Genomic DNA, 114,335 nt, shown 5'->3' on the forward strand with positions numbered 1-114,335 from the left:
TGCGCCCTCCCCACCCCCCACCCCGTTCACCCCGGGGTAAAACACCCCAACTACCGCCCCCCCCCGCGGGCGGGGGGGGGGGGCCGCCGCCGGGGGCCCCGCCTCCTCGCGTGCGGGGCCGGTCGCCCGCCGCGCGGGGCCGTTCCGCACCGACGTCCCCGCCGATCGGACGGCGGGGAGCGCGGGCCGCGCGGGGCCCGCGCGGCCGGGGCGATCGGCGGCCCGCCGTGTGGGACGGGCGATCGCGGGCAGGGGGGTCCAGAGCCCGACCGACGCCGACGAACGGAGAGACCGTGCAGCCCCCCGACACCGCGCGGCCGGGACGGCCACCGGCGGCGACCTGCGCGCTCTCGCGGAGGATCTCCCGGCGGGCGTGCGCCGTGCGGGAACAAACCGCGCCGCCTGACGTTATTGATACTGGTGCGCCGAACCTCGAACGCCGCGCCATCCCAAGACCGAAATGACGACTCCGTGACGGAGGAGGTGTGCTCATGCCCCGAACTGCCGCGGCGACCTCGCCATCGCGCGAGGCGACCCCGACGACGCTCGCTCAGGTCCTCGACCGAGGGCGAGCGCAAGGTCACCTTTCCCTCGCGGAGCTCCGCGAGGCGTTCTCGTCAGCGCAGATCAGCCCGGCCAAGGGTCGCTCGATCTTGCGCGAGCTCACCGAGGCCGGCGTGAGCCTGGCCGCGGAGAACGACGCCGCCCCTGGCGGCCCGGCGCGAAGGACCCGTAAGAGCACCGCAGTGAAGACTACCGCGAAGAGCGCAATGACACGCACCAGTACGACCGCGGACCCGGCGGCCACCGCCGAGGGCTCCGAGGGCACCATCACGACCCGCCGCCGCCACGCCACCCGCCGGACCACGCGCCCGGGCGGGGAGGCCGCGCCGGTCTCCCCCGCCGCCCCGGCGGCGCCCGCGCCGTCCCGGCCCCCGGCGGCCGAGGAGACGCCCGAGCCCGAGGACGGCTGGAGCGAGCCGGACGAGAGCGAGCTGCAGAACGAGCCGCTGGACCTGGACGACCAGTCCTCGGTCATGGGCGACTCCGTGCACACCTACCTCAAGTCGATCGGCCGCCGCACCCTGCTGACCGCCGCCGAGGAGGTCGAGCTCGCCAAGCGCATCGAGGCCGGCCTGTACGCCGAGTACAAGCTGGAGAACGACCCCTCCCTCAGCGCCGCCCGGCGCGAGGACCTCGAGTGGGTGGCCGAGGACGGCAGGCGGGCCAAGGACCACATGCTGGAGGCCAACCTGCGCCTGGTGGTCTCGGTGGCCAAGAAGTACACCGACCGCGGCATGGCCCTGCTCGACGTGGTGCAGGAGGGCAACCTCGGCCTGATCCGCGCGGTGGAGAAGTTCGACTACTCCAAGGGCTACAAGTTCTCCACCTACGCCATGTGGTGGATCCGGCAGGCGATCCAGCGCGGCTTCGCCGACTCGGCCCGCACCATCAGGCTCCCGGTGCACGTGCTGGAGATGCTGTCCAAGCTGTCGCGCATCGAGCGCGACATGCACCAGCGGCTCGGCCGCGAGCCCACCCCCGAGGAGCTGGCGGTGGAGCTGGACAAGACCCCCGACCAGATCGAGGAGCTGCTGCGCACCAGCCGCCAGCCGATCAGCCTCAACGCCACCATCGGCGAGGACGGCGAGACGACCATCGGCGACCTCATCGAGGACGTCGACGCCCCAGAAGCCTCCGAGGTCGTCGACCGGCAGCTGCTGGGCGCGGAGCTGCGCGGAGTGCTGGGCAACCTCACCCCCCGCGAGGCCAAGATCATGGCGTTGCGCTTCGGCCTGATCGACGGCAAGCCGCACACCCTGGACGAGATCGGCAAGCACCTCGGGCTCACCCGCGAGCGCATCCGCCAGCTCGAGAAGGAATCGCTGTCCAAGCTGCGCCACCCGAGCAACACCCGTCCGCTGCTCGACTGGGCCAGCTGACCGCTGCTCGATCGGTCCGGCCGGCCGCGGCGCCGGACCACCGGCCCGCCCGGCACACGCGCACGGCCTCCGCCCACCCGGGCGGAGGCCGTCGGCGTCTCAGCGGGTCAGCGCGCGGCGGCGAAGGGACGCGGCACGCGGGCGATGCCGGTCAGCCGGTTCTCCTCGCGCAGCGTGCGCAGCCGGTCGACCTCGGCGGTCCACTTGGCGCCCTCGGGCGTCGCGACGCCCTTGCGCCGGCGGATGCGGTCGTCGTAGGCCTTGACGCCGAGGGTGGCGCGCTGGGCGGCCTCGGCGGCGCGCAGCGCGTCGGTCAGCGCGCGGTCATAGGCGAGCCCGGCCGCCCGGAGCTCCTCGGCCCCGGCGCCGGCGGCCTGGGCGCGCCGCAGCCCGCCCTCGGCCTCGCGCGCCTTGTCCAGCAGCTTGGGGAAGCTCTTTCCGACCTCCTGGTCGGCGTGGTGCCTGACCTCCGCCTCCCGGCTCACGCTCGGACGGAAAAACGCCATCGCCTGCCCTTTCTCAGCACATCGCCGGTGATCCGGCGTACCTCGCTCGCCATAGCGTACGCCGCCCGGAGCACCGGCCTCGCCCGGCGTCCCCGAGTGAGGGCGGACGGCACGGCGCGGCGCCCTTTACAAAGTAAGCCATCGTCGGGATCATGCCTGGTATGCCAGCGAAGCGACCTCCGGTCCCCCTGTCCCGCGAGCGCATCATCGAGGCCGCCCTGCACATCGCCGACGGCCAGGGGCTGCGCCGCCTCACCATGCGCCGCCTCGGCGACGCCCTGCAGGTCGAGGCGATGGCGATCTACCACCACCTGCCCCGCGGCAAGGAGGCGCTCATGGACGCCCTCGCCGAGCACGTCACCACCGTCACCGTCGAGCCGTCCGACGGGGGGTGGCGGGAGGTCGCCCGCGCCTGGGCCCACGCGGGCCGCGCGGCCCTGCTGGAGCACCCCGGGGTGCTGGCCCTGGCCCTGACCAAGCCGCCGCAGGGCACCGCGCTCATGGCGATCCGCGAGCAGGCCGAGCAACTGGCCGCCGCGGGGTTCGGCGACCCCGCCCGCGCCGCCCAGGCCGTGCGGACGCTGCGCGCGTACGTCATGGGCAGCGTCGCCGTGGAGATCCAGCGCTCCGGCTGGGCCGCCCCGCCGGAAGAGGCGCAGGACGAACAGAACGGACGACTCCCGGCGCCGGCGGCCACCCGGGCGGAGCCCGCCGAGGAGGCCGCGGCGGCGTTCGAGCGCGGGCTGGAAGCCCTGTTGAGAGGGCTTCCCAGCTCGTAACCGTTCGTTTATCTGTTCGGCGGCGAGTCGTGCTTGGACCGTTATCTCACCTGGGGCAGGCTTGTGTCGCAGGTCACAGCGCCGGATCAGCCTTTCGGGCCCCCGCGGACCCCCTAATCGAAGGATCCAAACCGTCCCAATGGGCTATGTCGTACGCGTGTGACCCGCAGCACACTTACTCTGTAGGTGTGCGTTAGCGCACACTGTCAACAGCAGAAGCGCTCGTCCCCGTTCGGCGGGGACATGGGGGAATCGGCGCGGGGCAGCGGTGCCTGGCGATGACGCCCCCGCGAGCCCCAGACCGAGAGAGAAAACCGGAGGCACGCCAATGTGCCCGCATGAGCCGTCCTGTCCGACCACCAACGCGCCGGACCGCGAAGCCGCCCGCACGATCGCGGCGCACCCCGAGCAGGGGTGGAGCCTGCTGTGCAACGGCATCGTGCTATTCGAGGACACCGGGGAGCTCCTGCCCGACGGCGCCATCATCGCCCCGCACCGTCCCACCGACCTGGCCATAAGCGCGGCCTGACCTTCACGCGAACCGGGGGCCGAGCCATCCGGCGACGACCTCGCCCACCCGGGCGGGGTTTCTGTTGAGGTCATGTCCCTCACCCGCGAGCACCACCAGGCGTGCAGCGTCCGCCTGATCGGGGACTCCGAAGCGATCACGGTCACCGCTGACCACCAGCACATCGACGCCCGCCTCGCGAAGCTCCTGCGCGCGCGAGCGGCCCGGGTTCCCGGGCGGGTGCAGCGGGAAGGCCAGCGCCACCACCGCCTCCGCGCCGACGGCGAGCGCCGTCCGGCAGGCCACCCGAGCTCCGTTGCTCCTGCCGCCCTGCACCAGGGCCAGGCCGGGAAACCGTTCTCCGAGCGAGGCCGCCAGCGCGGTCCACGCCTCGTCCTGCCTGGCCGGCGACCCCGGCGCCCGGGCGCCCGCGACCCTGAACGGCTGCAGCACCCGCGCCACCGTGCCGCCGATCGCCACCACCGCGTCCCGGACGGCCAGCAGGTCGGGCGAGTCGACCCCGCCCGCCGACCCGTGGGTGAGCAGGAACAGGAACCTCGGCGCGGGCGCCTGGTCGACCTCCACGATCGCCGCCCCCCGCGGCGTCATGATCCGCATGGCCGACACGGTACTCGGGGACCAGCCCTCTACTTCTCACGGGGGATGTCGCCGCCCGGTGTCTGTGCCAGATTAAGGGGGTGCCGGATAATTCATTGCCCCGTGACGAGCTTCGCGCCACCGTGGAGGCCCGCCGGGACCTCGGTTCCGACTACGAGCAGGCGCTGATCGAGTCGTTCCTGGAGAAGATCGACTCGACGATCGAGTCCCGGGTGCGGGCCGAGGTGGCCGCGCAGAACGGGTACCCCCTCCAACCCGGCCCCGGCGGGCCGTACGCGGCGCCGCATCCCGGTCCGGGCAAGCAGCCCAGGCAGGTCGACGCCACGATCCCGATCGCGCTCGGCTCGCTCGGCATCGGCATCCCGCTGACCGCGATCGCCGCCGGGCAGGGCGGGCCCGCGGGGCTGTTCCTGGCCTGGACCGGCATCATCATGGTCAACGTCGCCGCCGCCGTCGGCCGCAGACGCCGCTAGCCGTACGCGCTCACCACCCCGGTGAGCCGGTGAGTCCGGCCGACCGGCCGGTCAGCGCGCCGACAGGGCCGCGCGCACCGCCGCGACGGCCTCCTCCTGCGAAGCTCCCAGATCGCTCGCAGCCCGGACGAACTCCTCGGCCGTCAAGCTGAGGCCTGGGCCGGGGCGGCTACTGGGAGGGGGCGGTGTCGTCGCGGGTGAGGCGGAGGCGGACCTGGTCGGCGACCGTCTCGTCGGGGTGGCCGAGCCCGTACGCCCACACCTGCTCGGCGTCGGCGTCCCGCCCGCGCAGGGGCAGCGTGCGGGCGAGCAGTTCGACGGCGAGCGCGACGCCGTCGGCGTCGCCGTCGCCCTCGGCGGCCGCGGCGAACTCCCCGCAGGCCATGTCGAGGTGGGCCATGCCGAGCAGCACCCGCAGGCGCCCGGGGTCGGCCACCTCGGGCAGCTCCAGGGCGTCGAGGAGCAGGTCGGCGGCCTCGCCGGGCTGCCCGTCCTCCAGCAGGTACTCGGCCAGGCGCTGGGCAGCCTCGGAGCAGGCCCGCGGGTCGCGGGTGGCCAGGGCGGCGCGCAGCGCCGCCTCGGCGGCGCGGTCGTCGCCCTGGGCTTCGGCGATGCGGGCCAGGGCCAGGTGGGCGCCGGGCAGGTAGGCCGGGGTGCCGACGCCGATCACGGCCTGCCAGGCGGCGCGGGCCTGGTCGGCCATGCCTTCCTGCTCGAACCCGCGCGCCAGGTGGCAGGCCGCCTGGGCGGCGTACTCGGGGTGGCCGGTGGCCAGGGCCGTGCGCGCGGCCGCCCTGGCGCCGGTGAGGTCGCCGCGGCGCTCGAGGACCAGGGCGAGGCCGACGGCCGCCTGGGCGCGGTCGGCCTCGCGCTCGTCGGAGGCAAGCGCGGCGAAGATCTCGGCCGCGGCCTCCAGTTCGCCGCTCTCGGCGAGCCTCCGCGCGTCCTCGATCCGCCGGCCGGACTCGACCTCGTGCGCCGCCATCGGGACCTCTCCTCCGCCTCGGGAATCCCGGCCTCGCGACGCGGGCGCGCCGTCGCGCGCGACATATTATGCCGATCCAGGCGGAGCGCCGAGGGCGGTCGCTCAGTCTTCGTATGCCTCCAACGGGGGGCAGGCGCAGACCAGGTTGCGGTCGCCGTAGGCCTGGTCGATGCGGCGGACCGGCGACCAGTACTTGTCCTCCCGCAGCGACGGCAGCGGGTAGGCCGCCTCGGCGCGGGTGTAGGGGTGCTTCCAGTCGTCGGCCAGCAGGCACGCGGCGGTGTGCGGGGCGCCGCGCAGCGGGTTGTCGGCCCGGTCGTAGCGTCCGGAGGCGACCTTGGCGATCTCCTCGCGGATGGCGACCATGGCGTCGACGAAGCGGTCCAGCTCGGCCAGGTCCTCGCTCTCGGTCGGCTCGATCATCAGCGTGCCGGCCACCGGGAAGGACATGGTGGGGGCGTGGAAGCCGTAGTCGATGAGCCGCTTGGCGACGTCGTCGACGGTGACGCCGGTCTCCTTGGTGATCGGGCGCAGGTCGATGATGCACTCGTGGGCGACCAGGCCCTCGCGGCCGGTGTAGAGCACCGGGTAGTGCGGGGCCAGGCGCCGGGCCAGGTAGTTGGCCGACAGGATGGCCTGCTCGGTGGCCGCCTTGAGGCCCTCGGCGCCCATCATGCGGATGTAGGCCCAGGAGATGGGCAGGATGCCCGCCGAGCCGTACGCCGCGGCCGAGACCGGCCCGACGGCGCCGTCGGCGCGCTCTTCCAGGGGGTCGCCGGGCAGGTAGGCGGCCAGGTGCGAGCGGACCGCCACCGGGCCGACGCCGGGGCCGCCGCCGCCGTGCGGGATGCAGAAGGTCTTGTGCAGGTTGAGGTGGGAGACGTCGGCGCCGAAGGACCCGGGCTTGGCCAGGCCGACCAGCGCGTTGAGGTTGGCGCCGTCGACGTAGACCTGGCCGCCTGCCTGGTGCACCCGCTCGCAGATCTCGGTGATGGTCTCCTCGTACACCCCGTGGGTGGAGGGGTAGGTGACCATGATGGCCGCGAGCCGCTCGCTGTGCTTGTCGATCTTGGCGATCAGGTCGGGGACGTCCACGTTTCCGTCGTCGTCGCAGGCCACGACCACCACACGCATACCGGCCATGACGGCGCTGGCGGCGTTGGTGCCGTGCGCCGAGGACGGGATGAGGCACACGTCGCGCTCGCCGTGGCCGTTGGCCCTGTGGTAGGCGCGGATGGCGAGCAGCCCGGCGAACTCGCCCTGGGATCCGGCGTTGGGCTGCAGGGAGACCGCGTCGTAGCCGGTGACCTCGGCCAGCCAGCCCTCCAGGTCGCCGATCAGGCGCAGGTAGCCCTCGACCTGATCGGCCGGGGCGTAGGGGTGGACGCCGGCGAACTCCGGCCAGCTGATGGGCTCCATCTCGGTGGTGGCGTTCAGCTTCATGGTGCACGAGCCGAGCGGGATCATCGACCGGTCCAGGGCGATGTCCCTGTCCTGGAGCCTGCGCAGGTAGCGCAGCATGGCGGTCTCGGAACGGTGGGAGTGGAACACCGGGTGCGACAGGTAGCCGGTGGTGCGCAGCAGCCCGGCGGGCAGGGCGTCGGAGGCGGAGGTGTCCACGTCGTCCAGCACGACCCCGGTCACGCCGAACGCCTCCCAGACGGCCTGGAGGTGCGCGCCGGTGGTCTTCTCGTCGCAGCTGACGCCCACGCGGTCGGCGTCGGCCAGGCGCAGGTTGACGCCGCGGTCCAGGGCCGCCGCGACGACCTCGGCGGCGCGGCCGGGGACACGGGCCAGGACGGTGTCGAAGAAGTCGTCGTGGACGACCTCGACGCCGCCGTCGCGCAGGCCGGCGGCCAGCACGGCGGCGTGCCGGTGGGTGCGCTGCGCGATGCGCCGCAGGCCCTCGGGACCGTGGTAGACGGCGTACATGCCGGCGATCACCGCGAGCAGCACCTGCGCGGTGCAGATGTTGCTGGTGGCCTTCTCCCGGCGGATGTGCTGCTCGCGGGTCTGCAGGGCCAGCCGGTGGGCGGGGCGCCCGTCGGCGTCCTGCGACACCCCGACCAGCCGGCCGGGCATCTGCCGCTGGAGCCCTTCGCGCACGGCCATGTAGGCCGCGTGCGGCCCGCCGAAGCCGAACGGGACGCCGAAGCGCTGGGAGGAGCCGATGGCGATGTCGGCGCCCAGGGTGCCGGGGGCCTCGACCAGAGTCAGGGCCAGCAGGTCGGCGGCGGCGACCACGAGCGCGCCGCGGGCGCGGGCCTGGGCGGCCACGGCGCGGAAGTCCTTGAGCCGGCCTCCGGCGCCGGGGTACTGGACCAGCAGGCCGAACAGCTCCCCCTCCGGCAGCCCGGCGGCCAGGTCGGCCTCGACCAGCTCGATGCCGAGCGGCTCGGCGCGGGTGGCCAGCACCGCCTTGGTCTGCGGCAGGGCGTCGGCGTCGACGACGAACACCGGGGACTTGGCGCGGCCGGCGCGGCGGGCCAGGGTCATCGCCTCGGCGGCGGCGGTGGCCTCGTCCAGCAGCGAGGCGCCGGCGACGTCCAGCCCGGTCAGGTCGGACACGACGGTCTGGAAGTTGAGCAGGGCCTCCAGGCGGCCCTGGGAGATCTCCGGCTGGTAGGGGGTGTAGGCGGTGTACCAGCCGGGGTTCTCCAGCAGGTTGCGCCGCACGACCGCCGGGGTGATCGTGTCGTGGTAGCCCAGGCCGATCATCGAGGTGGGCACCTGGTTGCGGGCGGCCAGGGCGCGCAGCTCCGCGAGCGCCTCCTCCTCGCTCGCGGCGGGCGGCAGGTCGAGCGGCTCGCCGGAGCGGATGGCGCCGGGGACGGCGACGGCGATCAGGTCGGCCACCGAGGCGTAGCCCACGGCCTCCAGCATGCGGGCCTGCTCGGCGTCCGACGGGCCGATGTGCCGGGTGGCGAAGGGCGGTGCGAAGAGGTCGCGAAGCGGTGACCGATCGGTCATGGGGCCCTCCTACAAGGGGTAGAGACCGGCGCTGAGCGCGCGCGTATGCCGGATCTCCCCCTCTGTCAGCGCGACATCCTCATCGCGACCTGAGAGCTTCATCCCCTTGCGGGGGATTTGCACCGTCGGTGAGACACGCCTGGCGGGCACGCCTACTTTCCAGAGTCGCCTCGCCTGTGCGGTACGTGGGCCTGAGAGATTCCGGGGAGGTTGCTCCTTCGGCGCCCGGGGTCACTCGCCGGCGCCGCAGGTGGTGCGGTGCCGGCCCGTGCCCGGGTCTCTCCCGCACAGGGTCAACAGCTTTCCCGGTAATCGTACCGTCCCGCCCCGAGTAGGGAGTTACCCCTACATTTCGGGATTTGCCATGTTTTATCCCTGTAGGGCGGGTATGTAGAGACCCCGACCACCCCGTAGATCTTCTGGGATATGTGCGACAGCCCCCGGCCCTCCTCAGCGGAGGGAGACTCCCCGTCCCGGCCCTCCGGCCTCAGCCCGTCTTGCGGGCCTTCCTGCGCTTGGCCAGCTCGTCACCTGGGTGGTCCTCCAAGGAGTCCGGGCCGGCCGGCTCCGCGCGTTCCCCCGGCAGCTCCGCCAGGGAGCCCTCGACCTCGCGCCACACGCCGCCGAGGGCGATGCCGAACACGCCCTGGCCGCCCTCGAGCAGGTCGATCACCTCGTCGGCCGAGGTGCACTCGTAGACGCTCACCCCGTCGCTCATCAGCGTGATCTGCGCCAGGTCGTTGACCCCGCGCTCGCGCAGGTGCTGGACGGCGGTGCGGATCTGCTGGAGCGACACCCCGGTGTCCAGCAGCCGCTTGACCACCTTGAGCACGAGGATGTCGCGGAAGCTGTACAGCCGCTGGGATCCCGACCCCTGCGCCGCGCGAACCGACGGCTCGACGAGCTGGGTGCGCGCCCAATAGTCGAGCTGACGATAGGTGATGCCGGCCGCCGAGCACGCCGTCGGGCCGCGGTATCCGACGTCGGCGGGCAGAGACGCCGGCCGCTCGTCGAACAGCAGGCCCTGCTCGCCCGCGCGTTCCCGCGCCGACTGCCGCTGGACTGGATCGTGCTGGCCGGCCGTCTTGCCCTCGCCGCTGCTGACCGCCACTGCGGACCTCCGGCTTCCTCTCATCCCACGGTCTGATCTGGGGGTTCGTGAATTACAACCGTGGGTTCCCTTGCACCGTAGGACTGGCGCGATGCTCAGTCAACGATCCCGCCCGGCGCGTCGTGAAGCGTAAATGCCCGAAATGGCTAACCCGCACGGCCGAAGTCCTCGGGCGTGATCGTGTCAAGGAACTCGCGGAACTTCTCGACCTCGTCCTCCTGGTCATCGGGGATGATCACACCGGCCTCGCGCACGACGTCCTCGCTCGCGAAGATGCTCGCACCGGTGCGCAGCGCCAGCGCGATCGAGTCCGACGGCCGGGCGCTCACCTCCACCCCGTTGGAGAACACCAGGTCGGCGAAGAAGATTCCGTCACGCAGCGCGACGATGTTCACCGCCGTCAGCCGCACGCCCAGAGCCTCGATCACGTCCTTGAACAAGTCGTGGGTGAGCGGCCTGGGGGGCGGCTCCTCCGCCTGAGCCAGCGCGATGGCCGTGGCCTCGGTCATCCCAATCCAGATCGGCAGGTATCGCTCGCCCTTGGCCTCCTTGAGCAGGACTATGGGCTGGTTGGAGGGCATCTCGACGCGGACCCCCACGACCTCCATCTGCAACACAGGCTGCTCCGTCTCATCGGGTCGCCGCCCCGCTCCGGGCCCGTTCCCTCGCGGCTCTCGGCTCGCGGCGTGACCATCGCCGCAAAATTCAACGTAACATCCCCGCACCCCGAAATGTCCGGGCGGCTCCGTCAGCGGCCCAGAATGCCGCGCAGGCCGGTGCGGACCAGGGCGGTGTGCAGGTCCTGCAGCAGACCGGACAGCTCTCGCGCGGTCTCCTCGGCGCGGCCGGCGGCGCACGGCGCGCGGCGCCGCAGCAGCGGGGCCACGGCCTGCTCGACCAGCCCCGCCTCCCGCTCGGCGGCGGCCTTGAGCACCCGCAGGTGGCGCGGGTGCAGGCCGAACCTCGCCAGCGCGCCCGAGGCGCGGGCGACGGTCAGAGCCTCGGCGTCGTACCACCGGGCCACCGGGGTGAGCAGGCCGAAATCCTCCAGCTCGGCGAGGGTCTCCTCCTCAAGCCCGGCGGCGGCCAGCAGTTCGGCGCGGCTGAGCCGCACCTCGGCCACCGGCGCCTCCCCGCCCACGGCGCGCGGGCGGCCGGCGCCGTCGGGTTCGGCGGTGTCCAGGTGGTCCTTGATCACGCGCAGCGGCAGGTAGCGGTCGCGCTGGGCGGTGAGGATGTAGCGCAGGCGCTCGACGTCCGCGTGGGTGAACTTGCGGTACCCCGAGGGGGAGCGCTGGGGCTCGATGAGCCCCTCGCCCTCCAGAAAGCGGATCTTGGAGACGGTGACGTCGGGGAAGTCGGCCCGCAGGACCTCGAGGACCTCCCCGATGCTCATGAACGCCCTCGCCGCCTGCGCGCCCATCACCGCACCTCCTCACCCACGCGTGAGGAACACCAGCCGGAACTTGCCGATCTGGACCTCGTCGCCGCCCGACAGCGGCAGCTCCTCGATGCGCTCGCGGTTGACGTAGGTGCCGTTGAGGCTGCCGACGTCCCGGGCGGTGAAGTAGGCGCCCCGCCGGTAGAACTCGGCGTGCCTTCGCGAGACGGTGACGTCGTCCAGGAAGATGTCGCTCTCGGGGTGACGGCCCGCCGTGGTGAGATCGCTGTCGAGCAGGAAGCGGCTCCCGGCGTTCGGCCCGCGCATCACCACCAGCAGGGCCGTACCGGGCGGCAGTTGCTCGACCGCCGCCCGATCGGGGATGAGCGTCTGGCCCGTCGCCTCGCCGTCCATCGCCTCGATCCCGCTCAGGGAGATCGTGGAGGTGGTGTCCCCCGGCGTGTTCTCGACGCGACTCAACGGCGACCCGCACCGTGAGCAGAAACGGGCGTCCTCAGGGTTGGCATTCCCGCACTGAGTGCAGTAGACGCTCGGCATCGATCGGCTCGGCCTCCTACCGCGAAGTCGCGGCGACGGTGCTCTGGGCGGCGTGCCTCGGATCTTCGCTTCTCATGGTTGCTCAGACTGCGAATGCCGCAACTTACGCTGATGAGTCGCAAAGGTCAAGATGAGGGCAGGCTCGCGGGTTCGGACATGCTTGTGACGCAGGCTCACTCGGGTCTGGCAGGCGGGGGGCTCGCTCGGATTCACGGCGCTCGCCCCTCGTTCTGACGTCGACTCGGCTCGCCGCGCCGGTCCAAAGTTACCGTCCAGGCAGCCCTCCGGTCCATGCGCCGCGCCGTTCGAATGTGACCGGAATCGCTGGTTTCGCGGCAGAACGTCGCCCGTGGTCAGGTGCCGACGGCGTGCTCCACGACCCGCGCCCAGCGCTCCAGGAGGCTCTGGGCGACGTCCAGGTCCTCCCCCTCGGCCCACAAGTGCGTCACGGCCTCGGTGGGGTCGGGCAGGATGAGGGCCCAGCCGCCGTCCTCCTCCACCACCCGCACGCCGTCGGTGGTGTCCAGGCGGTATCCGTCGGCCGCCTCCACGACCGACCGCATGACCGCCCCCTTGGCCGCCCAGGGCGTCGGCACGGTGCGCTTGAGCATCTTGGCCTGCGGGATGCGGGCGTCGATCTGGCTGAGCGACAGGCGGGTGCGCGCCACCAGGCCGAGCAGGCGCAGGAACGCGGCCAGGCCGTCCACCGTGGGGGCGAACTCCGGGACGATGAACCCGCCCCGCCCGTCGGCCGCGAAGATCAGCTCGGGGTCGGCCGCCGCCGCGGTCAGGGCGTCCAGGGCCGTGGAGGTCCACTCCACCTGGGCGCCGTGGAAGCGGCACACCTGCTCGGCCACGCGGGTGGTGGTCACCGGCAGCGCGACCCGCCCGCCGCGCCGCTCGGCGGCGACCAGGTCGAGCACGACGAGCTGGGCGCGCTCCTCGCTGATGAGCTGGCCCATCTCGTCGACCAGCGAGACGCGCTCGCCGACCGGGTCGAAGCGCACGCCGAACGCGGCACGGGAGGAGGCGACCAGCTCGGCCAGGCGCTGCAGGTCCCTGCGCCGCTCGGCCAGCGTCTCGGTCGGCGAGGCGTCGTCCAGGCGGTTGTTCACGGTCAGCACGTCCACGCCGACGCGGCCGAGCAGGCTCGGCAGCACCAGGGAGGAGGTGCCGCCGGCGCAGTCGATGACGACCTTCATCTCGGCGTCCCGCACGCCCGACATGTCCACCCAGCGCAGCAGTTCGCGGGTGTAGTCCTCCACCGCGCGGGCCGGGAAGCTCAGCTCGGCGATCTCGCCGGGGAAGGCGCGCCGGAACTCCTGGCGGGAGAAGACGCGCTCCAGCTTGCGCTGGGCTCCCTGGGACAGGTCGGCGCCGTTCTCGTCCATGAAGATGATGTCGACGCTCTGCGGGTCGCCGGGGGTGGTGCGCAGCGCGATGCCGCCCGAGGCGGTCTCGTTGGAGGTGTGGAAGCGGGCCACCGGCAGCGGCGCGGCCTCCAGGTCCAGCACGTTGATCGCGCTCGCGGTGAGCGCGCTGATCACCGCCCGCTTGAGCGCGCGGGCGGCCCGCGAGGAGTCGCGGGAGGTGATGACCGAGGCGCCCTTCTTCAGGGTGGTGGCGTAGGCGCTGGCCAGCCGCACGCACAGCTCGGGGGTGATCTCGACGTTGACCAGCCCGGAGACGCCGCGCGGCCCGAACAGGCTGCGCTGGCCGCGCGACTCCCAGATGACGCTGGTGTTGACCACCGCGCCGGCCTCGATCGTCTTGAACGGGTAGATCTTGACGCCGGAGGAGACGTAGGCCTCGGCCTCGATGACGCACTCGTCGCCGACGACGGCGTTCTCCTCGATGCGGGCGCCGGTCATCACGTCGGTGTTCTTGCCGATGACGCAGCCGCGCAGGTGGGCGCTCGGCCCGATGTAGACGTTGTCGTGGACGACGGCGCGGTGCAGGAAGGCCCCTTCCTTGACCACGACGTTGTCGCCCAGCACGGTGTACTCGCGCAGCTCGGCGCCGGCCTCGACCTTGGCGTAGCCGCCGATGTACAGCGGGCCCTTCAGGACGGCGTCGGGATCGACCGAGGCGCCCTCGGCCACCCAGACCCCCGGCGAGAGCTCGAAGCCGTCGGCGTCCAGCCGCACCCGTCCCGACAGGGCGTCGGCCTGGGCCTTGAGGTAACTCTCGTGGGTGCCGATGTCCTCCCAGTAACCGCCGGCGACGTAGCCGTACAGCGGGGCGCCGCGGGCCAGGAGGCTGGGGAACACATCGCCCGACCAGTCGACCGGCACGCCGGGGGCGACCTCGTCGAGCACCTCGGGCTCCATCACGTACACCCCGGTGTTGACGGTGTCGGAGAAGACCTGGCCCCAGGTGGGCTTCTCCAGGAAGCGCTGCACCCTGCCGTGCTCGTCGACGATGATGATGCCGAACTCCAGCGGGTTCGGCACCCGCTTGAGGCCGATGGTGACCAGGGCGCCGTTCTCCTCGTGGAACCTGATCATGTCGGTGAGGTCGATGTCGGTCAGCGCGTCGCCCGAGATGACCAGGAAGCGCTCGTCGCGCAGCTTGTCGGCGGCGTTCTTCACGCTGCCGGCGGTGCCGAGGGGGATCTCCTCGGTGGCGTAGTGCAGGCTCATGCCGAGCTCGTCGCCGTCGCCGAAGTAGTTGCGCACCAGGGCCGCCAGGAACTGCACGGTGACGACGGTCTCGGTGAAGCCGTGGCGCCGCAGCAGGCGCAGCACGTGCTCCATGATCGGCCGGTTGACCACGGGGAGCAGCGGTTTGGGCTGGTTGGCGGTCATCGGCCGCAGCCGAGTGCCTTCCCCGCCCGCCATCACGACGGCCTTCACAGATCACCCTCCGGCTGTCTCGTCACGGTGGGCACACGGTCAGGCCCGCGCGGGCACTCGCCGCCGGGACCCGCCGGGGCGCGCCCCACGACCACTCATGCCCGGCTCGCCCCTCCGATGAGCCGTCGCCCCTGAACCACGTACAGCGCCCCCGCCCACCAATACAGACCTGTTCCCCATATGGCAAAGGCCCATCCCATGATCCGGGCCATGTCGGCGTACCAGCCGTCGTGGGAGGCCAGGAACAGCAGCGGGAAGGCGTACAGCAGGCAGGCGGTGGCCGCCTTGCCGAGGAAGTGGACCGGCAGCGCCGGGCCGAAGCCATGCCTGCGCAGGACGGGCACGCCGAGCATGAGCACCACGTCCCTGCCGATGATCAGCGCGGCCAGCCACCAGGGCATCACCTCGCGCAGGGTCAGGCCGATGAGCGTGGCCAGGATGTACAGCCGGTCGGCGACGGGGTCGAGCAGCCGGCCGAGCCTGCTGGTCTGGTTCCACGCGCGGGCGAGCTTGCCGTCCAGCCAGTCGGAGAAGCCGGCCAGCATGAGCAGCACCAGCGCCCAGCCGTCGGCCTTGGGCCCGAGCACCAGCCACAGGAAGACGGGCACGCCGAGCAGCCGCAGCATGCTCAGGATGTTCGGAACCGTCCAGATGCGGTCCTCCGCCGATTTCACCCGTGACTCTCCCCTCGCGAACCTGGTGCCGACCCTACCCGGGCGCGACGGCGAGCGGCGGCGGGGGCGAGCCGTGCCGCCCGGGCGCGGCGCGCCTCGCGGTGGCCGTATCGTGGGGCCGCGGTCCTCCGCGCCGCCCAGGCGGCGAGACGGGCATATTTCCGGCAAAGACGGCATCCTCCTCAAGGCGGAGATGGCATCCTCCAGGGGACCATGAGATCGGCCGGACGGCGGAAGCGAGCGGACCGTTTTGGGGCTTAATGTCAGTGCCATGGCCAACGATGCAGCACTGTTCTTCGGGCAGTTCGTCAAGGCGCCCGGCACCACGGGGGCGGTGGCGCCCAGTTCGCGCCGCCTGGCGCGGGCCGTCTCCGCGCCGGTGCCCGAGCGCGGTGACCCGGTCATCGTCGAGCTCGGCCCGGGGACGGGCGTGTTCACCGAGGAGATCCAGCGGCGGCTGGACGGCCGCGGGCACCATCTGGCCATCGAGATCAACCCCGCGCTCGCCGCGCGGCTGAGTGACCGCCACCCCGGCGCCAAGGTCATCGTGGCCGACGCCGTGACCCTGCCCGGCCTGCTCGCCGAGCACGGCCTGGACCGCGTCGACGCGGTGGTCAGCGGCCTCCCCTGGGCGGCGTTCCCGGCCCGGCTGCAGGACCGGCTGCTCGGCGCGATCACCGAGACGCTCGCCCCCGACGGGGCCTTCACCACCTTCGCCTACGTGCACGCCCGCACGCTGCCGCCCGCGATCCGCTTCCGCCGCCGCCTGCTGGAGGCCTTCGAGGAGGTCGTGCCCAGCCGCACCGTCTGGGGCAACGTGCCGCCGGCCTTCGTCTACCACGCTCGCCGGCCGCGCCGCTGACCCACCGCTCCCCCGGCCGCGCCGTCCGCCCGCTCGCCGCGCGTGGGCGGCGCGTCCCGCCGATCATCCTGTTCCCGCGGCGCGGCCCCCTCGCCCGCGCACCGAACGGCGTTCTACCATGGGCGGCCGACGGGATAGGAGAGATCAAGGTGGACTTCACGCTTCCGGAGAGCGCCCGCGAGGTCCAGCGGGGCGTCGCCGCGATCTGCGCGCGCTATGACATGGACTACTGGCAGCGCTGCGAGGCGGAGAAGCGGTGGCCCGAGGAGATCTGGGCCGAGCTGGCCAAGGGCGGCTGGCTCGGCCTGGCGGTGCCCGAGGAGTACGGGGGCGGCGGCCAGGGCCTGCTGGAGCTCGCCGTGGCCACCGAGACGCTGTCGGCCTCCGGCTCGGCCGGCGGCTCGGCGTTCACCTACGTGCTGACGCCCGGCTTCGGCGCGCTGACCCTGGCCCGCCACGGGACGGCCGAGCAGAAGGCGGAACTGCTGCCCAAGCTCGCCACCGGCGAGGCCGAGACCTGCTTCGCGCTCACCGAGCCGGACGCCGGGTCCAATTCCCTGGCCATCTCCACCTTCGCCCGCCGCGACGGCGACGAGTACGTGGTCAACGGGCAGAAGATCTGGATCACCGGGGTCCAGCGGGCGAGCCGGATGCTGCTGGTGACCCGCACCATCCCCGCCGCCGAGGCCAAGCCCCGCACCAACGGCCTGACGGTCTTCCTGGTGGACGTCCCCGAGGCGGTGGCGGCGGGCAGGCTGTCCTACCGCCCGATCCCCAAGATGGGCGCCAACACCACCCCGTCCAACATGGTCTTCATCGACGACCTGCGCCTCCCGGCCACCAGCGTGGTCGGCCAGGTGGACCAAGGCGCCCTGGTGCTGTGGGACATCCTCAACCCCGAGCGCATCCTGCTCGGTGCGAGCGCGCTCGGCGGCGCGGAGGTGGCGCTGCGCGTGGCGGTCTCCTACGCCAAGGAGCGGGAGGTGTTCGGCCGCCCCATCGGCGCCAACCAGGCCATCGCCTTCCCGCTGGCGCAGGTCAAGGCCAAGATCGAGCTGGCCCGGCTGATGCTCTACAAGGCGGCGTGGCTGTTCGACCGGCGGCTGCCGTGCGCCACCGAGGCCAACATCGCCAAGCTCGCCGCCTCGCAGGCCGCGTGGGAGGCGGCCGACCACGCCTTCCAGACCCACGGCGGCATGGCCTACTCGCTGGAGTACCCGGTGGCCCGGCTGCTCGCCGACGCCCGCGTCGGCCGGGTGGCGCCGGTGACCGAGGAGCTTCTGCTCAACTACCTGGCGACGCAGGTCCTCGGCCTGCCCCGCAGCTTCTGACGCCCCACAGGCGCGCTTCCGACGCCCTCCGAGTTCGCTCGCCGACGCCGCGGCGCCCCTGCCGGGGCGTCAGGGCATGGCGGCCTCGACCAGGGCGTCCACCAGGCGGTTGTCGTCAGCGCGCTCGGGGTGCCACTGGACGCCCACGCAGAACCGGTGGCCCTGGAGCTCCACCGCCTCAATGATCTGGTCGTCGGCCCAGGCGATGGCCAGCAGCCCGTCCCCGAGCCGCCGCAGGGCCTGGTGGTGCGGCATGGCCACCTCGATGCGGTCGCCCACGGCCTTGCCCACCTTGCTGGACACGCTGACCTGCAGGACGTGCGGCGCCGAGGCGGCGTGCCGCTCGTGGTGCACCGCGTCGGGCAGCCACGGGATGAGCGTGCCGCCCAGCGCGACGTTCAGGATGTGCATGCCGCGGGCCACGCCGAGGACCGGGATGCCGGCCTGGATGGCCGCCCCGGCCAGGGCGATCTCGAACCGGTCGCGCCGCGGCTCGGGCTCCTCCACCCGCTCCTCGCGCTCCTCGCCGTAAGAGGCGGGGTCGACCTCCACTCCGCCGGCCAGGATCAGCCCGGACAGGCCGCGCACGTAGCCGTCTATCGCTCCCAGGCTCAACGGGGGGATCAGCACCGGGGCGCCTCCGGCCTTGTCCACCGCCTTGGCGTAGGCGGGAGGCGACAGCACCGCCTCGCGCACCCAGGTGCCCCAGCGGGCGGCGTCGAAGTAGGTGGTGATACCGATCAGTGGTCGGGACATGCGGTCTCCAGGGGCTCGCGCAAGGTCGTACCGCTGAGCCGCAGCGGCACCCAGCCCGTTTGCAGTGGCGCACCCATCATGGCGCACAACATTTCGGGTATGTCACGTATCCCGGTATCAGTCACGTCACTTCCGCATCTTCTGTCCCGTTCGCCCCATCAGTATCACGCAGGACCGTCCGGCGGGGCCATCCTCGCGCCGGCCGGCGACGACCGTCCGGTGGGGGCGCCCGGGAGCCGCGGAGCGAGACGCACGGGTCTTGACCAGGCTTGTTCGGTCACCAGGAATGGCAGGTAAAAGTGAATGCGACTCCTTTTCATATCTCTTCCCCTATTTCCGGATCGCCGATTACGGGTAATCACTCATCGATTACGAACAGTTCCCTTTCACGTCACCTTGTGGTGAAACGGTTGTGAGGCTCATGTGGGAATGGAAGACTCCATTTCGAGCGATCGGACGCGCCGGGGCCGCCGGACGCTCACGACCCGGACCGTCTGGGAGGTGAAACAACAAGATCGGCTAGAAATCCGGTCATTTAGGGTGGCGTCAAGAAATGTCGTTAAATCCGCGTCTCATCAAGGAAAGCTTCTCCGCCATCGAGCCCGTCATGGGCAGGGCCGTCGCCTACTTCTACGGGCGGCTGTTCGCTGAGAGCCCGCAGCTCCGGTGCATGTTCCCTCCCGCCATGGACCTCCAGCGGGACCGGCTGTTCGCCGCGCTCACCCGCATCGTGTGGAGCCTGGACAGCCCCGACAGCCTGGGGTCCTACCTGGGGCAGCTCGGCCGGGACCACCGCAAGTACGGCGTGCTCGCCGAGCACCACACCGCCGTGGGCAACGCGCTGATGGCGACGATCCGGCGGTTCTGCGGCGACGCCTGGACCACCGAGGTCGAGACGGCGTGGGTGGCCGCCTACACCACCGCGGCCAACATCATGATCGAGGCGGCGGAGGCCGAGGCCGGGGTCTCCCCCGCCTGGTGGCTGGCCGAGGTCGTCGACCACGAGCTGCGCACGCCCGACATCGCCGTGATCACGCTGCGCCCGGGCACACCGATGACCTTCGTCCCCGGACAGTACGTGGACGTGCAGGTCGCCCGTTGGCCCCGGGTGTGGCGCAGCTACTCCATCGCCAACGCGCCCCGTCCGGACAACACCATCCGGCTGCACGTGCGCGCCGTGCGCGGCGGCTGGGTCAGCACGGCGCTGGTCTCCCACACGCGCATCGGCGACACCGTGCTGCTCGGCCCGCCGGTCGGCACCATGACCCCGCCCCGGCAGGACCCCCCGCGCGACATCCTCTGCGTCGCCGGCGGCACCGGCCTGGCCCCCGTCAAGGCCATCGTCGAGCACGTCATCGCCTCGGGCCTGCGCCCCAACATCCACCTGCTGTACGGGGCGCGCACCGCCGCCGAGCTCTACGACCTGCAGGACCTGATCCGCATGGAGGCCGGCTACCCGTGGCTGCGGATCCTGCCCGTGGTGTCCGGGGACCCCGCCTACGACGGCATCCGCGGGCCGCTGCCCGACGTGGTGCGGCGCTTCCACTCCTGGGCCGACCACGAGGTCTACGTCTGCGGGCCGCCGGCCATGGTCGAGGAGACCGTGCGCCGCCTGCAGCACGACGGCGTGCCCCCGGCGCGCGTCCACCGCGACCCCGGCCCGGCCGAGGGACGGGCTCCTTCGCTCCGCCAACCAGATACGGCAGGAGGATACGGACGAACCGATCGACCAAATCCCGCGGAGCCCGGCGAGCACCCGCACAACGTGGCACGATGATGCCGATCCGCGCGCAGCGGCCGACCACGTCGATCGGGCCACCACGCCGGCCGGGGGACCGGCGATGGGTGCCCGGCACCGCGAAAGGAAGGGGCGATCATGCGGCGCACGCTGCTCGCCGCCGTCACCCGGCGGCCCTGTCCCCCCGGCTCCACGGCCCTCCTCATCGTCCCGGCGGCACCCTGACTCCCATGGCCCGACCGGTCACGCTCGTGACATTCGTGCTGCCGAGCACGCTGTGGCACTGGGGCGGCGGAGCGAGCGAGGTGCGCGTCTTCGCGGTCGCCGGCTCCGGCGAGGAACGGCCGACGCTCGGCGCGGCGCTCACCACCCTGCGCCGCACCCACCCCAAGCTCGAACGGCGGCTGTGCGACGAGTACGGCGGCATCCGCCGCCACATCAGCATGTTCGTCTGCGGCGAGAACGCCCGCCGCCTCGGCGGCCTGTCGTGCGCCTTACCCCCGGGAGCCGAGGTCTACGTCCTGCCCGCCTTATGACCGCGGCCGCGAAGGCGCGCGCGGCCCGGCGGCCGAGGGTCCACGCGGCCGGCGGCCCCCGGAATTTCGTGGCAGGCGGCTAAGAGCGCCACGCGGGCCGGCGGCTCAGGGGGCCACGCGGCCGGCGGCGTTGAACGCGGCGTGCGTCAGCGGCATCAGCCCCGCCCAGAAGGCCTCCATCTTCTCGGCCACCATCTCGATCTCGCGCTGCGGGAACGACGGCACGCTCGCGCGCTCGTCCTTGGTGCGCAGGGACAGGAAATGCATCAGCGACCGGGCGTTGCAGGTGGCGTACATCGAGGAGTAGAGCCCGACGGGCAGGACGGCCCGGGCGACCTCCCGCGCGACGCCGGCCTCCAGCATCTCGCGGTAGGCGGCGTAGGCGGCGCGATAGGACCGCTCCATGGCCTCGGCCACCAGCTTGTGCTGCTCGTCGTCCCCTTCGACGAACTGATAGCGCCCCGGCTTCCCCTCCTGCACCAACTTCCTCTCCCGCCCAGGGACATAGAAATCTGGCGCAAGCTCCCTGTATCTCCCGCTTTCCTCGTTGTAGGAGTTGTGAACGACGATGCCATTGGCCAGGAAGTTGTGCCAGGGACCCTCGACGGAAAGGTCGTAGGTCATCTCTTCGCCATCGTCCTCGACGGACACCACCGAGTCGGCTTTCGCGACGGCGACCTTGCCTCCACGCTTGGCCAATGACTGCTCCGCATCGCTCTTGCGCCGATGACATGGCGGACAGGCCGGTGCGAGATTGCCGTCATCGAGGGCCCTTCGCAGATCCGCGGCGACGGGAATGACATGATCAAGCGCCAGCCGCTCGCGAGGAAAGGTCCCGGAGCACATGTAGCACGTGTCCGTCTCCTTGATGAGGCGAAGCCTTTGCATGGACGTCCATACACCGAGGCCGCGACGTAGCGAGGGAGGGATGAGCGCTTCGGAAGGACGCGGCGCGGTGCCTGCGATCATCACCTCATCCCCGGGCGACAGCTCCCCTGCCTTGCGCCAACCGCCCGGCGTGAGGATCGCATGATCGGCCGAACATCTGAGCGACCGTCCACTGGCGGTGGTGAGGCGAACCAGCCGCTTGACCCCCGACTCCATGACGTCCAGGATGCGGGCCCGCTGTGCGAGCAGGCTGCTCTCGTCATAGCAGCGCACATGGTTGCGGCGTACCGAGGCAAGCTTGCGCAGCCGCGTGCTGGGATTCGCCGTCCGGAACGCTGCCACCGCCCGCTCAGCCGATTCGCGCGTTTCGTGCAATCCGAGATAATGCAGCTGATTGGCGCGCCGGACCTGTGCGTTCCATTTTCCGGCCCGTTGGTGCCACGTCACCCCTCCACCCGAACGCGGCAGGGCGTCCTCGACACCGTGGTGCCACAGCCGGTAGAGCTCCGCGATCGTGCGCCGGCGGACATGACCTCCTTCGCTCACCAGAGTGATCTCCGAGTCGCCTGCCAGGCACCATCCGGCCCTGTGGCGGTGGAATTCGCGGAAGACCATGATGGGCGCGTGGACGAAGAAGGTCATCGAGTTGTGCTCGAAGGGGCTGCCGTGGCGGTCGCGCATGAGGTAGTTGATCAGGCCGCGTGAGCGCTCGGCGTCCTGGCCGACCGTCTCGAGGGACTGCTCGCCCGCCGTGGACACCCGGGCCGCCCACACCACGTCGGAGTCGGCGGCGCTGTGCCTGACGAGCTCCACCGTCACCTCGCCGAGAAATCGCACCGGGCCCCGCCTCTCCCCCGTATTCGTGGCCGCCCACATCGTAGTGCAGGGGAAAGCGCAGGTGAGGCCGGTCAGGTGATGTCGCGGCGCAGGGTGGTGACCGAGGCGACGGCCGCGAAGGCCAGGGCGTAGCCCAGCAGCAGAGCGGCGCCGCCCCAGGCCGGCAGGTAATGACCGCCCAGCGGCGCCGCCACCCCGTAGACGGCCTGCGCGGCGCCGCCGGGCAGCCACTTGCCGACGCTCGGCAGCAGCGCCACCAGCAGGTTCTCCAGTACGTACACCCAGCCGACGCCGACGACGATGGCGGCGACCTGGTTGCGCAGCAGCGAGCCCAGGGCCAGGCCGAGGATGGTGTACAGGGCCATGGCCGCGACCACTCCGGCGCACAGGCGCGCCACGTCGCCGCCGATCAGCGAGAGCGCGCCGCCCTTGATCAGGATCGCCGGGACGCCGGCCGCGAAGGTCAGCACGATGCCCGCCAGGCCGAACATCACGCCCACCACCGCGCAGGCCAGCAGCTTGGCGGCGACCACGCGCGCGCGGCGCGGGGTCACCAGGAAGGTGTGGGTGATCGTCTGGAAGCGGTACTCGCCCGTGATGAGCAGTGTGCCGATCACGAAGGAGAACACCAGGCCGACGCCCGCCTGGCTGAACAGGTTGAGCGCCCCTCGCGGCTCGGTGATGGGAGGGGTGCCCTGCTGCCCGGAGAAGATGCTCAGCACGACCACGCCGATCGCGGTGAAGCCCAGCGACAGGGCGAGCATGCCCCAGACCATGCGGGTGGTGAAGACCTTCTGCAGCTCGGCCCTGACCAGCCTCGTCATGACGTTCCCCCAGGGGTCTCGGTCTGGACGGGGAGCGCGTCCCCGCCGGGCGGAGGGGGGTCGCCGGTGAGGTCGAGGAAGACCTGTTCGAGGTCCGAGCGCTGGCCGACCAGCTCCGACAGCACGACCGCCTCCTCCAGCGCCGCCCGGCCGACCACCTCGGGGGGCACGCCGCGGACCAGCAGCACGCCGCTCTCCGGGGACTCCACCGTGGCGCCGGCCTCCTCCAGGCGGGGGCGCAGCCGTTCGGCCTCCGCCGCGGCCACTCTGACGCCGTGGTCGCCGGAGGTGAGCTCCGACAGCGCGCCCTGTCTGATCATGCGGCCGCGGGCGATGATGACGATGTCGTCGACCGTCTGCTCGACCTCGGCCAGGACGTGGCTGGAGACCAGCACCGCGCATCCCCGGTCGTCGGCGAGGAACCTCAGGAAGCCGCGCAGCCACTGGATGCCGGCCGGGTCCAGGCCGTTGGCCGGCTCGTCGAGGATGAGGATCCTGGGGGCGCCCAGCAGGGCGGTGGCCAGGGCGAGGCGCTGGCGCATGCCGAGGGAGAACCCGCCCACGCGTTTGCCGGCCGCGTCGGCGAGACCCACCTGGTCCAGTGCCTCGCCGGCGCGTGCCGGCGGCAGCCCGGCGGCCGTGCACAGCACCCTGAGATGGTCGCGGGCGGTGCGTCCGGGGTGGAAGTTGGTCGCCTCCAGCACCGCGCCGACCTCGGTGAGCGGCGCGGCCAGGTCGGCGTAGCGGCGGCCGCCGATGAGGGCCTCGCCGGAGTCGGGGGTGACCAGGCCGAGCAGGCAGCGCAGCGTGGTGGTCTTGCCTGCGCCGTTCGGGCCGAGGAATCCGGTGACGGTGCCCTGCTCCACGGTGAAGGAGACGTCGTCGACGGCGCGGACCGCTCCGAACGACTTGGACAGGCTGCGGATCTCTATCGCGGACATCAGGCCCGATTATCGGGCGAGTTGATCGACGCGCATAGCGGTTCGGCCGGATATACGCCACAACGATATGGAACGCCTACAGCCGGTACACCCGGCGGGCGTTGCCCGACCCGATCATGTGGGCCACGCGGGCGGCGTCGGCGGCGCTCCACTCCCCCTCGCGCAGGCGCGCGGCGAGCGCTAGGGCCAGGCCGCGACGGAAGTACAGGGCGCCGAGGTGGCACATCTCGGCGACGCCGCGGCAGTCGGAGCTGAACATGAGCTTGTGGTAGGGCACCAGCTCCAGCAGCTCTCCGATGATCGCCGCCGACCCCGATGCCGTGGAGGTCGGGGCGAGGCCGACGTCCACGTACACATGGGGGTACACGCTGGCCAGGTAGGCGGCCTGCCGGTGGTAGGGGTAGCAGCGCAGCAGGATGACCGGGACGCCGGTCGGCCGCAGCGCGCGGAGGAAGCCGGTCATCAGCGCCGGGTCCGAGCGGTGCGGGCCGATGCCCAGGCTGCTCGGGGGGCCGCCGTAGCCGGTGTGCACCTGGAGGGGCAGCCCCCGTTCGCGGGCGATGTCCACCGCCGTCCAGAGCAGGTGGCGCAGCAGGTCGGGGTCGGTGAGCGGGCCGCCGGGACCGGCCAGGCGGCGGGCCGCGGCGGCGATGACGGCGCCGCGGCTCGGGCGTGATGGCGCGAAGTCCAGGCCGCAGCGGTGGGCGAGGACCGTCTTCAGCCCGACCGCCCGCGCGGCGCGCGCGGCGAGGCGGTCCTCCAGGGCTTCCAGGTAGCCGACGCAGGTGAGGCCCTCGCGGGCGACGTCCTGCTCGACGCGCTCCAGGCGGACGATCTCGTCGGCGGCCGCTCCGCCGAGGCGTCCCATCTCGGCCGCCGACAGCAGGTCGCCGCCGCCGTGGCCGGGGTCCACGAGGAAGGCCACGACGCCGGCGGCGCGCAGCAGGCGGGTGTTGGCCTCCCGGGCGCCGAGCTCGGCCCGGCGGGAGAGGTAGACGGCCGCCGGGACGTGCGGTTCCAGGTCCAGGACGGGGGCGCACCAGCGGCGGATGGCCGTGCCGACCGGGGTGTCGAAGTGGGTGGTGCCGGGGGGCGCCGGGGTGGCCGCCTCGGTGATCAGCAGCTCGAACCGGGCCCGCGTGAGGTCGTCGCGGCGCACGCCGTGGCAGTGGTGGTCCACCAGCGGGGCGAGCAGCGCGTCCCGCACGGCGTCCGGCACCTGGGCGGCCGGCGTGCCGGGCTCCCAACACGCCGGCCGGCCGCCCGCCGCCGGCGCGGGGGCCGGACGCGCCGCCGGTACGGGGAGGGGAAGAGGTGGGAGGACCGGCAGGGTGTCGTTCTGGTCCATCGGCCACCTCGCCCCGCTCGTCGGTCCCCGCGGCGCCGCCGGAATGCGCCGGGCGGGCCGGACGGCTTCCCGCCCAGCCGCCCGGCCCGCGCCGCCTGTGGACTCTACGGCCGGGGCCGGTCACCGGCTCCGGGTTCGTCCCGCCCTTTACCCAACTCCGGCACAGCCGCGACCCGGCGGCGCGGGCCGGGGCCCCGGCGGGGTCACCGCCGGCAGAGCCTCAGCACGTTGGCGATGATGCGGGCCCCGGCGCCGCCCTCGGCGGTGAGGATCGACTCTGGGTGGAACTGGACCCCGAAGCGGCGGTTGAGGGTGTCCTCGACGGCCATGACGGCCCCGTCGGGCGTGAGCGCGGTCACCGTGAACCCCGTGACCCCCGGTTGCTTGGCGTGCAGGGAGTGGTAACGGGCGGCGACGAACTCGGGCGGCAGGCCCTCGAGCAGGGCGCTGTCGCCCACGCGGGCGACGCGGCCGCGCTTGCCGTGCTCGGGCTCCGGCAGCAGCGACAGGCTGCCGCCGGCCTGCTCGACCATGGCCTGCAGGCCCAGGCACACCCCGAAGACGGGCAGGTCGCGGGCGTACAGGGCCTCCACCAGGTCCGTGCAGCCGAAGTCGGACGGCCAGCCGGGGCCGGGCGAGAGCACCACCATGTCGGGCGCGATCTCCTCCAGCATGGCCAGGGGGAAGCCGTGCCGCAGGGTGATCACGTCGGCGCCCTGCTGGCGGAAGTAGTCGGCGAGGGTGTTGACGAAGGAGTCCTCGTGGTCGACCAGCAGGACCTTCATGCCCTGGCCCGCCCGCTCGCGCTCGCGCTCGCGGGCGCGGGGCGGGGCGGCCCGGGGCGCGCCGACGGCGGCGAGGGCCCCGAGCAGGGCGCTGGCCTTGAGCTCGGTCTCGCGCTCCTCGGCGGCCGGGTCGGAGTCGAACAGCAGCGTCGCGCCCGCGCGCACCGTGGCCACGCCGTCGCGGATCTGGGCGGTGCGCAGGGTGAGGCCGGTGTTCATCGACCCGTCGAAGCCGAGGTAGCCGACGGCGCCGCCGTACCAGCGCCGCGCGGTGGCCTCGTGGTCCTCGATGAACTGCATGGCCCAGGTCTTGGGCGCGCCGGTGACGGTGACGGCCCACATGTGGGTGAGGAAGGCGTCCAGGGCGTCGAACTCGGGGCGCAGGCGGCCCTCGATGTGGTCGACGGTGTGGATGAGCCGGGAGTACATTTCGATCTGGCGGCGGCCGATCACCTGGACGGTGCCGGGGACGCAGATGCGGGACTTGTCGTTGCGGTCGACGTCGGTGCACATGGTCAGCTCGGACTCCTCCTTCACCGAGCTGAGCAGGGTGCGGATCGCCTCGGCGTCCTCGACGGGGTTACTGCCGCGGGCGATCGTCCCGGAGATCGGGCAGGTCTCCACCCGGTCGCCCTGGACGCGGACGTACATCTCGGGGGAGGCGCCGACCAGGTGCTCGCCCTCGCCGAGGTTGAACAGGAACTCGTAGGGGGCGGGGTTGATGAGGCGCAGGCCCCGGTAGAAGGCGGCCGGGTCGGCGCAGGGGGCGTGGAAGACCTGGCCGGGGACCACCTCGAACAGGTCGCCGCGCCGGAACTTCTGCTTGGCGGCCTCGACGACGGCGGCGTACTCGCCGGGTGCGGGGTTCGGGGGCAGGGCCGCGGGGGCGGGCGGCAGCGGCAGCGTCTCGCCGGTGCGCCGCAGGCCGCGGGTGGAGACGCCGTCGACGGTGAACTCGTAGAGGTACTCCCGGCTGGTCTCGCGCTTGCGGTCGATGACCATGACGCGGTCGGGCAGGTGCAGGACCAGGTCGCGCTGGTCGTGGGCGCGCTCGAGCGTCTGCCTGATGGGCTCGAACTGGAAGGCGAGGTCGTAGCCGAAGGCCCCGTACAGCCCGAGGTGCTCGTCGTCGCCGGCGAAGGCGGCGATCACCTCGCGGACCGCGGTGAACACGGTGGGGCGGCGGCTGCGCATCTCCTCGGGCAGGATGTCCTCGGACTCGGCGACCTCCACCTCGACGTGGTCCAGGGTCGGCTCGGTGGTGGTCTTGCCCGCCGCCAGCAGGCAGGAGGTCACGGCGGGCAGCACGACGCGCCCGCGTTCGTTGAGGGCCCGGGCCGAGATGCGGCGGCCGCGGGCGACGATCTCCAGCACCGGGTCGACGTAGGCGAGGTGCCACCGGCTGTACCGGCCGGGGTATTCCATGCCCGAGGACAGCACGCCGCCGCGACGCTCGCCCAGGGAGGAGACGACCTCCTCCAGCACGGACTCGGGCACGTCCGCGGTCGTGACCTCGACCTCGATGCCGCCCGCGGTGGTATATCCGCTCGTGTCCACCTTGCCTCGCCCTTCTAATTGTCAATAGGCCCCGGGCGGGCATGAAATCGGCCGCCTCCCGGGGCGGCCGTGGGTAAAGAATGCGAAAAATCGCGCCGCCTATGAGCGGCGCCACCACCGAGCAGGTGAAATGGTTCGCATGGCTGAATGCTAGCGGCACCCGGGGGCGCACCGCCAGTTGTCGGCGGCATGGGCGCGCCGCCCGTTCGCGCGGGCGGGTGACCTGCGTCACAGCGAGTCCCGGCCCATAGCACTAGCATGTTACCAGGGAGTAAAGCGCTGCTTACATCTATCGGGGTAGGTCTCTCTTACATCGAGGAGCGCGCATGGGCAGGAATCCGTACCGGGTGGTCGTCCACAAGGACCTGCGGGTCCCCATGCCCGACGGTGTCCTGCTGCTGGCCGACCGCTACATCCCGATCGGCGTGAGCGCCCCGCCGACCATTCTCATCCGCTCCCCCTACGGCCGGCGCGGCCTGTTCGGCTACGCCTACGGCCGGGCGTTCGCGCGCCAGGGGTTCCAGGTGATCCTGCAGAGCTGCCGGGGCGGGTTCGGGTCCGGCGGCGAGGCGTCCCCACTGGACGAGCAGGACGACGGCCTGGCCACGGTCGAGTGGATGCGCGCCCAGCCCTGGTACGGCGGCAGCTTCGCGATGCACGGGCCGAGCTACCTCGGGCACGCCCAGTGGGCCATCGCCCCGTACGCGGGCCCCGACCTGAAGGCGATGGCCACCCAGGTGACCGCCTCCCAGTTCCGCGACGCCGCCTACGTGGGCGGCTCGTTCGCGCTGGAGGCCACGCTGAGCTGGAGCACGCTGACCGCGATGATGAACGGCCCGCTCGCCGGCGCCGCGGTGTTCTTCGCCCCGCGCCGCACCCAGCGCGCCGTGCTGTCGGGCCGGCCGCTCGGCGAACTGGACAGGCTCGCCGCCGGGCGTTCGCTGCCGTTCTTCCAGGAGGTGCTCACCCACCACGCCGACCCCTCGGTCCCGTTCTGGAAGAAGCGCGACTTCTCGGCCACGGTGGGCGAGGTCGACGCGGCGGTGACGATGACCGGAGGCTGGTACGACGTCTTCCTGCCCTGGCAGCTGAAGGACTACGCCGCCATGCGCGCCGCCGGGCGCCAGCCGTACCTGACGATCGGGCCCTGGCACCACGCCGACGTGCGGCACGGGCGCATCGCCAACCTCGACGCGCTGGCGTGGTTCCGCGCCCACCTGCTCGGCGACACCACCGGTCTGCGCGCCAGCCCGGTGCGGGTGTTCGTCACCGGCGCGGGCGAGTGGCGCGACTACCGTGACTGGCCGGTGCCCGGCATGCGGCAGGTGCGCTGGCACCTGCAGCCGGGACGGGCGCTGGCGCCGGCCAACCCGGCGCAGTCCGGCCCCGACCGCTACCGCTACAACCCCGCCCGCCCCACTCCTGTCGTCGGCGGGCCGACGCTGCTCGGCAACTCCGCGCCCCGGGACAACCGGCGCCTGGAGGCGCGCTCGGACGTGCTGGCCTACACCGGCGAGGCGCTCGGCGAGGACACCGACCTGATCGGCCCGGTGACGGCGGAGGTGTACCTGCGCTCCAGCACCGAGCACACCGACCTCGTGGTCCGCGTGTGCGACGTCCATCCGGACGGCACCTCGTTGAACGTCTGCGAGGGTGTGCGCCGCCTGGTGCCCGGCACGCCCGCCACCGACGACGAGGGAGTGCGCCGGGTCGAGGTCGAGCTGTGGCCGATCGCGCACCGCTTCAAGCGGGGGCACCGTGTGCGGGTGCAGATCGCCAGCGGCGCCTACCCGCGGCTGGCCCGCAACCTCGGCACCGGCGAGCCGCTGGGCACCGGGCACCGGGCGGTCCCGGCCGACCAGGAGGTCTTCCACGATCCCGCGCACCCGTCGGCGATCGTCCTCCCCCACCTGCCGCCCTGAGACCGGTATACCTGGGCCGAAGCCGGGATATCGGTCACAACCCGGCTTTCCGTCACCCGCCTCGAACCACCGCCGACCGGACCGCCTGACAGGTTGTCACCACTCGGCGCGCCAACAAGTCCGTTCGGCGATTCGTGATCCGCGCGACCGCCCGGCGTAATTACGCTTACCGGTCAACCGAATGACTAGCCCCATCAGGCTAGTCACGTCTCTCTTCTCCCTAGGAGAGTGCGTTGACCACGCCACCTAGCGATCAGCGCCCGGTCCGCGGCGATCGCAGCCCGTGGAACTGGCTGCTTCTCGTGCCCATCGTGATACCGCTGATCCCCGCTTTGTACAACGCGGACGAGCCGCGCCTGTTCGGGTTCCCGCTGTTCTACTGGCTGCAGCTGGCCTTCATCATCCTCGGCGTCTCCGCCACGACCATCGTGTACCAGACGGGCAAGAGGAGGGACAGGCGATGAGCGGCCACGTCACCGAGATCGTCGTCTTCGCCGTCCTGTTCCTGGTCGTGAGCGGCATGGGGTTCGTCGCGGCCCGCTGGCGGCGGCCGGACAACCTGGCGAGCCTGGACGAGTGGGGGCTGGGCGGCCGCAAGTTCGGCTCGTGGGTCACCTGGTTCCTGGTGGGCGGCGACCTTTACACCGCCTACACGTTCGTGGCCGTCCCCGCGCTGCTGTTCGGCGCCGGGGCCACCGGCTTCTTCGCCCTGCCGTACACGATCGTGACCTACCCCCTGGTGTTCCTGCTCCTGGTCCGGCTGTGGTCGGTCGCGCACGTGCACGGCATGGTGACCCCGGCCGACTTCGTGCGCGCCCGCTTCGGCTCCCCCACCCTGGCGCTGCTGATCGCGATCACCGGCCTGGTGGCGACGATGCCCTACATCGCGCTGCAGCTGGTCGGCATCGAGGCGGTGCTGAAGACGATGGGCGTCACCGGCGACCTGCCGCTGATCATCGCCTTCGCGATCCTGGCCGCCTACACCTACCAGTCGGGGCTGCGCGCGCCCGCGCTCATCGCGTTCGTCAAGGACTCGCTGATCTACCTGGTGATCCTGGTGGCCGTCTTCTACATCCCCACCCGGCTCGGCGGCTGGGGCTCGATCTTCGACGCGGCCCAGGCGAAGTTCGCCGCCACCCCGGCGCCCGGCGACGGCACCCTGCTGAACCCCAACAACCAGCTGCAGTACGTCACGCTGGCGCTCGGGTCGGCCATGGCGCTGTTCCTGTACCCGCACAGCGTCACGGGCGTCCTGGCGGCGCGCAACCGCGGCGTGATCAAGCGGAACATGTCCGCGCTGCCGGCCTACAGCCTGCTGCTCGGCCTGATCGCCCTGCTCGGATACATGGCCATCGCGGCGGGGATCAAGCCGATCACGGCCAACGGCAAGGCCGACGTCAACACGATCGTGCCACAGCTGTTCGACAAGATGTTCCCCGACTGGTTCGCCGGCGTGACCTACGCCGCCATCGGCATCGGCGCTCTCGTCCCCGCCGCCATCATGTCGATCGCCGCGGCGAACCTGTTCACCCGCAACATCTACAAGGAGTACATCAAGCGGGACGCCACCGACGCCCAGGAGGCGGCGGTCAGCAAGATCGCCTCGCTGGTGGTCAAGGTCGGCGCGGTGCTCGTCATCCTGCTGATCGACCCGCAGTTCTCCATCGACCTGCAGCTCATCGGCGGCGTGATCATCCTGCAGACCCTGCCGTCGGTGGCGCTCGGCCTGTACACCCGGTGGTTCCACCGGGGCGGCCTGATCGCCGGCTGGGTGGCGGGCATGGCCGCCGGAATGCTGATGCTCTACAGCATCCCCAACCCGGCGACCAAACACGCCCACTTCGGCGGCTCGGCCTACCCGCTGGCGAACCTCGGCCTGGACACCAAGATGACGGTCTACGCGGGCTTCCTGGCCCTGCTGCTCAACGTCGTCGTCGCGGTCGCCGGCACCCTGATCGCCCGCGCCGCCAACCTGGCCGACGGCCCCGACGCCACCAAGCCGTCGGAGTACTACGCCGACGAAGGCGACCCCCGAGTCCACGAGGTGGAACTCACCGGCTCCCACTGACCCCCCAGTCTCCGCGACCGCATGCCCGGCCCTCCACGAAGGCCGGGCATGTCCGCGTAGTGGTCCTGCGCCCGCCAGGCCGGCTCGCGCATGCGCACGCTTCTCAGCCGGAACGGCCGGTGGTCGCCGGGTCGGCGGAGTCGGAGTCGGAGTCGGAGTCGTCCGTGTCCTCGGCCGCCGTGCCTGCGCCGGACGGCTCGCGGAAGGTACTGGTCAGTGTGGCGAGGACGGCGGTGGTGAGGGTGTCGACGACCTGGGAGCGGTCTACCTCGGGGTGTTCGAGCCACCAGTCGCCGGTGGTCTGGACCATGCCGACGAAGGCGTGGCCCAGGATCTGGGCGCGCACCGGGTCGGCGACGGTGCCGTCGGCGGCGATGACAGCACCGAGCTCCTCGCCCAGGTTGCGGACGATGGCCGCCATGTGGGTGTGGGTGCGGCTGTCCTCGGCGCCGGCGCGGTGGAACAGGAAGCGGTAGAGGTCGAGGTTGGCCGAGATCATGTCCAGGTAGGTCTCGATGGTGGCCCGGGCGCGGACGCGCAGGCCCGCGCCGGCCTTGGCGAACCGCGGCCGCAGCAGCTTGACGACACTGCGCACGTGGCGGTCGGCCAGCGCCTGGTACAGGCCGCTCTTGTCGCCGAAGTGGCGGTAGAGGATCGGCTTGGTGATGCCCGCCTCAGCGGCGATCGCGGCCATCGAGGCGTGCGGGCCTTCACGGCGGATCACCCGGTCGGCGGCGTCCAGCAGCGCCCGGCGCCGGTCCGGATCTCGCCCGACGTTGCCCGCCACGGTCGCCATGCCGGAAAGCATAGGGCCACTTCACCGTCACGTACCGCTGCCGGGAGAACCCGTCCGGCGGGCGTCCCGCCGGCGGCGCCCGGTCCCTATCGCGTACCACAGCGTGATACCTGGCCGATATGGCATGGATCATTCCGATAGTGTGCCGCTCTCTGACCTTGCTGGAGGTGGAAGGTGGCCGAGCCTGGAGCACCGGAGGTGCCGGGCTACGAGGTGGTCGGGGTCCTCGGGCAGGGCGGCTTCGGCGTGGTGTACCGCGCCCGGCAGCTGGCCGTGCGCCGCGAGGTGGCCCTCAAGGTCGACAACCGGGTGCTGCTCTCCGAGCGCGACCGGCGCCGGTTCATGCGCGAGGTCAGCTCGGCCGGGGCCCTGTCGGGCCACCCGCACGTCGCCGACGTGTACGACGCCGGGGTGCTCACCGACGGGCGCCCGTACATGGTGCTGGAGCTGTGCCCGGGCGGGTCGCTGGCCGACCGGCTGCGCGCGGAGGGTCCGCTGAGCCCGGCGGAGGTGCGGGACATCGGCGTGCGCATCGGCGACGCGCTGGCCGCCGCGCACGCGGCCGGGGTGTTGCACCGCGACGTCAAGCCGGCCAACATCCTGGTCAACGGGTACGGCCTGGTGGCGCTGACCGATTTCGGGCTGGCCGCCGCCGCGCACGCCGACGGCGACATGTCGGTGACGCGCGAGTCGCTCACCCCCGCCTTCGGGCCGCCGGAGGCGTTCGAGCTGGCCGCGCCGAGCCCGGCCGGGGATGTGTACTCGCTGGCGGCCACGCTGTACGCCCTGCTGAGCGGCAGGCCGCCGCGCTTCCCCGAGGGTGGCGTGGTGAACCTCGCGATGATCATGGCGATGCACCGGCGCCCGATCCCGGAGATCGCCGGCGTGCCGGCCGAGCTGACCGCCGTACTCCGCGCCGGGATGGCGACCGACCCGCGGCTGCGCATCCCCTCGGCGGCGGCCCTGCGGGACGCCCTTTCGGCGCTCCCCGCGCGGCTCCTGCCGTCCACCGGCTCCCGTGGCGCGGCGCCTACGGGACACGGCACTTCCCTGCCCCACTCGGCCCCCGGCGGACGGCCGTCCCACTCGTACGGTCCGGGCGCCCGTCCGGGCCCGCCCGTACCCGGCGTCCCGGACGGGGGGACGGGCCCCTCCGGCAGGACGGAGATGACCGGGCCAGGGATGCGCGCGCAGGCCACCGGTCCGGACGGCAGGAGGATGGAGGCGACCGGACCGCGCGGCGGGCCTGACGGGCCCGGCTCTCGGGGACGGGCCGACGCGTCCGGGCCACGCGGCCGGGCAGACACTTCCGTGGCGCGCGGACGTGACGCGCTGGCGACGATGCCTCCGCCGAAGCAGCACGCGCAGACGGGCTTGTACCTGGCGGTGGCGGGCGTGTTCGCGCTGCTGCTCACCGCCGGGACGGCCATCATGATCTGGGAGGGCCGCGACCCGGGCGCCACGACGCCGTCAGGGCCGAGCGGCGCGGCCGGCACTCCGGCGGCCGCTTCGTCCGCTTCGCCCGCCTCGACCGGCGCGCCGGCGGGCGGCGCGTTCGGGAGGGTGGCGACCACCACCGTCTCCTGCGCGGCGGCGGCCGTCCCGGGCGCGAACGCGGCCTGCGGGCGCGAGGCGGAGTGCTGGGGCGGCATGGTGGTGATCACCGGTGACGTGTCGATCAAGCGCCGGGGCTGCGAGGAGGCGCACACGTGGGAGACCTTCGCCGTCGCCCCGCTGCCACCTGACGGGGTGACCGCCGATCTGTCGGAGCTGGAGAAGCACCCGGTGGTGAGGAAGCTGTGCTCGCTGCCGGTGCTGCTGCGATCCAGGTACGGGGCGGCCAGGAGCATCGCCGCCGGCAAGTGGATGGTCTCGGCGCTCCCGCCCAGCCCCGAGGCGTTCAAGGAGGGCGTCCGGATCTACCGCTGCGTGGGCGCCCGCCTCGGCGACGAGCGTCCGGGCACCTACTTCCGCCCGCTGAGCTGAGCCCGTGCCCGCCGCGCTCCCCCGGCGCTCCCCGGCGCGGCCCGCCGCCGGGCACGGACTCGGCTCACCATGCCTGTCGCGGCCGGACTCCGGCCGCGACAGGCACATCGGGCAGGCACATCGGGCAGGGACAACGGGCAGGGGCATCGCGGGCACGGGCAGCGGCCGGCGGGAGCGCCATCGCGGCGCGGGGTGCGAACCCGATCACCGCTTCGCCGACCGCGAGGCCGGTGACCGCTCACGCCACGCCGGTCGCGGGTGAATGCGGGAAATCCCTGGAACTCCAGGGAACCACTGGTACGCTCCGGGCGTGAGTGAAAGGCTGGACGATCTCGAGCGGCGCATCGACGCGCTGCGCCGCGAGATCAGGCGGGCCGTGCGCGCCCGCGAGAACGTCCTGGCCAGATCGCTGCGCGCCGAGCTGCGCCGGGCCGAGCAGGCCTGGGACCAGGCCCTGGCCGACGACGAGGCGCCCGGCGGCGACCCGGCCCCCGGCTCGCTGCTGCCCATCCGCGAGCAGGTCCACCAGGCGCTCACCCTGCTCGGCGTGCCCGCCGCGGCCCGGGTGGTCGTCGCCGTGCACACCGCCCTGCGCGCCGGCTCGCTCCGCGGCTCCCAGCTCACGAGCCTGCGCCGCGACGAGGAGCGCTCATTCCGGGGCGCGCCGTTCACCCGCCCCTACTACCTGTGCGCCGCGCTCACCGACCGGCTGTCGGCCTCCCGGGGGCTGCTCGCGGTCAGCACCTGGCCGCTCGAGCGGCGGGTGATCGGCCCGCTGAGCCCGCGCGTGGACTTCCTGACCACGGCGATCCGGGTGGCCGAGCACGTCGAGCGGAGCGCCGGCGCCGGCGGGCACGCCCCGCCGGGCGCCCGTCGGCTGCTGGCGCGGCTGGCGCACAACATCCCCGGCGCCGGCGGCGGGCCGCGTACGCGGGGCCTGCCGCCGGTGGACGTCCTGACGCCCGCGGGCCCGTTCGGGGAGGGCTTCGACGGGCCCGAGCCAGCCGACGTCGTCCGGGCGGCCCGCGCCGAGCTGGAGGTGCACGCGGCCGCGGACGCCGCCGCGCGCGCCGAGATCGCCGGCCGGGCCCGCGAGCGGCTCGCCGACGCCGAGCTGCTGTTCGGAGGCGCGACGTTGCGGGTGGCCACGGCGTGAGGAAAGAAAGGCGTGAGGTGGATCCACTCGACAGGCTGCGCGGCCCGGTGCCGCCGCGTCCCCACGACGCGCGGGCCATCGCCGCGCTGGCGGCCAACCCCGGGTGCGCGCGCCGCGCCGTGCTGGACGCCGCGGGCATCGACAAGGACGCGACGGCGACCCATCTCGGCTTCCCCGCGCCCTTCGGCCAGTCGCCGTTCGCCATCACCCGGGGCAACGCGTTCGAGGCGCTGGTCAAAGAGAGCGGCTGCGCCGAACTGCTGAGGATGCTGCGTGAGCTGCTCGGCCTGCCCATCGCGCAGGCCGCCTACACCGACCTCGGCGACGTCGGCGGCAACCCCTCCGCGCACCTGCGCCACTCCCACACCCGCGGCCTGCTCGACCGGGCGGCGCGCGACCGCGACGACGCCGGCACCCTGTACGACCACCCGCTGCTGCGGCTGGAGATCGCCGGGCAGAGCGCCTACCTTGAGCCGGACGTGGTGGCCTTCCAGCTCGGCGGCCGGTTCCACATCATCGAGATCAAGTCCTTCGCTGTCGTCGACGGGCAGGCCGAGCCGGACAAGGTCGCGGCGGCCGCCCGCCAGGCCGCGGTGTACGTGCTGGCGCTGAGGAACATGCTCCAAGAGCTCGGCCACGACCCCGGCCGGGTGTCGCACGAGGTCGTGCTGGTGTGCCCGGAGAACTTCGCCAACCGGCCGGCCGCGACGCTGGTGGACGTCCGCCGCCAGCTCGCCGTGCTGCGCCGCCAGCTCGCCCGCATGACCCGCGTCGGGAGCATCGTGGACGCGCTGCCGCCCGGGCTGACCTTCGACCTCGCGCGCGACGCCGACGGGGCGCCCACCCGCCCGGTGGCGGAGCTGCGCGAGGCGGTGCGCGGCGTCGGCGCCCGGTACGCGCCCGACTGCCTGTCCACCTGCGACCTGTGCCTGTTCTGCCGGGACGAGGCCGCAGCCGAGGGGTCCACCGACCTGCTCGGGCGGCAGGTACGCGACGCGCTCGGCGGGGTCGCCACCGTGCCGGAGGCGCTCGGCCTGGCCGACGGCTCGCTCCCACCGGGCGAGGGCCAGGAGGAGATCGCCCGCCTGCTCCGGCTGGCCGACCGCATCTACGCGGAGGTCTCGTGAGCATCCCCGCTCCCAAGGGCGGCTCGGTGACCGGCCGGGCGGAGACCCGGTGAGCACGCTGGCGGCCCTGGCACGGCTGCGGGCGCTGCGCGACGGGACGGCGCAGCGGCTGGCCACCGTGCGCCACGTCCACCTGTCCGAGCGTCCCATGGTGTTCATCCCGCTGCGGCTGGCGGGCGAGGCGGCGGCGCCGCTGGCCGCGATGGCCGGCACCGACCCCGCCCACCCGCGGCTGCTGGTGGTGCCGCAGCCCCGCGACCGCGACCTGCGGTTCGCCTTCGCCGCCGAGCTGGCCGAACTCCTGCTCCCCTACATCGAGAGCCTGCAGAAGGACACCGAGACGGTGGAACGGCGCGGCGCCGAGCCCTACGAGCGGTGCATCGACGCCCCGCAGCTCATCGTCCCCAACCGGGGCGCGGCGGCGTTCGTGCAGTTGCTCGGCCGCTCGACCCGCTTCCGCCGCGCCGAGGGGCCCTACGCCGTCCACGCGTCGGTGCCGCTGCTCGGACGGTGGCTCACCTTCCTGGCCCAGCGCGGCCGCCACCCCGGCTCGTCGCTCATGCTCGCGGCCACCGAGGCGCTGTCGCTGCACTGGGCGACCGGGCAGAGCGCCCTGGAGGACGCCAACCTCGCCTCGCTGATCGGCTGGATCGACCCGCCGCCCGGCATGACCGGCGCGGCCGCCGCCAGGCAGGCGGAGGACCCGCTGATCTGGCCGCCCGCGGGCCCCGCCAGCGACCCCGGCTTCGACGCCGAGGTGCTCGCCCCGGCCATCCGCGCCTACGAGGAGACCCGCACCGAGCACGCCGAGGCCCGGGTGCGCGAGGCGGTGCGCTCCCAGCTCGAGCCGACCTGGCGGCTGATGTGGCGGGCCGTCGGCCTGCTCGCGGCGCTGCCCGCGGGGCCGGGCTGCGCGGGCCGCTGGGAGGCCGACCGGGCGGCGTTCACCTCCTTCGCCGCCCAGCTCGCCGAGGGCGCCCCGCCGCAGCCCAGACGCGACGGAGCCGTCGGCGCCGCCTCGCGGCTGGCCCGCATGGAGCGGGCCCAGGCCTCCTACGACGCCCAGCGCGCCTACGACGACCCGCTGGTCATGGCGGGGTACCGGCTGACCGGTGAGGCCTTCACCGGCACGGTCGCCCACGCCGACCCTGAGCGCACCGAGGGCGAGGGGCGGGGGCGCAAGCTCCGGCCGCTGGTCACCGTGCGCACCACCGACCCGGTGCGCCTGGCCCCCGGCACGCGGCTCGGCACGCCCGAGCGGCGCGGCCAGCAGGCCGAGCTGGTCGCGATCGACGGCGAGCACGTCACGCTGAAGATCGTCAAGGGAATGGGGCGGGGCATGGCCGCGACGCCCGGCGCGGTGCCCGGCGCCGGCGAGCGGGTGTGCTATGCCGCCCTCCTGGACGACTTCCAGCCGCCCGCCGCCCTGCCCCCGCCCGAGGAGACCCCGTGGACGCACGGCGGTCCCCCGCCCGAGTACGAGCCGCCCTCCGATGAGGAACCCGACGAGGAATGGTCATGAGCACGGCGAAGCCGCCCGCGCAGGAGGCCGCGCAGGTCGTGGACGCGGTCCTGGCCGACCTGCCCCGGCACCGCGGCGTGGTCGTCGACTCCCCGCCCGGCGCGGGCAAGTCCACCCTGGTGGTGCGCGCGGCGGGCCACCTGGCCGCCACCGGCGACCCCCTGATGATCGTCGCGCAGACCAACGAGCAGGTGGACGACCTGATCGTCCGGCTGGCCGAGGAGCACCCGGGCCTGTCCGTCGGCAGATTGTCCGCCGCCGACTACGCCGTGCCGCGGCGCGTCGAGGGCAAGGCGGCCATCGGCACCAAACTGCCCGACCTCGGCGACCCGGCCGTCGTGGTCGCCACGGCGGACAAGTGGGCCTGGGCGGGCGGGCGCACCTGGCCGTGGGCGATCGTGGACGAGGCCTACCAGATGCGCTCGGACAAGCTGCTGCGCGTCGCCGGGCTGTTCGAGCGGGCGCTGTTCGTCGGCGACCCCGGCCAGCTCGACCCGTTCTCGGTCGTGGACGGCGAGCGCTGGGCCGGGCTGTCCTGGGACCCGTTGCAGAGCGCGGTGGCGGTGCTGCTGCGGCACAACCCGGATCTGCCGGTGCACCGGCTGCCGGTGTCCTGGCGGCTGCCCGCCTCGGCGGCGCCGGTGGTGTCGGAGGCGTTCTACCCGTTCACCGGATTCCGGGCGGGCACCGCGCCCGGCGAACGGCGGCTGGCGTACACCGCCGACGGCATGCGCACCGCCTACGACCACGCTCTGGAGGAGGCGGCGCGGTCGGGGTGGGCGCTGTACGAGCTGCCGAGCCGGCACACGGTGCGCACCGACGCCGAGGCCGTCCAGGCGGTGGCCGTGCTGGCCACCCGGCTGCTGCAACGCGCGCCGGTCGCCTTCTCCGAGCGCGGCGAGCGGCCGGTGACCGCCGACCGGGTCGCCGTCGGCGCCGCGCACCGCGACCAGGTGGCGGCGATCCAGGCGGCGGGCCTGCCCGAGGGCGTCACCGTGGACACCGCCAACCGGCTGCAGGGCCGCGAGTACGACGTCACGATCATCCTGCACCCGTTGTCGGGACGCAGGGACGCCACCGCCTTCCATCTGGAGTCCGGACGGCTGTGCGTGCTGACCTCGCGGCACCGGCACGCGTGCGTCGTCGTGGCCCGCGCGGGCATCCCCGAACTGCTGGACGCCCATCCCTCCGCCGAGACGGTGCAGCTCAACGTGCCGGTGAAGTTCCCCGACGGCTGGGAGGCCAACCAGGCCGTGCTCGCCCACCTGTCGAAGCACCGGGTGGAGGCGGCCCCGCTCCGCTGACGGACCCGCGTGGGCGGGCGGACCTGCGTGGGCGGGCGGACCTGCGTGGGCGGGCGGACCTGCGTGGGCGGGCGGCGCGCTGGTGCCCGCCGCCGCCGGCGCGAACGCGAGGTCCGGAAGCCGCTCGCATGACAGGGCCGATCACCGCCGGTCCTCGCACGGGCGTTCGAACTACCTTCGTGGGCGTCACACCGACGAAGGGAATCTCATCGTGGATCTGCAGCTTTCCGGCAAGGTCGCCGTCGTCACCGGCGCCTCCAAGGGGATCGGCCTGGCGGTCGTCCGCGTCCTGCTGGAGGAGGGGGCGCGCGTCGTGGCCGCCTCCCGCAAGAGCGGCCCGGAGCTGGAGGAGCTGGCCGGGCCCCGCCTCGCGCACGTCGCGGCCGACCTGATGGACCCCGGCGCCCCCGCGCAGGTGGTCGCCCATGCCGTCGAGCGGTTCGGCGGCCTGGACATCCTGGTCAACAACGCCGGCGGCCCGCCCCCCGGCGCCCGCCTGCCGCGCTTCTCCTTCGAGGGGCCGACCGACGCCGACTGGCGGGAGATGTTCGAGTTCAACCTGTTCGCGGCGGTCAGGGCCATCCGGGCGGCGATCCCGCATCTGGTCGCCCGGGGCGGCGGCGCGATCGTCACCGTCTCCTCCGGCGGCGCCCGCCAGCCGGCGCCGATGAACGTGGACTACAACGCGGCCAAGGCGGGGCTCAACACGCTGACCAAGGCGTTGTCGGAGGAGTACGGCCCGCGGGGCGTCCGGGTGAACACCGTCTCCCCCGGGCCGGTGCGCACCGCGTGGTGGACCGAGGAGGGCGGCGCGGCCGACATCATCGCCGCGCAGGCCGGCACCGACCGCGACACCGTGATGGACACCGTCGCGCCGCAGATGATGAAGCTGGTCACCGGCCGGCTCGTCGAGCCGCGGGAGGTCGCCGACATGGTGGCGCTGCTGGCCTCCCCGCGCTCGGCGAGCACCACCGGCGCCGACTTCGCGGTGGACGGCGGCTTCCTCAAGGAGCTGTGACCGCCCCGCCGTCCCGGCGGCGGCCGACGCGGGCAGCCGACGCGGGCGGCCGACACACGCGGCCGACACACGCGGCGGGCACACGCGGCGGGCACACGCGGCGGACCAGGCGGCGGGGAGACGCGGCCGGCGTCCGTCGCGGGCGCCGGCCGCTCGCGGCCGGCGGGGCGGTCAGGAGCCCCAGATCTCCTCGGCGGTCTCGACGATCAGGCGGAGCTTGGCGAACTGCTCCTCCCGGGTCAGGGAGTTGCCCTCCACCGTCGAGGAGAACCCGCACTGCGGCGACAGGCAGAGCTGATCGGCGTCGATGTACTTGGCCGCCTCCTCGACCCGCCGCTTCAGGTCGTCCTTGGACTCAAGCGCGCCGCGCTTGGTGGTGACCAGGCCGAGGACCACCGCCTTGCCCTTGGGCACGAACCGCAGCGGCTCGAACCCGCCCGAGCGCTCGTCGTCGAACTCCAGGAAGAAGCCGTCCACGGCCAGCTCTCCGAACAGGGCCTCGGCCACGAAGTCGTAGCCGCCCGAGGCCACCCACGAGGAGCGGAAGTTGCCGCGGCACATGTGCGTGGTGACCGACAGCCCTTCGGGCTTGCCGGCGAGGGCGTCGTTGATCTGCTTGATGTACCGCAGGTGCAGGTGCTCGGCGTCGTCCCCGCGTTCGGCGATCTCGGCGCGCTGCGAGGGGTCGTTGAGGTAGGCGAGGCTGGTGTCGTCGAACTGCAGGTAGGTGCAGCCGAGCGCGGCCAGCCGGCGGACCTCCTCGGCGTAGGCGGCGCTGAGGTCGCTCCAGAACGCCTCCATGTCGCCGTACACCGCCGGGTCGACGGAGGCGCGCCCGCCGCGGTAGTGGACCATGTTGGGCGAGGGGATGGTCAGCTTGGGGGTGGCCGTGGTCGCCTGCTCGCGCAGGAACGCGAAGTCGTCGCCGAAGATCGTCTCGTCCAGGCGCACCCGGTCGTGGACGCGCAGCGCGGCGGGGGCGAACTCGATGACCCCCTGCTCGTTGCGGAACTGCACGTTGATGCGCTCGTCGGCGGCCTGGCCGATGCCGCCGAGCCGGTAGATGAAGTCCATGTGCCAGGACGCCCGGCGGAACTCGCCGTCGGTCGCCGAGCGCAGGCCCACCTCCTCCTGGGCCCGCACCACCTCGCGGATCGCCTCGTCCTCGACCTCTCTGAGCCGCTCGGCGGGGATGGCGCCGGCGGCGAAGGCCTCGCGCGCCTCCAGCAGGGCGGCGGGACGGAGCAGGCTGCCGACATGGTCGGCGCGGAATGGGGGTCTTGTCCGCATGGCGATCCTCCAGATGATCTAGCGCGACTACCGTCCTATCAGCTTTTGAGCGGTTTCGCCGTAGCGACGGAGCGGATAAAGCCATGCGTCGCGCGCGTAGGCCACTCCGTGCGGCACCCATCCCGGCCGGGGCATCCCGAACGGCCACAACAGCCGCTGCCCGCCCTCCCGCCCCGTCCTGCCTGCTCCGGCGTCCGGCGTCGTCCCCCCTCCGCCGGCGCCGCGCCCGGGGACGCCGGGCACCGGACCGCGGGCGGGCGGCTCAGGAGCCTCGGACGGCTCAGGAATCCCGGAGGGCCGGGGAACCTTGGACGGCTCAGAGACCTTCGACGGCCTGGGAGCGGCGTCGGACGGCGTGGGAGCCTCGGAGGGCGCAGGGGTATCGGACGGGCGGGGAGCCTTGGACCGCTCGGGGGCCTCCGTGGGCTCGGGGGCGGCGGCCGGGGTGCGGGGGACCGGGCGGCCGTCGGCGCCGAGTTCGGGCTCGGGGCTGGTGGTCGAGGCCAGCAGCGCCAGCGAGATCAGCCCCATCACGGCGATCAGCACCAGAGCGAGTCCCATCAGCGCCAGGACGACCAGCAGCGTGTAGACCGCTCCGATGAGCGCCATCATCGCCGTTCCTCCTTTTGTGCCGCCGCGGTGGACACCGTGCCCGGGACGGACATGGTCACACGTTTCATCACGCAGGTGGACGTATCGATTCTCCCGTGTGCGCGGAGCGATCGCGCACACCGCCGGGCACGGTGACCCCGGGGGCCGTGATCGCGGACCTCAGGCGCCGGGCATGGTGTCCAGGCGGCGCAGGATCACCCCTTCGCGCAGGGCCCACGGGCAGATCTCCACCTCGGGGACCTCGAACAGGTCCATCGTCGCGTCGGCCACGATCGCCCCGGCGAGCAGTTGCGGGGCGCGACCGGCGGAGACGCCCGGCAGGCCGGCCCGCTGGGCGTTGTCCATCGTGGCCAGGCGCCCGGTCCAGTGGGAGAGGTCATCCTGGCGCAGCACCCGCTTCACATAGGACCCCTCGCTGGAGGGGGCGGCGCCGGCGATGCGCGCGAGCTGCTTGAAGGTCTTGGACGTGGCGACCGCGTGGTCGGCGTGCCCGTACTTCACCACATCGCCCACCACCCTGCCGATCTGCGCGCGCACCTGCCGGCGCATGCCGCGCACCTCCTCGGCGGGGGGCGGGGCGCCGGTGAACCACTGGCGGGTCATCCGCCCGGCGCCCAGCGGGAGCGAGATCGCCACGTCGGGCTCCTCCTCCATGCCGGAGGCGATCTCCAGGGAGCCGCCGCCGATGTCCAGGACCAGCAGCCGTCCTGAGGACCAGCCGAACCAGCGCCGCACCGCCAGGAACGTCAGCCGCGCCTCGTCCTGCCCGGACAGCACCTGCACGTCGATCTCGGTGGCGGCCCGCAGGCGGTCCAGGACCTCCTCGCCGTTGGCGGCCTCCCGCACGGCCGAGGTGGCGAAGGCCATGATGTCCTCCACCCCCTTGTCCTCGGCGATGCGCAGCGAGTCCTCGACGAAGCGGCGCAGCTCGCGCTCACCCTCGGGAGACAGGACGTCGCCGTCGTGCAGGTGCTCGGCCAGCCGCAACTCGACCTTGTGCGAGTAGGCGGGCAGCGGCTGGGCGCCCCTGTGGGCGTCCACCACCAGCAGGTGCACCGTGTTCGAGCCGATGTCGAGAACGCCGAGTCGCATGAGCAGACGCTACTACCCGCGCCCGCCCGGGAGATCCTGCCGGTCCTGCCGGTCCTGCCGGTTCCGCCGAGGCGCCGTCGCTCAGGGGCGGCCGAGCGCGCGCAACTGGGCGGTGGTCAGCGCGGAGACGTTCTGGTCGATGGGGACGTCGGTGTACTGGTGGATCGCCCAGCTCTTCCAGTCGGCGGGCGGGGTGACGTCGCCCTTTTCCCTGCCGTAGTAGGCCACCCACAAGGGGTACTCGGCCAGGCCGTGGCCGTAGGTGTCGGCGAAGTTCCAGCCGCTGTAGAACAGCGGGGTGACGCCGGTCTCGTCCTTCACGTGGGCCAGCCAGGTCTTGGCCCAGGCGTTGACCTGCGCGACCGACCGGCCGTCACTGGTCTCCAGGTCCAGCACGAGCAGGTCGCCGGTCTCGGCGGGCTGGGCGTCCACCACCGACAGGAAGTGGTCGGCCTCGGCGATGGGGTCGTTGCCGGGGTGACCGTAGTGGTAGGCGCCGCGCACGATGCCCTTCTTGCCGAGTTCGGCCCAGTGGCGGGCGAACGCGGAGTCGCGGAAGGTCAGGCCCTCGGTGGCCTTGATGATGCCGAACTGCGCCTGGCTGGCGTTCCAGTCGTGGTCGGACTCGTAGGCGGAGACGTCCTGGCCGTAGGGGCGCTCCGAGGCGGCGCCGCGGGGAGCGGCGTCCGCCGGGCCGGTCACCACGACGGCCGCCACGATGGCGAGCACGGCCACGATCACCCCCGCCATGGCGGAGTAGAGGCGCGCGCCGGACAGGTCCAGCCGGTTCTTGAGGTGGGAGAAGATCGAGGAAAGCCGGTCGATGGGCATGAAGGGCTCGCTCCTTGCTTCCACGCGCCTACCGGGTCGGCTGATGGGTTCGGGCGGAAGTGCCCTGTGGGTCCGTCCCTTCGAGGGCCGGTGCTCCGATTCACTCCGCGAAGGGGGTCCCCGGTTCCGCGAGGTGTGGATGAGGTGGGCGTGTCTCCGCGGCGGGACGCCGTCCCGCCGGGTACGCGCGATGTGGGCAACGGACGGCAACGGGCACGACGGCGTGGGACCATCGGCACGCATACCGCTTCCCAACAAGGTACATACCACATCAAAAGAGCACAAATGCGACAAAGTACGCGCCGCCGGCGTCACGCGGGCGGACACGACCGGCTTCCCCCGACGTGATCACCCCCAGGAAGCGCATCCGGCCAGAACGACCCGGTCAGGCGTCCCGGTCCCGGCGGGCCAGGGGCGCACCCGGGGATCCGGTCAGCGGCGGGGCGGGGGCTGCGAGGAGCGGGATGACTCGGCGTGCCGCCAGCGCCGTCCGAGCTCCTCGCCGGTCGGCGCGGAGGCGGGCAGCGGGGTGGCCGGCGCGCCGGCGCGCAGCCCGTCCAGCAGCAGGGTCAGATAGCGGTGGCGCAGCACGGCGGTGCGATCGGCGTCGCCGGCACGGACCGCGGTGATCTGGTCGAAGATCATCGGAATGTCCTCGGCGACCACGTCCGGCCGTAGCGCGCCGGCGGCCTTGGCCCGGTCCACGACGCGCCCGGCGAGCGAGCCGGCGTGCGCGGCCAGCTCGTGCATCTCCCGCGTGGGGGTGAACGTGCCGGCCAGGTGCACGGTCAGCGAGTGCACGTCGGAGTCGACGACCTCGCGCAGGAACGTGGCGAAGGCCTCCCACGCGTCGCCGTCCCGCGCCAGCGCGGACTCGGCGATCGCCGTGAACCGGCGCAGGCCGTCCTCGCAGAGGGTGCGCAGCAGCTCCTCCTTGCCGGCATAGCGCCGGTACAGGGCGCCGACGCCGACGCCCGCCTCGTGCGCCACCGCCGAGATCGGCGCTTTGGGGTCGGCGACGAACACCGCTCGCGCGGCGTCGAGGATCGTGCGGTCGTTGCGGGCGGCCTCGGCCTTGCGTCCCCTCATGCCTGCTGTCGTGGGCTCCATGCGCCCATTCTAGCTTGAACGGAAGGCTCCGTTCCGATATAGTTTGAACAGAACGATCCGTTCCGCTCTAACTCGGAGGTTTCGCATGACCACCACGTCCTGGTCGCTGCTGGAGCAGGCCCACAACGCGCTGCGCACGACCACCGCCGGGGTCACCGAGGCCGACTGGGCCGCCAAGACCCCGTGCGAGCAGTGGAACGTGGCGCAGGTGCTGCGGCACGCCGCCGGCGACCAGCGCGCCTATGCCGCCGCGATCACCGGTGCCGGCGGCCCGGAGGAGAACCCGTTCGACCCGGCGGCGCAGGCCCCCGGCGACCCGAAGGACCTGCTCGAAAGCGCCCTGGAGGTCGCGGCACAGGGCTTCGCCACCGTGGCGCCCGGCGCGGAGGCCGTACCGACGCCGCTGCCGCAGGGTGCGCTGCCCGCCGAGGTCGCCGTCGGCGCCGCCGCGCTGGACGCCGCCGTGCACGCCTGGGACATCGCGGTCGCCACCGGCCGTCCGTCGCCTCTGGACGCCGAGCTGTCCGAGCGCCTGCTGCCGGTGGCCCGCGTCCTCGCCGAGCCGCTGCGCGGCTTCGCCTACGCCCCCGCCCTCGACCCGCACCCGGCCGACGACGCCACCGCCGAGCTGCTGCGCTACCTCGGCCGCGACCCGCAGTGGACCCGCTGACCCGGGAACCCGCCGACGGCGCGGCCTCCTCCCCCCGAGGCAGGCGGCGCCGGCACGGAAAACGTCCCGCCGGTCATTCGACCGGCGGGACGTTCTGCCGCCGTCCACCTCTTCTCTCCGTTATCGAGCGACACCGCCGGTCAACCCGGTGAATACGCGGTGTTCACGGAATGCTCAGCAGTTCGGGATATCTCTGCCGTTATTATCCTTCGCCTCGTCGTTGCCCCATTTGGCGAGATAATAGGCGGAAACGTAGGCGCCGCGGCCGTTCTTACCGGGGTTCGTCCGGTCGAGGTCGGTGCGCAGCCACCAGTGGTTGAACGCGGACCCGTGCCGGACTTCGGCGCCCCGGACGCGGCAGTAGACGTAGTTGGTGCCCTTGTCGAGCGTGCCCTGCGGGTCGCCGGTGTTCGGCTCGCGGTAGCCCGTCGCGTCGGCGAAGGTGTCGACCCAGACCTTGCTTCCGGGAGCGGGGGTCCCGCCGCCGCCGAACACCCGGGGCCGGCGGGCGTGGAACTCGCTGCCCGGCCGCAGGCCGTAGGCGAGGACGCGATGGTCGGTTCCGTAGCCGCCGCGCTGCTCGTAGGCCCAGTAGGACGTGCGCCCGGGGTTCGCCCACTGCTCGAAGATCACGACGTGCCGGTTGTTGTTGTCGCCGATGGCGTCGATGACCAGGTCGCCGGTGAGCAGTTCGGACATCGCGATCGGGCTGCTCGCGCCCGGCGAGGCGAGGGCCACGGTGTTCAGGCCCGGAGCGCTCAGCCCGAGCGCCATCGAGGCGTAGCCGGAGCAGTCGGTGCGGTAGCCGTTGTGGTACTTGCCCTGGCTGTACGGCACCCGCTGCGGGGTGCCGGGGTTCCAGGTCTTGGCCCGGTCGATGACGCTCTGCCGGGTCACGTCCGCCGGACGGGCGTGGGCGGCGCGAGAGGGAGCTGCGGCGGACTGGGCGAAGGCGCCGGCCACGGCGAGCGGCGTGGGCGAGGCGACGGCGACACCAAGGATAGCGAATTTGATGAATATCTTCTTACTGGACATACCACCCCTTGTAAATCCGTGTTGTCGGCCGCCAAGACTAATGGCGGCGACACATGGTTCGCAGGGGTGAATTCCAGGATCCACGTCGGCCGGTGGAGCGATTTCCCCCGGAAAGGAAACGGGCACCGTCGCAGGCACAAGAAATCACGCCGCGCCGACCGGTCGCGAGTCGGCGTGGACGTGGCGGCGCGCGCATCCGGGAAAGCTCCGTGCCTTTCCCGCCCATTCCCCGCACGGGACGCCGGCCGGGAGGAAGGCGCGGGGCTTGCCCGGCCCCGGCACGGGTAGGGGCCTCGGCGTGCCTGAAGGTCCGAGTTCTTTCCGCAGCAGAATCCCGGTCGCCGCCCTCGCCCTGTGCGGGTGCGCCATCTCGGTCTATCTGGCGTTGTTCCAGTACGGAGTGGTGCACTCCGTGTGGGACCCCATTTTCGGGGACGGCTCCCGCAAGGTGCTCACCTCCGCCGTCTCCCGCGTGCTCCCGGTGTCGGACGCGACCCTCGGCGCCGCCGCCTATCTGGTGGAGGCGGTGCTGGAACTGTCGGGCGGACGGCGGCGCTGGCACGACCGGCCCTGGATCGTGGTGCTGCTCGGCCTGACGGCCGCCGTGCTGGCCCTGACCGGCGTCGGCCTGGTGATCGCCCAGCCCATCCTCACCGGCACCTTCTGCACGCTCTGCCTCACCTCGGCCGGCATCTCCTGGCTCGTCGCCCTGCTGGTCGCACGCGAGGTCGGAGCGGCCGTGCGGCGGGTGCGGGAACTGCGCGACAGCGGACTCCCCCTCCCCGCGGCCCTGCGAGGACGCGAGCCGCAGCGCTTCGCCCGCTAGCGGCGGGCGGCCCACCGGGCGAGGGCGGTGACGCCGGCCGCCACCGCCAGGGCCGCGGCCAGGGTCGCGTGGTGCTGGGAGGCCCACACCTGGACACTGCGGCTCTTGGCCCTGCGGTCGAAGGAGCCGTGCGCCCCCTGATCGGTGTTCGGGGGCGCGTCCGCGGGCCGCCAGAGGTTGGGCGGCAACCGGCGGGTCACCTTGGAGGTCTGCTGGGAGGAGTAGCCCTTCCAGGCCAGATAGCGGTCCAGGACGCCGGGGACCACCGCGTTGGCGATCAGCGTCGCCGCCGTCGACCCCCCGACCCAGTACTCCCGGCGGCGCGGGTGGTCGGCGGCGTAGACGATGGCGTCGGCGGGGATCTCCGGCTGGTAGATCGGTGGCACCGGCTGCGGATGGCCGGGCAGCCGCGACAGCACCCAGTCGAACTGCGGGGTGTTGACCGCCGGCATCTGCACCATCGTGACCTTGACCTTGCTCCTGTCATGCAGCAGCTCGCACCGCAGCGCCTCGTTGAAGCCCTGGATGGCGTGCTTGGCCCCGCAGTACACCGACTGCAGGGGGATGCCCCGGTAGGCGAGCGCCGATCCGACCTGGACGACCACTCCCCTGTTCCTGGGAAGCATCCGCTCAAGGGCGGCCCGGGTGCCGTTCACGAACCCGAGGTAGGTGACCTCGGTCGCCCGGCGGAACTCCTCCGGTGAGACCTGCGTGAACGGGGCGAAGACCGAGGAGAAGGCGACGTTCACCCAGACGTCGATCGGGCCGAGTTCGCTCTCGCACCTGCCGGCCGCCGCCTCGACCTGGTCGTGGTCCGCCATGTCCGTCTCGATGGCCAGCGGCGCCCCTCCGGCCTCGCGCACATCGCGGGCGGCGCCTTCCAGGCCGTCGGCGCCGCGGGCGAGCAGCGCGACCGCGTCGCCCCTGGCGGCGAAGCGGCGGGCCGTCGCCCGTCCGATGCCTCCGCTGGCGCCGGTCACCACCACGACGCGTCTTCCGTCTTGTGTCGTCATGCCGAACTTCCGCGTCCGAGTCGTCGGGTCATCCGGGGGTCATGATCAGTCCTGGCACCCCCGGCATGAGTCCCCTACCCGACCAAAGCCGACGAACCACCACAAATGGTGCAATCTCCAGCACAACTCCTGCCGGACGGTAGGCGGGCCTGCGTCCGGACACCCGCCTCCGCGCCCCCACCGAACGTACCGACGGCCGTGACCCATGGGGGTCACGGCCGTCAGGCGTCGCGCCGGGTCAGTCGAACGCCGCCACGGGCGTCGCCGCCGGGGTCTGGTCGCCGTCCTTGGGACCGGCGCCGGGGGCGGACGGCCCGCTGCGCAGCGGGATCTCCTTGATCAGGGCCGCCAGGACCGGCACCAGCACGGCGAAGAAGATCGCCCAGAAGAAGATGCTGGAGATGGAGGACGCCAGCGAGTCCAGGAACCCCTCGCGCACCTGGGCGGGAAGCCGGGCCAGCGACGCGGGGTCGAGCCGGCCGCCGCCGCTCTCGGCCATCCGCGCCGCCTGCGGGCCGAGCTTCTCGGTCAGGTTGGAGGTGAGCTGGTTGTTGAAGATGGCCCCGAAGAGCGACACACCGAAGGAGCCGCCGATCGAGCGGAAGAAGGTCGAGGCGCTGCTGGCCACGCCCAGGTCCTTCTGCTCGACGCTGTTCTGCGCGATCAGCATCGTGGTCTGCATCAGACCGCCCATGCCGAGGCCGAGCACGGCGATGAACAGGCCGGTCTCCCAGCGGGCGGTGTGGGCGTCCATGAGCGAGAGCAGCCACATGCCGACGACCATGACGGCGCCGCCGGCGATCGGGAAGATCTTGTACTTGCCGGTCTTGGTGATCGCCTGGCCGACGAAGAGCGAGACCACCATCATGGCCGCCATCATCGGCAGCAGCAGCAGGCCGGAGTTGGTCGCCGAGGCGCCCTGGACGGTCTGCTGGAACAGCGGCAGGAAGTTGATCACGCCGAACATCGCGAAGCCGAGCAGGAAGCCGATCAGCGAGATCAGCGTGAAGTTGCGGTCGCGGAACACGTGCAGCGGCATGATCGGCTCGGCGACCCGGCGCTCGACCGGGATGAACAGCGCGAGCGACACCACGGCGACGGCCACCAGGCCGAGGATCTGCCAGGAGCCCCAGTCGTACTCGTTGCCGCCCCAGGTGGTGATCAGCACCAGGGCGGTGATGCCCACCCCGAGCAGACCGGCGCCCAGCCAGTCGATGCGGTGCTCGGTGCGGTACTTCGGCAGGTGCAGCCGGAAGACCAGCAGGATGAACGCCACGGCGCCGATGGGGAGGTTCACATAGAAGGCCCAGCGCCAGTTGAGGTGGTCGGTGATGAACCCGCCGACCAGCGGGCCGGCGACCATCGCCAGCGACATCATGGCGGCCATGATGCCCTGGTAGCGGCCGCGCTCACGGGGCGGCACCAGGTCGCCGATGATGGCCATGGCGTTGACCATCAGGCCGCCGGCGCCGAGGCCCTGAAGGGCGCGGAAGCCGATGAGCTCCATCATGCCGTCGCCGGTGCCGCCGAACAGGTCGGACCCGGCCATGCCGCACAACGCCGAACCGACCATGAAGATCGCGATCGACGACAAGAAGATGGTCTTGCGGCCGTACAGGTCGCCGATCTTGCCCCAGATAGGGGTGGAAACGGTGGTCCCCAGGACGTACGCGGTGACCACCCACGAGAGATGGGTCAGGCCGCCGAGCTCGCCGACGATGCGCGGCATCGCCGTACCGACGATCATGTTGTCGAGCATCGCCAGGATCATCGCGAGCATCAGCCCCGGCAGGACGACCATGACCTCCCGCCGACGGCCGGGAACTGCCTCGGCCTCGGTCTCCGTCATTCTTTTGTGCCCCCTTGGTGAACGGCTACTTACTTGCCGACCGGCTAGTGACTATACTGCCCAAGGTAGAGTGCCTACTTACCGGCCGTCAAGTTAAATAGGGGACCAGGGAGCGTCTGAAGACATATGAGGCCACACACCGACACGCGGGCCCGCATCCAAGAGATCGCCTTGCAGCTCTTCACCGAGCAGGGCTATGAGGCGACCTCGTTGCGGGAGATCGCCGAGCTGCTCGGGGTGACCAAGGCGGCACTTTACTACCACTTCAAGACCAAGGACGACATAGTGGCGAGCCTTGCCGAGGACCGGCGGGCGGCCATCGAACGCCTGGTCGCCTGGGCCAAGGAGCAGCCCCGGACGATCGAGAGCCGGCGCGAGCTCATCCGGCGCTACGCCGCCGAGGTCTACAGCGGCCAGCACCACGCGTTCATGCGGTTCATGGAGCGCAACCAGACGGCGCTGCGCGGCCACCCGAAGTTCGACAAGATGCGCAACCTCATGACCACCCTCAGCGGCGTCCTGTGGGACGAGGGCGCCAAGGTCGACGAGCGGCTGCGGTGCTCCATGGCGATCTTCACGCTGCACGCCGCCTGGTTCGTGCTGAAGGACGAGAAGCTCTCCGACGACGAGCGCAAGGACGCGGCGCTCGGCCTCGCCCTCGAGCTGCTGGAGTCCGCCCAGCCCTCCGCCTCCTGACAGGACGGCGCGGAGCGGCCGGGCGTTCTCACCGGCGTGAACGGCTCAGGCCAGGGCGCCGTGCACGAAGACCTCGGCGAGCTCCTGGGCGCGCACCGGTTCGCGGTCGCCGCCGCCCAGCCCGGGACGGGCGTACAGCATGCTCAGGTAGATGGCCGCCAGCCGCTCGGGCGGCAGTCGCAGCGAGGCGCGCTCGGGCTCGAACAGCTCGGCCACGGCGGCGATGGTCCGCGCGACGGACGCCTCCCTGCCCGTGGTCCCGGCCGGACGGTCCCGCCCTTCGACGGCGCCCGGCTCGTCCCCGCCGGCGGCGGCACCCGCCCCATCCCCCGCCCCGGCGGCATCCGCCTCACCTCTCCCCCGGCCGGCATCCGGCCCGCCTCGCCCTGCGGCGGCGACGGCCTCGCCTCCACCTCGCCGCCCGTCCCCGGCGGCGTCGCGTCCAGGACCGGGACGCCCGGCCCGGCCGGTGGCGTGCAGGGCTCCGATGACCGCTCCCATGCGGTCGAGGTGGGCCCGCAGGGCCTCGGCGGCCTCGGCCAGGCGGGCGGCGAGCGGCTGGTCGAGCGGCACCTCGGCGATCTCACGCAGCGCACGGGCGGGATCGAGGGCCTGGAGCACGCAGGCGTCCAGTAACGCGTCCTTGTCGGCGAACACCCGGAAGATGGTCGCCTCCCCGATGGCGGCCGCCCTGGCCACCTGCGCGGTGGTCACGGCGGCTCCGTGCTCGGCGACGAGCGGCAGCGCCGCCTTGACGATCATGTCGCGCCGTTGTTCCGGTGTCATCCCCGACGCTCTGCGCCGCGTCTCTGTCATGACTCCCAAGCTACGGAGTGAGTACTCACTCCGTCAATGGGATAACAGTGGCGGGCGGCACATCGCACCGGCCAACAAGTGCCGCAAGGCGGGTTAGACCAGGCATTCCTCGGTAAGTGCATGGCAGCTGGGCGATGGAGCAAGGAGGACACGTGGGCGTTTCCGGCGAGGGCCGTGCCGCCGCAGGGCCCCGGCTGAGCACACGTTCCTGGTTCACCATGACGCTGGCGATCATGGCGGTGCTGCTGGCGGTCTCGGCGGTGCTCGGCACCTGGGCGCTGAGCCGCAGCACCTCCACCTTCGACCAGATGACCACGCGGATCTCCCCCGGCCTGCTGTGGGCCGAACGCCTGCGCGGCGCCCTGCTGGACCAGGAGGCCGGCGTCCACGGCTACATCGTCAGCGGGCGGCGGGAGTTCGCCGACGGCTTCGACGAGGGCCAGGTCACCGAGCGGACGGCGGTCGCGGAGCTGCGGCGCTCGCTCGCCGGAAGCCCGCTGCTCGCCGACCTCGACGCCGTCGAGCTGCGGGCCGGCGACTGGCGCGCCGCCTACGCCCGCCCCACCATCGAGACGGTGCGCACCCGAGGGCCGGGCACGACCGACCCCGCACAGGTCGGGAACGGCAAGGCCCTGTTCGACCGCATCAGGGCCGCCATGGACGAGCAGACGGCGAACCTGACGCTGGCGCAGCGGCGGGCCACCGCCGACATCGGCCAGGCGCGCATGTGGCGCAACACGGTACTCACCGGCGTGCTGGTGATGTTCGTGATCACGCTGATCGCGGTGGCGCTCCTGCTCCGGTACGCGGTGCTGGGTCCCCTGGACCGGCTGGGCACGGCCGCGCGGCGGGTCGCGGACGGCGACTTCAGCCATGAGATCGACATCCGGGGGCCGAAGGACCTGACGACGCTGGCCTGCGACGTCGACGCGATGCGGCGGCGCATCTCCGAGGCACTGGCGGCGTCGCGCGACGCCCAGCGGCTGCTGCAGGAGCAGGCCGACGAGCTGCGCCGCTCCAACTCCGAGCTGGAGCAGTTCGCCTACGTCGCCTCGCACGACCTGCAGGAGCCGGTGCGCAAGGTGACGGCCTTCTGCCAGCTCCTGCAGCGCCGCTACGCCGACAGGCTCGACGAGCGCGCCAACGAGTACATCGCCTTCGCGGTGGACGGCGCCAAGCGCATGCAGTCGCTGATCGCCGAGTTGCTGACCTTCTCCCGGGTGGGACGCGACGACGCCGAACGGGTGCCCGTCCCGTTGGATCGGCCGCTCGACGAGGCGCTGGCCAACCTGGAGTCGCGGACCGAGGACACCGGCGCGGTCGTGGTCAGGTCCGAGCTGCCCGAGGTCGTCGGCGACCCCGCCCTGCTCTGCATGCTGTGGCAGAACCTCATCGGCAACGCGATGAAGTTCCGCTCCCCCGCCCGCCCGCCGCAGATCCAGATCACCGCGGAGCGCGCCGGCGACATGTGGGAGGTGGCGGTGGCCGACAACGGCATCGGCGTGGAGGCACGGTTCGCCGACAAGATCTTCGTGATCTTCCAGCGGCTGCACAACCGCGGGGAGTACGAGGGCACCGGCATCGGGCTGGCCCTCTGCAAGAAGATCGTCGAGTACCACGGCGGGGAGATCCGCCTGGACGTCGAGCGCGACGAGGGCGCCCGCTTCGTCTTCACCCTGCCCGCGGTCCCGGTTCCAGGCGAGACCGCCGCGGCCCCCGGTCTGGTCAGCGTTCCCGGACCACGGTGACCCCGCCGGCCGGGACGGTGGCGGCGCCGGCGTACTCCGCCCCGTCCAGGACGCCGCTGCCCGTCACGCCAGGGACGGTCACCGGCTCGTCGGCGTGGTTGATCAGGAACAGGTGCCCGGCCCGCCGGACGACCTCCAGGGTCTCGGGCAGGTCGCGCGGCCGTTCGACCCCCGCGGCGTCCAGCGCCTCGGCCAGCGCGGGACGCGGGTCGGCGACGCCGGTGGCCAGGTACCAGGCGGCCCCGGCCCCGAGGTCGTGGCGGGTGAAGGCGGGGTGCCCGGCGTCCGGCCCTGCGGCGAACCTCCACAGCACGCGGGCCCCGGCCGGGCGGACGCGCTCGGACCAGACGCGCCCGGCCAGGTCCCGACCGGGCGTCAGGGGGACGGTCTCGTTCTCGCGCAGCGGGTGGAACTCCTCGACCGACAGGCCCAGCACGTCGCGCAGCGCCCCCGGGTACGGCCCGGCGTGGACGGCGTCGTGCTCGTCGACGATGCCGGAGAAGTAGGACACGAACAGGTGGCCGCCCGCCTCGACGTACCGGCGCAGGTTCTTGGCCCCGGCCTCGGTGAGCAGGTAGAGGCTCGGCGCCACCACGAGCCGGTATCCCGACAGGTCAGCGGCCGGGTGGACGAAGTCGACGGTCACGTGTGAGCGCCACAGCGCCTGGTAGTAGGCGTCCACCCGCTCGCGGTAGGCGAGGTCGACCGACGGGCGCCACTCCAGCTCCAGCGCCCACCACGACTGCCAGTCCCACGCGATGGCGACCTCGGCGCGCACCCGCCCGCCGCGCACGCCGCCGAGCCGGGCGAGGTCGGCGCCGAGGCCGACGACGTCGCGCCACACACCCGAGTCGGCGCCGGCCTGCGGGACCATCGCCGAGTGGAACTTCTCGGCGCCGAACCGCGAGGCGCGCCACTGGAAGTACAGCACCGAGTCCGAGCCCCGGGCCACGTGGGCGAGGCTGTTGCGGCGCATCTCCCCGGGCCGCTTGGCGATGTTGCGCGGCTGCCAGCTCACCGCGCCGGTGGAGTGCTCCATCAGCATCCACGGTCCCCCGGCCAGCGACCGGGCGAGGTCGGCGGACATGGCCAGGTCGATGTGGTTGTCGGGCCGCTCGGCCGTCAGGTAGTGGTCGTTGGAGACGACGTCCACCTCACGGGCCCAGGCCCAGTAGTCCATCGACTTGCAGTTGGTGGTCATGAAGTTGGTGGTCACCGGGACCGACGGGGTGAGGCGCCGCAGGATGTCGCGCTGGAGGCGGAAGCAGTCCAGGTGCTCCTCGGAGGTGAAGCGCATGAAGTCCAGCCGCTGGGCCGGGTTGACCACGGTGTGGTTGGCCCGCGGGGCGTCGATCTCCTCCCAGGCGGTGTAGCGCTGGCCCCAGAAGGTGGTGCCCCAGGCGTCGTTGAGCGCGGGCAGGTCCTGGTAGGTCCGCCGGAGCCAGCGGCGGAACGCCTCGACGCTGTTGTCGCAGTAGCACTCGCCGAGCGGGGCGCCGTACTCGTTGTGGACGTGCCACAGCGCGAGGGCCGGGTGCCCGGCGTAGTGCTCGGCGAGCGCGGCGGCCAGCCCGGCGGTCGCCTCGCGGTACTCGGGTGAGCTGGGGCAGGCCGACTCCCGGCCGCCCACGCCGATGCGGTGGCCCTCCCGCGTGACCGGCAGGGAGGAGGGGTGCAGGCGGGAGAACCAGGCGGGCGGGGCGGCGGTGGGCGTGCCGAGGCCGACCTGGACGCCGGAGGCGTGCAACCGGTCGACGATCTCGTCCAGCCAGCCGAACTCGTAGGCGCCCGGCGCGGGCTCCATCAGCACCCAGCCGAAGATCCCGACGTTGACCAGGTTCACCCCGGCCTCGCGCATGAGCCGCAGATCCTCGCGGCGGGTCTCCTCCGGCCACTGCTCGGGGTTGTAGTCCCCTCCGTAGGCGATGCCCCGCATCGGTCCCCCTCGATCTCTGTCTGTGAACGTGCACAGTAATCCAAGAGCGGGTCACCCGGAAGCACCGGCCGGACCGAAGTGCTGTTTAACGACCCCGTAACGGCCCTTGACGGAGCCGTATCGGTTTTCTCACTCTGTGAACGTTCACAGACATGTGGGCATCCGAATCTCGGACTTGGAGCTACGCATGGGTACACGACGGCTCTCGGCGGTGGCGGCGGTCGCGCTCGCCGCCGCGCTCGCCGCGGGATGCTCCGGAGGGACGGCCGGCGAGGCCGGATCCCCCGCCGCGTCGTCCGGAGCAACGGGCCGGCCGGCCCAGCCGGTCAAGCTGACCTACTGGACCTGGGTCCCGAACATGGACAAGATCGTCCAGGCCTGGAACGCCGCCCACCCCGACATCCAGGTCACGGTGAGCAAGCAGGCCGGCGGGGACGACGCGGCGGCCAAATTCCTCACCGCCGCCAAGGCCGGCAACCCGCCGGACCTGGTGCAGGCCGAGTACCAGATGCTGCCCTCCTTCGTGGCCGCCGACGCCGTGGCCGACATCAAGGCCGAGGCCGAACCCGCGAAGGCCGCGTTCGGCGACGGCCTGTGGGGGCTGGTCACCCTGGGCACCGACGCGGTCTACGCCATCCCGCAGGACAGCGGGCCCATGATGCTCTACTACCGCGAGGACCTGTTCGCCAAGTACGGCCTGAAAGTGCCCACCACCTGGGAGGAGTACGCCGAGGCGGCCCGTGCCGTGCACAAGAGGAACCCCAAGGTGCTGCTCGGCACCTTCTCCAGCAAGGACCCGGGCTCGTTCGCGGGACTGGCCCAGCAGGCGGGCGCCCAGTGGTGGTCCATCGCCGGGGAGTCCTGGAAGGTGAACATCGCCGACGAGGCCACCCTCAAGGTCGCCGACTACTGGGGCGGCCTGGTCAAGGAGGGCGTGATCGGCGACAAGCCGTACTTCACCCCCGAGTGGAACAAGGCGCTCAACGACGGCACGCTGCTCACCTGGCCGTCGGCCGTCTGGGGTCCAGGGGTGCTGTCCAGCAACGCCCCCGACGGCAAGGGCAAGTGGGCGATCGCGCCGCTGCCGCAGTGGAGCGCCGGCGAGCGGCACACCGGGTTCTGGGGCGGCTCCTCCACCGCCGTCGCCGAGAAGTCGCCCAGCAAGGCGGCGGCCGTGCGGTTCGCCACCTGGCTCAACACCGACCCGGCGGCCCTGGCACTGCTGGTGGAGCAGGGCGCGGTCTACCCGGCCGCCACCAAGGGGCAGGCGTCCCTGACCAAGGCCCCCGAGTACTTCGGCAACCAGCCCGACTTCTGGAAGACGGCCGCCGCGATCAGCGCCACCGCGCGCGGCTTCACCTTCGGGCCGGACGTCAACGTCACCTACAACGCCTTCAAGGACGCCTTCGACAAGGCCGTCCAGGACGGATCCGCGTTCTCCGGTGCGGTGCGCACGATGCAGGACGCGACCGTCGCCGACATGCGCAAGTCCGGGTTCCAGATCGCCCCATGAGCCCCCGGCGGACGGCAGGCGCCCGCACCCACCGTGCGGGCGCCGCGCCCTACCTGTTCCTGGCCCCGGCGATGGTGCTGTTCGTGCTGTTCATGGCGCTGCCCATCGCCTACACCGTCTATCTCAGCCTGCACCGGACCAAGGTCTCGGGGCTCGGGCTCGGCAGGGGCGCCAAGAAGGAGATCTTCGCGGGTCTGGAGAACTACGCCTCCACGCTGGGCGACGGCGAGCTGTGGGCCGGGTGGGCCCGCGTGCTGGTGTACGGCGCGCTGGTGCTGGTGGTGATGCTCGGGCTGGCGCTGGTCTTCGCGCTCCTGCTCGACTCGCTGCACGTCCGCTTCGCCCGCTTCTCCCGCGTCGCGATCTTCCTGCCGTACGCGGTGCCGGGGGTGGCGGCGTCGCTGCTGTGGGGCTTCCTCTATCTGCCGAGCCTCAGCCCGGTCAACGACGCGCTGTCGGCGCTCGGGGCCGAGGTGAACCTCCTCGGGGCGGGCACCGTCACCTTCTCCATGGCCAACATCGCCGTGTGGGGCGGCGTCGGGTTCAACATGCTGGTGCTGTACACGACGCTGCGGGCCGTGCCGCGCGAGTACTACGAGGCCGCCCGCATCGACGGCGCGAGCGAGACCCAGATCGCCCTGCGGATCAAGATGCCGATCCTGACCCCCGCCATCATCCTCACCACCGTGTTCTCGGTCATCGCCACCGTCCAGGTGTTCACCGAGCCGATGACGCTGCGCCCGCTGACCAACACCATCAGCACGACCTGGAGCCCGCTCATGAAGGTCTACCGGGACGCCTTCGTCACCGGCGACCTGTACTCGGCCGCGGCCACCGCCGTGGTCATCGCCGCCATCTCGGTGGTGCTCTCGTTCGGGTTCCTGCGCCTGGTGCGCGACCGCGCCTTCAGGGAGGGCTCATGACACCGGCCACCACCGCCGTGCCCGCCGGGAGGGGGGCCGCCGCCGGCCGGCGCCGCGGGCCGCTCGGCGCCGTGCCGACGGCCGTGCTGGTGCTCGGCGCGCTGTACTGCCTGTTCCCGGTGGCCTGGGTGGTGATCGCCGCCGGCAAGTCCCCGGCCGAGCTGTTCTCCACCTCGACGCTCGCGCCGGGCACCGGCCTGCTGTCCAACCTGGCCGACCTGGCCGCCTACCGCGACGGGGTGTTCTGGCTGTGGATGCTGAACACCGTCCTGTACGCCGGCGCCGGCGCGCTGCTGTCCACCGCGGTGTCGGCCGTCTCGGGGTACGCGCTGGCGAAGTACCGCTTCCCCGGCCGCGACCTGGCGTTCAACCTGCTGCTCGGCGGCATCCTGGTGCCCGTGGTCGTGCTGGCCGTCCCGCAGTACCTGCTGCTGTCCAAGGCCGGGCTGGCCGACACCTATTGGTCGGTGCTGCTGCCGCAGATCCTCAGCCCCTACGGCGTCTACCTGGCGCGCATCTACGCCGCCGCGGCGATCCCGGACGCGCTGCTGGAGGCCGGCCGCATCGACGGCGCCACCGAGGGGCGGCTCGCCCGCGACGTCGCCCTGCCGCTGATGCTGCCCGCGATGGTCACCATCTTCCTGTTCCAGTTCGTCGCCATCTGGAACAACTTTCTGCTGCCGTTCATCATGCTCGGCGACGACCACAGGTTCCCGATGACGGTGGGCCTGTACACGATGCTCGCCGCCGGGGCCAACCAGCCGTCCCTGTACAACCTGATCATCACGGGCACGCTGCTGTCGATCATTCCGCTGGTCGCGTTGTTCCTGACCATGCAGCGGTACTGGCGGACCGACCTGTCCAGCGGCGCCGTGAAAAACTGATGCGCGTGTCCAGAAGACGTCCCACCATCCACGATGTGGCAGCCGCGGCGGGCATCTCGCGCGGCACCGTCTCGCGCGTGCTCAACGGCGACCGGTACGTGAGCACGGCGGCCCGCGCCGCGATCGAGCGAGCCATCGCCGAGACGGGCTACGTGGTCAACCGCAACGCCCGCAGCCTGGTCACGCAGCGCACCGGTTCGGTGGCCCTGGTGCTGTCGGAGCCCCAGGAGAAGCTGTTCGAGGATCCGAACTTCAGCGTCATGCTGCGCACCGCCACCCAGCGGCTCGCGCAGCGGGACGTGTGCGTCGTGCTGATGATCGCCGGGGACGCGGGCGACCGCGAGCGGGTGGTGCGCTACCTGCGCGGCGGGCACGCCGACGGCGTCCTGCTGTTCTCCACGCACGCCGGCGACCCGCTGCTGGACGCGCTGGAGCGCTCCGGGGTGCCCGCCGTGGCCTGCGGCGCCGTCCTCGGCCGTGAGACCGTCATTCCCTATGCGGCCGCCGACGACCGCGAAGGGGCGCGGCAGATGACCCGTTACCTCGCCGGCCAGGGCCGCAGGCGCATCGCCACGATCACCGGGCCGCTCGACACGCCCGGCGGCCTGCGCCGGCTGGAGGGCTTCGCGGACGTCCTCGGCAGGCGGGCGACCAAGAAGCTCATCGCCCACGGCGACTACACCCGCCGCGGCGGCGAGCTGGCGATGGCCGAGCTGCTCGAACGCTCGCCCGCCATCGACGCGGTGTTCGTCGGGTCCGACCTGATGGCGGCCGGGGCGCTCGCCGCGTTGCGCGCCGCCGGGCGGCGGGTCCCCGAGGACGTCGCGGTCGGCGGGTTCGACGACTCGGCCGTCGCCGTGTCCACCCACCCGCCGCTGACCACGATCCGCCAGCCTCTCGAACAGGTGGCGAAGGAGACCGTCCGCCTCCTGCTGGACCTGGTGGACGGCGCCGAGAGCGTCGAACCGGTGATCCTGCCCACCGAGCTGGTGATCCGCGAGTCCGCCTGACAGCCGGGCAGGGCGCCTCGGCGAGGGCCGTCCGCGAGCGAAGGCACCGCCCCGTACGGCCTGCCGGAGCGGCGCCGGGCGAGCGGCCTGTGAGAGGTCGCGCGGGGGTCAGGCGGAGGGCAGGGCGCGGACCATGACGCCGATGAACTGGTCGTCCCGGACGAAGCCGAAGTCGCGGGAATCCCAGCTGGTGTCCGGGTTGTCGCCCAGCACGACCAGGGCGCGCGGAGGCACGACGGCCCCGGGCACATCGCGGAGCGCCGGGAAGGCCCGTCTCGGCACGGGGTCGCCGGCCACCGCGACCACCCGTTTGACGAGCAGATGCCAGCCGGGGTCGGATCTCTCCCGCACCTTGTCCGCGTCGCCGGGGTCCAGGCCCGGCGGCAGGCCGTCCACGGCCGGAGGGTTGGGGATCTTGACGACCACGATCTGGCCGGCGCGGACCCGCCTGGTCCTGCGGACGAGCAGCCTGTCGCCGGAGCGCAGAGTGGGTTCCATGCTGGGCCCCTCGACGGTGGCGACCAGGTAGCACCGGCGGAGCCACCACAGCGACATCCCCAGCGCCAGCAGTCCGGACGCCGGAAGCAGGAGCTTGCCGATCTTCACTGCGCCTCCTGGTATCCCGCGGCCTGGAGCCGGAACAGGCGGGCGTAGTGGCCGTCCGCGGCGAGCAGGACCTCGTGCGGTCCCCGTTCGGCGATCCGCCCTTCGTGGAGCACGGCGATGAGGTCGGCGTCCCGCACGGCGCTCAGCCGGTGGGAGATCAGCAGGCTCGTGCGGCCCGCCCGGTGCTCCCGGATGCCGGCGTGGACCTCGTGCTCGGCCTCGGGGTCCAGACCGGAGCTGGGCTCGTCGAGGATCATCAGGTCCCTGCCGTCACGGACCAGGGCTCTGGCCAGCGCGAGGCGTTGCCACTGCCCGCCGGACAGCACCACTCCCGTCTCCGGATCGCCCTTGTCGGCCTCGGAGAAGAAGACGCGGGTGAGCAGCGTGTCGTAGCCGCGCGGCAGGCTCGAGAGCGTCTGGTGCACCCCCGCCCGGACGGCCGCCTCCTCGATCCGGGCCGGGTCGTCCAAGGCGGGCAGGTGGCCGAGCCCGATGTTCTCGGCGGCGGACATGTCGTAGTTCATGTGGTCCTGGAACACGGCGCTGATCCGCTCCCGGAGATCGGCGGGCGGGATGTCCCGCAAATCGACGCCGTCCCACAGGATCCGGCCGCGGGTCGGGTCGTACATCCGCGACAGCAGCCTGATGAGGGTGCTCTTGCCGGCGCCGTTCAGCCCCACGAGGGCGACCGACCGCCCGTGCGGGATCGTCAGGTCGACCCCGCGCAGCACCCAAGGGTGGTCGTCGCTGTAGCGGAACCAGACGTCCCGCAGTTCGATGCCCTGGCGCAGCGCGGGGGCCGTGCCCCGGTCCGCGCTGGGCAGGTCCGGCTCGGCCCTGATCACCGCCACGTAGTGGGAGAAGGTGAGGAGCCGCTGGTGGACGGACGCCAGGGACGAGACGAGCGTGTCGAGCGCGGCCTGCACCCCTGCGACGGCCGCGACGAACATGGCGACGTCGCCGACGCTGAGGGAGCCCCGGCGGGCCGCCGTGATCGCCCACCACAGGCCGGCGCCCGCGACCGCCGCGCTCAGCGTGGTGAGGCCGCCCTGGGTGACCAGCTCCCGGCGGTCCATCCGCGCTTCGGCGACGTCGGCCCTGCGCCGCTCGGCCATCATCCGGGCGCGCAGGAACGCGCCGACGCCGAACAGCCGGATCTCCGTGGCGGCCTGGACGCCGGTGAGCAGCCGGGAGTAGAAGAACTCGCGGCGGTGGATCCGCTCGATGTCCCATTGCACGGTGGCCCGCCTGCGCGACAGCAGCAGTTCGGCGATGAGGGCCGGGACGGCGGCCAGCAGCACCAGCGCGGTCATGGCGGGACTGAGGATCAGCAGGGACGCGACGAACCCGGCGAGCGACAGCACGCCGTTCAAAGTGCCGCAGACTCCGCTGACGAGGTCGCCGGTGGTTCCGGCGCCCTCCTGTGCGAGCCGCAGCCGGTCGAGGAACACCGGATCCTCGAAGCGCCGCAGGCCGACCTGCCGCTCGGCCGCCGCGAACAGCCGGTCGATCGCGTCGGCGCGCGCGAGGCGTCCGGTCTGGGCGCGCAGGTAGCGGCCGATTCCGGGGAGGGCGGCGGCGGCCAGCCCGGCCGCCGCCAGCCCGGCCGCGAGGCCCGCGACCGCGCCGCCGGGAGTGGTCAGCCGGTCGATGACCGTCTTGGTCAGCCACGCCGTGGCGATCGGGGCCGCCGCCTCGGCGAGCGTCAGGAAGCCGTAGCCGGCGACCCCTCCCGGCGCCGCCCTCCAGGTCAGCGCCATGGCCTCCACGGCGGCCGAGGCCAGTTCGCGGGTCCCGGTCCGCCGGCTCGCGCCGGGATCGCTCATGCGGTCGAGGCGAGGGGAAGGTCCTCCAGGCGTCCGCCGGCGGCGACGACGTGGTGATCGGAGCCGAGCAGGTAGAGCGCGGGGGTCCACGTGTTCTGGAACGCGCCCGCCACCGGGCCGTCGAAGTCCTCCACGATCACGCGGGCCACCGGCGCGAGCGCTTCGACCGCCTCCGCGTCGTCCCCGCCGACCACCGCCAGCACGTTCTCCCGCCCGAGGGCGCGGGCGTGCTCGGTGAAGCGGGGAAGCAGCTTGTGGCAGGGCTCGCATCCGGCGGAGAAGAACCCCACCAGACCGGTGACCGTGTCATGGGACACCGGTTCGCCGTCGATGGTCACGGCGGTGAACGCGCCGACGGGCGAGCCGGGCCCCAGGACGAGGGGAGGCCCGGCGTGCTGGACGCCTCCCCCGCCGGTCCGCCGCGTCTGACGAACAAGGCCGAGGGTGAGGATCAGGTTGAGCACGCACAGCACGCCGATGAGCACGACGGCGGCGGTCAGGTAGGGCATCAGGCGTTCCTCGCGAAGAGATCGGCGATGTCGTCGAGGGAGGCGATCAGGAGCGCCGCGATGAGTCCCGCCGCACCTGCGATGACCGCCCCGGCGAGGACGGGCGCGCCGCCCGGCGACAGCCCGCCGAGGACGGCCGCGGTGATCAGCAGGCCGTTGCGCACCAGGTGCCGCGGGCCGAGGGGGGCCGCGGACGCACCGAAGCAGCGGCAGGGGGCGGTCTGCCCCCGTCCCAGCGCGCGGGCGATCGCCACGGTGAACGCGACGAGCAGGGCGCAGGCCAGCGCGAGGCCGTACGAGGTGGCCGGCGGCACCGCGATCATGATCGGGACCAGCGCCTCCAGCACGACGACCGCCATCGCCAGCGGCCGCAGGAGTTCACGCCGGGCAGGGACGAGCGCGGGCAGGGAACGGCGGAATCCCTCCAGATCCCGCAGCTTCGACACCGCGCTCATCGCGAAGACCAGTGCGACCAGGCAGGCGCATCCGATCCGTACGTACTCCATCCACGCACCTCCACCGCCATGGCGGGCGGCGGCGGCCGGCCGCCGCCCGCGGACGCTTATCGCGGCGACGTCAGCAGGTGCCGACCCTGACCGTCGTGCACCCCTCGTTCAGGCAGCACTGGCGAAGGTACCTGACCCCACCCGAGCAGTAGTAGTAGTTGCTGCACCCGGCCTCCACGGTCACCTTGTGGGAGACACGCGTCAGCAGACGGTCGACGAGACCCAGCATGATGTCTCCTCTCCGGCCCCGAGGGGCGAGATGATGGTGATCACGATGATCCGGTCTTCCGAATTACGGCGCAACGGTCGAGATCATTTTCATGAACGGTGCACAGAATGTCCAGGTTCGCCCGTTTTTGGCCATCAGATATCCCGCCGACGGAAGGGCCGGAACCCGGTCACCGGTCAGACACCGGCGTTCCGGCCCGGCACGGCCGCGCGGGTATCCCGTGTCCCGGCGGCAGGGCATGCCCCCTGGGCGGCCCGATGAGACGATCATGGGAGGATCACATAATGCGCTATATCATCATCGGCGCCGGTGCGGTCGGCGGGACGATCGGCGGCCGGCTCGCGGAGAACGGGCACGACGTCGTCCTGGTCGCACGGGGCGCCCACCTGGAAGCCCTCCGCCGGGACGGCCTGCGCCTGATCTCCCCGCACGGCGCGGCGACCGTCGCGGTCACCGCCGCCGGCGGACCCGAGGAGCTCGACCTGCGCGAGGACGACGTGCTCGTGCTCGCCGTCAAGACCCAGGACACCGCCGCGATCCTGCAGGAGTGGGCGCCGCGCCCGGTCGCCGGCGGCGGCGCGGCGGCCGACGCGCTGCCCCTGGTCTGCGCCCAGAACGCCGTCGAGAACGAGCGGATCGCGCTGCGCCTGTTCCGCCGCGTCTACGGCATGTGCGTGTGGCTGCCGGCGCTGCACCTGGAACCCGGCACGGTCGTCTCCCACGGGGCGCCGCTGTCGGGGATGCTCACCCTCGGCCGCTACCCCCGCGGCGCCGACGAGACGGCCGAGCGCATCGCCGCCGACCTGCGCGGCAGCATGTTCGCCGCCCCGGTGGCCCAGAACGTCATGCGCTGGAAGTACGCCAAGCTGCTCGGCAACCTCGGCAACGCCCACCAGGCGATCTGCGGCCCGGTTCCCGGCTCGCAGCCGCTGATGGAACGCCTGCTGGCCGAGGGCAGGGCCGTGCTCGACGCGGCCGGCATCGCCTACACCCCTCCCGAGGAGGAACGCCGCACCCGCGGCGACCAGGTCAACGAGACGGCGGTCGACGGGGTGGACCGGCCGGGCGGCTCGTCGTGGCAGAGCCTGGCCAAGGGCAGCGGCTCGATCGAGGCCGACTACCTCAACGGCGAGATCGTGCTGCTCGGCCGGCTGCACGGCGTGCCCACCCCGGCCAACGAGACGGTGCGCAGGGTCGCCGGCGAGTTCGCCCGCGAGCACCGGCCGCCCGGTTCGATGACCATCTCCGCCCTGCTCAAGCTCGTCGAGGAGGAGGCCGCGGCCCCGCCGCTCATGTGACGGGCGGTCCCGCGGGCCGGTCGCCTAAGCTGCTGGTATGTATCGGGGAAGGATCGGCGGGCTGTACCGCTGGCCGGTGAAGTCGCTGCGCGGCGAGCGGGTCGCCGCCGCCCTGCTGGACGCCCGCGGGATGGCGGGCGACCGCGCGTACGCGCTCGTCGACGAGCGTCCCGAACGCGCGGGCACGCGGCTGACCGTGCGCCAGATCCCGCGGATGCTCGACTGGGAGGCCGCCTACCCGGCCACCTGTGACGGCTCTCCGGAACCTCCAGGGCCGCCGGTGCTGTACTCGGCGAGCGGTGCGGCCTGGGCGTGGGACGACCCCGACCTGCCCGCCGCGCTGGCGGACGCCTTGGAGATGCCGGTGTCGCTGCGCGCGGCCGACGGGCAACAGGACCGCGGGCCGACGCTGCTGGTGACCTTCGAGGCCTCACGCCATGCCCTCGAGGTGGAGATGGGCGCCCCGGTGGAGATCGAACGCTTCCGTCCCAACCTGCACCTGGAGCTCGACGCCCCGGCCTTCGCCGAGGAGTCCTTCAGCGGCGCGGTCACGATCGCCGTCGGCGACGTCGTCCTCGGCACGACCGGCCGGCACACCGGGCCGTGCGTCAGGTGCGCGGTGCCGAGCTGGGATCCGCACGGGCGCGAGCGGTGGCCGGAACTGCAGAAGCACCTGATCTCCGGCCACGACAACACGTTCGGCCTGATCATGCGGGTGGTACGCCCCGGCGCCGTCCAGGTCGGCGATCCGGTGACCGTGTCGCTCACGGCACCGGCGGCGGACCACCACACCGGGTGAGGAGCCGAACCGCACGCGTTCGGCGTCAGTGAGCGGTCACCGAACCGGGCAACGCCCCCAGAGGCGGTCAGAACGCCGGGCGGGGGCCGCCGGCGCCGAAGTGGGTCTCGTGGTCCCACAGGTGGGTGCAACCCGGGCACTGCACGTGCAGGACGCTTCCCGTGGTGCTGAGCAGGTAGCGCCAGTGGTCGCGGCAGTTGCGGCCCGAGCCGCAGTCGGCGCAGTGCCGGTCGTCGCGGCATCGGGGGCAGGGGATCCAGGCTCGGCGGCCGATGTCGGCGTCGGGGTCAATCGGCAGCACGGCCGGCCTTCCGCCGTGGGAGCACCCCGGCGGCCACGAGCATGTCGTAGGTCTGCGACTGCCCCGCGTCCAGGCCCGAGTAGAGCAGGTCGTAGGCCTCCTGCTCACCCCGCATCGCCTCCAGCGGATCCCAGTCCGGGCCGAGCGCGGCGACCACCTCGGCGCGGCGGCGTACTTCGTGGAGCGAGAGGTCCATCTCGAAGAGGATGGGCGGATGACCGGTGTCGTGGCTCATGACGCGACTTCCCGTGGGCGACCGATGACGAGACATTTGTCCGTTTCAATACCATATGTCGCCTTTGGAGGTGATGCTAGCTCCTTTGCGTTGCCACGGCGTGACGCTCCTCACGCCACCGCGTGACCGGCCCCCGACGGGACGGCGAGAACGGCGGGGACGGCGGAGCTCAGACCGGGCCGGCGGAGCCGTCCTGGGCCGCCAGGGAGTGGTCGATCGTCGTGAGGTACACGGACTTTCCGGGCCCGAGCGCCTCGCCGGCGATGCGCGCCAGCACGCGATGCGACAGAGAGGTCAGCATCAGCGTCTCTTCGGGGGTGAGCAGGTCGATGAACAGCCCGCGGACGACCTCGACGTACCCGGGCACCGCGGCCGCGATGGCGCCCGCGCCCTCCTCGGTCAGCCTGATGATCGTCCCCCGCGCGTCACCGGGGCAGTCTTCGCGGGCGAGCAGGCCCCGCTTCTCCATGCGCCGGAGCTGGTGGGAGAGCCTGCTGCGATCCCAGTCGATCTTCAGGCGCAGCTCGCGGGCGCGCAGCCGCCGATCGGGGGCCTCCATCAGCGGCAGCAGCAGCTCGAAGTCGGCGGTCGAGAGGCCGGCCTCGGTGAGCCGGCGCTCGATCGCGGCGTCCAGCCGGTGACGCATGTCGCCGAAGGCCCGCCACATGAGCTGTTCCCGCTCGTCCAGCCACCCCTCACGCGTCACATCGCCGATCCTACCGACCACCGCCCCGCCCGCGCCCCGGCCGGCCGGGCCGTCCCCGCGGCCGCGCACCGGGCGGGATCGGGCGCGCATGCGGCCCGCTCATCGGCACGGCCGTGTACGCGGGGGCGCCGAGGGCAGCAGGAACGGGGGCGGCGGCGTATGGGCGAGGGCGATCGGGAACACCGGGGAACACCGGAAACACCGAGGGACATCGGGGGACATCGGGAACTCGGTGGCCGCGCCGATAGTTGGACGTCCTAGAATTTATTAGGACGTCCTAGTAACTTGCCTGAGGAGATCCGGTGCACGTACCTGCCAACCCCGTGCGCGTGGTGACCGCTGCCGCGCTGTTCGACGGGCACGACGCCGCCATCAACATCATGCGCCGCATCCTGCAGTCCCAGGGCGCCGAGGTCGTCCACCTCGGTCACGACCGCTCGGTGCAGGAGATCGTCACCGCGGCCGTCCAGGAGGACGCCCAGGGCGTGGCGGTCAGCTCCTACCAGGGCGGCCACGTCGAGTTCTTCACCTACCTGGTGGAGCTGCTGCGCGAGCGGGGCGCCGGGCACGTCAAGGTGTACGGGGGCGGCGGCGGGGTGATCGTGCCCGAGGAGATCGCCCTGCTGGAGAGCCGCGGCGTGACCAAGATCTTCTCCCCCGAGGACGGCCAGCGGCTCGGCCTCGCCGGCATGATCAACACGCTGGTCGAGGCGTGCGACGTCGACCTCGCGGCCGATGGCGAGCCGCCCTCGGTGCTCGGCGGCGACCAGCGGGCCGTGGCCCGCGCGATCACCTACGTCGAGGCCGGCAAGGCCGGCGCGTCCTACCTGCAGGCGCTGCGCGAGGCGGGCGCGGCCCGCCGGGTGCCGGTGCTCGGCATCACCGGGACCGGCGGGTCGGGCAAGTCCTCCCTCACCGACGAGTTGGTCCGCCGGGTGCGCGCCGACTACGAGGACAAGCTGCGCGTCGCCGTCATCGCGGTGGACCCCACCCGGCGCAGGGGCGGCGGCGCCCTGCTGGGCGACCGCATCCGCATGAACAGCCTGGGCGGCGACCGGGTGTTCTTCCGTTCGATGGCCACCCGCGGCTCCCACGAGCTTCCCGATCACCTGAACGACGTGATCGCCGTCTGCCAGGCCGCCGGATTCGACCTGGTGATCGTCGAGACGCCCGGCATCGGGCAGGGCGACGCCGCCATCGTCCCCTTCAGTGACGTGTCGCTGTACGTCATGACCCCGGAGTTCGGCGCGAGCTCCCAGCTCGAGAAGATCGACATGCTGGACTTCGCCGACGTGGTCGCGATCAACAAGTTCGACCGGCGCGGCGCGCAGGACGCGCTGCGCGACGTGCGCCGCCAGCTCGTGCGCAACCGCCAGGCCTTCGGCGCCTCCCCCGAGGAGATGCCCGTCTACGGCACCGTCGCCTCGCGCTTCAACGACGACGGCGTCACCGCGCTCTACCACCGGCTGCGCGACCTGCTCGCCGAGCGCGGCCTGCCCGACAGCTTCGGGCTGCTGCCGAAGACCCCGGTCACCACCTCCAGCCTGGCCTCGGCCATCGTGCCCCCCTCCCGGGCCCGCTACCTGGCCGAGATCGCCGAGACCGTGCGCGAGTACCACCGCCGCACCCGGGTGGAGGCCGAGGCGGCGTGCCGCCGCCAGCAACTGCGCCAGGTGCGCGAGCTGCTGGCCGCAGAGGGCGGCGACGCCGCGTCGCTGGACAAGCTGGACGCGCTGGGCGACCGGGCCGAGCAGGAGCTGTCGCCCGGCAGCCGCGCCCTGCTGGAGGACTGGCCGCGGACCGTGGCCGCCTACTCCGCCGACGAACTGGTGGTCACCGTCCGCGGCAAGGAGCAGCACACGCCGCTGTGGCGCACCACGCTCTCGGGCAGCCGCGTGCCGCGCGTGGCCCTGCCGCGCTACACCGACCACGGCGAGCTGCTGCGCTTCCTGCGCGCCGAGAACCTGCCCGGCCGCTTCCCGTTCACCGCCGGGGTGTTCCCGTTCAAGCGGGCCGACGAGGACCCGATCCGCATGTTCGCCGGCGAGGGCGACCCGTTCCGCACCAACCGGCGCTTCAAGCTGCTGTCGCAGGGCCAGCCCGCCGTGCGGCTGTCCACCGCGTTCGACTCGGTGACCCTGTACGGCAACGACCCGGCCGAGCGCCCGGACGTGTACGGCAAGGTGGGCACCTCCGGGGTGTCGATCGCCACGCTGGAGGACATGAAGGCGCTGTACGACGGCTTCGACCTGTCCTCGCCGGCCACCTCGGTGTCGATGACCATCAACGGGCCGGCCCCGACCATCCTGGCGTTCTTCCTGCACACCGCGGCCGACCAGGCGCTGGACCGCTTCCGCGCCGACAACGGCCGCGAGCCCACCGCCGAGGAGGCGGCCCGCGTGCGCGCCGCGACGCTGTCCACGGTGCGCGGCACCGTGCAGGCCGACATCCTCAAGGAGGACCAGGGGCAGAACACCTGCATCTTCTCCACCGACTTCTCGCTGCGGATGATGGCCGACGTGCAGGAGTGGTTCATCGCCAACGACGTGCGCAACTTCTACTCGGTGTCGATCTCGGGCTACCACATCGCCGAGGCCGGGGCGAACCCGATCACCCAGCTGGCCTTCACCCTGGCCAACGGGTTCACCTACGTGGAGGCCTACCTGGCCCGGGGCATGGCGATCGACGACTTCGCGCCGAGCCTGTCGTTCTTCTTCTCCAACGGCATGGACCCCGAGTACAGCGTGCTCGGCCGGGTGGCGCGCCGGGTGTGGGCGGTGGCCATGCGCGACCGCTACGGCGCCGGCGAGCGCGCGCAGAAGCTCAAGTACCACATCCAGACCTCCGGGCGGTCGCTGCACGCCCAGGAGATGAACTTCAACGACATCCGCACCACCCTCCAGGCCCTGATCGCGATCTACGACAACTGCAACAGCCTGCACACCAACGCCTACGACGAGGCGGTCACCACCCCGAGCGCCGAGTCGGTGCGCCGCGCCATGGCCATCCAGATGATCATCAACCGCGAGTGGGGCCTGGCGGTGAACGAGAACCCGCTCCAGGGCGGCTTCGTCATCGACGACCTCACCGACCTGGTGGAGGAGGCGGTGCTGGCCGAGTTCGAACGGCTGTCGGAGCGCGGCGGCGTGCTCGGCGCGATGGAGACCGGCTACCAGCGCGGGCGCATCCAGGACGAGTCACTGCTGTACGAGACCCGCAAGCACGACGGCTCGCTGCCGATCATCGGGGTGAACACCTTCCGCAACCCCGACGGCGCGGTCGAGCACGGCTCGCTGGAGCTGGCCCGCGGCACCGAGGAGGAGAAGCACGGCCAGCTCGAGCGGCTGCGCGACTTCCAGCGGCGGAACGCGGCCGAGGCGCCCGAGGCGCTGCGGCGGCTGCGGGAGGCCGCCATGTCCGACGGCAACGCCTTCGCCGCGCTGATGGACGCCGCCCGCGTGTGCTCGCTCGGGCAGATCACCGAGGCGCTGTTCGAGGCGGGCGGCCAGTACCGGCGCAACGTCTGAGCCACATGTGAGCCCCATGTGAGCCCCATGTGAGCCACGCCTGAGCCGTGGCGGCATGGCACGACATGACGACGGACCCGGGCGGGGCGCCCGGGTCCGTCGTCGAGGTCCTCTACCGCGAAGGCGGCTCAGGTGTGGCGCCAGCGGGCCTCGCAGAAGCAGTAGGCGGCGAAGACGACCAGGCCGGCGGCCACCACGGCCAGCAGCCACGGGCCGAGCGGGGTGTCGGCGAACGACCGCAGCGTGGAGTCGATGCCCTTGGCCTCGTCGGGGTTGTAGGTGATCGCCGCGTGGACGAAGAAGACGCCGGCCGCCGCCGCGATCACGCCGCGCGCGCAGTAGCCGATCATGCCGAGCTTCTCCACGACGCCGCGGGTGGCCGGCGACATCTCGGCGGTGCTCAGGTGCTTGCAGAACTTCTTGGTGACGCCTTCGTAGATCCAGTAGAGGCCGAGGCCGATGATGCCGAGGCCGACGGCGCCGACGATCCACTGCCCGCCCGGCCAGTCCATGACGGTGGCGGTGAGGTCCTTGGACTTCTCGTCGCTCGACTGCCCGGTGGTGCCGCGCAGCAGGAAGCTGAGAACGGTGCCGACGACCAGGCCGTAGACCACGGCGCGACCGACGGCCTCCACGCGGTGCCGGACGTCCAGGCCGCTGTTGACCACGGCCTCCGACAGCTGCCAGACGGCCAGGGCGAGGAACCCGAGCGCCATGAGCCACAGCAGGACGGTGCCGAACGGCTGCTCGGCGACCGTGCGCACGGCTCCGGTCTTGTCGGCCTCCTTCCCGCCGCCGCCGAAGGCGATCTGCAGGGCCAGGATGCCGATCAGGGCGTACAGGACGCCTCGGCACGCCATGCCGAACCTGGCGAGACGGTCGAAGGTCCGGCTGTTGGTCGCCTGCCGCGCGGCTCCGCGCGCCTGGTGACCTGCTGAGGCCACGGAGTTCATGGGCCGCTCCTTTCGATACGCCCTCCCTTCTACACATTTAGCCGGGAAGTAAACGTGCTATGCCGATCATGGACCCGGGCCTTCGCGTGGCGCGGCGGCCGGCCGGGGATGAAGGCGGCATGAGGGTACTGAAGACCACCCGCCGCAGGCTGACCGGCGCGGGCCGCGGCGCGGTCCACGACGGGCCCGCCGCGGTGCCGCTGGTGCTGGCCGCGCCGGCCGCCGCCGCCCTGGTGCTGCTGGCCCTTCCGGTGGCGGCACTGGTGCTGCGGGCGCCGTGGGCGGGGCTCGCCTCCCGCCTCGCCGAACCGGCCCTGCTGCGGGCGCTGTGGCTGTCGCTGGTCACCTCCGTGGCCGCCACGCTGGGCTGCCTGGTCACCGGGGTCCCGCTGGGGTGGATGCTCGCCCGCGTGGACTTCCGGGGCAGGCGGGCCGCGCGCGCCCTGGTCAGGCTGACGCTGCTGCTGCCGCCGGTGGCCGGAGGCGTGGCGCTGCTGCTGGCGCTGGGCCGAGGCGGCCCGGCGGGCGCGCCGGGCGGGCCGGTCGCCTCCTACGCCGTGGCGGTGATGTGCGCACAGGCGTTCGTGGCGATGCCGTTCCTGGTCGCCACGGTCGAGGGCACGCTGAACCGGCAGGACGCGCGCGTCGAGGAGGCGGCGGCCCTGCTCGGCGCCTCCTCCTGGACGGTGTTCCGCCGCGTCGCCCTGCCGCTGCTGGCGCCCGGCGCCGCGGTGGGCGCCCTGTTGTGCTGGGCGCGGGCCCTCGGCGAGTTCGGCGCGACGATGGTGTTCGCCGGCGGCCTGGCCGCGGCCGCGCCCGCCGCGCCGCCCGCGGTCTACCTGGCCCTGCGCGGAGACCCGCAGGCCGCCGTCGCGCTCAGCCTGGTGCTGCTGGCGGTGCCGGCGGCGATCCTCGCCTGCCTGCGGGGACGATGGGCGGGCCCGGCATGATGCTGGACGCCCATCTGGTCGCCGCGTACCCGCCGTTCGCGCTGGACGTGCGGCTGCGGGTCGCCGCCGGGGAGGTCGTCGCCCTCGCCGGTCCGAGCGGCGCGGGCAAGACCACCGCCCTGCGCCTGCTCGCCGGACTCGCCGCCCCCGCGGGCGGGTACGTCCTGCTCGACGGCGCTCCTTTGTACGCACGCCCGCCGGGCCGCCGGTCGGTCGGCATGGTGCTGCGCGACCCGCTGCTGTTCTCCCATCTCAGCGTCCTGGACAACGTGGCCTTCGGGCCGCGCTGCCACGGCGCGGGCACCGCCGAGGCCCGCCGCGCCGCGACCGCCTGGCTGCACGACCTGGGCCTGGGCGCCCTGGCGCGGGCCAGGCCGGGCGAGCTGTCACGCGAGCAGGCGCAACGGGTGGCGCTGGCCCGCTCGCTGGCCGCCGGCCCCCGGGTGCTGCTCCTGGACGAGCCGCTGGCCGGTGTGGCAGACCCCGCGCGCCCGGAGCTGCGGGACCTGCTGCGCCGCCACCTGTCGTGCTTCGCCGGGCCCTGCGTGCTGGTCACCCACGACCCTGCGGAGGCCGCGGCGCTGGCCGACCGGCTCGTCGTCGTCGAGAACGGCGCGATCGTGCAGGACGGCACGCCCGAGGAGGTCGCCCGCCACCCCCGCACCCGCTATGCCGCGCGCCTCACGACCTCCTAGGGGTCGCTCCCGGAGCACCGCGATGAGGTCACGTACGCTTATAGGGCCGGATGTGCTTTGCCACGCCCATGTGTGGGCAGAGGTAAAGAGCTGGGATCGCGACGGACACCCCCGCGTTACCAGGCCCGCGTTGTGAACTTCGTGGAAGGAGCGGCCGCCGATGCCGAGGCAGATCGTCGCCAACCAGCCCCCCAGCGCCGGCGAACTGGAAGCGCGGGTCCACACCCTCGAGGTCCAGGTCGCCCATCTGACCGAGGCGGTGCGGTCGCTGACGGCCAAGGCCGCCGAGGCCGCCACGCGCGCCGCAGACTAGCGGCCCGCCTCCGGCCGGCTTCCCCCGCGACCCGTCGCACCCACGTGCGACGGGTGTGGTCCACTTGTCATGGGGGCAAGAGGGGGGATCACGGTGAGCGTGTGGCACCGCTGGTCGGTCAAGGGGCGTTTCACCCTGTTCGCAGGTCTGATCGCGGCCCTGCTGTCCACACTGTTGTCCGCGGTCATGCTGGTGGCCGTCAACCGGTACGCCAGCGGGTACCTCACCGAGGAGGTCGCCGCGGCGGCCCGCCGCGTCGCCGTGGTGTTCGAACAAGGCACGCTGCCCGCGCCGATCCCCTACGAGCGGGTGCGCAATCTGCAGGTCGTCGACTCCCAGGGGCGGGTCGTGGCGTCCTCCGCCATCCTGCGAGGCAAGCCGCCCATGGCCTCCTTCACTCCTCCCCCGGGCGAGGAGCAGGCGGTGCGCCGGGTGTGCGACCGCGTCTTCCCGCACGGCGAGTGCCAGATCGTCGTGGCCCGCCGGACCTTCCACGCCGGCCGCGAATGCATCGTCTACGCCGCCGCGCCGCCCATCCGTCCGTGGGTCCACCCGCTGCTGGCCGCCTTCGCGGTCGCCGCGGTGCTGTCGGTCGTCGCGGTGACCGTCTACGGCAGCCACCGGCTGGTGACCGGGTCGTTGTCGCCGGTGAACGCCATCCGCGCCGAGCTCGACGAGATCGTCGCCACCAGCCCGGGCCGGCGGGTGCCGGTGCCGGCCGCCAACGACGAGATCCACGGCCTCGCCGAGAGCGTCAACCACACGCTGGACCGGCTGGAGGAGGCGATGGAGCGTCAGCGGCGGTTCGCCTCCGACGCCTCCCACGACCTGCGCAGCCCCATCACCGCCATGCGCGCCGAGGTGGAGGAGGCCCTGCTCGCCCCCGGCGAGACCGACGTGAACGCGATGAGCCGCTCGTTGCTGAGCAGCCTGGACCGGTTGCAGGCCATCGTGTCCGACCTGCTGCAGGTGGCCCGGCTGGACGCCGGCACGCCCGTCACCCGCGAGCCGGTGGATCTGGCCGAACTGGTCGCCGGCGAGCTGGAGCGCCGTCAGAGCCGCCTGAGGATCGGCAAGGAGCTGGAGCCGGGCGTGGTGGTGATGGGCGACCGGGTGCGACTGGCCCGCCTGTTCACCAACCTGATGGACAACGCCGAGCGGCACGCCGCGACCTCGGCCACCGTCAAGGTGTGCACGCGCATCGGCGACCGGCCCGGCGACCCGCGCTTCTCGCACGGCACGGCCATCATCGAGGTGCTCGACGACGGGGCCGGCATCTCTCCGGACAAGTGGGAGATCATCTTCCAGCGGTTCACCCGCCTGGACGCCGCGCGCAGCAAGGACGCCGGCGGCACGGGGCTCGGCCTGTCGATCGCGCGGCAGATCGCCGAGATGACCGGCGGCTACCTGGTGGTCGAGCCCAGCGAGCGCGGCGCCCGCTTCGTGGTCCGCCTCCCGCTCGGCCCGCGGCACGTCGAGCCGGTCTGAGGGCGCGAAAGGGCCGGGCCCCGCGGCTCAGGAAGGGCCGCGCAGCGCCGAGGCGGGGACGGGGATGGCCGGGAAGGGATTGTCCGGGAGCAGGATGACCCGGCGCGGCTCGGCCACCGTCGTGGCGGCGTGCAGGTGCAGCAACGCCGAACCGATGCCCGCGGCGCCGATCATGTACCCGGTGTCGGCGGTGACCTCCCAGGGACGCAGCCGGCGGTAGGCCTGGTACCAGCGGTGGCCGGCGTCGTCGTGCCCGGTGGCGCGGCCTATCAGGTCGTCGGCCAGGAGCTGGGCGAAGTTGAGGTGCGACCGCGCGCCGGTGGCGGCCCACAGGCCGACGAACAGCTCCAGCAGCCCGGCCGCGCCGCAGCACTGACAGGCCACGTTCCAGAAGCCGGGGGTGCGGCGCCGCGGGACGCCGCTGCAGGCGATGCCGGCGGCCAGCCGCTCCATCCAGTCGAGGTGGCCCTGCTCGCCGGTCACGCGGTGCATCTCGTAGAACAGCCGGGCCACCCCCGCCGACCCCGAGCACAGACCGAGGTAGTGCAGGGTGCGTCCCTGCGGGACGTGGTGCGGAACGAAGACGTGCTTGTCGGTCACCACGCTGACGGTGCGGACGAAGTCGGCGCCCCGGCGCGCGGCCCGCAGGAACCGCTCGTCCCTGGTAACACCGTACAGGCGGGCGAGCAGGAAGGCGGTGCCGGCCGTGCCGGACAGGAACCCGGGCGTGACCGCGTCCACCGGCAGGTCGGCGCAGCCCTCCTCGCCGAACCGGTGCCCGGGGACGACGAGGCCGGCGACGCGCTCGCCGGCCTCCACGGCGATCCGTTCGTACTCGGGAACGCCGAGGATGCCCGCGGCGTGCAGCAGGCCGAGGATGATGCCGCCGTCGCCGCGCTGCGCCGGGTCGCCCGTCCAGCCGACGCCGGAGGGCAGGCGGCGCGCGCGGCGCACCACCTGGTCGGCCGCGTCCCTGGCCGCGACCGAGAAGCTCTCCTCGCCGGTGGCCCACCCGGCCTCGGCCAGCGCGAACACGATGCCGGTGAGGCCGTGGTAGAGGGACAGGTCGGCCTCCTCCCGCCAGGTGGCGGCCAGGTAGCGCGCGCCGTTCCTGGCCTCCTCCAGGTAGGCCTCGTGACCGGTGGCCGCCGCCAGCTCCAGGAAGTACAGCACGACGCCCGCGGCGCCCGCGTACAACGAGCCGGGCCGGCCGGACCGGGCCGAGCGTCGTCCGGGGTCGGGGTTGGCGCGCCAGTGGCGCCCGCGTTCGTCGTCGACGGCGGCCGACCGGATCCAGCGGCCGGTGGAGATGGCCGCGGCCAGCGGGCTCTCGCCTCGGGGCCACGACGGGTGGCTTGGGTCCGGGCTCATGTCGCCTCCTCTGCGCGGCCCAGTCTACCTATGTATTTGGTAGGAAAACTAGACAATGCTTCGGCATCCGGTCACGGCACACGGCCGGCCCCATCACCGCCCGCAGCAGAAACAATCTCACAGAGACCGGCCCCGCAGGAGCCTCCAGCGCTCCTCGTGAGCCATATTTCCCCGCGAACCCGGCCCGATCGGATGGGATGCCTCCTTATCCATGGTCTGCCAGGCAGGAGACTATGGATAATCGCTGGGGCACTTGCGGCATTCATCCCCTTCGGCGAGCCGGTTCGATCGGCCGGGCCCGCCGGCGCCGGGTGTGCAGCGGGACGGGCGCCGGGCACTCTGGAACTCGACACGGTCTCGATGAAGGGATGGCCACGTGAGCGGCACGGGCGACACACCGATTCTGGCCGACTCGGTACGGACCACCGACGAGGGGGTGGACATCCTTGACCGCAGGGTCTACCCGTTCCAGCGCCGCTGGGTGCACTGCGCCACCGCCGAGGACGTCGCGGTGGCCATCGAGCAGATGGTCACCCAGAGCCACGGCCCGCTGTTCGCCGCCACCGCCGGCATGACCCTGGCCGCCCGCGAGGCGCGGCGCGCCGGGCCGGGAGCCGCCGCCGAGAGCCTGCGCGCCGCCGGCCGCCGGCTCATCGCCACCCGGCCGACCAACAACCACATCCGCGACGCCGTCACCGCCATCCTGGCGGCCACCGTGGACGGGCCGCTGGCGCTCGCCTCCGGGGAGGAACTGGTGACGGCCGTCGCCGAGGCGGCGACCGCCCACGACGCCGCCTACCGCGCGGGCGCGGACGCGCTCGGCCGCAACGCCGCCGCGTTGCTGGAGGACGGCGCCCGCGTGCTCACGCACTGCTGGGGCGACGCCTACCTGGTCGCGGCCGTGCGGGCGGCCGAGCGCATGGGAAAGCGGCTGGAGTTCGTCTGCACCGAGACCCGCCCCTACCTGCAAGGGGCGCGGCTCACCGCGGCGACGCTGGTGGAGATGGGCTACCGGCCCACCGTCATCACCGACGGCATGGTGCCCTCGGCGCTGGCCGACGGGCTGGCCGACGTCGCGATGACCGCCTCCGACCGGGTGACCATGGACGGCCACGTGGTGAACAAGGTGGGAACGCTCGCGGTGGCGCTCGCCGCCCGGGCCTTCGGCGCGCCGATGTACGTGCTCGCCCACGCCCCCGACCCGCTGTCCCCCGGCATCGCGGACGTCGAGATCGAGCACCGTGACGGGGAGGAGGTGCTCCACGTCCTCGGCACGCGCACCGCGGCCGAGGGCACCCGCGGTTACTATCCGGCCTTCGACGCCACGCCGCCCCATCTGATCACCCGCATCGTCACCGAGCACGGAGCCTTCGAGCCCGCCCGCGTGGCCGACCACTTCGCCGTCCCGCCCGGCGGCTCCACCACCCCCGATGCCACCACCCCGCACGCCGCGGCTTCGATTGCCGCCGCCTCAGGGTCCGCCACTGCGGCTTCCGCCGCTCCGAGTGCCGCCGCCTCCGGCGCCGTCATCCCGCCCCGTTTCCCCGCGCCCGGCGTTCCCGCCATGCCCGGCATCCCCGCCACCGGCGTGTTCGCCGCTCCCGGCGCCCGCACCCCGGCCGGCTGCCCCACGCGCCCCGCTCCTCCCCCTCGCACGGCGACATGAAGGCCGACCGGGCGGGAGAACCGGGCCGCATGACCGGCCCTCGCGGAGCGGACGTCACGCGGCACGTCGTCGTCGACACCGACGCCGGCATCGACGACGCCTGCGCGCTGCTCTACCTGGCCGGGCACCCGGGGGTGGAGATCACCGCCGTGACGTCCGTGGCCGGCAACCGCCCGGAGCGGGACGTCGCGCGCAACATCGGGTGCGTCACCCGCCTGCTCGGGCTCGCGCCGCCCGTGGCGCGCGGCGCGGCCGGGCCGCTGCCGGGCGCGCCCTCCGTCCCCCGGGGGACGCACGGGACCGACGGGCTCGGCGCCCCCCTCGCCCGTCACGGGCTGCCGCGGCCCATGCCGGCCGTGTCCGGCGAGAGCGCCGCGGAGCTGATCGTCCGCCTCGCCCGGGACCGCCCTGGCGAACTCGACCTGCTGGCGCTCGGCCCCCTGACCAATCTCGCGCTGGCGTTGCGCACCGACCCGGCGCTCTTTACAAAGTATCGTTCCGTCGTGGTGATGGGCGGCTCCGGCCCGTACGACCTCCCCGGCGACCGGCTGGCCCGCGACAGCAACATCGCCCGCGATCCCGCCGCGGCCCGGGCGGTCGCCACCGCACCCCGCGCCGACCTGGTCATGCTCGGGGTGGACGTCACCGCGACGGCCGTCCTGCAACCGGAGGGGATCGCCGCCCTGGACGCGGCGGGCACCCCCGTCGCCCGTTTCGCCGCCGCGATCCTCGGCGCCTACCTGCGCCTCGGCGACGGCACCGGGCGGCGCGGCGGCGTCCCGCTGCACGACCCGCTGGCGGCGGGCATCCTGCTCGATCCGTCCCTGGCGACCGGGACCGCTCTCGGGCCCGTCGCCGTACTCCCGGACGGGCCGCTCTGGCGGGCACGGCTGATGCGCGCCCGTGACGGCCGTCCCGCGCCCTTCCCGCACGAGCCGGCCCCGGACACCCGGGTGGTCACCGCCGTGGACACCGCCCGCTTCCTGCGCGGCTTCCTCACCGCCCTGACCGGAGGGGCCACCGCACCCGGCGACGCGAGCGGGGCCACCACCTGAAGGGCCGGGCCGTGGCCACGCCCGGGCCGCGAGATGCGCCCGGGACTCAGCCCCGGGCCGCGGCGGCCACGGCGTCCCCGACGCGGTCGAACAGCCGGGCGACCGCGTCCGGGCCGGCGCCCTCGGGCAGGCCCTCCACCAGCAGCAGCCGTGCGGCGCGCAGGACGCCGCGCGCCGCGCGGGCGCGCGGCTCCTCCGGGAGGGTCGCGAGGTCGGAGACCTTGGCCAGGCCGATGACCCGCCGGGCGGCCTCCGCGCCGGCGACGGCGACGGCGTCCTCGCGCGCCTGGCCGAGGAAGCGCCGCAGCACCGCGTCGCCGAACACCCGCGGGTAGACGCGCGTCGGCCACAGGTCCCTGAACTCCCGCTGGTAGGCCTGCCAGGTCCGCTCGGCCTGGCCGAGCACCCAGGCGGCATGGTCCTCCTCGCCCAGCGCCAGCGCCCGCCCGGCGGCCAGGACGTAGTTGCCCCACAGGGTGCCGACGTCGAAGCCGGCCGGGCCGTAGAAGGCGAACTCGGCGTCGAACGCCTTGGTCGAGCGCGGCGCCCACGGCTCGGCGGCGCGCACCAGCACCGAGCCGGTGTGCAGGTCGCCGTGGATCAGCGCCTGGGCGCTGGTCATGAACGTCAGCCTGGCCACCCCTACCGCGGCCCGCACGTCGGGGTCGCCCGCGTAGGCGGCCACGTCGGCCTCGTTGGCGGGCAGCACCCGGTTGTGCTCGTGCCGGACGTAGGGCTCGGTGTACACCAGGTCCTCGGTGATCCGGCACAGCTGCGGGTTCACCGAGGCGGCGAGCGCGGCCTTCTGGTCGGGGGCGCTGAGCCCGAACACCGAGGTGCCGAACGCCACCCGGGCGGCGTATCTGCCGAGGTCGGCGGCGGCGCCCTCGTGGCGGAGCCCCTCGTTCAGCGCGCCGCGCCACACCTGGTGGTCGGACAGGTCCTCGATGGCGACGACGTGCCGCCCGGGGTCCTCGTCGTAGATGGCCGGGACGTACCGCCCGGCGAGGAAGCCGTGGGCGCGCAGGGCGCCCGCCTCGAACCCGTTGCGGTCCGGCGTCATCGGCCAGGTCGGGTCGGTGCGCACGTACGGGAGGGACTGCTTGAGCACCAGGCCGGGCCCGCCTGCGGCCTCGACGACGAACACCAGGTTGCGGTCGCCGTCCCCGGCCTCGCGCACGCCGGTGACGCGCGCGGGGCCGAAGTGGGCGGCCAGCGCGGGCCGTCCGGCGATGTAGGCGGGGACGGTGTCGGCGGTGAGCGCTTCGTAGTCGCTCTCGGTGCCGATCGTGGCGGTCATGTTCTCCTCGGCGGTGACACAGGACGCACGATCCATCACATCGTTCGCGAGGAACGGCGAAGGCGTACGCGCTCGACGGCGGAGGTCACAAGGGACACTTCGGATGGTAGGCGCGCACGAGCCTTATTGTCCACTATCCATGCATGAAAAGCGGGATTTACCGGCGTGGCCGACGGCAGGGCCCGTCGGCCAGAGGAAGCGGAGGAGGTCAGGCCGGCGCGCGTCTGCGCCAGAAGGGCGCGCCGGGCCAGCGGGGCTCGGCCGCGTAGTGGTCGCGGCGTCGCAGCAGGTAGGACGTGTACTGGACCTGGGTGCGCCGCTGGAAGGCGGCGAGCGCGTCGAACCGGCCGTCGAGGGCGGCCAGCACCCCCGTCGCGGCGCCGAGGCCGGATCGCAGCGCGGCGACGACGCCGGCCGAGGACAGCGGGTCGAACGCGCTCGCCGCGTCCCCGGCCGCCACCCAGTTCCGGCCGTACAGGCGGGTGAGGCAGTGGGAGGCGGCGGGGACGGTCCGCACTGCGGGGGGTGGACCGGGGCGGCCGAGCAGGTCGAAGACGTGCCGGGTACGCCGGAGGAGGTCGTACCAGCTCCGCGCGCTCGTGGCCGACGCGCGGCGGAACACGTCGGCGTCGCTGAACAGGCCGACGGCCGTCCGGCCCTCGCCGGCGTCCGCGCCGTACCACCAGCCGTGCTCGGCCGACTCGATCACCGGCCGCCGGATCGCGCGCGGCTCCGCGGGGCCGGTGGACCCCGTGAGGACGGTGAACGCGCACATCAGCCGGTCCGCGTGCAGCGGTGCGCCGTGCCGCCGGGCCAGCACGCCCGCCCGCCCGGCGGCGTCCACCACGAACCCCGCGCGCAGCCCACGCGGCCCGCGGGGTCCGGCGGGACTCTCCGCCGCTCGCCCTCCGCCCGGGCCCCGCGGCGGCGCGATCGACAGCCGCCAGCCCGCCCCCTCCGGGCGCACGGCGGTGACACGCGCTCCGTCGACCACGGTGACCCCCGCCGACCTGGCCGCCTCGACCAGGCTCGCGTCGAAGCGGCCGCGGTCGATGAGCCATCCGCCGCCGAGCGGGGCGGTGAAGGCGTCCCGCCAGGCCAGGTCCTCCCCCGCCCACGCGGAGGCCATGCCGGGCGACGGGGGGTGCCCGGCCCGCTCGAATTCCTCCCACACGCCGAGCCGGCGCAGCAGCGGACGGGCCTCCGCGGGGAGGGACTCGCCCATCCGGACCGGCTCATCGCGCCCGCCGCCGAGGAGGGTGACGGCGACGCCGGCGGACCGGAGCGCGATGGCCGCCGCGCACCCGGCGGGCCCGGCTCCGATCACGACCACCTCGCCCGGTGCGGTCCCGCCGTCGTCCGGCACGGGCAGGTCGTTCACCGCGGCCGGGTCGCACCGCGCGTCCACGTCGCGGCTCACGGACCCTCCGGCGGCGCGGTGTCGCGGGGCAGGGTCCGCTCGACCTCGACGAAGACCGGGTCGTCGGCGGTGCCCTTGTTGACCACGAACCCGAGCCGATGCCACAGCTCGACCATCTCGACGTCGTCGGCGAACCGCACGTAGTCGTCGGCGTTCTGGTCCCCGTCGGAGCCCACCCAGGCCACCTGCCGCAGGCCACCGGTGTCCTCCACGTAGACGAAGTCGGGGCGCTGCACCGGCCACCACCACAGGAACCGGTCGCCCACCTGCTGCTCGGAGCACTCGTTGAAGTCGGCCTGCCAGGGCACCGCCATGTACTTGGACAGGTCTCCCGGCTCCAGGCCCTGGTCCAGGTCCTGCCCCAGGGACAGCGGCGGCCGCACCCCGGTCTTGCGGCGGATGCGGTACGGCGCGGAGTACAGCCGGGGATTGCGGCAGATCCAGGTCATCTCGATGCCCGGGGAGAAGGCGCCGCCGACGCAGTTCTCCAGTGCGACGCGGTCCCGCAGCGCGCCGGGCGAAGGTTCGGGCGACCCCTTGGTGGTGAAGTTCCCTGCGGCCCACTGCTGCAGGTAGAAGAACTGCGTCCGGGTGAGGGTCAGGTACCGCGAGGAGAGCGGGCCCGGTTCGAAGCAGTTGTCCCCGGCCAGGAAGGGCATGAGCGGCAGCCCGCTGTCGGGGGAGGCGAACCGGTCGGGCGCGTCCGGCGGCCGGATGAGGTCCAGGTAGAACCGCCGCATCCCGGCGTAGACCGGGGAGGGGTCGCCGAGCTTGCCGAAGTCCATGTCGTGCGGGTGGGTGGGGATCGCGACCACCCACCCGTAGTGGTGCGCTCGTTCCAGGATGGGCTTGATGTCGCCCTCCCAGTCGGGGGTGAAGTCCCGCTGCCACAAGCCGTCGGCGAAGACCTCGGGCCGGGTCCCGAGGTTGCGCACCGCCATGTCGCTGATCGTGTCGTACAGCGTGACGAGGTTGCTCAGTTCCGGGGCGAAGCGGGGCGGGACGGCCAGCACCCAGGCGGAGTCGTCCACGTCCACCTCCCGCCCGTCCCGCATGATCAGCCGCGCGGTCACCGGCCCGTCGGAGGTGTCGTCCCACCAGTTGTCGTTGTTGGCGTAGTCGTCGGCGACCGGGACGGCGTCGGCGCTGCCCGAGGAGCCGAACCCGCCGAGCACGATGAGCCGGCCCAGCTCGTCGGTGCGCATCTCGCCGAGGCTGTCGATCGTGGCCGGCTTGAGGTCCTCGGGCGGGAAGGTCATCGGATAGCCGCCGGGGTTGTCGGTCCGGGAGAAGGCCACCGACTCGCCCGGGCCCTTCAGGGTGCGCGGACCCGGATCGATGATCATCTTCTGGCGTTCGGCGGGGTCGGTGACCGCCGCGTTGCGCAGCGGGTGGTCGGGGGCGTACCCCGACTCGCCGGCGTTGACCATGAACTCGTACCAGATCGCCTTCTTGTTGGCGAGGTGGACGGTCCACTCGATGCGTTCCACCCCGTCCTCACCCGGCCGCACGGGACGGCCGGGGTCGGCCTCGTCGCGGTAGAGGTAGACCTCGAACCGCTCCCCCTGCCGCCGCAGCGCGCCCCGCGCGTCCCGGAAGTCGGCTGGGGTGAACGCGCCGCCGCCGGGCAGCACCGGCAGGGCGCCGGGCCGCTCAGGGGCCAGGTAGAACTCGGGGCTGTTGCCGACCCGGACGACGCCGACGGCCGGATGGATTCGATACGACATTGCTGCGGGTCTCCCTGTCATCCGTGCGCCGAGTTGAGGGTGAGGTCGTCCGCGGCCGCGCCGGCCAGCGCCCGGTGGGCGAGGCCGAGGTTGTGCCGCCAGGTCTGCCGGTAGTCGCCGCCGAAGGCCGACGGCGGACGCGCGAGCAGGTCGGCCGCCTCGGCCACGATCTCCTCCACGGGGCGTGGCCGGTACACGAAGGCCGGTCCGGCGTTGGGGCCCAGCCCGGGATCGGCGGCCGGGTTCAGCGGAGTCCCCATCAGCAGGGTCGCCAGGGCCGGCAGGGCCGCCTGCATGACCGGGAAGGCCGTCTGGAAGAACGGGCCGGGGCGGGCCGTCTTGCCGACGGCCTCCCCGAGCGCGGTGAGCACAAGGGTGTAGCAGTTGTCGAACAGGTAGGACAGCCTGCGGAAGTCGCCGTCGAGGCCGGCGGCGGAGGGGTTGGCCTGCATCGGGTAGATCGGCGGCAGGCTCACCTCGCCGCGGGCGATGCGCTCGAACCTGCCATAGTGCGACAGCTCCCACGGCGTGCCGAGGATCGGTCCGTAGGTGCCGTCCAGCCGGTCGCCGTAGTGGTCGTATCCGCCGTACGGCTCCTCGTACGGCGCCGGCGGCCGCTGCACCTCGGCCCCCTCGCCCTGCTGGACGATCTCGGTGATGGCGGCCTTCGCGCCGTCGAGGTCGTGCACGATGTGCAGCTCGCCGCCGCCCGGGCCGAAGTAGGTGTCGTCACGCTGGAAGCCGGTGTCGCGCCCGAACACCTCCTTCTCGCCGTACCTGGCGACGCAGCTCTCGAAGCCCAGCTCGATGGCCTTGTAGAACTGGCCGATGGTGTGGTACGGCTCGTCCTCGGCGGGCGCCTGCGGGCTGGACTCGGGCAGCTCTATCTGCATGAACACCGTGCGCGCGAGCAGCGGTGACAGCGGCTGGAGCTGGATGAAGGGGCCACCCTCCGCGTGGCCGAGCAGGTAGGCCGGGTAGACGGGCACATGCTCCTCCGCCAGCGAGGGGGGCGTGCCGATGGCGTTCATGAGGTTGGCCACCTGCATCATGTGCAGCATCTCCTCGACCACCACGCCCCTGATCAGGCGGGACGCCTCCGAGGAGGGGTCGGTGATCGAGTACAGGGCGCACAGGTAGGGCGGGATCGTGGAGAGCTCGATGGTCAGCGCCGTCTGCAGATGGGCGGCCAGACTCTCGACGGAGTCCAGGGGCCGGTGGGTCATGGTGAGCGGGAACAGCCTGGCGGCGGGGGGCGTCATGAGAGGTCGTCCGATCGTCGGTTCGGAAGCTGGGCGGGGGCGGGCCGGATGACGGCGCCGGTGTCGTCGCCGTCGGGGGTGAGGAGCACGACGGCGGTGCCGCCGAGGGCCGGGGTGCGGGGGTCGCGTGCCACCACGAGGACGGCGCACGGGGCGGGCACCGTCTCCGGGGCGGTGTAGCGGCCGTCCTGGTCGATCCGCCCCACCTCCGGCAGGATGCTCCACTCGGCCCGCACCGGGTCGCCGCCCAGGGCGGCGGTGAACGACCGGGCCGCGCCCGGGCCGAGCGGCGCGGGGGCGTACGGGGTGACCTGCACGGCGACCGGCGCCGCCGGGAAGACGACGATCCGCGCGCTGCCGCTCTCCTTTCCGATTCGCGCGGTGAGCGTCACGGCCACCGGCCGGTCCAGCTTCGCGGGCGGGGTGTAGCGGCCCGTGTCGTCCACCGTCCCGACGGCCGGAGATATCGACCAGGTGACCTTCTCGGCGGACCCGGGCAGCCGCGCGGTGAAAGCGCGGGCCTGGTCACGGGCCTCGAAGACCGAGATGATCGGCGCGACGGTCACCTGGGCGGGGGTCACCACCACCGCCGCGTACGCCCGCTGGGCCGTCGCGAAGCCCTTCCCGGCGGCGTCGCGGACCGCCTCCCCATCGCCGTCGTCCCCCTCCGCGGTGATGGGGTCCCGCGCCGTGGCCGTGACGACGACCACCTTGGGCCGGGAGAGCCCGGCGGGAGGCGTGTACACCCCGTCGGCGCCGATCCGGCCGCCGCCGCGCGGGACCGACCAGGTGACCGGCCGGTCGGCGGCGAGCCGCACGGTCTCGGCGGTGGTCACGGCCGACAGCGGCGGGGACACGGCGAAGCCGGGCGCGTTCAGCGTGCCGAACGCGACCAGGTCGCCGGGCACGTGGGCCGACAGCAGCCGGGCGGTCTGCCGTCCGGGGAACAGCAGGTTGGTCACCGCGAACGCGCCGACGTGCGGGACGGTGAAGCCGAACAGGCCGCTGAGCTGGTAGACGATCTCCTTCGCGATGAGGTCGCAGGTCAGCTGCCGGGCCTGCTCGTCCTGGAAAGGGTCGATCTTCTTGAAGAACGAGTCGTCGGGGGCCGGGAAGCTCACGCCGACGCCCCCGGACGAGGTGAAGGTGATCTCGGCGGTGACCGGGTCGACGCCGGGCCGGTAGGTGGTGTCCAGTTCGACGGTCATGGTGACCTGACCCTCGTCGCAGATCGTGGGCAGGGCCGGCAGGTCGACCTCGACGCTCCATGCCTGCTGCCAGTCGTGCGACCAGGTGCCGGTGAGCGCCCCCGCGGAGGAACGGAAGGCGATGTCCTTCAGGGTGACGTAGACGTCCTGCGGCTTGCCGCACCAGCCCGCCTGCACGGTCCCGTACTTGCTGGTGTACCGGACGGGCATGGTGATGCTCCCGCCGGTGACCGTGACCGACCAGGCGTCCGACGCGTCGCCGTGCGCGTCGGTGTTGCCCGCGCCGACGACGCCGGCGACCAGGTCGCGCAGGATGCCGCCGAACAGCACCCTGCCGGACACCAGCAGCGTCGTGTCCATTCCGGCGGGGACCACGTTGGCCAGAGGAAGCGAGGTCTGCGTGCCGCCCTTGGGGTTGTAGGCCGTGGGCACGAACAGCAGCAGCCGCCCGGCGTCCGCGGGGTCGGCCTGGTCCCGCTGGGTCGCCAGCTCGAAGTCGCCGGCCGGGGTGAGGTCGGTGGCGTTCGGCGTGTAGTCCAGCGTGCCGAGCGCGTACCGCCGGTACCCGGCGCCGGGATCGGCGAGCAGGCGCAGGAAATACGCGCCGAGCAGCGTGCCCGTCGCGCCGGGCACGCCGAGGTCGGCGAAGAAGTCCTTGCCGTCGTCGATCCGCAGGGACACGTGGGTCTGGTGCTCGACCTCTCCCTTCACCTTTCCCAGCGGCACGGTGCCGGTGATCGTGTAGCCCTGCGCGCCGGTGATCCACTGGGTGGAGACGACCTTGGCCGCCCCGCCCGCGGTAAGAACGGTGCGGGCGATCCCGGAGACGACCGGGATGGTGAGCCGCGCCGCCTGGGGGTCCAGTGCCGGGTCGAACGCGATCAGCGGATGACCGAGGACGACGTCGGCGAACTCGACCGCGTAGTCGTCGATGATGGGCACGGTGCCCGAGATGGGCGGCAGGTGGTCCCCGGACACGAGGTCCTGCACGAACTGCCGCTGGAACAGCTCGTTGACCTTGTGCGCCGACAGGGCGCACACCACGTCCCAGCCCTGGGTCACGCCCTTGCCCCGCAGGTGACGCAGGACCTCTTCGACGCTCGCGTCCGTCGTCACGGGGTGGCCGCCCTGTCCCAGTCGAAGTCGCCGAGAGGGTCCAGGACCCCTATCTGCACGATGGGGGAGATCCCGGCGGTCGCCTCCACTACCTCGGTCAGCAGGAGCGGCTGGCCCGCCCAGGGGAGCGGGCCCACGACGGCCTCGAAGACGTCCAGCCAGGACACGCCGGGATCGCCGTCCTTCAGTTGCAGGGCGGCGCCGGTGACGCCCAAGGCGATCAGGGCTCGCCCGAGAACGGCGTCGATGCCCACGTTCACCATGAAGGCGGTGATCGTGAGGTCCGATCCCCCGCCTCCCTCCCCCGTCGCGGGCTCCGCGCCACCGCCCGCCGATCTGATCGCCTTGACCTGGTCGATCAGGTGGAAGGCCCCGTCGGTCAGAATGGGCGCGAAGTAGCCGATCCAGGTGCCGTTGGTGATCTTCTCTCCTCTCGTCATGGCGGCCCAGTTCCAGTCGGCGCTCGGGACGAACAGGCCCTGGATGATGATGTTGGCCGCGAGGTCGAGCCCGTTGACCAGCAGCGATCCCACGCTGTCGGCGCCGGACTGCGCGTCCGCCATGTTGACGGTGTCGGTCAGCATGTCGATGCCGATCAGCACCATGGAGGAGTAGTACTGCGCGTCCTCGAGCGGCGTGTACCTCGGCCCGGCGGCGGCCGGCGAGCCGGCCGCGACGCTCTTCGCGAGCACGCGCTCACCTTCCGCCTTGGTGAGCGGGTCGTAGGGCCCGCGGCCGGTGGCGGCCAGGCACGCGAGGGTGACCGGCGCGGCGAAGGCGAGGCAGAACAGCCGGCCCAGCGTCATCGCGTCACGGTTGCCGCTGGGCCTGGCCAGGTTGTCCCACATCCAGGTGAGCACCGGCGAATCGTCCATCGGCGCGGTGAGCAGGTCGTGGACCCACCGCACGACCTCGGCCGCCAGCTCCAGCAGCGTCACGACGAGCACGTCGCAGGCGTCGAGCGCCAGGTCGATCAGGTCGCGCAACGCCGCCAGCAGGTCGGCGACGCGAAGCTCCCCGGCCTTGGCGGGGTCGCGGAACAGCGTGAGGCACACCGGCACCACGTCCTGCAGGGCCTTCCCGCCGTCCGCGAGGATGCCGGAGTCCTCGACGGCCTTGACCAGCTTGCCGGTGAAGCCGTCGGAGAGCGGGGGCATCGTCCTGGCCGGCCGGTCCGGCACGTTGTCCAGGATCTTCGTGAGCACGTAGTTGTGCTGGGCGGGACTGCCCTCCAGTGCCGCCGCGAGCCCCGGTGACCGGCCGCCCGCGGGCCGGAGCCCGAGCCGCACCCGGCCGCGGCCGACGTCGTTGATGGTCGTGCTCCCCAGCACGGTCGCGGCCTCGTCGAGCCCGGCGTTCAGCTCGGACTTCAGATCGGAGAAGAAGCGTCCCGTCCCGACCGCCGCGGAGTCGCCCAGCCACCGCTGGAGCGAGGACAGGCCGGTGGTGATGGTGCCGTAGAACTCGTCCATGGTGCGCCAGATCGAGCGCCAGTGCAGGGCGTCCTGCCACAGGTCCTTCGCCTTGTCGAAGGCGAGCTCGATGGTGTTGAGCACGCTCTGCATCAGGGAGCCGACCTCGGCCAGGCCCTCCAGCGCGAGGCCCACCACGGTGGTGTAGACGCCCTTCGCGGACTCCACCAGCGCGGAGAAGGTCTTCTGGTCCGGATGGGCGATGAAGGCGACGAGCTTGACCGCGCCCGACTTCAGGGCCTGCCAGACGTCCACCAGCCAGTCCCCGAGGCTCTTGCCCAGGACGCCGGCCGAGAGCGCCTCCGCCGGTGCGGGGCCCCGGGCCGTGAGGGTCGCGGGCCCGGCCGCCGTGTGGAAGGCCGCCAGCCGTTCGGTGACGGCGTCCGCGGTGGCGTAGGAGATGAGCCGGGGCGCGCCGGGGTCGCGCAGGTCCACCTCGAACCCCCCGTCCGGCTTGGCGCCCCCGGGCCCGAGGGCGGCGAGCCGGATGACGGCGCCGGCGGCCACCTTGGCGAGCTCGGGGGTCAGGCCGGGAAGCAGCGGGCCGTCCTTGCCCCGGGCGGCGCGCAGCATGTCCGCGCTCATCGGCGGGATGGTGGCGGTGCCGTTGAACAGGGGCGCCCTGCCCGCGAGCGTCTCGTACAGGTAGCCGTGCGGGGTGATCGGCAGATCCTCCGCCGCCCCTTCGACGCGCGCGGTGAAGGTGACCGCGGTGAAGCCGGTGGCGGGCTGGCTGAACTCCACCGCGCCGGTCTCGTCGGTGGTGAGCGTCGCGGCCGTGCCGGGCCGCGCGAGCACGGTGCGCCCGCCGCTGTACAGGCCCACCAGCCGCGAGGAGGTCAGCTCGATCGCCCTGTGGCGCACCGGCAGGCCGTTCGCGTCGGTGACGGTCAGCCGGGTGCGGTACCGGGACACCACCATCGGCGCGTCCTCGGCGTGGCCGTGCACCGGCACGCGAGTCCATCCACCGCCGGTACGCGGCCGGCTGAGCAGGTCGACGGTGCCGTCCGCCCGGGTCACGGCGAGCGCGCCCGCGCCGCCGGCGGGGGTTCTCACCTGCACGGCGTCGGTGTCGAGCGGGAAGATCGGCGCCCAGACCGGGACGTCATCGGCCGTCCAGGCGGTCTGCCGAAGTTGCCAGAGCCTGCCGTCCGGGGCGCAGCCGTAGCACCGGACCATCCCGTCGTCGTCGAGCACGGCCGTGCCCCGGACGATCTCGCCGAGCGGGATCCGGACGGGCGTGTCGCCGAACCCCGCCGAGGAGTACAGGTTGTTCGCGGTGTCGGTGAACACGACCATGGCGGAGTCCGCGTGCGGGTAGGTCGCGAGCAGCCGCGCCGCGGGGGCCGCCACCTTGACGACCTCGGGGTGCGCGGCCACCCGGTCGCCGGTGCCGGGCCAGATCCGCAGCACGCCACCGGCGGTGGCGAACAGCACCCAGGCGTCGGGTGAGGTGAAGGCCAGCCGGGCCTCTCCCCCGACCAGCTCGCCACCGAGGTCGACGCGGGCCGCGGTCCACTTCCCGCCGTCGGCGGTGCAGAGCGTCAGATCGCCGCGCGCGTCGATGCCGCTGACCGCGAAGTCCCCGCTCAGCGGGATCTCGGCCACGCCCAGCCCGGTGCAGGCGGCCAGCTCCGCCGGCTCGCCCCATTCACCGCGGGCGTCGCGCACCGAGTGCAGCAGGGCCGGCTCGGTGGCGTAGAACGCGTTGACCAGGCCGTCCGCGTCCACCAGGGTCACGACCTCCTGGGCCCGCGCCCCCTTCGGCAGCGGGTGAAGGGTGTACCCCGACGCCGACTCCCCCGACGCCCGCACCTCGGCGAGGCCGGTCCCGGGCGTTATGGCGAGCAGCAGATGGGTTCCGTCATCGGTCGTCGCGATGGAGGTGTGGTTGTGCGCTTCGGGATCGACGCTCACCGGCTTGACCGGTAAGACGTCCTCCGACAGGCGTGAGTCACAGTCGACGCGCAGGGGCAGGGCATGGTCGATCGGCAAGGAGACCTCCGTGAGGCTCGGTCCATCGGATGGGGTGTCAGCCGGGCGGAGGCGGAGCGGGGCGGAGCCGTTCGTCGTCCAGGGCCAGCTCGAACGCGCGGATGAGCGACATCCAGCCCGCGAACGGCTTGTCGGCGCCGTGCTCGTGACGCAGGACGCCTTCGATCGGGTCGGCGAGCAGATCGACTTCCACGGTCAGCCGGACGCGGTGCCCAGAGTCGCTCACCCGCGCAGTCTGCCGCCGTCGCTCGGTGCCCGGCGTCAGGGTCGACACCCTGATATTTGGCGATATACGCCACCCTTACCGGCAGGTATTCATGGCCGGTGCGCGTTCGCGGTCTTACGGTGGGGGCGTGACGAAGCGCGTGGCGGAATCGTTGCTGCTGGAACGTGACAGCGAGCTGACGGCACTGGCGGCGGCGCTGGAGGCCGTACGCATGGGGAGCGGGTCCCTGGTGGTGGTGCAGGGGCCGCCCGGAGTGGGCAAGACGCGGCTGCTGGCCGCCGCCGCCGATCAGGCCCAGGCGAACGGACTGCTCGTGCTGGCGGCCCGCGGGCACGAACTGGAGCGGGCGATAGCGCTGGGCGTGGCACTCGACCTCCTCGCCCCGCCGCTGACCGCCGCCCGCCCGAAGGAGCGCGCCCGGCTGGCGGCGGGCCTCGCCGCACCGGCCGCGCCGCTGTTTCCCGGGCTTCTTCGCCAGGAGTTTTCCCCGGCGGCACCGGGCAGCGACGACATGCTGCGGGGACTGTGCCGGCTGGCGGTCAACCTGACCGGATGGGGAACCGAAGGCGCCGCGGTCCGCCCCATGCTGCTCACCGTGGACGACGCGCAGTGGGCGGATGAGGCGTCGCTGCGGTTCCTCGCCATGCTCGCCGACCGAGTCGGCGCTCTCCCGCTCGCCTTGGTGGTCGCCGTGCGCGACGGCGAGGACGGATCGGAGGTCTCGGCGCTGCGCCGGCTGACCGTCCAGCCCCCGAACCGCCTGCTGGCCCCCGCGCCCCTGTCCGCCGGCGCGGTCGAACGGCTGGTGGCCGGCGTGTTCCCCGCCGCCGGGGACGACCTGGCCGCCGCCGTGGCGCATGCGAGCGGCGGCAACCCCTTTCTGGTCGGCGAGTTGCTGCGGTCCCTGCAGGCCGACGGGCACGTCCCGCCCGCGAGCGCCGTCGCCGGCATGGTGCCCGGCACCGTGCTCCACTCGGTGCTGGCGCGACTGGCCAGGCTGCCCGCCGAGGCGGGCCGCCTCGCCACCTCGCTCGCCGTCCTGGGCGATCGCACCCCGCTGCGCCGGGCGGCCCGTCACGCCGGCCTCGGCCTCCCTGCCGCCGAGCGGGCCGCCGACGTGCTGGCCGGCGCCCACCTGCTGCGCCCCGGCGACCCGCTCGGGTTCCTCCACCCGCTCATCGCCGCGGCCGTCCACGCCGACCTTCCCGCCTTCGCCCGGGCCCGCGCCCATCGCAGGGCCGCCGACCTGCTCGCCGAGGACGGCGAGGGGGTGGAGAAAGTGGCCGGCCACCTGCTGGTCTCCCAGCCCGAAGGCGATCTCGCCGTGGCACGCACACTGCGCGAGGCGGCCGGCCTGGCACTGCGCCGGGGCGACCCGGCCGCGGCCACCCGGCTGCTTCACCGGGCGCTCGCCGACGCCACCGCCGGGCGCCATTCCGGCGAGCTCATGCTCGAACTGGCCCGCGCCCAGATGACCGCCGGCGACCTGGCCGCCCACGACACGGTCACCGAAGCGCTCCCCCTGCTCGACGACGCGCCCGCCCCTGTCAGGGCCGAGGCGCTCACCCTGCTCGCCCGGCTGCGGAACTCGCGCGGGGACTTCACCGGCGCCGCGGTCGCCCAGGACGCCGCACTAGACCTGTTCGAGGCCGGCGACCCGCGCTCGGAGGATGTTCTCGCCGAGTACCTGATGATCGCCCGCTTCCATCCTTCGCTGCGCCACCACGCCGCCCTGCGGCTGGCGCCGGTGCTGCGCGAGGCCCGTCAGGGGCGCCCGCCCGGCAGGCCGGGCCTGCTGGCGCACCTCACCCTGCAACTCGCCCTCGACGGCGACCCGGTACCCGAGGTACTGCGCGCCGCCTCCGGCGCGTTCGCCCACGACCCCCTGGTGGACCCGGTCGGCCACGGCTCACTGATGGGGATCGTCGTCCACGCCCTGGTCATCGCCGGTGAGCTGGTCGCGGCCGAGGCCGCGGCCGACGCCGCGCTGTCGGCGGCACGACGCAGAGGAGACGTGCTCGCCTACGGTTACGCCGGCTACCACCGGGCGCTGGCCCGCTACCACCAGGGGGCGCTGACCGCGGCCCTGGCCGACCTTGAGGCGGCCCGCGGGCCGCACGACGAAGGCTGGAACTCCGCGGGCGGCTGGATAGCCTTCCTGCTCGCCTGGGTGCACCTCGAACGGGGCGAGGAGGACGCCGCGGAGGAGGCGCTGCACCTGGCCGACCCACATCCCCCTGACGGCATGTACTCCCCGCTCGTCCTCGACTGCCGCGCCCGGCTGTCACTGCTGCGAGGCGACCCGGCGGCGGCGCTCCGAGCCGCCCGCGACGCCGGCCACCTGCTCGAACGGCTCTACGGGATAGACCATCCGGGCCTGCTGCCCTGGCGGGGCACGGCGGCCATCGCCGCGCACCACCTCGGCGACCACCGCGCCGCCCAGGAACTGGCCGGCCAGGCCGTCGCCCGCGCCCGGACCGTCGGCGTGGCGCAGGCCGTCGGCGCCGCGCTGCGCGTCGCCGGCCTGGTCGCCAGGCCGCGTCCCGACCTCTCGCTGCTCGCCGAGTCGGCGAAGATCTTGCAGGGAACCCCCGCGTCGCTCGAGCACGCTCGCGCCCTCGTCGACCTCGGGGCCGCGCTGTGGCGGGCGGGGCGTGGCCGCGACTGCGGGCCACCGCTCCGACAGGGCCTGGCGCTGGCGGACCGCATGCACGCCCGCCCGCTCGCCGAACGGGCCCGCGCCGAACTGCACGCCGCCGGCATGCGCCCGCGCCGGACCGCCGTCGCCGGCATCGACGCCCTCACTCCGGCCGAGCGCAGAGTGGCCCTCCTCGCCCTCCACGGGCACAGCAACGGCCAGATCGCCCAGACCCTGTTCATCTCCACCAAGACCGTGGAGACCCATCTCGCACGGGTCTACCGCAAACTCGCGATCGTCAACCGCAGGCAGCTCAGCGAGGCCTTCGGCTCCCCCACCTGAGGCGTCGAGCGGGCCGGTGCGCGCGGAGCGTCGTCCGGCCACGGGCCGCCTGGATGCGGCCGTCCACGCCCGGCTCGCGGCGGACCCCGATCCGCGCGCCGGGCCGGGGTCAGGCGTTCACGCGGCGCCGGCGGACAGGCGGTTGAACAGCGCGAGCGCGGCCTCCCGCACGTCGGGCGGTGTCACCCCGTACAGGACGGCGCGGGCCTCGGCGATGTTGCGCGTGGTGGCGCAGGTGATCGCCACCGACGTGGCGGCGGCGTGGTTCAGCGACCCGGCCGGCTCGCGGTCGGCCATCTCCCTGGCGCTGGTGGCAAGATCGAGGTTGTCGGCGGATGCACTGCTCAATGGGTCCTCCTCGGGTCGCGGATCGAGGTCGTCGCCGGTCAGGCAGGCCGTGGCGGAGGCTGGAGGCGGCCCGGCGGGACAGGCCGCGCCCCGGGCCGTCACGCGGGCCCGCGGCGCCTGCTCATGACGCCAACTGTAGAGCAGCGCGAGGCGGCCGCTCCCGGCGGCCACGCGATCCGTCCCTGATCTCCCTGATTCCACCGGCCTCGCCGGTCGCCCCATGTCCGCCTTGTCGTTTCTTGTCCCCCTGATCGCGCCACCCGGCCACCTCCCCGGTCCGTGGGTGGGAACGAATACAGAGGTCACAGAAGCGACGACGGGGGCGATGCATGATCACCGCAGAGACGATCGACCGGATCATCCGCTTCAACGGGGGCGACGTGCCCGTGGTGTCGCTGTACGTGAGCGTCGGGGCGGACGGGAACACCACTCTGTCCACCCGCGTCAACAGCCTGCTGCACGAGATCCGCCCGCTCGGACAGGACAGCTCCCTCGGGCGCCAGGCCCGCATGTCCATCCGCGGCGACATCGAGCGCATCGCCGGCATGGAGGGCCTGGAGCGGGCCGAGGCCGGCGCCGTGGCGGTGTTCTCCTGCAGCGGGGCCGACCTGTTCGAGCAGGTCCCGCTGCCGCGGACCGTGCGCGACCGGGTCATGGTGGACGCCGCCCCGTGGGTGCGCCCGATGCTGGCGGTGCTCGACGAGTACCACCGCTCCTGCGTCCTGGTGCTCGACCGGCGCTCGGCCGAGGCTTGGGAGCTGTACCAGGACGAGATGCGCGAGGCCGGCAAGGTGGAGGACCCCACGCTGCGCAAGTCCAACTACGCCGGCTGGTACGGGTACACCGAGCACCGCGTGCGCAACCGCGCCGACGACCTGACCCGGCGGCACTACCGCAACGCCGCGCGACTGGTGGACGAGCTGTTCCGCACCGGCAGGTACGAGCTGATCATCCTGGGCGGGCATCCGGAGGAGGTGCCGGGGTTCGTCGACTTCCTTCCCCGCCATCTGCGTCCGAGGGTCGCCGGCACCTTCTCGGTCGACCCGCGTACCGCGACCCCGGCCGACATCCGGCACAGCGCCGAGCGCATCCTCGAACGCTACGAGCGCGAGGAGGAGCGCCGCTGGGTCGCCGAGGTGCTGGAGCGGTCGGCGACGCGCAGGCCGGCGGCCCTCGGGCTGGCGGACTGCCTGTGGGCGGGGTCGGTCGCCGCGGTGCAGGCCCTTCTGGTCCAGGAAGGGGCGACGGCGCCGGGCGTGGTGTGCGACGAGTCGGGCTGGCTCGGCACCGGCGGGGACGCCTGCCCGCTGTGCGGCAAGGCGACCCGGCGCACACCGGACGTGATCGGAGAGCTGGCCGACGCGGTGATCGAGGAGGGCGGCTCGGTGGAGCACGTGCAGGCCGACACCGAGCTCAAGGAGCACCTGGTCGCCGCCTCCCTCCGCTTCCCCGCACCGCCCCCGCCCGGCCCCCCGGCCTGACAGACCGGGCAGGTCAGGCCGGGCAGGTCAGGCCGGGCAGGTCAGGCCGGGCAGGTCAGGCCGGGCAGGTCAGGCCGGGCAGGTCAGGCCGGGCAGGGCAGGGCAGGTCAGGCCGGGGGCAGCGGCATCACCAGGAGCGGATCACCGGAGGGCCGGCGCGACCCGCCCGCGGGCTCGACCGTGACGCCGACCTTGGTGGCGTCCCCCGGCGTGCCCAGCACCACCGGCGGCGTGCGGCCGTCGGCGCCGGGACGGGTCAGCCCGTCGGGGACGGCGCCCGAGGGCCCGATGCGCCACAGCTGGTAGGTGCGCCCCTCGGGCAGGGCGGACAGCCCGGCCGAGACGAACACCATGCGGCCCTGGGAGCGCGAGACCACCAGCGTGCCGGTGACCCCGTCCGCCGTGCGGGTGACGGTGCGGGCGTCCGGCGCGGCCAGCACGGCGGCGAGCCGCTCGCCGCCCGCCCGGGCCCGGTCGAGCTGGTCGCCGGTGCGAACGGCCACAGCACCCAGGCCCACCGCGGCCGCCAGGAAGGCGGCGGCCAGCCCGGTCGCCACGCGCGGCGCCCAGGCGGCCCGGCTCGCCGCCCGCCGCCGCGACCGTCTGCCGCTCCCCCGGCCGGGCCCCTGCCCCGGCCCGGGGAACGGCGCCGGCCCCCCTGGCCCGGCCCCCGGCGAATCGGAACCGGGGCCCCCCACGGACCCCGCACCGCCCCGGGAACCGGAACCGTCTAGTGAACCGGGAGCACCCGGGAAGCCGGGGCCTCCCAGGGGATTCGCGCCGCCGGCCGGGGCGGGGCCCGGGCCGGGCGGGGGCTGGACGGGGAAGGAGAGCGGGCCCCTGCCGACGGCCGGGTCGGCGGCGGGGACCGGCGGGAGCTGGCGGACCATGCCGATCTCGGCCATGACGCGCCCCCGCAGGCGGGCCGGCGGCTCCACCGCGAGCGCGGCGCCCAGGCGGGCGGCGGCCTCGCGCAGCCCGCGCGCCTCCAGCTCGCACTCCGGGCACCGGGACAGGTGCTCCTCGAACGCCTGACGCTCGGCGGCGTCCTCGACCGCGCGCAGCGCGTACGCCCCGGCCAGCGTGTGCGGATCGCCGCTCATCGTTCCACCCCCAGGCAGTCGCGCATGCGGATCAGTCCGTCGCGCATCCGGGTCTTGACCGTCGCCAGCGGCACCTTCAGCAGCTCGGCGACCTCGCGGTAGGTGTATCCGCCGTAGTAGGCGTAGGTGACCGACTCGCGCTGCAGCTCGGTGAGGCCGCCCAGGCAGCGGCGCAGCCGTTCCTGCTCCAGGGTCGTCTCCACCGACTCGGCGACGTCATCGTAGGGCCGGCGCACCTCCAGCCGGGCCACGCGGTCCTCGCGGTCGGTCGCCGCCTGCGCCGCGCGCACGCGGTCGACGGCGCGATGGTGGGCGATGGTCATCACCCACGCCATGCCCGAGCCGCGCGCGGCCTCGAAACGGGCCGCGGACCGCCACACCTCGATCAGCGCCTCCTGGGCGACCTCCTCGGCCTGGGCCGGGTCGCGCAGCACCCGCAGGGCCACCCCGTACACGGCGGGCGCCACCATGTCGTAGACCTGATCGAAGGCGGCGCGGTCTCCCCGCGCGAGCCGTCTCAGCAGCTCCTCCAGACCCGGCCGGTCGTGCCGGCCGCCGTCCAGGGGCACGGCTCGTGTCGGCCTCATGCCTTCTTCTCCAACCGTCGGCGTGGACGCGGACACCACTACTTCGGCGCAGAAGGCCCCGTGGATGGCGCGGGAGCCGATCGAGTCGCGGAATCCACCGCCCGCGCCTCCGGTGACGGCCACGGAGCCGATGGTGAGGCCGTAGTTTGAGAACGACCCGCCCGGCGTGGCGGCATCATGGGTCCCGGCACCGGACGACCGAGGAGAGGCACGTGACCAAGCGTCCCCTTGTACTGCTCGACGTGGACGGGGTGCTCAACCCCGCCCGGCGGCCCACGTTGCGGCTGCGGCGGTACGAGTGCGTCCTGGACGGCCACACCTACACCGTCCTGCTGAACTCCCGGCACGGCGCCAAACTGGCCGAGCTGGCCCGCGACACCGGGGCCGAGCTGGCGTGGGCCACCACCTGGGAGCACCACGCCAACGAGCACATCGCCCCGCGCCTCGGCCTGCCCGCGCTGCCGGTCATCACGGTCAACAGCGACCCCGGCAGCCGTGCCGGGGAGCACTTCAAGACCCGCCACGTCGCCGAGTACGTGGCGGGCCGCCCGTTCGTCTGGTTCGACGACAGCCTGGGCGCCCACGACTGGCAGTACCTCAAGGACCACCCGGCGGTCGGGGAGTTCCTGCTGGTGGAGGTGGACCCGCGCACCGGCCTGACCGACGGGCACCTGACGCGGGCCCGCGACTGGCTGGCCGGCCGCACCGCCTCCGGCGCCGGGCTGCGGCCCCTGCCGCCCTGACCGCCGGCCCGGGCCGCGGAGCCGTCGCCCCGGCCCTCAGCCCGCGCCCGCTCTGTCGTCCCGGGCCTCAGCCCGCGCCCGCTCTGTGGCCCCGGGCCTCAGCCCGCGCCCGCCGTCGCCCTGGCCCTCAGCCGGCGGCCCCCTGCCTCCGAAGCCTCAGCCGGCCCGCCCGATGTGGTCGCGCAGCCAGTGGTAGCTGGCCTTGGGCGTGCGCCGCTGGGTCTGGTAGTCGACGTGCACGAGCCCGAAGCGCGCCGCGTAGCCGCGCGCCCACTCGAAGTTGTCGATCAGCGACCAGCAGAAGTACCCGCGCACGTCCACGCCCGCGGCGATCGCCCGCCGGGCCGCGGCCAGGTGGTCGCGCAGGTAGTCCACCCGGCCCTGGTCGTCCAACTCGTCCCGTCCCCCGTAGCCGTTCTCGGTGATCAGGACCGGCGGCAGCGCCGGGTAGCGGGCGGCCAGCCCGGTGAGGGTCTCGTACAGCCCGTCCGGCTCGACCGGCCAGCCCAGCCCGTTGGTGCGCCCGCCCTCGGGGGTCACGCCGGTCACCCCGAGGTCGAACGCGGAGCGCCGCGCGGGGTCGGGCTCGTCGTAGGGCGCCGCCGCGGCGTGGATCCGGTAGTAGTAGTTCAGGCCGAGGAAGTCCAGCGGGGCGCCGATGACGGCCAGGTCGCCGTCCGCGCGGAAGGAGAAGTCGCTGATGTGCCCGAAGGTCTCGGCCATGTCGGCGGCGTAGGCGCCGCCGAACAGCGGCTCGGTGAACTGCCGGTTGACCAGCAGGTCCATCCGGCGGGCCGCCGCGTGGTCCTCGGGGGTGCCGGCGGCCGGCGCGGTGGGCGACATGTTGATCGTCACGCCGACCCGCTCGTCCCCCCGCGTGCGCAGCCGCGGCACGGCCAGGCCGTGGGCGAGCAGCAGGTGGTGGGCGGCGGCCAGGGCGCCGTGGCCCTCCTTGGCGCCCGGGGCGTGCCGTCCCTCGCCGTAGCCGACGATCGAGGAGCAGTACGGCTCGTTGAGGGTGATCCAGTGGCGGACGCGGTCGCCGAGCGCGCCGTGCACGATCTCGGCGTAGTCGGCGAACCGCTCGGCGGTGTCGCGGGCCCGCCAGCCGCCGAGGTCCTCCAGCGCCTGCGGCAGGTCCCAGTGGTACAGGGTCACGTACGGCTCGATGCCGCGTTCGAGCAGCGCGTCGGCCAGGCGCCGGTAGAAGTCCAGGCCGCGCTCGTTGACCTGGCCGGAGCCGGTGGGCAGCACCCGCGGCCAGGCCACCGAGAACCGGTAGGCGTCCACGCCGAGGCCCGCCATCAGCTCGATGTCCTCCGGCCAGCGGTGGTAGTGGTCGCAGGCCACCTCGCCGGTGTCCCCGCCGGCGACCGCGCCCGGGACGCGGCAGAAGACGTCCCAGATGGACGATCCTCGCCCGTCCTCGTCCGCCGCGCCCTCGATCTGGTAGGCGGCGGTCGCCGTGCCCCAGACGAATCCGGGCGGGTAGGCCGCCGGGCCCGCCTGCCGTCCCTGTGTCACGCTCATCCCTCGATCGCTCCTGACGTGGTCCGCCGATGCCGCGCCGCCCCGCGCCTCGCGGGGCGGGTGCGGTCGCCAGAACGGTACCGGCCGCCGGGAGGGCCCGCGGGGCCGGGACATCGTTAACCACTCCGCCACTTCGGGTACAAATCTCGCCATTAGCGTGCCCCGCGACGACGAGAGACTTGGGGTGTGCCCGATGGTGAGGAAGATCATGGCCGGCGCGCTGGCCGTTCTGGCGGGCGGGGTGGCGCTGGTCGCCCTGCGGCCGGAGATCGCGACGGCCGACAGGCGGGGGCACGAGCAGCGCGGCGCGCTGGTGATCGGGCACCGGGGCGCGAGCGCGATCCGGCCCGAGCACACGCTGTTGTCCTACGAGGCGGCCATCAAGCTCGGGGCCGACTACATCGAGCCCGACCTGGTGTCCACCAAGGACCACGTGCTGGTGGCGCGGCACGAGAACGAGATCTCCCAGACCACCGACGTCGCCGCCCACCCCGAGTTCGCGGGACGCAGGACGACCAAGACGATCGACGGCACGCCGGTGACGGGCTGGTTCACCGAGGACTTCACGCTGGCGGAACTGCGCACGCTGCGGGCCAAGGAGCGCATCCCCGACCTGCGGCCGGACAACACCGCCTTCGACGGGCTCGCGCAGATCCCGACGTTCGAGGAGGTCGTCCAACTGGCGCAGAAGAACGGCGTGGGCGTCTACCCCGAGACCAAGCACCCGTCCTACTTCGCCTCGATCGGCCTGCCTCTGGAGGAGCCGCTGCTGGCCACCCTCAGGCGGTACGGCTGGGACGGCGAGCGGGCGCCGGTGTTCGTCCAGTCGTTCGAGACCGGCAACCTCAAGCGGCTGCGAGCGCTGACCCGGCTGCGGCTGGTCCAGCTCATCAACTCCAGCGGCGCGCCGTACGACCTGGTGGCGGCCGGCGACCCGCGCACCTACGCCGACCTGGTCACCCCCGAGGGCCTGCGGGAGATCTCCCGGTACGCCGACGCGGTGGGCGTGGCGACCAGCCGCATCGTGCCGACCGGCGCGGACGGCCGGCTGCTGGCGCCGACGAGCCTGATCAAGGACGCGCACCGCCGCGGGCTGCTGGTGCACACCTGGACGATCCGCCCGGAGAACTCGCAGCTGCCGGTCGACTACCGGCTCGGCGACCCGGCCAGCGCCGCCTTCGCCGGCGCGACCGGCGACGTCATGGGCTGGCTGGAGCGGCTGCTGACGCTCGGGGTTGACGGGGTGTTCTCCGACGACCCGGGCATCGCCCGCGCGGTCCGCGACCGCCTGCTGGAGGACTGAGCCCGGCCGGCCCGCTCGCGGGCCGACCGGAAAGCCGGTAGGAAGGCTCCCGGGTCTCCCGGAAGCTCCCCGCCCCCGGGAGCCGTCCGGCCCTCCGGGGGCGTTCGCATGTCCGACGCCCATGGATGGTCGATCTTATCCTTCACATATATCCGTAGATCAGAGTCTTTGAGTCGATCGTCCCATTTGTGCTTTATCGCGGGTGGTGACCGGGTACCAGACGCTTAGCAGGACACCCCGGTGATCGGAGACACGGAGGTCCGCAGGCGGTCAACCCATCCCATCGGTCCGCTCGATCTCGCCGAGGCCGCAGGACGGCCCGGCCGCACCTCACCACCGCGAGGCCCGAGGCCTCGTCAACGGCCCCTACATCCTGACCTTGCCCACCCAGCCCGTCCCTGACGGGAGGGCACGGGTACGCCGCCCGTCCGCCACCGCTCGCACGGCCGCGTCCGGCCGCGCGCGATCGCGCCCGCCTCGCGCGGGCGGCCACCGCCGCGCACCTCGCGCGCGCCGCCACAGGTCGCTCCCACGCCACCGCACGCCCCACGACCTTCGTCGACCCTTGCGAACCCGCGCGAACCGCCGTGAATCCTCGTGAACCGTCGTGAACGAAGGAGGCCGTCCAGCTTCGCCGCCGACCGTCCCACCCGCCAAGGAGGGCCCATGACCGGTACGGAGAACAGCGACGCGCGGGTCCGCGGCCCGGCGGAGGTGGAGGAGTTCGCACGGCGGTGCTTCCAGGGCACCCCCGGCGACCGCGTCGGCGTCGAGCTGGAGTTCCTGGTCTTCGACCGCGAGGACCCCTCCCGGCACGTCCGGGTCGAGCGGACCGCCGAGGCGCTCCCCACGCTCGCCGGAGGCAGCGCCGTGAGCTTCGAGCCCGGAGGCCAGCTGGAGCTGTCCGGCCCGCCCGGCGCCCTGCCCGACGCCGTGCGAGCCCTGGCCGCCGACGTCGCCTCCGTCCGCGCGGCCCTGCACGAGGAGGGGCTGGTGCTGGCCGGGATGGGCCTGGACCCGGTGCGGACGCCGCTGCGCCAGCTACGCCAGCCCCGCTACGAGGCGATGGCCGAGCTGCTCGGCGTGCCCTACGGGCCGATCATGATGTGCCTGACCGCGTCGGTCCAGGTCAACGTGGACTTCGGCGCACGGCCCGCGGAGCGCTGGGATCGCGCCGTGCGCCTCGGCCCGCTGCTCAGCGCCTGCTTCGCCAACTCCCCCATCCTGGACGGGCGCCCGTGCGGGTGGATGTCGGGCCGCCAGGCCGTGTGGCTGCACCTGGACCCGACCCGCACCCACCCGGTCGTCTCCGGCGACGACCCGGCCGCGGCGTGGGCGCGCTACTTGATGGACGCCCGCCTCATGCTCGTCCCGGAGAAACGCCCGCGCCGCACCACCCCGCCGAACCGGGCCACCTTCGGCCGGTGGCTGAAGGCGCCCCGCCTCGGCGGCCACCCGCCCACGGCCGCCGACCTGGCCTACCACGCGACGACGGTGTTCCCGCCGGTCCGGCCGCGCGGATGGCTGGAGATCCGCTACCTGGACGCCGTGCACCCCCGCTGGTGGCCGGCCTGCGTCGCGGTGACCTCGGCGCTGCTGCTGGACGACCGGGCCGCCGGCGCCGCGCTCGCCGCGGCCGAGCCCTTCGCCGGCCGCTGGTGGCAGTGCGCGCAGGCCGGCCTCGGCGACCCGCGGATCAGGCGCGCCGCGGAGACCTGTTTCCTGGCCGCCGCCGAGGCGCTGCCCCGCCTGGGCGCCGGGCCCGGCCTGGTCGCGGGCGTGGAGTCCTTCGCCGAGCGTCACGTGGTGCCCGGGCGCTCGCCGGCGCTGGACCTGCTGCGCGCCCGCGACCGGGGCACGGGCCCGCTGCCCTGGACCGGCGAGGAGGTGCCGGCGTGAGCGGGCTGAAGGAGCGGATCGCCGCCGAACTCGAGGCGGGACGGGCCAGGTCGCTGGCCTACACCGACGTGGACGACGAGGTGCTGGTGCGCCAGCACTCCCCCATCATGTCCCCCCTGGTGTGGGACCTGGCCCACGTCGGCAACTACGAGGAGCTGTGGGTGCTGCGCGAGGCCGGGGGGCTGACCCCGCTGCGCCCGGAGATCGACGAGATGTACGACGCGTTCGCCCATCCCCGCGGGGAGCGGCCCGCGCTGCCGCTGCTGCGCCCGGACGAGGCCCGCGCGTACATCGCCGGCGTGCGGGGGCGGGTGCTGGACGTGCTGGACGCCGCCGACCTGTCCCGCCCGGACCCACTGTGCTCGCAGGGCCTGGTGTTCGGGCTGGTCATGCAGCACGAGCACCAGCACGACGAGACGATGCTGGCCACCTTGCAGCTGTGCGGGCTGCCGGGGCTGGTGCGCGACGGCGACCTGCCCGCCGGACGGCCGGCGGGCGCCGCCGAGGTGCTGGTCCCGGCCGGCCCGTTCACCGCCGGGACCGGCACGCTGCCGTGGGCCTACGACAACGAGCGGCCCGCCCACCGGGTCGACCTGCCGGCCTACTGGATCGACCGCTTCCCGGTGACCTGCGGCGCCTACGCCGCGTTCCTCGACGACGGCGGCTACGAGGACCCGCGCTGGTGGAGCCCGGGCGGCTGGGAGTGGCGGGTCCGCCGGGAGGTCCGGGCGCCGCTGTTCTGGACGCGCGAGGCCGGCGCGTGGTGGCGCACCCGGTTCGGGCGGCCCGAGCCGGTGCCCGCCGAGGAGCCGGTGCAGCACGTGAGCTGGTTCGAGGCCGACGCCTACGCCCGCTGGGCCGGCCGGCGGCTGCCCACCGAGGCCGAGTGGGAGAAGGCGTGCGGATGGGACCCCCACGCCGGACGGGCCCGCGCCTACCCGTGGGGGGACGCCGAGCCCGGGCCCCGGCACGCCAACCTCGGGCACAGGGCGTCGCGGCCCGCGCCCGTGGGCGCCTTCCCCTCCGGGGCGAGCCCGTGCGGCGCCGAGCAGATGATCGGGGAGGTGTGGGAGTGGACCTCGTCCTGCTTTCTGCCCTACCCGGGCTTTCGCGCCTTCCCCTACCGGCAGTACAGCGAGGTGTTCTTCGGCGACCACTACCGGGTGCTGCGCGGCGGCTCGTGGGCCACCCATCCCTCGGCGGTCCGCACGACGTTCCGCAACTGGGACCTTCCGCACCGCCGGCAGATCTTCGCCGGGTTGCGGTGCGCCCGCCCGGCCGCGCCCGGGGAGGCGTAGATGTGCCGGCACGCGGCCTGGCTCGGCGCCCCGCGCCCGCTGGCGTCGCTGCTGCGCGACCCCGGGAACGGCCTGCTGCGCCAGTCGTACGCGCCGCGCCTGCAACGGTGCGGCGCGGTCAACGCCGACGGGTTCGGCGTCGGCTGGTACGACGCCCACCGCCGTGAGCCGGTGCGCTACCGGCGCTCGGTGCCCATCTGGTCCGACGCCAACCTCCCCGGGCTGGCCGCGATCGCCCGCTCGGGCTGCCTGATGGCGGCGGTCCGCTCGGCCAGCCCGGGCATGCCGGTCGAGGAGACGGCGACCGCGCCGTTCACCGAGGGGCCGTGGCTGCTCAGCCACAACGGGCGGGTGTCGCGGTCCGCGCTCGGCCCGCTCATCGACGGCCGGGAGCCCGAGAGCGCCTGCGACTCGGCGTGGGTGGCCGCGGCGGTGTTCGCCCGGCTCGGCCGGGGCGCCCCGCTGTGCGAGGCGGTGGGCGAGGTGGTGGCGGGCGCCGGGACGGCCGACCCCGGGGCCCGGCTCAACCTGCTCGTCAGCGACGGGGACGCGGTGGCCGCGACCGCGTGGAACGAGACCCTGTTCGTCCACCTCGGCCAAGGGGTGCTGCTGGCCAGCGAGCCGCTGGACGAGCGTCCCGGCTGGGAGCCGGTCCCGGACCGGCACCTGGTGCTGGCCACCCCCGACGGCGTCCGCGCCGACCCTCTCTGACCGGCCCGCCCAACCGTCACACCAGGAGGCCCGCGTGTCCGTCACCCAGATCCCGCTGCCGTTCCTGTACACGGTCAACCACCTCGGCCCCGACCACCTGCGCCGCGCGCTCGCCGAGGACGTCCGCGCCGGGCTCACCTCGGCGCCCAAGTGGCTGCCGCCCAAGTGGTTCTACGACGCCACCGGGAGCGAGCTGTTCTCCCGGATCACCCGGCTGCCGGAGTACTACCCGGCGCGCCGGGAGACGGCCATCCTGCGCGAGCACGCCGAGGAGATCGCCGCGCTGTCCGGCGCCGACACGCTGGCCGAGCTCGGCTCGGGCACCAGCGAGAAGACCGGGCTGCTGCTGGGCGCGCTGTCGCGGGCCGGCACGCTGAAGACCTACATGCCGGTCGACGTGGACGCCGCCACCCTGGACGCGGCGGCCCGCCGGGTCGCCTCCGCCCATCCCGGCCTGGCCGTGTGGGCGATCTGCGCCGACTTCGAGCGGCACCTGGCCCGGTTGCCGCGCATCGGCCGGCGGCTGGTCGCCTTCCTCGGCGGCACCGTCGGCAACCTCGACGACCGGGCGCGGGCGTCGTTCCTGTCGGAGCTGAACGCCACCCTGTCCCCCGGCGACGGCCTGCTGCTGGGCGCCGACCTGGTGAAGGACACCGGGCGGCTGGTGGCCGCCTACGACGACGGCGCCGGGGTGACGGCGGCCTTCAACCGCAACGTGCTCGCCGTGATGAACCGCGAGCTCGGCGCCGACTTCGCCCCGCAGGCCTTCGAGCACGTCGCCCTGTACGACGGCCGGCTGCACCGCGTCGAGATGCGGCTGCGGGCCACCCGTCCCATGCGCGTCCACTTCCGCGAGCCGGCGCTGACGGTGCCCTTCCGGGCCGGGGAGGAGATGCGCACCGAGATCAGCACGAAGTTCTACCGCTACCGGCTGGAGCGCGAGTTGCAGCGCGCCGGGTTCGCGGTGTCCCGCTGGTACACCGACCCCGCGCAGGACTTCGCCGTGGTCCTGGCCTTCGTCCCGGAACCGCGCGGAGGTGGAGCCGACCGCCACCACACATAACTTTGTGGAATTTTCCTGACATTGACCACATCTGGCGGTTTCTGGGGAACAAACCATAAGAGGCGAGGGATTCCGGCAAGCAGGGAAACCCATGGCTCCGTGCCGGTATGCGGTCGAAATGGTGGTGGCCCGCGCCCCGCCCCTGGTGAACGGGCATCCCTCAGCGGGTCACCCCATGCGGCCTTTGCCGCGAACCGGATATATGCTTTGACATCACTCTGGCGTTTCGCCGTCGGTATCCCTCGACGCGTATACCGCAAGACCGGCCGAGGAGGTTCGCAGGGTGTCGGCGCAGGAAAGACGCCTCTCGGCGATCGGGGAGGCCGCGGCCGGTGTCCTCCGCACCACGGCCTACCACCTCGTCCGCGCCGAAGACGTCGCCGCGGCCGTACGGCTCTCCCGCGAGGGCCACAGCGGGCGGCGCAGCGCGGTCTGGCTCTACAACGAGGTCAAGAGCCGCAGGGTGCTGGTGGCCCTCGCCCTGGACCACGCCTTCGCCGAGTTCGCCGAGCGCAACGGCCCGCAGGAGCCGCCCTCGGTGCCGGCCAGCCTGGTAGAGGCGCGCGACCAGGTCACCCAGGCGCTGCTGCTGGTCGCCCGCTTCCACCGCGCCGAGTCCTTCCTCACCCAGCAGGTCCAGCTCGGCATCGGCGACATCGCCACCTCCGAGAAGCGCCAGTCCGCGCCGCAGGAGCCGCCGAGCTGGCCCGGCAGCGCGATCGGGCGGGTCGCCTCCGCCGGCTGGGCCGGCCGCGTGCTGGCCTACGCCCGCCATCTGGCCCCCGTGCTCGCGGCGGCGGCCCAGGCGGTGTGCCCGCCGCCGCCCGGATGGGCGGAGTCCTGCGCCGAGAAGCTCTCCGACCTGGCCTTCGACGCCCTCACCGACGACCCCGACGGTCCGGTGGACCGTCAGGCGGCGGCGCTGGGCGCCCACTGGTACGAGCGGCACCTGGTGCCCCTCGCGGGGTCGTGGATCAACGACCTGGACGTGGCCGAACGCGTCCTGGACCTGGCCCGCCGCTCGGCGCCCGGCACCCGGGCCGAGACCGACGCCCAGGCCGGCGTCCTGCGCTCGGTCGCCGACACCGGCATCCTGCTGCGCCGCGCCGCCGACGAGGCCGCCGAGCTGACGCGCCTGCTGCCCCGGCCGGGCGAGCCGGGCGGCGACCTGAGCTCGCTCTGCGACGTGCACGGCCGCCGTGGCCTGGCCCTGGCCAGGTACGGCGACCTCGAGGCCGCACGCGCGTGCCTCATGGACTGCCTGGCCGTCGCCGAGAACGAGCTGGCCGCGCGGGAGCCGGCCGAGGGCGTCGCGTACGCCGCCCGGGCGCGGCACAACCTCGGCGAGCTGCTGATGGAGGCCGGCCGGCCCGCCGAGGCCGCCCAGCTGATCGAAAGGGCCCGGTCGGCCCGCGCCGAGGGCGCCGCCCCCGGCGCGGGCCTGTCCCCGGCCTGGCGCCGCTACACCGTGACCGCCCAGGCGGCCGCCCGCGCGGCGGCGCGCTCCGGCGACGTCGTGGCAGGGCTGCGCCTGGCCGAGGCCGTGGTCGCCGACCGGCAGGCCCGCCTCGGCGAGCCGGGCGACATCAACGTGGTGGCCGCGCGGGTGTCGCTCGCCGAGACCCTGCTGGAGGCGGGCCAGCCGATCGAGGCGCGCCACCTGCTCCAGGAAGCCCGCCGCCACCGCGCCGAACTGCTGCAGCCGATCGCCTACTGGCCCAACTACGACACCGTGCGCCTCGCCCAGGTGGAGCTGGCCCTGCGCGAGCCCGCCACCGTCCTGCGGCTGCTCGAACGCTCCCCCGTCCTTTCAGAGTGGTTCGCCGCGCACGTGTCGTTCCGGCTGTGGGCCGAGGCGCGCATCGCGCACGGGCTGGCCACCGCCCTGGCCGGCGACGCGGCGGCGGCGCGCGGCGCCCTGGCCGAGCTGGCCGGCCGGCTGGAGGGGGGCCCGGGCGGCGAGGCCCTCACGGCCGCCGCGCGGCGTGCCCTGGCCGAGGCCGAACTCATGGGAGGCGACGCCGAGACCGCCGCCGGCCTGCTGACCAGGGTGCGGGAGTGCGAGGCCGTCCCGGGCGATCCCCCGGGCCGCGCGCGGACGCTGCTGCTCGCCGCCCGCTGCGAGGACGCCCGCGGCGACGACGCGGCGGCCGGCCGCCACCGCGCCGCGCTCGCGGCCCTGGCCGGGGGCGGGCTGGACCCGTCGCATCCGCTGCTACTGGAGGGCCGCTACGACGAGGCGGTGCGCCGCTTCGAGACCGGCCGCTTCGAGGGCCTGGACGCCCTGCTCGCCCCGCTGCTGGACCGCACTCCCCTCGCCCACGGCCGGCCGGCCCTGGGCGAGGGGCATCCGCTGCTGCTCAAGGCCATGGTGCTCGCCGACCGCAGCGGCGCCGTCCACCTGCCGCGCGTCCCGCGCCAGGTGCTGTGGGAGGACGCCTGAACCGCCGCGCCTGACGGGCACCGCTATGCCGTGACGGGGCCGGACGGCCCGACCGGCCGGTCGCCGCGCAGCGTGATGCGGTGCATGACGCGGTGCGCGGCGCCGTAGTCGCGGTTGGCGTAGTGGGAGGTGCTGCGGTTGTCCCACATGGCCACGTCGCCGGCCCGCCACCGGTGACGCACGATGTGCTCGGGCTTTGGTCAGATGGGCGTAGAGCAGGTCGAGGATGCCGCGGCTCTCGGCCTCGGAGACGCCGACGATGTGGGAGGTGAAACCGGGGTTGACGAAGATGCCCTTGCGCCCGGTCTCGGGGTGGACGCGGACCACCGGATGCTCCACCGGGTCAAGGCGGGTGACGGTCTCGCCCTCCCACACGTTGCCCCTGCCGCCGCGCCGCTGGGCGAGGTAGTAGCCGAACTCCCGGTTGCCGTCGTGCACCGCGGTCAGCCGGTCCACCAGGTCGCGCACCGGCCGCGACAGCGAGTCGTAGGCGAGCTGGCCGTCGGCCCAGCTGGTGTCGCCGCCGGACTCCGGCAGCCGCACGGCGCGCAGGATGGAGCCGAGCGGCGGGCGCGGCATGAAGGTGACGTCGGTGTGCCACACGTCCGCGAAGCCGTTGTCCGCGCTGTCGATGGCGTAGATCTCCGGGTGGGCCTCGTCCACGCCGGCGACGACCGGGTGGGAGGGGGTCAGCTCGCCCAGCCGCCGCCCGAGGGCGATCTGGCCGTCCTCGTCGAGGCCCTGTCCCCTGAAGAACAGCACCTTGCGCTCGACGAGCGCGGCCCGCACGGCGGCCAGCTCGGCGTCGGTCGCGGCGGCCAGGTCCAGCCCGAGGACCTCGGCCCCGAAGGCGGGTCCGAGCGGGTCGAGCGTCAGCGTCGCGGCCGGGTGCTCTGTGGTGGAGGTCATCTCGTTGCTCCGTTCCGGTCGTACGGCGGTGCGGTGGGTGGCCGCCGGGTCAGGCGGCGGCGCGGACGGCGTGGCCGATCTCGGCGCGCAACGCGGCGTACCGTGGCAGGCCGCGCAGCTCGTCGGGTTCCAGCCCGGTCCTCGGTAGGTCGACCTCGACGTCGAGGGCGACGCGCCCGGGGCGGGCGCTCAGCACGATGACGCGGCTGCCGAGGAACACCGCCTCGTCGATGCTGTGGGTGACGAACACCGATGTGCGTCCGGTCTCGGCGCTCATCCGGCGCAGGTCCTCCTGCAGCCGCTCGCGGGTGAGGGCGTCCAGCGCGGCGAACGGCTCGTCGAGCAGCAGCAGCGGGTCGTCGCCGGCCAGGGCGCGGGCGATCGCGACGCGCTGCCGCTGGCCGCCGGAGATCTCCCAGACGCGGCGGGCGGCGACATCGTGCAGGCCCACCCGCCGCAGCAGCTCCCCAGCCCTTCGGGGGCGCTCCTGGCGGGGCACCCCGGCGTAGCGCAGCGCGAGCTCGACGTTGCCGCCGACGGTCTTCCAGGGGAACAGCCGCGGCTGCTGGAACACGACGCCGGCCCCCTTGCCGGGCACCGGCGCGGCGCCGGCGACGCGGACCGTCCCGGCGGTGGGCGGCTCGAAGCCGGCGACCAGCCGCAGCAGGGTGGTCTTGCCGCAGCCCGAGGCGCCGACCAGGACCAGGAAGGCGCCGTCGGCGACGGTCAGCGACAGCGGCCCGAGCGCGGCGACGGCGCTCGCGCCCCGGCCGTAGACGTGCTCCACCTCGCGCACCTCCACGGCGGCGGCACGCTCGGAGGGGCGGGCGGTGTCCGGGGCCGCCGTGCCCGTGGTGTCAGGAGAGGGCATCGGGGAGCCCCTTGTTGTAGATGGCGTCGCCCACGGTCGCGAGGTCGGGCACCGCGTCGATCTTCTGCTGGGACTTCAGGAACTCCGCGGCGCTGAGCAGGTCGCGGGCGAGGCCGCCGGGCTTGCCGGGCGTGCCCAGCCACTCGGGGCCCGGCAGGTCGGCGGGCTTGAGGAAGACGCCGAGGTCGAGCTGGTGCCCGGCGTCGGCGGGGCTGATGTTGAGCTCGGCTCCGACGGCCGCCGCCGCGGCGGCGCGGTCGCTCGCGAGCAGGTCCAGCGCCCTGGCCTCGGCCTTGCGCCAGGCGTCGACCGCGTCGGGGTGGGCCTGCGCGAACGCGGTGGACACCACACCGAGGTCCAGGGTGGGCTTGCCCGCCGTGGCCAGCTCGCGGCTGGTCACCAGCACCTTGCCGTTCTTCTTCAGGGTGTCCAGCACCGGCAGCCACACGTAGGCCGCGTCGATGTCGCCGCGCGTCCAGGCCGCCAGGATGTCCTGCGGCTCCAGGTCGACGACGGTCAGCTCCGACTCGCGTACCTTGGCCCGGTCCAGGGCGGCGAGCAGGCTGTAGTGGGAGGTGGAGGCGAAGGGGCTGGCCACCTTCTTGCCGCGCAGCCCGGCCACCGAGGTGACGCCGCTGCCGTCGCGGGCGACCAGGGCCTCGTTGTCACCGGCCACGTCCAGCACGAAGGCCACCTGGTAGGGGATGTTCAGCGGCGCCGACAGCCCGCGGGCCACCGGGCTGGAGCCGATGGCGGCGATGTCGACGCTCTTGGCGACGAACGCGGTGTTGATGTCGGCGCCGGAGTCGAACTTGGTCCAGGTGATGCGGTAGCCGGGCAGCGCCTCCTCCAGCCAGCGCTTGTTCTTCACGATGAGGTCGCCGCTGGGGAAGGCCTGGTAGGCCAGGCGGATGGTCTTGCCCGCCGCGGAGGCGCCGCCGCCGGGCCCGCCCGAGGCGGTGCCGTCACCGCAGGCGGCCAGCAGGCAGGCCGCCAGGGCGATCGCGGCGAGGGGCAGCAGGCGGCGCGGGCCTGTTCCGGTCATTTCGGGGGGTTTCCTTTCAGGGCGCGGCTCAGGCGCGGCCGCGCCAGGGGATGAGCCTGTGCTCCAGCAGGCGCAGGGCGCCGTCGATCAGCAGGCCGGAGATGCCGATGGCGAGCAGCCCGAGCACCACGACGTCGGTCTGCAGGTAGCGCTGGGCGTCGCGGACCATGCCGCCGATGCCGGGAACGCCGTTGATGGTCTCCGCCGCGACGACCGAGGAGTAGGCGATGCCCACGGCCAGCCGCACGCCGGTGAAGATCTCCGGCAGGGCGCTGGGCAGCACGACGTCGCCGATGACGTCCCGCCGCCGCGCGCCGAGGGCCCGCGCCGCCTCCACCAGCTCCCCGGGGGCGCCGTAGACGGCCGACGCGGTGGCGACGGCGACCGGCGGGAGCGCGGCGATGGTCAGCAGCCACAGCTTGGGGCTCTCGTCGATGCCGAACCAGATGACCAGCAGGCTGAAGTAGGCCAGCGGCGGCAGGGCGCGGACGAAGGTGACCACCGGCTCGGCCACCACGCGGATCCAGGACACGGTGCCCATGACCACGCCGAGCGCGAGCCCGGCCGCGACGCCGAGCACCGAGCCGATCAGGATGCGGCGCAGGCTGACCGCCAGGTGCTCCACGAGCAGGTGGCCGCTGTACCCCCGGACGCCGTCGTGGACGGTCGAGGTGAGCACGAGCTGGTCCCACACCGCCCTGGGCGGCGGGATGAAGGAGGGGTTGCGCATGGCGACGGCCGCGAGCTGCCACAGCACCAGCAGGACCACCAGCGACAGCAGGCGCGCGCCGAGCCGGCGCACCCGTCCCCGGCGAGCCTTCCGCGCGCCCGCCGACGGTCCGGGACCGCGCTCCACGCCCGCGCCGCCGGTCCGGGCGGGACCGGACGCGCCCACGGCATCGGAGCGAACGGACACCGACGAGCTCACCGGCTCCCCCACCGACAGACCACCATCTTCATGGGTATTTCCTACCGTAAATACATGAATAGCGCAACGGTCTCGCCCGGCCCCGCGGTCAGGGCGCGATGCGCACCGGAAAGACCGCACGGCAGGACGGCGTCAACGCGGGACGGGCCGAAGTGTGCTCAGGAGTAGACGACGAGATCCATGGCGCTGGTGATGGGCCCACTGTCCGGGGAGCGGGCGGCGTCCTTCCTCAAGCGTTCGAGCCCCTCGGCGAACCGGTCGTCGCTCAGGCGGCGCAGCGGGCTGTGCGCACGCAGCGCCACCTGGCCGGCGAACGCGGCCAGGGTCGGCGCCGAGGTCTGGACGACCGTGTCGCGGCGCTCGGCGGCCATCCCGGCCCCTTCCAGCGCGCGCGTCAGGGCCGCCAGAGCACGGCCTCTCTCCTCGGCCAGGACGACGAGGTCGGGAAAGTAGGTATGGAACAGCGTCGTCCGTTCGGCGTCGTGGAAGGCGCCGCGGACGACGAGCCGGCCCCCCGGGACCAGAACGCGGCGCACCTCGGCGGCGCACCGGTCGAAGTCCTCGATGTGGTGGACCACCTGAGAGGCCCAGATCGCCTGGAAGGCCCGGGACGCGCATGGGACGGCCTCGGCCCGGCCGCCCACCACACCGACGTCCGGGCCGGCCGCGGCCGCCGCGGCCGCGCGCATCTCCGCCGAGGGCTCGACGGCGACCACCCGTACGGAGAAGTGCCCGGCCAGCGCGCGGGAGAAGCGCCCCGTGCCCGCCCCCAGGTCGAGCACCGGGCCCCCGGAGACGGCGATGCAGGGCGCCACGGCGCGCATCCACACGGCCACCGTCTCTTCGGGAAGCCGGCGACCGTCCACGTAGTTGCGCGCCAGCTCGCCGCGGAAACGGATCACCGCCGCGCCCACCGCTGCAGGGTGGCCTCGACCTGGTCCTCCTCGGCCCGCGGGGAGACGCCCCAGTGGCGGTAGGCGTTGTTGAGCTTCTCGGTGAGCTTGGCGACCAGCTCGGGCTCGGGTTCGGGGGCGGAGTCGGGATCCACGAACAGCTGGGCGTAGCGGACGGTGTCCACGACGGCCGACTTGATCTGCTCGTGTGCCAGGTAGACCTCCATGTCGTGCTCCCAGCCGAGGATGTGCCCGGGGGGCATGGCGCGGGCCCACAGCTCGACGACGCGGTCGCGCTCGGCGCGCAGATAGCCCATCTTGTGCAGGTGCACGGCCATCTCGTAGACCGGATCACCCCAGAGGGCGAGCTCCCAGTCGAGGAAGACCGTCCGCCCGTCGTCCACGATCATGTTCTTGCGGTGGATGTCGGCGTGCACGCACACCAGGGGGCGGGCGGTCATGCCCGGCCACAGCGCCTCGGCGGCGGCCACCGGGTCCGCCGGGACCTTGAACGCGGAGTACAGCCAGGCGTACTCGGTGGCGAAGCTGGAGTACACCCACCGCGTCAGGTCCGACAGCCGGCGCCCGAACCCCTGGGTGTCCTCTCCCACCGGCCAGTCGGGCGGCAGGGACGGGAGCTTCTCGCGCGGGATCTCGGCCAGCTGGGTGAGCAGCCGGACGACGTCCCCGGGCACATGCCCGGGGACCGGGACGCCGCGGGGGGCGAGGTCGTTGAGCACCCGGCCGTGGATGAACTGGTGCACCTGGAAGAGCGGGGCCGCAGAAGTGTGCAGCAGCCGCGGCGCGTCGGCGACATAGGGCGCGATCGCCGGCAGGACCTCATCCTCGCGCCACAGGCGCAGGTCCATGACGTCCGCGCCGTCGATGGGGATACGAACGTTCACGGGCCCGTCGGGCGTGGGC

At 73.3% G+C, this 114,335-nt stretch carries 97 protein-coding genes, 1 pseudogene and 2 riboswitches (1 of these 100 running past the window's edge); of the genes and pseudogenes, 43 read left to right on the forward strand and 55 right to left on the reverse strand.

Translation table 11 applies throughout. The annotated features are described in order from the left end of the window. The first annotated feature begins 491 nt into the window (after positions 1-491). The gene (locus ABZT47_RS24835; protein WP_354846523.1) at positions 492-1,943 is read left to right on the forward strand and encodes an RNA polymerase sigma factor; all 1,452 of its coding nucleotides are present in this window, start codon (positions 492-494) and stop codon (positions 1,941-1,943) included. A 107-nt stretch (positions 1,944-2,050) separates the two neighbouring features. Here ABZT47_RS24835 and ABZT47_RS24840 read toward each other — a convergent pair whose 3' ends face one another. After that, entirely contained in the window at positions 2,051-2,428 is a 378-nt protein-coding gene (locus tag ABZT47_RS24840) for a hypothetical protein (protein WP_354846526.1), read from the reverse strand. 182 nt (positions 2,429-2,610) lie between these two features. Between ABZT47_RS24840 and ABZT47_RS24845 the strand changes: the two genes are divergently transcribed. Beyond that, positions 2,611-3,228, forward strand: coding sequence for a TetR/AcrR family transcriptional regulator C-terminal domain-containing protein (locus ABZT47_RS24845; protein ID WP_354846529.1), 618 nt, complete (start codon positions 2,611-2,613; stop codon positions 3,226-3,228). Positions 3,229-3,556: 328 nt separating this feature from the next. Further along, on the forward strand, positions 3,557-3,757 hold the full coding sequence (locus ABZT47_RS24850; RefSeq protein WP_354846532.1) for a DUF5999 family protein: 201 nt from the start codon (positions 3,557-3,559) through the stop codon (positions 3,755-3,757). Between the two features lie 3 nt (positions 3,758-3,760). On the opposite strand, the gene ABZT47_RS24855 is transcribed toward ABZT47_RS24850, so the two are convergent. Next, positions 3,761-4,354, reverse strand: coding sequence for an alpha/beta family hydrolase (locus ABZT47_RS24855; protein ID WP_354846535.1), 594 nt, complete (start codon positions 4,352-4,354; stop codon positions 3,761-3,763). A gap of 80 nt (positions 4,355-4,434) precedes the next feature. Here ABZT47_RS24855 and ABZT47_RS24860 point away from each other — a divergent pair, with 80 nt between their 5' ends. Further along, positions 4,435-4,827, forward strand: a complete 393-nt coding sequence (locus ABZT47_RS24860) for a hypothetical protein (RefSeq protein WP_354846538.1) — start codon at positions 4,435-4,437, stop codon at positions 4,825-4,827. A 169-nt stretch (positions 4,828-4,996) separates the two neighbouring features. On the opposite strand, the gene ABZT47_RS24865 is transcribed toward ABZT47_RS24860, so the two are convergent. The 8 genes from ABZT47_RS24865 to ABZT47_RS24900 form a co-directional block, all read right to left on the reverse strand. Continuing rightward, positions 4,997-5,812: a hypothetical protein gene (locus tag ABZT47_RS24865; protein WP_354846541.1), complete on the reverse strand. Its 816-nt coding sequence runs from the start codon at positions 5,810-5,812 to the stop codon at positions 4,997-4,999. 102 nt (positions 5,813-5,914) lie between these two features. Further along, a complete protein-coding gene (gcvP, locus tag ABZT47_RS24870) occupies positions 5,915-8,782 on the reverse strand; it encodes an aminomethyl-transferring glycine dehydrogenase (protein WP_354846544.1) in 2,868 nt (955 codons plus the stop codon). Between the two features lie 169 nt (positions 8,783-8,951). Further along, positions 8,952-9,078, reverse strand: a riboswitch (glycine riboswitch). Positions 9,079-9,269: 191 nt separating this feature from the next. Then, the gene (locus tag ABZT47_RS24875; protein ID WP_354846980.1) at positions 9,270-9,803 is read right to left on the reverse strand and encodes a MerR family transcriptional regulator; all 534 of its coding nucleotides are present in this window, start codon (positions 9,801-9,803) and stop codon (positions 9,270-9,272) included. Positions 9,804-10,039: 236 nt separating this feature from the next. Next, on the reverse strand, positions 10,040-10,510 hold the full coding sequence (locus ABZT47_RS24880; RefSeq protein ID WP_354846547.1) for a bifunctional nuclease family protein: 471 nt from the start codon (positions 10,508-10,510) through the stop codon (positions 10,040-10,042). Positions 10,511-10,641: 131 nt separating this feature from the next. Beyond that, on the reverse strand, positions 10,642-11,316 hold the full coding sequence (locus ABZT47_RS24885; protein WP_354846550.1) for a MerR family transcriptional regulator: 675 nt from the start codon (positions 11,314-11,316) through the stop codon (positions 10,642-10,644). 12 nt (positions 11,317-11,328) lie between these two features. Beyond that, positions 11,329-11,832, reverse strand: coding sequence for an FHA domain-containing protein (locus ABZT47_RS24890; RefSeq protein WP_354846552.1), 504 nt, complete (start codon positions 11,830-11,832; stop codon positions 11,329-11,331). 353 nt (positions 11,833-12,185) lie between these two features. Beyond that, entirely contained in the window at positions 12,186-14,687 is a 2,502-nt protein-coding gene (locus ABZT47_RS24895) for a mannose-1-phosphate guanyltransferase (protein WP_354846555.1), read from the reverse strand. Positions 14,688-14,782: 95 nt separating this feature from the next. After that, a complete protein-coding gene (locus ABZT47_RS24900) occupies positions 14,783-15,361 on the reverse strand; it encodes a CDP-alcohol phosphatidyltransferase family protein (RefSeq protein WP_354846558.1) in 579 nt (192 codons plus the stop codon). Between the two features lie 271 nt (positions 15,362-15,632). Between ABZT47_RS24900 and ABZT47_RS24905 the strand changes: the two genes are divergently transcribed. Next, complete coding sequence (locus tag ABZT47_RS24905) at positions 15,633-16,223, forward strand: methyltransferase domain-containing protein (protein ID WP_354846561.1); 591 nt, start codon at positions 15,633-15,635, stop codon at positions 16,221-16,223. Between the two features lie 149 nt (positions 16,224-16,372). Then, positions 16,373-17,554: an acyl-CoA dehydrogenase family protein gene (locus ABZT47_RS24910; RefSeq protein WP_354846563.1), complete on the forward strand. Its 1,182-nt coding sequence runs from the start codon at positions 16,373-16,375 to the stop codon at positions 17,552-17,554. 69 nt (positions 17,555-17,623) lie between these two features. On the opposite strand, the gene ABZT47_RS24915 is transcribed toward ABZT47_RS24910, so the two are convergent. After that, positions 17,624-18,310: a gamma-glutamyl-gamma-aminobutyrate hydrolase family protein gene (locus tag ABZT47_RS24915; RefSeq protein WP_354846566.1), complete on the reverse strand. Its 687-nt coding sequence runs from the start codon at positions 18,308-18,310 to the stop codon at positions 17,624-17,626. 553 nt (positions 18,311-18,863) lie between these two features. On the opposite strand from ABZT47_RS24915, the gene ABZT47_RS24920 reads away from it, so the two are divergent. Further along, positions 18,864-20,087, forward strand: coding sequence for a globin domain-containing protein (locus tag ABZT47_RS24920; RefSeq protein WP_354846569.1), 1,224 nt, complete (start codon positions 18,864-18,866; stop codon positions 20,085-20,087). A 191-nt stretch (positions 20,088-20,278) separates the two neighbouring features. Further along, on the forward strand, positions 20,279-20,584 hold the full coding sequence (locus tag ABZT47_RS24925) for a hypothetical protein (protein WP_354846572.1): 306 nt from the start codon (positions 20,279-20,281) through the stop codon (positions 20,582-20,584). A 105-nt stretch (positions 20,585-20,689) separates the two neighbouring features. Here ABZT47_RS24925 and thyX read toward each other — a convergent pair whose 3' ends face one another. The 5 genes from thyX to ABZT47_RS24950 form a co-directional block, all read right to left on the reverse strand. Further along, positions 20,690-22,309, reverse strand: coding sequence for an FAD-dependent thymidylate synthase (gene thyX, locus ABZT47_RS24930; protein WP_354846574.1), 1,620 nt, complete (start codon positions 22,307-22,309; stop codon positions 20,690-20,692). Between the two features lie 71 nt (positions 22,310-22,380). Continuing rightward, positions 22,381-23,133, reverse strand: a complete 753-nt coding sequence (locus ABZT47_RS24935) for an ABC transporter permease (RefSeq protein ID WP_354846577.1) — start codon at positions 23,131-23,133, stop codon at positions 22,381-22,383. Next, positions 23,130-24,074 (reverse strand): ATP-binding cassette domain-containing protein, encoded by a 945-nt coding sequence (locus tag ABZT47_RS24940; protein WP_354846579.1) that lies wholly within the window; start codon positions 24,072-24,074, stop codon positions 23,130-23,132. Before ABZT47_RS24940 ends, ABZT47_RS24935 begins: the two co-directional genes overlap by 4 nt. A gap of 76 nt (positions 24,075-24,150) precedes the next feature. Then, complete coding sequence (locus ABZT47_RS24945) at positions 24,151-25,422, reverse strand: amidohydrolase family protein (protein ID WP_354846581.1); 1,272 nt, start codon at positions 25,420-25,422, stop codon at positions 24,151-24,153. A 203-nt stretch (positions 25,423-25,625) separates the two neighbouring features. Then, positions 25,626-27,764, reverse strand: a complete 2,139-nt coding sequence (locus ABZT47_RS24950; RefSeq protein WP_354846584.1) for an anthranilate synthase component I — start codon at positions 27,762-27,764, stop codon at positions 25,626-25,628. Positions 27,765-28,090: 326 nt separating this feature from the next. On the opposite strand from ABZT47_RS24950, the gene ABZT47_RS24955 reads away from it, so the two are divergent. From ABZT47_RS24955 to mctP, 3 genes are all read left to right on the forward strand, one after another. Beyond that, positions 28,091-29,686 carry a CocE/NonD family hydrolase gene (locus tag ABZT47_RS24955; protein WP_354846587.1) on the forward strand — a complete coding sequence of 532 codons (1,596 nt, stop codon included), beginning with the start codon at positions 28,091-28,093 and terminating at the stop codon, positions 29,684-29,686. Between the two features lie 233 nt (positions 29,687-29,919). Beyond that, complete coding sequence (locus tag ABZT47_RS24960) at positions 29,920-30,150, forward strand: DUF3311 domain-containing protein (RefSeq protein WP_354846590.1); 231 nt, start codon at positions 29,920-29,922, stop codon at positions 30,148-30,150. Beyond that, entirely contained in the window at positions 30,147-31,754 is a 1,608-nt protein-coding gene (gene mctP / locus ABZT47_RS24965; RefSeq protein ID WP_354846593.1) for a monocarboxylate uptake permease MctP, read from the forward strand. The genes ABZT47_RS24960 and mctP overlap by 4 nt, the downstream gene beginning before the upstream one ends. A gap of 103 nt (positions 31,755-31,857) precedes the next feature. Here the strand turns inward: mctP and ABZT47_RS24970 are convergent, their stop codons facing one another. Next, complete coding sequence (locus ABZT47_RS24970) at positions 31,858-32,550, reverse strand: TetR family transcriptional regulator (protein ID WP_354846595.1); 693 nt, start codon at positions 32,548-32,550, stop codon at positions 31,858-31,860. A gap of 174 nt (positions 32,551-32,724) precedes the next feature. Here ABZT47_RS24970 and ABZT47_RS24975 point away from each other — a divergent pair, with 174 nt between their 5' ends. The 6 genes from ABZT47_RS24975 (at position 32,725) to ABZT47_RS25000 (ending at position 40,663) form a co-directional block, all read left to right on the forward strand. Further along, positions 32,725-34,536 carry a serine/threonine-protein kinase gene (locus tag ABZT47_RS24975; protein WP_354846598.1) on the forward strand — a complete coding sequence of 604 codons (1,812 nt, stop codon included), beginning with the start codon at positions 32,725-32,727 and terminating at the stop codon, positions 34,534-34,536. Positions 34,537-34,846: 310 nt separating this feature from the next. Beyond that, positions 34,847-35,692: a hypothetical protein gene (locus ABZT47_RS24980; RefSeq protein ID WP_354846601.1), complete on the forward strand. Its 846-nt coding sequence runs from the start codon at positions 34,847-34,849 to the stop codon at positions 35,690-35,692. Positions 35,693-35,709: 17 nt separating this feature from the next. After that, positions 35,710-36,819, forward strand: coding sequence for a hypothetical protein (locus ABZT47_RS24985; RefSeq protein ID WP_354846603.1), 1,110 nt, complete (start codon positions 35,710-35,712; stop codon positions 36,817-36,819). A 49-nt stretch (positions 36,820-36,868) separates the two neighbouring features. Further along, positions 36,869-38,341, forward strand: a complete 1,473-nt coding sequence (locus tag ABZT47_RS24990; protein WP_354846606.1) for a hypothetical protein — start codon at positions 36,869-36,871, stop codon at positions 38,339-38,341. After that, the gene (locus ABZT47_RS24995) at positions 38,338-39,645 is read left to right on the forward strand and encodes an AAA family ATPase (protein ID WP_354846609.1); all 1,308 of its coding nucleotides are present in this window, start codon (positions 38,338-38,340) and stop codon (positions 39,643-39,645) included. Before ABZT47_RS24990 ends, ABZT47_RS24995 begins: the two co-directional genes overlap by 4 nt. Before the next feature lie 211 nt (positions 39,646-39,856). After that, positions 39,857-40,663 (forward strand): SDR family oxidoreductase, encoded by an 807-nt coding sequence (locus ABZT47_RS25000; protein WP_354846612.1) that lies wholly within the window; start codon positions 39,857-39,859, stop codon positions 40,661-40,663. A 171-nt stretch (positions 40,664-40,834) separates the two neighbouring features. On the opposite strand, the gene ABZT47_RS25005 is transcribed toward ABZT47_RS25000, so the two are convergent. From ABZT47_RS25005 to ABZT47_RS25025, 5 genes are all read right to left on the reverse strand, one after another. Further along, entirely contained in the window at positions 40,835-41,953 is a 1,119-nt protein-coding gene (locus tag ABZT47_RS25005; protein ID WP_354846615.1) for a 5-methyltetrahydropteroyltriglutamate--homocysteine S-methyltransferase, read from the reverse strand. Between the two features lie 27 nt (positions 41,954-41,980). Next, the gene (locus ABZT47_RS25010) at positions 41,981-42,565 is read right to left on the reverse strand and encodes a hypothetical protein (RefSeq protein WP_354846618.1); all 585 of its coding nucleotides are present in this window, start codon (positions 42,563-42,565) and stop codon (positions 41,981-41,983) included. Between the two features lie 159 nt (positions 42,566-42,724). Continuing rightward, complete coding sequence (locus tag ABZT47_RS25015; RefSeq protein ID WP_354846621.1) at positions 42,725-43,657, reverse strand: Ppx/GppA phosphatase family protein; 933 nt, start codon at positions 43,655-43,657, stop codon at positions 42,725-42,727. A gap of 81 nt (positions 43,658-43,738) precedes the next feature. Further along, positions 43,739-44,488, reverse strand: coding sequence for a GH25 family lysozyme (locus ABZT47_RS25020; protein WP_354846624.1), 750 nt, complete (start codon positions 44,486-44,488; stop codon positions 43,739-43,741). Positions 44,489-44,499: 11 nt separating this feature from the next. Continuing rightward, a riboswitch (cyclic di-AMP (ydaO/yuaA leader) is annotated at positions 44,500-44,645 on the reverse strand. A gap of 275 nt (positions 44,646-44,920) precedes the next feature. Next, entirely contained in the window at positions 44,921-45,598 is a 678-nt protein-coding gene (locus ABZT47_RS25025; RefSeq protein WP_354846626.1) for a TetR/AcrR family transcriptional regulator, read from the reverse strand. An 85-nt stretch (positions 45,599-45,683) separates the two neighbouring features. Between ABZT47_RS25025 and ABZT47_RS25030 the strand changes: the two genes are divergently transcribed. After that, the gene (locus ABZT47_RS25030) at positions 45,684-46,268 is read left to right on the forward strand and encodes a TIGR03086 family metal-binding protein (protein WP_354846629.1); all 585 of its coding nucleotides are present in this window, start codon (positions 45,684-45,686) and stop codon (positions 46,266-46,268) included. 174 nt (positions 46,269-46,442) lie between these two features. On the opposite strand, the gene ABZT47_RS25035 is transcribed toward ABZT47_RS25030, so the two are convergent. Then, positions 46,443-47,303, reverse strand: a complete 861-nt coding sequence (locus ABZT47_RS25035; protein ID WP_354846632.1) for a hypothetical protein — start codon at positions 47,301-47,303, stop codon at positions 46,443-46,445. A gap of 298 nt (positions 47,304-47,601) precedes the next feature. Between ABZT47_RS25035 and ABZT47_RS25040 the strand changes: the two genes are divergently transcribed. After that, positions 47,602-48,129, forward strand: a complete 528-nt coding sequence (locus ABZT47_RS25040; RefSeq protein WP_354846635.1) for a vitamin K epoxide reductase family protein — start codon at positions 47,602-47,604, stop codon at positions 48,127-48,129. On the opposite strand, the gene ABZT47_RS25045 is transcribed toward ABZT47_RS25040, so the two are convergent. Next, positions 48,126-49,142 (reverse strand): SDR family oxidoreductase, encoded by a 1,017-nt coding sequence (locus ABZT47_RS25045; RefSeq protein WP_354846637.1) that lies wholly within the window; start codon positions 49,140-49,142, stop codon positions 48,126-48,128. The two genes, ABZT47_RS25040 and ABZT47_RS25045, sit on opposite strands and share 4 nt — an antisense overlap. Before the next feature lie 238 nt (positions 49,143-49,380). Then, the gene (locus ABZT47_RS25050) at positions 49,381-50,991 is read right to left on the reverse strand and encodes an MDR family MFS transporter (protein ID WP_354846640.1); all 1,611 of its coding nucleotides are present in this window, start codon (positions 50,989-50,991) and stop codon (positions 49,381-49,383) included. A 126-nt stretch (positions 50,992-51,117) separates the two neighbouring features. On the opposite strand from ABZT47_RS25050, the gene ABZT47_RS25055 reads away from it, so the two are divergent. Further along, complete coding sequence (locus ABZT47_RS25055) at positions 51,118-51,687, forward strand: helix-turn-helix domain-containing protein (RefSeq protein ID WP_354846643.1); 570 nt, start codon at positions 51,118-51,120, stop codon at positions 51,685-51,687. Between the two features lie 45 nt (positions 51,688-51,732). Here ABZT47_RS25055 and ABZT47_RS25060 read toward each other — a convergent pair whose 3' ends face one another. Next, entirely contained in the window at positions 51,733-52,503 is a 771-nt protein-coding gene (locus ABZT47_RS25060) for a helix-turn-helix domain-containing protein (RefSeq protein ID WP_354846647.1), read from the reverse strand. Between the two features lie 152 nt (positions 52,504-52,655). On the opposite strand from ABZT47_RS25060, the gene ABZT47_RS25065 reads away from it, so the two are divergent. Further along, complete coding sequence (locus tag ABZT47_RS25065; RefSeq protein ID WP_354846650.1) at positions 52,656-54,251, forward strand: ATP-binding protein; 1,596 nt, start codon at positions 52,656-52,658, stop codon at positions 54,249-54,251. On the opposite strand, the gene ABZT47_RS25070 is transcribed toward ABZT47_RS25065, so the two are convergent. Then, the gene (locus ABZT47_RS25070; protein WP_354846653.1) at positions 54,229-56,187 is read right to left on the reverse strand and encodes a beta-galactosidase; all 1,959 of its coding nucleotides are present in this window, start codon (positions 56,185-56,187) and stop codon (positions 54,229-54,231) included. The genes ABZT47_RS25065 and ABZT47_RS25070 overlap by 23 nt on opposite strands. 187 nt (positions 56,188-56,374) lie before the next feature. Between ABZT47_RS25070 and ABZT47_RS25075 the strand changes: the two genes are divergently transcribed. Genes ABZT47_RS25075 through ABZT47_RS25090 form a run of 4 tightly spaced genes read left to right on the forward strand, consistent with a single transcriptional unit; the run spans position 56,375 to position 60,517 of the window. Further along, positions 56,375-57,700 carry an extracellular solute-binding protein gene (locus ABZT47_RS25075; protein ID WP_354846656.1) on the forward strand — a complete coding sequence of 442 codons (1,326 nt, stop codon included), beginning with the start codon at positions 56,375-56,377 and terminating at the stop codon, positions 57,698-57,700. Further along, a complete protein-coding gene (locus ABZT47_RS25080; RefSeq protein WP_354846658.1) occupies positions 57,697-58,623 on the forward strand; it encodes a sugar ABC transporter permease in 927 nt (308 codons plus the stop codon). The genes ABZT47_RS25075 and ABZT47_RS25080 overlap by 4 nt, the downstream gene beginning before the upstream one ends. Continuing rightward, positions 58,620-59,507, forward strand: a complete 888-nt coding sequence (locus tag ABZT47_RS25085; RefSeq protein ID WP_354846661.1) for a carbohydrate ABC transporter permease — start codon at positions 58,620-58,622, stop codon at positions 59,505-59,507. The genes ABZT47_RS25080 and ABZT47_RS25085 overlap by 4 nt, the downstream gene beginning before the upstream one ends. Before the next feature lie 5 nt (positions 59,508-59,512). Next, the gene (locus ABZT47_RS25090; RefSeq protein WP_354846664.1) at positions 59,513-60,517 is read left to right on the forward strand and encodes a LacI family DNA-binding transcriptional regulator; all 1,005 of its coding nucleotides are present in this window, start codon (positions 59,513-59,515) and stop codon (positions 60,515-60,517) included. A gap of 108 nt (positions 60,518-60,625) precedes the next feature. Here the strand turns inward: ABZT47_RS25090 and ABZT47_RS25095 are convergent, their stop codons facing one another. The 5 genes from ABZT47_RS25095 to ABZT47_RS25115 form a co-directional block, all read right to left on the reverse strand. After that, on the reverse strand, positions 60,626-61,123 hold the full coding sequence (locus ABZT47_RS25095; protein ID WP_354846666.1) for a S26 family signal peptidase: 498 nt from the start codon (positions 61,121-61,123) through the stop codon (positions 60,626-60,628). Next, positions 61,120-62,949 carry an ABC transporter ATP-binding protein gene (locus ABZT47_RS25100; protein WP_354846669.1) on the reverse strand — a complete coding sequence of 610 codons (1,830 nt, stop codon included), beginning with the start codon at positions 62,947-62,949 and terminating at the stop codon, positions 61,120-61,122. Before ABZT47_RS25100 ends, ABZT47_RS25095 begins: the two co-directional genes overlap by 4 nt. After that, positions 62,946-63,458, reverse strand: coding sequence for a hypothetical protein (locus tag ABZT47_RS25105; protein WP_354846672.1), 513 nt, complete (start codon positions 63,456-63,458; stop codon positions 62,946-62,948). The genes ABZT47_RS25100 and ABZT47_RS25105 overlap by 4 nt, the downstream gene beginning before the upstream one ends. Then, complete coding sequence (locus ABZT47_RS25110; protein WP_354846675.1) at positions 63,458-63,964, reverse strand: MauE/DoxX family redox-associated membrane protein; 507 nt, start codon at positions 63,962-63,964, stop codon at positions 63,458-63,460. The genes ABZT47_RS25105 and ABZT47_RS25110 overlap by 1 nt, the downstream gene beginning before the upstream one ends. Positions 63,965-64,034: 70 nt before the next feature. Beyond that, on the reverse strand, positions 64,035-64,193 hold the full coding sequence (locus tag ABZT47_RS25115) for a hypothetical protein (RefSeq protein WP_354846678.1): 159 nt from the start codon (positions 64,191-64,193) through the stop codon (positions 64,035-64,037). 284 nt (positions 64,194-64,477) lie between these two features. Here ABZT47_RS25115 and ABZT47_RS25120 point away from each other — a divergent pair, with 284 nt between their 5' ends. Further along, positions 64,478-65,491, forward strand: coding sequence for a 2-dehydropantoate 2-reductase N-terminal domain-containing protein (locus ABZT47_RS25120; RefSeq protein WP_354846682.1), 1,014 nt, complete (start codon positions 64,478-64,480; stop codon positions 65,489-65,491). Between the two features lie 37 nt (positions 65,492-65,528). Continuing rightward, positions 65,529-66,290, forward strand: coding sequence for an MOSC N-terminal beta barrel domain-containing protein (locus ABZT47_RS25125; protein ID WP_354846685.1), 762 nt, complete (start codon positions 65,529-65,531; stop codon positions 66,288-66,290). A gap of 67 nt (positions 66,291-66,357) precedes the next feature. Here the strand turns inward: ABZT47_RS25125 and ABZT47_RS25130 are convergent, their stop codons facing one another. The 3 genes from ABZT47_RS25130 to ABZT47_RS25140 form a co-directional block, all read right to left on the reverse strand. After that, the gene (locus tag ABZT47_RS25130; protein ID WP_354846688.1) at positions 66,358-66,591 is read right to left on the reverse strand and encodes a hypothetical protein; all 234 of its coding nucleotides are present in this window, start codon (positions 66,589-66,591) and stop codon (positions 66,358-66,360) included. Then, positions 66,578-66,787, reverse strand: a complete 210-nt coding sequence (locus ABZT47_RS25135; RefSeq protein WP_354846691.1) for a DUF6400 family protein — start codon at positions 66,785-66,787, stop codon at positions 66,578-66,580. The genes ABZT47_RS25130 and ABZT47_RS25135 overlap by 14 nt, the downstream gene beginning before the upstream one ends. Positions 66,788-66,995: 208 nt before the next feature. Further along, a complete protein-coding gene (locus ABZT47_RS25140) occupies positions 66,996-67,532 on the reverse strand; it encodes a MarR family transcriptional regulator (protein WP_354846694.1) in 537 nt (178 codons plus the stop codon). Between the two features lie 302 nt (positions 67,533-67,834). Here ABZT47_RS25140 and icmF point away from each other — a divergent pair, with 302 nt between their 5' ends. Then, positions 67,835-71,059 (forward strand): fused isobutyryl-CoA mutase/GTPase IcmF, encoded by a 3,225-nt coding sequence (gene icmF / locus ABZT47_RS25145; protein WP_354846697.1) that lies wholly within the window; start codon positions 67,835-67,837, stop codon positions 71,057-71,059. 128 nt (positions 71,060-71,187) lie between these two features. Here the strand turns inward: icmF and ABZT47_RS25150 are convergent, their stop codons facing one another. Then, on the reverse strand, positions 71,188-72,012 hold the full coding sequence (locus ABZT47_RS25150) for a DUF1206 domain-containing protein (protein WP_354846701.1): 825 nt from the start codon (positions 72,010-72,012) through the stop codon (positions 71,188-71,190). A gap of 119 nt (positions 72,013-72,131) precedes the next feature. On the opposite strand from ABZT47_RS25150, the gene ABZT47_RS25155 reads away from it, so the two are divergent. From ABZT47_RS25155 to ABZT47_RS25170, 4 genes are all read left to right on the forward strand, one after another. Beyond that, on the forward strand, positions 72,132-72,962 hold the full coding sequence (locus ABZT47_RS25155) for an ABC transporter permease (protein ID WP_354846703.1): 831 nt from the start codon (positions 72,132-72,134) through the stop codon (positions 72,960-72,962). Next, positions 72,959-73,657: an ABC transporter ATP-binding protein gene (locus ABZT47_RS25160; RefSeq protein WP_354846706.1), complete on the forward strand. Its 699-nt coding sequence runs from the start codon at positions 72,959-72,961 to the stop codon at positions 73,655-73,657. Before ABZT47_RS25155 ends, ABZT47_RS25160 begins: the two co-directional genes overlap by 4 nt. Positions 73,658-73,817: 160 nt before the next feature. Beyond that, positions 73,818-73,970 (forward strand): hypothetical protein, encoded by a 153-nt coding sequence (locus ABZT47_RS25165; protein WP_354846709.1) that lies wholly within the window; start codon positions 73,818-73,820, stop codon positions 73,968-73,970. A gap of 93 nt (positions 73,971-74,063) precedes the next feature. After that, positions 74,064-75,458, forward strand: a complete 1,395-nt coding sequence (locus tag ABZT47_RS25170) for a HAMP domain-containing sensor histidine kinase (RefSeq protein ID WP_354846711.1) — start codon at positions 74,064-74,066, stop codon at positions 75,456-75,458. Positions 75,459-75,485: 27 nt separating this feature from the next. Here the strand turns inward: ABZT47_RS25170 and ABZT47_RS25175 are convergent, their stop codons facing one another. Continuing rightward, complete coding sequence (locus ABZT47_RS25175) at positions 75,486-76,829, reverse strand: lanthionine synthetase LanC family protein (protein WP_354846714.1); 1,344 nt, start codon at positions 76,827-76,829, stop codon at positions 75,486-75,488. A gap of 376 nt (positions 76,830-77,205) precedes the next feature. Between ABZT47_RS25175 and ABZT47_RS25180 the strand changes: the two genes are divergently transcribed. Together ABZT47_RS25180 and ABZT47_RS25185 are read left to right on the forward strand one after the other, a co-directional pair. Next, entirely contained in the window at positions 77,206-78,495 is a 1,290-nt protein-coding gene (locus ABZT47_RS25180) for a hypothetical protein (protein WP_354846716.1), read from the forward strand. 29 nt (positions 78,496-78,524) lie between these two features. Further along, positions 78,525-79,550, forward strand: coding sequence for a nucleoside hydrolase (locus ABZT47_RS25185; RefSeq protein ID WP_354846718.1), 1,026 nt, complete (start codon positions 78,525-78,527; stop codon positions 79,548-79,550). Positions 79,551-79,596: 46 nt separating this feature from the next. Here the strand turns inward: ABZT47_RS25185 and mtnK are convergent, their stop codons facing one another. The 7 genes from mtnK to ABZT47_RS25220 form a co-directional block, all read right to left on the reverse strand. Continuing rightward, positions 79,597-80,850: an S-methyl-5-thioribose kinase gene (gene mtnK, locus ABZT47_RS25190; protein ID WP_354846721.1), complete on the reverse strand. Its 1,254-nt coding sequence runs from the start codon at positions 80,848-80,850 to the stop codon at positions 79,597-79,599. Between the two features lie 208 nt (positions 80,851-81,058). Further along, positions 81,059-82,270 (reverse strand): tryptophan 7-halogenase, encoded by a 1,212-nt coding sequence (locus ABZT47_RS25195; protein ID WP_354846724.1) that lies wholly within the window; start codon positions 82,268-82,270, stop codon positions 81,059-81,061. Beyond that, the gene (locus ABZT47_RS25200; RefSeq protein ID WP_354846726.1) at positions 82,267-83,997 is read right to left on the reverse strand and encodes a LodA/GoxA family CTQ-dependent oxidase; all 1,731 of its coding nucleotides are present in this window, start codon (positions 83,995-83,997) and stop codon (positions 82,267-82,269) included. The genes ABZT47_RS25195 and ABZT47_RS25200 overlap by 4 nt, the downstream gene beginning before the upstream one ends. 17 nt (positions 83,998-84,014) lie before the next feature. Beyond that, positions 84,015-85,259, reverse strand: a complete 1,245-nt coding sequence (locus ABZT47_RS25205) for a ferritin-like protein (protein WP_354846729.1) — start codon at positions 85,257-85,259, stop codon at positions 84,015-84,017. Continuing rightward, positions 85,256-87,583, reverse strand: a complete 2,328-nt coding sequence (locus tag ABZT47_RS25210; protein WP_354846732.1) for a hypothetical protein — start codon at positions 87,581-87,583, stop codon at positions 85,256-85,258. Before ABZT47_RS25210 ends, ABZT47_RS25205 begins: the two co-directional genes overlap by 4 nt. Beyond that, positions 87,580-91,050 carry a hypothetical protein gene (locus ABZT47_RS25215; protein ID WP_354846735.1) on the reverse strand — a complete coding sequence of 1,157 codons (3,471 nt, stop codon included), beginning with the start codon at positions 91,048-91,050 and terminating at the stop codon, positions 87,580-87,582. The genes ABZT47_RS25210 and ABZT47_RS25215 overlap by 4 nt, the downstream gene beginning before the upstream one ends. 37 nt (positions 91,051-91,087) lie before the next feature. Then, entirely contained in the window at positions 91,088-91,276 is a 189-nt protein-coding gene (locus ABZT47_RS25220) for a hypothetical protein (protein ID WP_354846738.1), read from the reverse strand. Between the two features lie 127 nt (positions 91,277-91,403). On the opposite strand from ABZT47_RS25220, the gene ABZT47_RS25225 reads away from it, so the two are divergent. Continuing rightward, positions 91,404-94,256 carry an AAA family ATPase gene (locus ABZT47_RS25225; protein ID WP_354846741.1) on the forward strand — a complete coding sequence of 951 codons (2,853 nt, stop codon included), beginning with the start codon at positions 91,404-91,406 and terminating at the stop codon, positions 94,254-94,256. A 117-nt stretch (positions 94,257-94,373) separates the two neighbouring features. Here ABZT47_RS25225 and ABZT47_RS25230 read toward each other — a convergent pair whose 3' ends face one another. After that, positions 94,374-94,604 carry a hypothetical protein gene (locus ABZT47_RS25230; protein ID WP_354846744.1) on the reverse strand — a complete coding sequence of 77 codons (231 nt, stop codon included), beginning with the start codon at positions 94,602-94,604 and terminating at the stop codon, positions 94,374-94,376. Between the two features lie 329 nt (positions 94,605-94,933). On the opposite strand from ABZT47_RS25230, the gene ABZT47_RS25235 reads away from it, so the two are divergent. Beyond that, positions 94,934-96,085, forward strand: coding sequence for a hypothetical protein (locus ABZT47_RS25235; RefSeq protein ID WP_354846747.1), 1,152 nt, complete (start codon positions 94,934-94,936; stop codon positions 96,083-96,085). Between the two features lie 107 nt (positions 96,086-96,192). Here ABZT47_RS25235 and ABZT47_RS25240 read toward each other — a convergent pair whose 3' ends face one another. Further along, the gene (locus ABZT47_RS25240) at positions 96,193-97,188 is read right to left on the reverse strand and encodes an anti-sigma factor (protein ID WP_354846749.1); all 996 of its coding nucleotides are present in this window, start codon (positions 97,186-97,188) and stop codon (positions 96,193-96,195) included. After that, positions 97,185-97,775, reverse strand: a complete 591-nt coding sequence (gene sigK, locus ABZT47_RS25245; protein ID WP_354846752.1) for an ECF RNA polymerase sigma factor SigK — start codon at positions 97,773-97,775, stop codon at positions 97,185-97,187. The genes ABZT47_RS25240 and sigK overlap by 4 nt, the downstream gene beginning before the upstream one ends. Before the next feature lie 212 nt (positions 97,776-97,987). Between sigK and ABZT47_RS25250 the strand changes: the two genes are divergently transcribed. After that, the gene (locus ABZT47_RS25250) at positions 97,988-98,518 is read left to right on the forward strand and encodes an HAD domain-containing protein (RefSeq protein ID WP_354846755.1); all 531 of its coding nucleotides are present in this window, start codon (positions 97,988-97,990) and stop codon (positions 98,516-98,518) included. Positions 98,519-98,674: 156 nt separating this feature from the next. Here ABZT47_RS25250 and ABZT47_RS25255 read toward each other — a convergent pair whose 3' ends face one another. Next, positions 98,675-100,048 carry a GH1 family beta-glucosidase gene (locus tag ABZT47_RS25255; protein ID WP_354846757.1) on the reverse strand — a complete coding sequence of 458 codons (1,374 nt, stop codon included), beginning with the start codon at positions 100,046-100,048 and terminating at the stop codon, positions 98,675-98,677. Between the two features lie 193 nt (positions 100,049-100,241). Between ABZT47_RS25255 and ABZT47_RS25260 the strand changes: the two genes are divergently transcribed. From ABZT47_RS25260 to ABZT47_RS25285, 6 genes are all read left to right on the forward strand, one after another. Beyond that, a complete protein-coding gene (locus ABZT47_RS25260; protein WP_354846759.1) occupies positions 100,242-101,351 on the forward strand; it encodes a glycerophosphodiester phosphodiesterase in 1,110 nt (369 codons plus the stop codon). A gap of 666 nt (positions 101,352-102,017) precedes the next feature. Continuing rightward, positions 102,018-103,250 carry a glutamate-cysteine ligase family protein gene (locus ABZT47_RS25265; RefSeq protein WP_354846762.1) on the forward strand — a complete coding sequence of 411 codons (1,233 nt, stop codon included), beginning with the start codon at positions 102,018-102,020 and terminating at the stop codon, positions 103,248-103,250. Next, a complete protein-coding gene (gene egtB, locus ABZT47_RS25270) occupies positions 103,247-104,548 on the forward strand; it encodes an ergothioneine biosynthesis protein EgtB (protein WP_354846764.1) in 1,302 nt (433 codons plus the stop codon). The genes ABZT47_RS25265 and egtB overlap by 4 nt, the downstream gene beginning before the upstream one ends. Continuing rightward, a complete protein-coding gene (egtC, locus tag ABZT47_RS25275; RefSeq protein ID WP_354846767.1) occupies positions 104,549-105,259 on the forward strand; it encodes an ergothioneine biosynthesis protein EgtC in 711 nt (236 codons plus the stop codon). It begins immediately after the preceding gene. Between the two features lie 34 nt (positions 105,260-105,293). After that, complete coding sequence (gene egtD / locus ABZT47_RS25280) at positions 105,294-106,322, forward strand: L-histidine N(alpha)-methyltransferase (RefSeq protein ID WP_354846770.1); 1,029 nt, start codon at positions 105,294-105,296, stop codon at positions 106,320-106,322. Between the two features lie 283 nt (positions 106,323-106,605). After that, on the forward strand, positions 106,606-108,765 hold the full coding sequence (locus ABZT47_RS25285) for a tetratricopeptide repeat protein (protein WP_354846772.1): 2,160 nt from the start codon (positions 106,606-106,608) through the stop codon (positions 108,763-108,765). 23 nt (positions 108,766-108,788) lie between these two features. Here ABZT47_RS25285 and ABZT47_RS25290 read toward each other — a convergent pair whose 3' ends face one another. From ABZT47_RS25290 to ABZT47_RS25320, 7 genes and pseudogenes are all read right to left on the reverse strand, one after another. Then, positions 108,789-108,914, reverse strand: a complete 126-nt coding sequence (locus ABZT47_RS25290) for a hypothetical protein (protein ID WP_354846983.1) — start codon at positions 108,912-108,914, stop codon at positions 108,789-108,791. A gap of 49 nt (positions 108,915-108,963) precedes the next feature. Further along, positions 108,964-109,674: pseudogene (locus tag ABZT47_RS25295) on the reverse strand (TauD/TfdA family dioxygenase); the annotation flags it as partial. Between the two features lie 49 nt (positions 109,675-109,723). Then, positions 109,724-110,545, reverse strand: a complete 822-nt coding sequence (locus ABZT47_RS25300) for an ABC transporter ATP-binding protein (protein ID WP_354846775.1) — start codon at positions 110,543-110,545, stop codon at positions 109,724-109,726. After that, positions 110,532-111,590, reverse strand: a complete 1,059-nt coding sequence (locus tag ABZT47_RS25305; protein WP_354846778.1) for a glycine betaine ABC transporter substrate-binding protein — start codon at positions 111,588-111,590, stop codon at positions 110,532-110,534. The genes ABZT47_RS25300 and ABZT47_RS25305 overlap by 14 nt, the downstream gene beginning before the upstream one ends. Before the next feature lie 28 nt (positions 111,591-111,618). Beyond that, positions 111,619-112,506 carry an ABC transporter permease gene (locus ABZT47_RS25310; protein ID WP_354846781.1) on the reverse strand — a complete coding sequence of 296 codons (888 nt, stop codon included), beginning with the start codon at positions 112,504-112,506 and terminating at the stop codon, positions 111,619-111,621. 170 nt (positions 112,507-112,676) lie between these two features. Continuing rightward, on the reverse strand, positions 112,677-113,432 hold the full coding sequence (locus ABZT47_RS25315) for a class I SAM-dependent methyltransferase (protein ID WP_354846783.1): 756 nt from the start codon (positions 113,430-113,432) through the stop codon (positions 112,677-112,679). Next, on the reverse strand, positions 113,417-114,335 hold the 3' portion of the coding sequence (locus ABZT47_RS25320; RefSeq protein ID WP_354846786.1) for an aminoglycoside phosphotransferase family protein. It continues 77 nt past the right edge of the window; only the last 919 of its 996 coding nucleotides appear in the window; its start codon lies off the right edge, out of view — the gene reads right to left on this strand; it ends in the stop codon at positions 113,417-113,419. Before ABZT47_RS25320 ends, ABZT47_RS25315 begins: the two co-directional genes overlap by 16 nt.

Source organism: Sphaerisporangium sp. NPDC005289 (assembly GCF_040607455.1).
GTDB classification, from domain to species: domain Bacteria; phylum Actinomycetota; class Actinomycetes; order Streptosporangiales; family Streptosporangiaceae; genus Sphaerisporangium; species Sphaerisporangium rhizosphaerae.

Excerpts from the sequence above, each read along its gene's own strand:
- ABZT47_RS24835 (WP_354846523.1), top strand. The coding sequence starts at position 492 with ATGCCCCGAACTGCCGCGGCGACCTCGCCATCGCGCGAGGCGACCCCG.
- ABZT47_RS24845 (WP_354846529.1), top strand. The coding sequence starts at position 2,611 with ATGCCAGCGAAGCGACCTCCGGTCCCCCTGTCCCGCGAGCGCATCATC.
- ABZT47_RS24850 (WP_354846532.1), top strand. The coding sequence starts at position 3,557 with ATGTGCCCGCATGAGCCGTCCTGTCCGACCACCAACGCGCCGGACCGC.
- ABZT47_RS24855 (WP_354846535.1), bottom strand. The coding sequence starts at position 4,354 with ATGCGGATCATGACGCCGCGGGGGGCGGCGATCGTGGAGGTCGACCAG.
- ABZT47_RS24865 (WP_354846541.1), bottom strand. The coding sequence starts at position 5,812 with ATGGCGGCGCACGAGGTCGAGTCCGGCCGGCGGATCGAGGACGCGCGG.
- gcvP (WP_354846544.1), bottom strand. The coding sequence starts at position 8,782 with ATGACCGATCGGTCACCGCTTCGCGACCTCTTCGCACCGCCCTTCGCC.
- ABZT47_RS24885 (WP_354846550.1), bottom strand. The coding sequence starts at position 11,316 with ATGGGCGCGCAGGCGGCGAGGGCGTTCATGAGCATCGGGGAGGTCCTC.
- ABZT47_RS24890 (WP_354846552.1), bottom strand. The coding sequence starts at position 11,832 with ATGCCGAGCGTCTACTGCACTCAGTGCGGGAATGCCAACCCTGAGGAC.
- ABZT47_RS24905 (WP_354846561.1), top strand. The coding sequence starts at position 15,633 with ATGGCCAACGATGCAGCACTGTTCTTCGGGCAGTTCGTCAAGGCGCCC.
- ABZT47_RS24915 (WP_354846566.1), bottom strand. The coding sequence starts at position 18,310 with ATGTCCCGACCACTGATCGGTATCACCACCTACTTCGACGCCGCCCGC.
- ABZT47_RS24920 (WP_354846569.1), top strand. The coding sequence starts at position 18,864 with ATGTCGTTAAATCCGCGTCTCATCAAGGAAAGCTTCTCCGCCATCGAG.
- ABZT47_RS24925 (WP_354846572.1), top strand. The coding sequence starts at position 20,279 with ATGGCCCGACCGGTCACGCTCGTGACATTCGTGCTGCCGAGCACGCTG.
- ABZT47_RS24935 (WP_354846577.1), bottom strand. The coding sequence starts at position 23,133 with ATGACGAGGCTGGTCAGGGCCGAGCTGCAGAAGGTCTTCACCACCCGC.
- ABZT47_RS24940 (WP_354846579.1), bottom strand. The coding sequence starts at position 24,074 with ATGTCCGCGATAGAGATCCGCAGCCTGTCCAAGTCGTTCGGAGCGGTC.
- ABZT47_RS24945 (WP_354846581.1), bottom strand. The coding sequence starts at position 25,422 with ATGGACCAGAACGACACCCTGCCGGTCCTCCCACCTCTTCCCCTCCCC.
- ABZT47_RS24955 (WP_354846587.1), top strand. The coding sequence starts at position 28,091 with ATGGGCAGGAATCCGTACCGGGTGGTCGTCCACAAGGACCTGCGGGTC.
- mctP (WP_354846593.1), top strand. The coding sequence starts at position 30,147 with ATGAGCGGCCACGTCACCGAGATCGTCGTCTTCGCCGTCCTGTTCCTG.
- ABZT47_RS24970 (WP_354846595.1), bottom strand. The coding sequence starts at position 32,550 with ATGGCGACCGTGGCGGGCAACGTCGGGCGAGATCCGGACCGGCGCCGG.
- ABZT47_RS24995 (WP_354846609.1), top strand. The coding sequence starts at position 38,338 with ATGAGCACGGCGAAGCCGCCCGCGCAGGAGGCCGCGCAGGTCGTGGAC.
- ABZT47_RS25005 (WP_354846615.1), bottom strand. The coding sequence starts at position 41,953 with ATGCGGACAAGACCCCCATTCCGCGCCGACCATGTCGGCAGCCTGCTC.
- ABZT47_RS25010 (WP_354846618.1), bottom strand. The coding sequence starts at position 42,565 with ATGATGGCGCTCATCGGAGCGGTCTACACGCTGCTGGTCGTCCTGGCG.
- ABZT47_RS25015 (WP_354846621.1), bottom strand. The coding sequence starts at position 43,657 with ATGCGACTCGGCGTTCTCGACATCGGCTCGAACACGGTGCACCTGCTG.
- ABZT47_RS25020 (WP_354846624.1), bottom strand. The coding sequence starts at position 44,488 with ATGCCCATCGACCGGCTTTCCTCGATCTTCTCCCACCTCAAGAACCGG.
- ABZT47_RS25025 (WP_354846626.1), bottom strand. The coding sequence starts at position 45,598 with ATGGAGCCCACGACAGCAGGCATGAGGGGACGCAAGGCCGAGGCCGCC.
- ABZT47_RS25030 (WP_354846629.1), top strand. The coding sequence starts at position 45,684 with ATGACCACCACGTCCTGGTCGCTGCTGGAGCAGGCCCACAACGCGCTG.
- ABZT47_RS25035 (WP_354846632.1), bottom strand. The coding sequence starts at position 47,303 with ATGTCCAGTAAGAAGATATTCATCAAATTCGCTATCCTTGGTGTCGCC.
- ABZT47_RS25045 (WP_354846637.1), bottom strand. The coding sequence starts at position 49,142 with ATGACGACACAAGACGGAAGACGCGTCGTGGTGGTGACCGGCGCCAGC.
- ABZT47_RS25050 (WP_354846640.1), bottom strand. The coding sequence starts at position 50,991 with ATGACGGAGACCGAGGCCGAGGCAGTTCCCGGCCGTCGGCGGGAGGTC.
- ABZT47_RS25055 (WP_354846643.1), top strand. The coding sequence starts at position 51,118 with ATGAGGCCACACACCGACACGCGGGCCCGCATCCAAGAGATCGCCTTG.
- ABZT47_RS25060 (WP_354846647.1), bottom strand. The coding sequence starts at position 52,503 with ATGACAGAGACGCGGCGCAGAGCGTCGGGGATGACACCGGAACAACGG.
- ABZT47_RS25070 (WP_354846653.1), bottom strand. The coding sequence starts at position 56,187 with ATGCGGGGCATCGCCTACGGAGGGGACTACAACCCCGAGCAGTGGCCG.
- ABZT47_RS25075 (WP_354846656.1), top strand. The coding sequence starts at position 56,375 with ATGGGTACACGACGGCTCTCGGCGGTGGCGGCGGTCGCGCTCGCCGCC.
- ABZT47_RS25080 (WP_354846658.1), top strand. The coding sequence starts at position 57,697 with ATGAGCCCCCGGCGGACGGCAGGCGCCCGCACCCACCGTGCGGGCGCC.
- ABZT47_RS25085 (WP_354846661.1), top strand. The coding sequence starts at position 58,620 with ATGACACCGGCCACCACCGCCGTGCCCGCCGGGAGGGGGGCCGCCGCC.
- ABZT47_RS25100 (WP_354846669.1), bottom strand. The coding sequence starts at position 62,949 with ATGAGCGATCCCGGCGCGAGCCGGCGGACCGGGACCCGCGAACTGGCC.
- ABZT47_RS25105 (WP_354846672.1), bottom strand. The coding sequence starts at position 63,458 with ATGCCCTACCTGACCGCCGCCGTCGTGCTCATCGGCGTGCTGTGCGTG.
- ABZT47_RS25110 (WP_354846675.1), bottom strand. The coding sequence starts at position 63,964 with ATGGAGTACGTACGGATCGGATGCGCCTGCCTGGTCGCACTGGTCTTC.
- ABZT47_RS25115 (WP_354846678.1), bottom strand. The coding sequence starts at position 64,193 with ATGCTGGGTCTCGTCGACCGTCTGCTGACGCGTGTCTCCCACAAGGTG.
- ABZT47_RS25120 (WP_354846682.1), top strand. The coding sequence starts at position 64,478 with ATGCGCTATATCATCATCGGCGCCGGTGCGGTCGGCGGGACGATCGGC.
- ABZT47_RS25125 (WP_354846685.1), top strand. The coding sequence starts at position 65,529 with ATGTATCGGGGAAGGATCGGCGGGCTGTACCGCTGGCCGGTGAAGTCG.
- ABZT47_RS25135 (WP_354846691.1), bottom strand. The coding sequence starts at position 66,787 with ATGGACCTCTCGCTCCACGAAGTACGCCGCCGCGCCGAGGTGGTCGCC.
- ABZT47_RS25150 (WP_354846701.1), bottom strand. The coding sequence starts at position 72,012 with ATGAACTCCGTGGCCTCAGCAGGTCACCAGGCGCGCGGAGCCGCGCGG.
- ABZT47_RS25155 (WP_354846703.1), top strand. The coding sequence starts at position 72,132 with ATGAGGGTACTGAAGACCACCCGCCGCAGGCTGACCGGCGCGGGCCGC.
- ABZT47_RS25160 (WP_354846706.1), top strand. The coding sequence starts at position 72,959 with ATGATGCTGGACGCCCATCTGGTCGCCGCGTACCCGCCGTTCGCGCTG.
- ABZT47_RS25165 (WP_354846709.1), top strand. The coding sequence starts at position 73,818 with ATGCCGAGGCAGATCGTCGCCAACCAGCCCCCCAGCGCCGGCGAACTG.
- ABZT47_RS25175 (WP_354846714.1), bottom strand. The coding sequence starts at position 76,829 with ATGAGCCCGGACCCAAGCCACCCGTCGTGGCCCCGAGGCGAGAGCCCG.
- ABZT47_RS25185 (WP_354846718.1), top strand. The coding sequence starts at position 78,525 with ATGACCGGCCCTCGCGGAGCGGACGTCACGCGGCACGTCGTCGTCGAC.
- mtnK (WP_354846721.1), bottom strand. The coding sequence starts at position 80,850 with ATGACCGCCACGATCGGCACCGAGAGCGACTACGAAGCGCTCACCGCC.
- ABZT47_RS25200 (WP_354846726.1), bottom strand. The coding sequence starts at position 83,997 with ATGTCGTATCGAATCCATCCGGCCGTCGGCGTCGTCCGGGTCGGCAAC.
- ABZT47_RS25205 (WP_354846729.1), bottom strand. The coding sequence starts at position 85,259 with ATGACGCCCCCCGCCGCCAGGCTGTTCCCGCTCACCATGACCCACCGG.
- ABZT47_RS25235 (WP_354846747.1), top strand. The coding sequence starts at position 94,934 with ATGATCACCGCAGAGACGATCGACCGGATCATCCGCTTCAACGGGGGC.
- ABZT47_RS25240 (WP_354846749.1), bottom strand. The coding sequence starts at position 97,188 with ATGAGCGGCGATCCGCACACGCTGGCCGGGGCGTACGCGCTGCGCGCG.
- sigK (WP_354846752.1), bottom strand. The coding sequence starts at position 97,775 with ATGAGGCCGACACGAGCCGTGCCCCTGGACGGCGGCCGGCACGACCGG.
- ABZT47_RS25255 (WP_354846757.1), bottom strand. The coding sequence starts at position 100,048 with ATGAGCGTGACACAGGGACGGCAGGCGGGCCCGGCGGCCTACCCGCCC.
- ABZT47_RS25260 (WP_354846759.1), top strand. The coding sequence starts at position 100,242 with ATGGTGAGGAAGATCATGGCCGGCGCGCTGGCCGTTCTGGCGGGCGGG.
- ABZT47_RS25265 (WP_354846762.1), top strand. The coding sequence starts at position 102,018 with ATGACCGGTACGGAGAACAGCGACGCGCGGGTCCGCGGCCCGGCGGAG.
- egtC (WP_354846767.1), top strand. The coding sequence starts at position 104,549 with ATGTGCCGGCACGCGGCCTGGCTCGGCGCCCCGCGCCCGCTGGCGTCG.
- ABZT47_RS25290 (WP_354846983.1), bottom strand. The coding sequence starts at position 108,914 with ATGTGGGACAACCGCAGCACCTCCCACTACGCCAACCGCGACTACGGC.
- ABZT47_RS25300 (WP_354846775.1), bottom strand. The coding sequence starts at position 110,545 with ATGCCCTCTCCTGACACCACGGGCACGGCGGCCCCGGACACCGCCCGC.
- ABZT47_RS25305 (WP_354846778.1), bottom strand. The coding sequence starts at position 111,590 with ATGACCGGAACAGGCCCGCGCCGCCTGCTGCCCCTCGCCGCGATCGCC.